At 71.0% G+C, this 115,343-nt stretch carries 95 protein-coding genes, 1 tRNA gene and 3 pseudogenes (1 of these 99 running past the window's edge); 54 read left to right on the top strand and 45 right to left on the bottom strand.

Features of this window, described 5'->3' with window-relative positions:
- The 3 genes in view from mscL to ABZ477_RS14255 are tightly spaced (at most 40 nt apart) and all read right to left on the bottom strand, a layout consistent with a single transcriptional unit that may run on beyond the window.
- Window positions 1-418 carry the 5' portion of a large conductance mechanosensitive channel protein MscL gene (gene mscL, locus ABZ477_RS14265; RefSeq protein WP_360134238.1) on the bottom strand. It extends 8 nt beyond the left edge of the window, so 418 of the gene's 426 nt are visible here — the first part of the coding sequence; the start codon lies at window positions 416-418; its stop codon lies off the left edge, out of view.
- Window positions 419-451: 33 nt separating this feature from the next.
- On the bottom strand, window positions 452-766 hold the full coding sequence (locus tag ABZ477_RS14260; RefSeq protein ID WP_360134235.1) for an FmdB family zinc ribbon protein: 315 nt from the start codon (window positions 764-766) through the stop codon (window positions 452-454).
- A 40-nt stretch (window positions 767-806) separates the two neighbouring features.
- Window positions 807-1,403: a 5-formyltetrahydrofolate cyclo-ligase gene (locus ABZ477_RS14255; RefSeq protein ID WP_360134232.1), complete on the bottom strand. Its 597-nt coding sequence runs from the start codon at window positions 1,401-1,403 to the stop codon at window positions 807-809.
- Between the two features lie 83 nt (window positions 1,404-1,486).
- On the opposite strand from ABZ477_RS14255, the gene galU reads away from it, so the two are divergent.
- From galU to ABZ477_RS14225, 6 genes are all read left to right on the top strand, one after another.
- Window positions 1,487-2,374 carry a UTP--glucose-1-phosphate uridylyltransferase GalU gene (gene galU, locus ABZ477_RS14250; protein ID WP_360134229.1) on the top strand — a complete coding sequence of 296 codons (888 nt, stop codon included), beginning with the start codon at window positions 1,487-1,489 and terminating at the stop codon, window positions 2,372-2,374.
- Between the two features lie 33 nt (window positions 2,375-2,407).
- On the top strand, window positions 2,408-3,037 hold the full coding sequence (locus tag ABZ477_RS14245; RefSeq protein WP_360134226.1) for a GNAT family protein: 630 nt from the start codon (window positions 2,408-2,410) through the stop codon (window positions 3,035-3,037).
- A gap of 86 nt (window positions 3,038-3,123) precedes the next feature.
- A complete protein-coding gene (locus ABZ477_RS14240) occupies window positions 3,124-4,020 on the top strand; it encodes a large exoprotein (protein WP_360134223.1) in 897 nt (298 codons plus the stop codon).
- 60 nt (window positions 4,021-4,080) lie between these two features.
- A tRNA-Ala gene (locus ABZ477_RS14235) sits at window positions 4,081-4,153 on the top strand.
- Window positions 4,154-4,371: 218 nt separating this feature from the next.
- Window positions 4,372-6,720, top strand: coding sequence for a polysaccharide lyase 8 family protein (locus ABZ477_RS14230; protein WP_360134220.1), 2,349 nt, complete (start codon window positions 4,372-4,374; stop codon window positions 6,718-6,720).
- Between the two features lie 87 nt (window positions 6,721-6,807).
- On the top strand, window positions 6,808-8,445 hold the full coding sequence (locus tag ABZ477_RS14225) for an MFS transporter (RefSeq protein WP_360134217.1): 1,638 nt from the start codon (window positions 6,808-6,810) through the stop codon (window positions 8,443-8,445).
- Between the two features lie 209 nt (window positions 8,446-8,654).
- On the opposite strand, the gene ABZ477_RS14220 is transcribed toward ABZ477_RS14225, so the two are convergent.
- Complete coding sequence (locus tag ABZ477_RS14220) at window positions 8,655-10,247, bottom strand: AMP-binding protein (protein ID WP_360134214.1); 1,593 nt, start codon at window positions 10,245-10,247, stop codon at window positions 8,655-8,657.
- Between the two features lie 132 nt (window positions 10,248-10,379).
- Window positions 10,380-11,459 (bottom strand): Glu/Leu/Phe/Val dehydrogenase dimerization domain-containing protein, encoded by a 1,080-nt coding sequence (locus ABZ477_RS14215; protein ID WP_360134211.1) that lies wholly within the window; start codon window positions 11,457-11,459, stop codon window positions 10,380-10,382.
- A gap of 373 nt (window positions 11,460-11,832) precedes the next feature.
- Between ABZ477_RS14215 and ABZ477_RS14210 the strand changes: the two are divergent.
- The 5 genes and pseudogenes from ABZ477_RS14210 to ABZ477_RS14190 all read left to right on the top strand — a co-directional run.
- Window positions 11,833-12,012 (top strand): annotated as a pseudogene (locus ABZ477_RS14210) (type IV toxin-antitoxin system AbiEi family antitoxin domain-containing protein); the annotation flags it as partial.
- A 243-nt stretch (window positions 12,013-12,255) separates the two neighbouring features.
- Entirely contained in the window at window positions 12,256-12,729 is a 474-nt protein-coding gene (locus ABZ477_RS14205) for a hypothetical protein (protein ID WP_360134556.1), read from the top strand.
- A gap of 347 nt (window positions 12,730-13,076) precedes the next feature.
- Window positions 13,077-13,877, top strand: coding sequence for a class I SAM-dependent methyltransferase (locus ABZ477_RS14200; RefSeq protein WP_360134208.1), 801 nt, complete (start codon window positions 13,077-13,079; stop codon window positions 13,875-13,877).
- 219 nt (window positions 13,878-14,096) lie between these two features.
- Complete coding sequence (locus ABZ477_RS14195; protein ID WP_360134205.1) at window positions 14,097-15,539, top strand: metallophosphoesterase; 1,443 nt, start codon at window positions 14,097-14,099, stop codon at window positions 15,537-15,539.
- Between the two features lie 61 nt (window positions 15,540-15,600).
- Window positions 15,601-16,077 carry a YbaK/EbsC family protein gene (locus ABZ477_RS14190; protein WP_360134202.1) on the top strand — a complete coding sequence of 159 codons (477 nt, stop codon included), beginning with the start codon at window positions 15,601-15,603 and terminating at the stop codon, window positions 16,075-16,077.
- On the opposite strand, the gene ABZ477_RS14185 is transcribed toward ABZ477_RS14190, so the two are convergent.
- The 4 genes from ABZ477_RS14185 to ABZ477_RS14170 are packed head-to-tail and all read right to left on the bottom strand — an operon-like array spanning window position 16,026 to window position 21,341.
- Window positions 16,026-17,969, bottom strand: a complete 1,944-nt coding sequence (locus tag ABZ477_RS14185) for a glycogen debranching N-terminal domain-containing protein (RefSeq protein WP_360134199.1) — start codon at window positions 17,967-17,969, stop codon at window positions 16,026-16,028. The genes ABZ477_RS14190 and ABZ477_RS14185 overlap by 52 nt on opposite strands.
- The gene (locus tag ABZ477_RS14180) at window positions 17,966-18,877 is read right to left on the bottom strand and encodes a carbohydrate ABC transporter permease (RefSeq protein ID WP_360134196.1); all 912 of its coding nucleotides are present in this window, start codon (window positions 18,875-18,877) and stop codon (window positions 17,966-17,968) included. Before ABZ477_RS14180 ends, ABZ477_RS14185 begins: the two co-directional genes overlap by 4 nt.
- Complete coding sequence (locus ABZ477_RS14175; protein WP_360134193.1) at window positions 18,874-20,076, bottom strand: sugar ABC transporter permease; 1,203 nt, start codon at window positions 20,074-20,076, stop codon at window positions 18,874-18,876. The genes ABZ477_RS14180 and ABZ477_RS14175 overlap by 4 nt, the downstream gene beginning before the upstream one ends.
- A gap of 5 nt (window positions 20,077-20,081) precedes the next feature.
- Complete coding sequence (locus ABZ477_RS14170; RefSeq protein WP_360134190.1) at window positions 20,082-21,341, bottom strand: extracellular solute-binding protein; 1,260 nt, start codon at window positions 21,339-21,341, stop codon at window positions 20,082-20,084.
- A gap of 126 nt (window positions 21,342-21,467) precedes the next feature.
- Here ABZ477_RS14170 and ABZ477_RS14165 point away from each other — a divergent pair, with 126 nt between their 5' ends.
- The gene (locus ABZ477_RS14165; RefSeq protein WP_360134187.1) at window positions 21,468-22,472 is read left to right on the top strand and encodes a LacI family DNA-binding transcriptional regulator; all 1,005 of its coding nucleotides are present in this window, start codon (window positions 21,468-21,470) and stop codon (window positions 22,470-22,472) included.
- Window positions 22,473-22,615: 143 nt separating this feature from the next.
- Here the strand turns inward: ABZ477_RS14165 and ABZ477_RS14160 are convergent, their stop codons facing one another.
- On the bottom strand, window positions 22,616-23,407 hold the full coding sequence (locus ABZ477_RS14160; protein WP_360134184.1) for an IclR family transcriptional regulator: 792 nt from the start codon (window positions 23,405-23,407) through the stop codon (window positions 22,616-22,618).
- A 61-nt stretch (window positions 23,408-23,468) separates the two neighbouring features.
- Here ABZ477_RS14160 and hutH point away from each other — a divergent pair, with 61 nt between their 5' ends.
- Complete coding sequence (hutH, locus tag ABZ477_RS14155) at window positions 23,469-25,034, top strand: histidine ammonia-lyase (protein WP_360134181.1); 1,566 nt, start codon at window positions 23,469-23,471, stop codon at window positions 25,032-25,034.
- A gap of 132 nt (window positions 25,035-25,166) precedes the next feature.
- Here hutH and ABZ477_RS14150 read toward each other — a convergent pair whose 3' ends face one another.
- Window positions 25,167-25,847 (bottom strand): HD domain-containing protein, encoded by a 681-nt coding sequence (locus ABZ477_RS14150; RefSeq protein WP_360134178.1) that lies wholly within the window; start codon window positions 25,845-25,847, stop codon window positions 25,167-25,169.
- A gap of 295 nt (window positions 25,848-26,142) precedes the next feature.
- Here ABZ477_RS14150 and hutU point away from each other — a divergent pair, with 295 nt between their 5' ends.
- Entirely contained in the window at window positions 26,143-27,852 is a 1,710-nt protein-coding gene (hutU, locus tag ABZ477_RS14145; protein ID WP_360134175.1) for a urocanate hydratase, read from the top strand.
- 159 nt (window positions 27,853-28,011) lie between these two features.
- Complete coding sequence (gene hutI / locus ABZ477_RS14140; protein WP_360134172.1) at window positions 28,012-29,268, top strand: imidazolonepropionase; 1,257 nt, start codon at window positions 28,012-28,014, stop codon at window positions 29,266-29,268.
- Window positions 29,269-29,425: 157 nt separating this feature from the next.
- Here hutI and ABZ477_RS14135 read toward each other — a convergent pair whose 3' ends face one another.
- The 7 genes from ABZ477_RS14135 to ABZ477_RS14105 all read right to left on the bottom strand — a co-directional run bounded on the left by ABZ477_RS14135 (window position 29,426) and on the right by ABZ477_RS14105 (window position 36,694).
- Window positions 29,426-31,801 (bottom strand): LamG-like jellyroll fold domain-containing protein, encoded by a 2,376-nt coding sequence (locus tag ABZ477_RS14135; protein WP_360134169.1) that lies wholly within the window; start codon window positions 31,799-31,801, stop codon window positions 29,426-29,428.
- A 128-nt stretch (window positions 31,802-31,929) separates the two neighbouring features.
- Window positions 31,930-32,406 (bottom strand): histidine phosphatase family protein, encoded by a 477-nt coding sequence (locus ABZ477_RS14130; protein WP_360134166.1) that lies wholly within the window; start codon window positions 32,404-32,406, stop codon window positions 31,930-31,932.
- Window positions 32,403-33,287 (bottom strand): agmatinase family protein, encoded by an 885-nt coding sequence (locus ABZ477_RS14125; protein WP_360134163.1) that lies wholly within the window; start codon window positions 33,285-33,287, stop codon window positions 32,403-32,405. The genes ABZ477_RS14130 and ABZ477_RS14125 overlap by 4 nt, the downstream gene beginning before the upstream one ends.
- Window positions 33,287-33,634: a gamma-glutamylcyclotransferase family protein gene (locus ABZ477_RS14120; RefSeq protein WP_360134160.1), complete on the bottom strand. Its 348-nt coding sequence runs from the start codon at window positions 33,632-33,634 to the stop codon at window positions 33,287-33,289. Before ABZ477_RS14120 ends, ABZ477_RS14125 begins: the two co-directional genes overlap by 1 nt.
- A gap of 9 nt (window positions 33,635-33,643) precedes the next feature.
- Window positions 33,644-34,915, bottom strand: coding sequence for a DUF445 domain-containing protein (locus tag ABZ477_RS14115; protein WP_360134157.1), 1,272 nt, complete (start codon window positions 34,913-34,915; stop codon window positions 33,644-33,646).
- 79 nt (window positions 34,916-34,994) lie between these two features.
- Window positions 34,995-35,450, bottom strand: a complete 456-nt coding sequence (locus tag ABZ477_RS14110; protein WP_360134154.1) for a hypothetical protein — start codon at window positions 35,448-35,450, stop codon at window positions 34,995-34,997.
- Between the two features lie 77 nt (window positions 35,451-35,527).
- Window positions 35,528-36,694 (bottom strand): acyl-CoA dehydrogenase family protein, encoded by a 1,167-nt coding sequence (locus ABZ477_RS14105; protein ID WP_360134151.1) that lies wholly within the window; start codon window positions 36,692-36,694, stop codon window positions 35,528-35,530.
- Window positions 36,695-36,917: 223 nt separating this feature from the next.
- Here ABZ477_RS14105 and ABZ477_RS14100 point away from each other — a divergent pair, with 223 nt between their 5' ends.
- On the top strand, window positions 36,918-37,931 hold the full coding sequence (locus tag ABZ477_RS14100) for a TIGR00341 family protein (protein ID WP_360134148.1): 1,014 nt from the start codon (window positions 36,918-36,920) through the stop codon (window positions 37,929-37,931).
- A gap of 19 nt (window positions 37,932-37,950) precedes the next feature.
- On the opposite strand, the gene ABZ477_RS14095 is transcribed toward ABZ477_RS14100, so the two are convergent.
- Entirely contained in the window at window positions 37,951-38,469 is a 519-nt protein-coding gene (locus ABZ477_RS14095; RefSeq protein ID WP_360134145.1) for a hypothetical protein, read from the bottom strand.
- A 65-nt stretch (window positions 38,470-38,534) separates the two neighbouring features.
- Between ABZ477_RS14095 and ABZ477_RS14090 the strand changes: the two genes are divergently transcribed.
- Window positions 38,535-39,647 carry a serine hydrolase domain-containing protein gene (locus ABZ477_RS14090; protein ID WP_360134142.1) on the top strand — a complete coding sequence of 371 codons (1,113 nt, stop codon included), beginning with the start codon at window positions 38,535-38,537 and terminating at the stop codon, window positions 39,645-39,647.
- Between the two features lie 20 nt (window positions 39,648-39,667).
- Here the strand turns inward: ABZ477_RS14090 and ABZ477_RS14085 are convergent, their stop codons facing one another.
- Entirely contained in the window at window positions 39,668-40,426 is a 759-nt protein-coding gene (locus tag ABZ477_RS14085) for an alpha/beta hydrolase (RefSeq protein ID WP_360134140.1), read from the bottom strand.
- A gap of 55 nt (window positions 40,427-40,481) precedes the next feature.
- On the opposite strand from ABZ477_RS14085, the gene ABZ477_RS14080 reads away from it, so the two are divergent.
- The gene (locus ABZ477_RS14080) at window positions 40,482-40,886 is read left to right on the top strand and encodes a pilus assembly protein CpaE (protein WP_360134136.1); all 405 of its coding nucleotides are present in this window, start codon (window positions 40,482-40,484) and stop codon (window positions 40,884-40,886) included.
- A 59-nt stretch (window positions 40,887-40,945) separates the two neighbouring features.
- Here the strand turns inward: ABZ477_RS14080 and ABZ477_RS14075 are convergent, their stop codons facing one another.
- Entirely contained in the window at window positions 40,946-41,821 is an 876-nt protein-coding gene (locus tag ABZ477_RS14075) for an intradiol ring-cleavage dioxygenase (RefSeq protein WP_360134133.1), read from the bottom strand.
- A gap of 47 nt (window positions 41,822-41,868) precedes the next feature.
- Window positions 41,869-43,074 carry an MFS transporter gene (locus ABZ477_RS14070; RefSeq protein ID WP_360134130.1) on the bottom strand — a complete coding sequence of 402 codons (1,206 nt, stop codon included), beginning with the start codon at window positions 43,072-43,074 and terminating at the stop codon, window positions 41,869-41,871.
- Window positions 43,075-43,496: 422 nt separating this feature from the next.
- On the opposite strand from ABZ477_RS14070, the gene nrdH reads away from it, so the two are divergent.
- The 4 genes from nrdH to nrdF are packed head-to-tail and all read left to right on the top strand — an operon-like array spanning window position 43,497 to window position 47,338.
- On the top strand, window positions 43,497-43,730 hold the full coding sequence (nrdH, locus tag ABZ477_RS14065) for a glutaredoxin-like protein NrdH (protein ID WP_309735988.1): 234 nt from the start codon (window positions 43,497-43,499) through the stop codon (window positions 43,728-43,730).
- Between the two features lie 3 nt (window positions 43,731-43,733).
- A complete protein-coding gene (gene nrdI, locus ABZ477_RS14060) occupies window positions 43,734-44,168 on the top strand; it encodes a class Ib ribonucleoside-diphosphate reductase assembly flavoprotein NrdI (protein WP_360134126.1) in 435 nt (144 codons plus the stop codon).
- Window positions 44,150-46,306 (top strand): class 1b ribonucleoside-diphosphate reductase subunit alpha, encoded by a 2,157-nt coding sequence (gene nrdE / locus ABZ477_RS14055; protein ID WP_360134123.1) that lies wholly within the window; start codon window positions 44,150-44,152, stop codon window positions 46,304-46,306. Before nrdI ends, nrdE begins: the two co-directional genes overlap by 19 nt.
- A 54-nt stretch (window positions 46,307-46,360) precedes the next feature.
- Complete coding sequence (gene nrdF / locus ABZ477_RS14050; protein WP_360134120.1) at window positions 46,361-47,338, top strand: class 1b ribonucleoside-diphosphate reductase subunit beta; 978 nt, start codon at window positions 46,361-46,363, stop codon at window positions 47,336-47,338.
- Between the two features lie 52 nt (window positions 47,339-47,390).
- On the opposite strand, the gene ABZ477_RS14045 is transcribed toward nrdF, so the two are convergent.
- Window positions 47,391-48,137: an EI24 domain-containing protein gene (locus tag ABZ477_RS14045; protein WP_360134117.1), complete on the bottom strand. Its 747-nt coding sequence runs from the start codon at window positions 48,135-48,137 to the stop codon at window positions 47,391-47,393.
- A 130-nt stretch (window positions 48,138-48,267) separates the two neighbouring features.
- Here ABZ477_RS14045 and ABZ477_RS14040 point away from each other — a divergent pair, with 130 nt between their 5' ends.
- The 3 genes from ABZ477_RS14040 to ABZ477_RS14030 all read left to right on the top strand — a co-directional run bounded on the left by ABZ477_RS14040 (window position 48,268) and on the right by ABZ477_RS14030 (window position 51,577).
- Window positions 48,268-48,936, top strand: coding sequence for a collagen-like protein (locus ABZ477_RS14040; RefSeq protein ID WP_360134114.1), 669 nt, complete (start codon window positions 48,268-48,270; stop codon window positions 48,934-48,936).
- Between the two features lie 124 nt (window positions 48,937-49,060).
- The gene (locus tag ABZ477_RS14035; protein WP_360134111.1) at window positions 49,061-51,142 is read left to right on the top strand and encodes an elongation factor G; all 2,082 of its coding nucleotides are present in this window, start codon (window positions 49,061-49,063) and stop codon (window positions 51,140-51,142) included.
- 6 nt (window positions 51,143-51,148) lie between these two features.
- Complete coding sequence (locus ABZ477_RS14030) at window positions 51,149-51,577, top strand: winged helix-turn-helix transcriptional regulator (protein ID WP_360134108.1); 429 nt, start codon at window positions 51,149-51,151, stop codon at window positions 51,575-51,577.
- Between the two features lie 70 nt (window positions 51,578-51,647).
- Here the strand turns inward: ABZ477_RS14030 and ABZ477_RS14025 are convergent, their stop codons facing one another.
- Window positions 51,648-51,881: a hypothetical protein gene (locus tag ABZ477_RS14025; protein ID WP_360134105.1), complete on the bottom strand. Its 234-nt coding sequence runs from the start codon at window positions 51,879-51,881 to the stop codon at window positions 51,648-51,650.
- Window positions 51,882-52,040: 159 nt separating this feature from the next.
- Here ABZ477_RS14025 and ABZ477_RS14020 point away from each other — a divergent pair, with 159 nt between their 5' ends.
- A complete protein-coding gene (locus ABZ477_RS14020) occupies window positions 52,041-54,617 on the top strand; it encodes an ATP-dependent Clp protease ATP-binding subunit (protein ID WP_360134102.1) in 2,577 nt (858 codons plus the stop codon).
- 114 nt (window positions 54,618-54,731) lie between these two features.
- On the opposite strand, the pseudogene ABZ477_RS14015 reads toward ABZ477_RS14020, so the two are convergent.
- From ABZ477_RS14015 to ABZ477_RS14000, 4 genes and pseudogenes are all read right to left on the bottom strand, one after another.
- Window positions 54,732-55,244: pseudogene (locus ABZ477_RS14015) on the bottom strand (DUF72 domain-containing protein); the annotation flags it as partial.
- 51 nt (window positions 55,245-55,295) lie between these two features.
- Window positions 55,296-56,564, bottom strand: a complete 1,269-nt coding sequence (locus ABZ477_RS14010; RefSeq protein WP_360134099.1) for an IS256 family transposase — start codon at window positions 56,562-56,564, stop codon at window positions 55,296-55,298.
- Window positions 56,565-56,681: 117 nt separating this feature from the next.
- Window positions 56,682-56,900, bottom strand: a pseudogene (locus tag ABZ477_RS14005) (DUF72 domain-containing protein); the annotation flags it as partial.
- A 252-nt stretch (window positions 56,901-57,152) separates the two neighbouring features.
- Window positions 57,153-59,849: a PxKF domain-containing protein gene (locus ABZ477_RS14000; RefSeq protein WP_360134096.1), complete on the bottom strand. Its 2,697-nt coding sequence runs from the start codon at window positions 59,847-59,849 to the stop codon at window positions 57,153-57,155.
- 153 nt (window positions 59,850-60,002) lie between these two features.
- On the opposite strand from ABZ477_RS14000, the gene ABZ477_RS13995 reads away from it, so the two are divergent.
- A complete protein-coding gene (locus ABZ477_RS13995) occupies window positions 60,003-61,520 on the top strand; it encodes an ATP-dependent DNA ligase (RefSeq protein WP_360134093.1) in 1,518 nt (505 codons plus the stop codon).
- 71 nt (window positions 61,521-61,591) lie between these two features.
- On the opposite strand, the gene ABZ477_RS13990 is transcribed toward ABZ477_RS13995, so the two are convergent.
- Together ABZ477_RS13990 and ABZ477_RS13985 are read right to left on the bottom strand one after the other, a co-directional pair.
- Window positions 61,592-63,010 (bottom strand): aldehyde dehydrogenase family protein, encoded by a 1,419-nt coding sequence (locus tag ABZ477_RS13990; RefSeq protein WP_360134090.1) that lies wholly within the window; start codon window positions 63,008-63,010, stop codon window positions 61,592-61,594.
- Between the two features lie 104 nt (window positions 63,011-63,114).
- Window positions 63,115-64,554, bottom strand: coding sequence for an MDR family MFS transporter (locus ABZ477_RS13985; RefSeq protein ID WP_360134087.1), 1,440 nt, complete (start codon window positions 64,552-64,554; stop codon window positions 63,115-63,117).
- Between the two features lie 160 nt (window positions 64,555-64,714).
- Between ABZ477_RS13985 and ABZ477_RS13980 the strand changes: the two genes are divergently transcribed.
- The gene (locus ABZ477_RS13980) at window positions 64,715-65,389 is read left to right on the top strand and encodes a GntR family transcriptional regulator (RefSeq protein ID WP_360134084.1); all 675 of its coding nucleotides are present in this window, start codon (window positions 64,715-64,717) and stop codon (window positions 65,387-65,389) included.
- Window positions 65,386-66,408, top strand: a complete 1,023-nt coding sequence (locus ABZ477_RS13975; protein ID WP_360134082.1) for a 1-aminocyclopropane-1-carboxylate deaminase — start codon at window positions 65,386-65,388, stop codon at window positions 66,406-66,408. Before ABZ477_RS13980 ends, ABZ477_RS13975 begins: the two co-directional genes overlap by 4 nt.
- Before the next feature lie 98 nt (window positions 66,409-66,506).
- Here the strand turns inward: ABZ477_RS13975 and ABZ477_RS13970 are convergent, their stop codons facing one another.
- Both ABZ477_RS13970 and ABZ477_RS13965 read right to left on the bottom strand, forming a co-directional pair.
- Complete coding sequence (locus tag ABZ477_RS13970) at window positions 66,507-67,277, bottom strand: hypothetical protein (protein ID WP_360134079.1); 771 nt, start codon at window positions 67,275-67,277, stop codon at window positions 66,507-66,509.
- Between the two features lie 87 nt (window positions 67,278-67,364).
- The gene (locus tag ABZ477_RS13965) at window positions 67,365-68,657 is read right to left on the bottom strand and encodes a DUF4921 family protein (RefSeq protein WP_360134076.1); all 1,293 of its coding nucleotides are present in this window, start codon (window positions 68,655-68,657) and stop codon (window positions 67,365-67,367) included.
- Between the two features lie 14 nt (window positions 68,658-68,671).
- Between ABZ477_RS13965 and ABZ477_RS13960 the strand changes: the two genes are divergently transcribed.
- Genes ABZ477_RS13960 through ABZ477_RS13950 form a run of 3 tightly spaced genes read left to right on the top strand, consistent with a single transcriptional unit; the run spans window position 68,672 to window position 71,607 of the window.
- Window positions 68,672-69,391: an NAD-dependent deacylase gene (locus tag ABZ477_RS13960; RefSeq protein ID WP_360134073.1), complete on the top strand. Its 720-nt coding sequence runs from the start codon at window positions 68,672-68,674 to the stop codon at window positions 69,389-69,391.
- Window positions 69,392-69,403: 12 nt separating this feature from the next.
- Window positions 69,404-70,798, top strand: coding sequence for an FAD-linked oxidase C-terminal domain-containing protein (locus ABZ477_RS13955; RefSeq protein ID WP_360134070.1), 1,395 nt, complete (start codon window positions 69,404-69,406; stop codon window positions 70,796-70,798).
- Entirely contained in the window at window positions 70,795-71,607 is an 813-nt protein-coding gene (locus ABZ477_RS13950) for an alpha/beta hydrolase (RefSeq protein ID WP_360134067.1), read from the top strand. Before ABZ477_RS13955 ends, ABZ477_RS13950 begins: the two co-directional genes overlap by 4 nt.
- 234 nt (window positions 71,608-71,841) lie before the next feature.
- Here ABZ477_RS13950 and ABZ477_RS13945 read toward each other — a convergent pair whose 3' ends face one another.
- Both ABZ477_RS13945 and ABZ477_RS13940 read right to left on the bottom strand, forming a co-directional pair.
- Window positions 71,842-72,486 (bottom strand): response regulator, encoded by a 645-nt coding sequence (locus ABZ477_RS13945; RefSeq protein WP_360134064.1) that lies wholly within the window; start codon window positions 72,484-72,486, stop codon window positions 71,842-71,844.
- Window positions 72,483-74,117: a sensor histidine kinase gene (locus tag ABZ477_RS13940; protein ID WP_360134061.1), complete on the bottom strand. Its 1,635-nt coding sequence runs from the start codon at window positions 74,115-74,117 to the stop codon at window positions 72,483-72,485. Before ABZ477_RS13940 ends, ABZ477_RS13945 begins: the two co-directional genes overlap by 4 nt.
- A 153-nt stretch (window positions 74,118-74,270) precedes the next feature.
- Here ABZ477_RS13940 and ABZ477_RS13935 point away from each other — a divergent pair, with 153 nt between their 5' ends.
- The gene (locus tag ABZ477_RS13935) at window positions 74,271-75,791 is read left to right on the top strand and encodes a CitMHS family transporter (protein WP_360134058.1); all 1,521 of its coding nucleotides are present in this window, start codon (window positions 74,271-74,273) and stop codon (window positions 75,789-75,791) included.
- A 148-nt stretch (window positions 75,792-75,939) separates the two neighbouring features.
- Here ABZ477_RS13935 and ABZ477_RS13930 read toward each other — a convergent pair whose 3' ends face one another.
- The 3 genes from ABZ477_RS13930 to ABZ477_RS13920 are packed head-to-tail and all read right to left on the bottom strand — an operon-like array spanning window position 75,940 to window position 79,208.
- Window positions 75,940-76,803, bottom strand: a complete 864-nt coding sequence (locus tag ABZ477_RS13930; protein ID WP_360134055.1) for an NYN domain-containing protein — start codon at window positions 76,801-76,803, stop codon at window positions 75,940-75,942.
- Window position 76,804: 1 nt separating this feature from the next.
- The gene (locus ABZ477_RS13925; RefSeq protein ID WP_360134052.1) at window positions 76,805-77,803 is read right to left on the bottom strand and encodes a Gfo/Idh/MocA family oxidoreductase; all 999 of its coding nucleotides are present in this window, start codon (window positions 77,801-77,803) and stop codon (window positions 76,805-76,807) included.
- A gap of 43 nt (window positions 77,804-77,846) precedes the next feature.
- On the bottom strand, window positions 77,847-79,208 hold the full coding sequence (locus tag ABZ477_RS13920) for an aminotransferase class I/II-fold pyridoxal phosphate-dependent enzyme (protein ID WP_360134049.1): 1,362 nt from the start codon (window positions 79,206-79,208) through the stop codon (window positions 77,847-77,849).
- A gap of 82 nt (window positions 79,209-79,290) precedes the next feature.
- Here ABZ477_RS13920 and ABZ477_RS13915 point away from each other — a divergent pair, with 82 nt between their 5' ends.
- Window positions 79,291-80,124 (top strand): sulfurtransferase, encoded by an 834-nt coding sequence (locus ABZ477_RS13915; RefSeq protein ID WP_360134046.1) that lies wholly within the window; start codon window positions 79,291-79,293, stop codon window positions 80,122-80,124.
- Window positions 80,125-80,128: 4 nt separating this feature from the next.
- Here ABZ477_RS13915 and ABZ477_RS13910 read toward each other — a convergent pair whose 3' ends face one another.
- Both ABZ477_RS13910 and hrpA read right to left on the bottom strand, forming a co-directional pair.
- Window positions 80,129-81,070, bottom strand: a complete 942-nt coding sequence (locus ABZ477_RS13910; protein ID WP_360134043.1) for an NADP-dependent oxidoreductase — start codon at window positions 81,068-81,070, stop codon at window positions 80,129-80,131.
- Between the two features lie 75 nt (window positions 81,071-81,145).
- On the bottom strand, window positions 81,146-85,201 hold the full coding sequence (gene hrpA / locus ABZ477_RS13905) for an ATP-dependent RNA helicase HrpA (protein WP_360134040.1): 4,056 nt from the start codon (window positions 85,199-85,201) through the stop codon (window positions 81,146-81,148).
- Between the two features lie 63 nt (window positions 85,202-85,264).
- On the opposite strand from hrpA, the gene ABZ477_RS13900 reads away from it, so the two are divergent.
- Both ABZ477_RS13900 and ABZ477_RS13895 read left to right on the top strand, forming a co-directional pair.
- On the top strand, window positions 85,265-86,101 hold the full coding sequence (locus ABZ477_RS13900) for an aldo/keto reductase (protein WP_360134037.1): 837 nt from the start codon (window positions 85,265-85,267) through the stop codon (window positions 86,099-86,101).
- Between the two features lie 11 nt (window positions 86,102-86,112).
- Complete coding sequence (locus ABZ477_RS13895; protein WP_360134034.1) at window positions 86,113-87,951, top strand: DUF255 domain-containing protein; 1,839 nt, start codon at window positions 86,113-86,115, stop codon at window positions 87,949-87,951.
- 259 nt (window positions 87,952-88,210) lie between these two features.
- On the opposite strand, the gene ABZ477_RS13890 is transcribed toward ABZ477_RS13895, so the two are convergent.
- A complete protein-coding gene (locus tag ABZ477_RS13890) occupies window positions 88,211-89,446 on the bottom strand; it encodes a glutamyl-tRNA reductase (protein WP_360134031.1) in 1,236 nt (411 codons plus the stop codon).
- 22 nt (window positions 89,447-89,468) lie between these two features.
- Here ABZ477_RS13890 and hemE point away from each other — a divergent pair, with 22 nt between their 5' ends.
- The 6 genes from hemE to ABZ477_RS13860 all read left to right on the top strand — a co-directional run bounded on the left by hemE (window position 89,469) and on the right by ABZ477_RS13860 (window position 95,833).
- On the top strand, window positions 89,469-90,539 hold the full coding sequence (gene hemE, locus ABZ477_RS13885; protein ID WP_360134028.1) for a uroporphyrinogen decarboxylase: 1,071 nt from the start codon (window positions 89,469-89,471) through the stop codon (window positions 90,537-90,539).
- Window positions 90,529-91,806 (top strand): FAD-dependent oxidoreductase, encoded by a 1,278-nt coding sequence (locus ABZ477_RS13880; RefSeq protein WP_360134025.1) that lies wholly within the window; start codon window positions 90,529-90,531, stop codon window positions 91,804-91,806. Before hemE ends, ABZ477_RS13880 begins: the two co-directional genes overlap by 11 nt.
- Complete coding sequence (gene hemQ, locus ABZ477_RS13875; protein WP_360134022.1) at window positions 91,803-92,507, top strand: hydrogen peroxide-dependent heme synthase; 705 nt, start codon at window positions 91,803-91,805, stop codon at window positions 92,505-92,507. Before ABZ477_RS13880 ends, hemQ begins: the two co-directional genes overlap by 4 nt.
- Window positions 92,508-92,598: 91 nt before the next feature.
- Complete coding sequence (gene hemC / locus ABZ477_RS13870; RefSeq protein ID WP_360134019.1) at window positions 92,599-93,498, top strand: hydroxymethylbilane synthase; 900 nt, start codon at window positions 92,599-92,601, stop codon at window positions 93,496-93,498.
- A gap of 11 nt (window positions 93,499-93,509) precedes the next feature.
- Entirely contained in the window at window positions 93,510-94,505 is a 996-nt protein-coding gene (gene hemB, locus ABZ477_RS13865) for a porphobilinogen synthase (RefSeq protein ID WP_360134016.1), read from the top strand.
- Complete coding sequence (locus tag ABZ477_RS13860) at window positions 94,502-95,833, top strand: glutamate-1-semialdehyde 2,1-aminomutase (protein ID WP_360134012.1); 1,332 nt, start codon at window positions 94,502-94,504, stop codon at window positions 95,831-95,833. Before hemB ends, ABZ477_RS13860 begins: the two co-directional genes overlap by 4 nt.
- A gap of 127 nt (window positions 95,834-95,960) precedes the next feature.
- On the opposite strand, the gene ABZ477_RS13855 is transcribed toward ABZ477_RS13860, so the two are convergent.
- Window positions 95,961-97,568: a phospholipid carrier-dependent glycosyltransferase gene (locus ABZ477_RS13855; RefSeq protein WP_360134009.1), complete on the bottom strand. Its 1,608-nt coding sequence runs from the start codon at window positions 97,566-97,568 to the stop codon at window positions 95,961-95,963.
- A 24-nt stretch (window positions 97,569-97,592) separates the two neighbouring features.
- Here ABZ477_RS13855 and rsmI point away from each other — a divergent pair, with 24 nt between their 5' ends.
- The 4 genes from rsmI (at window position 97,593) to ABZ477_RS13835 (ending at window position 101,723) form a co-directional block, all read left to right on the top strand.
- Window positions 97,593-98,420 (top strand): 16S rRNA (cytidine(1402)-2'-O)-methyltransferase, encoded by an 828-nt coding sequence (rsmI, locus tag ABZ477_RS13850; RefSeq protein ID WP_360134006.1) that lies wholly within the window; start codon window positions 97,593-97,595, stop codon window positions 98,418-98,420.
- A gap of 174 nt (window positions 98,421-98,594) precedes the next feature.
- Window positions 98,595-100,172, top strand: coding sequence for a methionine--tRNA ligase (metG, locus tag ABZ477_RS13845; protein ID WP_360134003.1), 1,578 nt, complete (start codon window positions 98,595-98,597; stop codon window positions 100,170-100,172).
- 108 nt (window positions 100,173-100,280) lie between these two features.
- On the top strand, window positions 100,281-101,195 hold the full coding sequence (locus tag ABZ477_RS13840; RefSeq protein WP_360134000.1) for a TatD family hydrolase: 915 nt from the start codon (window positions 100,281-100,283) through the stop codon (window positions 101,193-101,195).
- 18 nt (window positions 101,196-101,213) lie between these two features.
- Entirely contained in the window at window positions 101,214-101,723 is a 510-nt protein-coding gene (locus tag ABZ477_RS13835; protein ID WP_360133998.1) for an NUDIX hydrolase, read from the top strand.
- 60 nt (window positions 101,724-101,783) lie between these two features.
- Here ABZ477_RS13835 and ABZ477_RS13830 read toward each other — a convergent pair whose 3' ends face one another.
- Window positions 101,784-101,942, bottom strand: coding sequence for a hypothetical protein (locus tag ABZ477_RS13830; RefSeq protein ID WP_360133995.1), 159 nt, complete (start codon window positions 101,940-101,942; stop codon window positions 101,784-101,786).
- Window positions 101,943-102,201: 259 nt separating this feature from the next.
- Between ABZ477_RS13830 and ABZ477_RS13825 the strand changes: the two genes are divergently transcribed.
- The 6 genes from ABZ477_RS13825 to ABZ477_RS13800 are packed head-to-tail and all read left to right on the top strand — an operon-like array spanning window position 102,202 to window position 108,123.
- Entirely contained in the window at window positions 102,202-103,467 is a 1,266-nt protein-coding gene (locus tag ABZ477_RS13825) for a DUF6596 domain-containing protein (RefSeq protein ID WP_360133992.1), read from the top strand.
- On the top strand, window positions 103,464-103,826 hold the full coding sequence (locus ABZ477_RS13820; protein ID WP_360133989.1) for a YciI family protein: 363 nt from the start codon (window positions 103,464-103,466) through the stop codon (window positions 103,824-103,826). The genes ABZ477_RS13825 and ABZ477_RS13820 overlap by 4 nt, the downstream gene beginning before the upstream one ends.
- A gap of 42 nt (window positions 103,827-103,868) precedes the next feature.
- Window positions 103,869-104,708 carry a 16S rRNA (adenine(1518)-N(6)/adenine(1519)-N(6))-dimethyltransferase RsmA gene (rsmA, locus tag ABZ477_RS13815; RefSeq protein ID WP_360133986.1) on the top strand — a complete coding sequence of 280 codons (840 nt, stop codon included), beginning with the start codon at window positions 103,869-103,871 and terminating at the stop codon, window positions 104,706-104,708.
- A gap of 59 nt (window positions 104,709-104,767) precedes the next feature.
- Window positions 104,768-105,835, top strand: a complete 1,068-nt coding sequence (locus tag ABZ477_RS13810; RefSeq protein WP_360133983.1) for an aldo/keto reductase — start codon at window positions 104,768-104,770, stop codon at window positions 105,833-105,835.
- Window positions 105,832-106,764 carry a 4-(cytidine 5'-diphospho)-2-C-methyl-D-erythritol kinase gene (locus tag ABZ477_RS13805; protein ID WP_360133981.1) on the top strand — a complete coding sequence of 311 codons (933 nt, stop codon included), beginning with the start codon at window positions 105,832-105,834 and terminating at the stop codon, window positions 106,762-106,764. Before ABZ477_RS13810 ends, ABZ477_RS13805 begins: the two co-directional genes overlap by 4 nt.
- A 39-nt stretch (window positions 106,765-106,803) precedes the next feature.
- The gene (locus ABZ477_RS13800; RefSeq protein WP_360133978.1) at window positions 106,804-108,123 is read left to right on the top strand and encodes a GNAT family N-acetyltransferase; all 1,320 of its coding nucleotides are present in this window, start codon (window positions 106,804-106,806) and stop codon (window positions 108,121-108,123) included.
- Between the two features lie 33 nt (window positions 108,124-108,156).
- Here the strand turns inward: ABZ477_RS13800 and ABZ477_RS13795 are convergent, their stop codons facing one another.
- From ABZ477_RS13795 to ABZ477_RS13785, 3 genes are all read right to left on the bottom strand, one after another.
- Entirely contained in the window at window positions 108,157-109,974 is a 1,818-nt protein-coding gene (locus tag ABZ477_RS13795) for an ABC-F family ATP-binding cassette domain-containing protein (protein ID WP_360133975.1), read from the bottom strand.
- Entirely contained in the window at window positions 109,974-110,483 is a 510-nt protein-coding gene (locus ABZ477_RS13790) for a MarR family winged helix-turn-helix transcriptional regulator (RefSeq protein WP_360133972.1), read from the bottom strand. The genes ABZ477_RS13795 and ABZ477_RS13790 overlap by 1 nt, the downstream gene beginning before the upstream one ends.
- Window positions 110,484-110,592: 109 nt before the next feature.
- Window positions 110,593-111,606 (bottom strand): LacI family DNA-binding transcriptional regulator, encoded by a 1,014-nt coding sequence (locus ABZ477_RS13785; protein WP_360133969.1) that lies wholly within the window; start codon window positions 111,604-111,606, stop codon window positions 110,593-110,595.
- A 171-nt stretch (window positions 111,607-111,777) separates the two neighbouring features.
- Between ABZ477_RS13785 and ABZ477_RS13780 the strand changes: the two genes are divergently transcribed.
- Both ABZ477_RS13780 and ABZ477_RS13775 read left to right on the top strand, forming a co-directional pair.
- Window positions 111,778-113,823 (top strand): beta-galactosidase, encoded by a 2,046-nt coding sequence (locus ABZ477_RS13780; RefSeq protein ID WP_360133966.1) that lies wholly within the window; start codon window positions 111,778-111,780, stop codon window positions 113,821-113,823.
- 148 nt (window positions 113,824-113,971) lie between these two features.
- Entirely contained in the window at window positions 113,972-115,213 is a 1,242-nt protein-coding gene (locus tag ABZ477_RS13775) for an extracellular solute-binding protein (protein ID WP_360133963.1), read from the top strand.
- Window positions 115,214-115,343: the final 130 nt, after the last annotated feature.

Genomic DNA, 115,343 nt, shown 5'->3' with positions numbered 1-115,343 from the left:
GGGGAGCGGGCGGCGACTGGTTCGCGAGGAGGTCGCGGATCTCGGTGAGGAGGGCCTGCTCCGCGGGAACCGGCTCGTCCTCGGGCTCGCCGATGTTCTTGCGGGCCTCCTGGCGCTCCTTGAGACGGTTCATCGGGTAGACGAAGACGAAGTAGACGACGATCGCGACGGCGACGAAGTTGATGAGGGCCGCGAGGATGAGCCCGATCGCGAAGTCGGTCGTGCCGCCGCGCACGTTCGGGACGCCGATGACGACCTCGCCCAGCGAGTCCGCCTGGAACACGAGCGCGATGAGCGGGTTGATGAGACCGTTGACGATCGCGGTGACGACGCCCGTGAACGCGGCGCCGATGACCACGGCGACCGCGAGGTCGATGACGTTGCCGCGGAGGATGAACTCCTTGAAGCCTTTGATCATGTGATGCCCCTCACAGTCGCCGGCTTCCGCCGGTCAGGAACCCGTCGCTGCGGGCGAGGCTTTCGCCTCGGACTTCGATCCTGTCGAAGATGACGACGAGTCTCCACCCGACGAGCCCGACGAGCCCGACGAGGCCTTCGAGTCCGACGAGGCCGCCGAGCCCGAGCCGCCCGATCGCGAGTCGGTGCGGTAGAAGCCCGAGCCGTTGAACGTCACACCGATCGAGCCGTACTCCTTGCGCAGCGGTCCGCCGCACTCGGGGCACTCCGTGAGCGCGGGCTCGGCGAAGGACTGGACGGCGTCGAAGCGGTGGCCGCACTGCTTGCAGGCGTAGGCGTAGGTGGGCATGGTCGTTGTCTGTCGTTCTCTCGGATCGTTCGATCGCGCCTCAGCGCCGGGACGGCGCGAGCACGAGGGTCTTGGTGGGCGTCACGACACCCGTGACCGGCTGGTCGTGCAGGTCCCAGGGGACCTCGTCGAGGATCTCGCTGTCGTAGACCACGGCGTACACGGGCGGGCAGCGCTCCATCGAGCCGAGCGTCTTGTCGAAGAAGCCGCGGCCCCAGCCGAGGCGCATCCCGGTGCCGTCGACGGCGGCGGCCGGGATCACGAGGAGGTCGACGCCGTTGACCGCGATGGGGCCCAGCAGCTCGCCGACGGGCTCGGGGAGTCCGAACATCCCCTCCGTGATGTCGAGGTCGGGGGTGGCGACCGCCCAGTCGAGCAGGCCGTCTGTGCGGGTGATCGGGAGGAGGACCCGGATGCCGCGCGCGACCGCGCCCTCGACGAAGGCGCGCGTGCCCGGCTCGGTCGTCGTCGAGAGGAAGCACGAGATCGAGCGCGCGCCGACGCGATCCACGAGGCCGTCGAGCTGCTCCTTGACACCACGGGATGCGGCATCCCGCTGCGACTCGGAGAGGCACTGCCTGCGCTCGCGCAGCTCGGCGCGCAGGGCGCGCTTGGCGTCGGCGATGGCGTCGGACATGGTCTCGATTGTAGGCGTGGACACGTCTCGCGGGATTCGGCAAGGACCGAAGGCTGTCCGGGCCCCCCAAGTAGGATCGAGGAATGCCTCATAAGCCCTTCAAGGCGGTCATCCCCGCCGCCGGACTCGGCACGCGCTTCCTTCCCGCCACGAAGGCGATGCCGAAGGAGATGCTGCCCGTCGTCGACAAGCCGGCGATCCAGTACGTCGTCGAGGAGGCGACGCAGGCCGGCATCCAGGACATCCTCATCATCATCGGCCGCAACAAGAACAACCTCTCCAACCACTTCGACTCGGTTCCCGAGCTCGAGAGCAACCTGGAGCGCAAGGGCGACCACGACAAGCTCGCCAAGGTTCAGCAGTCCAGCGACCTCGCCGACATCCACTTCGTCCGTCAGGGTGAGCCGAAGGGCCTCGGCCACGCCGTGCTGCGCGCCCGCTCGCACGTCGGCGACCACCCGTTCGCGGTCCTGCTGGGCGACGACCTCATCGACGAGCGCGACGCGCTGCTCACGACGATGCTCGAGGAGCACGAGCGTACGGGCGCCGCGGTCATCGCACTCATGGAGGTCGACCCAGACCACATCCACATGTACGGCGCTGCCGCCGTCGAGGCGACGGACCGGGAAGACATCGTCAAGGTCACGGGCCTCGTCGAGAAGCCCAAGGCCGAGGACGCGCCGTCGAACCTTGCCGTGATCGGCCGCTACGTCCTGAGCCCCGCCGTCTTCGACATCCTGGAGCGCACGCAGCCCGGCAAGGGCGGCGAGATCCAGCTCACAGACGCGCTGCAGGAGCTCGCGGCCGACCCGGAAGGTCCCGGCGTGTACGGAGTGGTCTTCCGGGGTCGCCGCTACGACACCGGCGATAGGGTGGACTACATCAAGGCCATCGTGCAGCTCGCGGCCGATCGCGAGGATCTCGGCCCGGAGCTGCGACCCTGGTTCAAGGAGTTCGCGGCCACGCTGTGACAGCACGGTGAGCCGCTCGGCTGAGGGGGGTTCGTGGACCTGACCGCTCCCCGCAGGCATGGGCTGGTGTCGATCCGGCTCGTCCGGCAGCGCGACGCCCGGGTGCTGCAGCAGGAGCTGCTGAGCAACCGCTCGTGGCTGCGGCCGTGGGAGGCCACGAGCCCCGACGGCCCGGTCTCGTTCGACATGCGGCTCGGCATCCGTCGCCTGCTCCAGCAGTACCGCGACGGAGCCGGCGTGCCGTTCGTAATGGAGTACGACGGCGAGATCGCCGGCCAGCTCAATGTGTGGGGCATCGCCCGCGGCTCGCTTGCGTCGGCGACGATCGGCTACTGGGTGAGTGAGCGCTTCGCGGGCCGCGGCATCACGCCGACCGCCGTCGCGATGGCGACCGACATCTGCTTCCACGAGCTGCGGCTGCACCGCATGGAGATCTGCATCCGGCCCGAGAACCGGGCGAGTCTGCGGGTGGTGGAGAAGCTGGGCTTCCGCTACGAGGGGCTCCGGCGGCGGTTCATCCATATCGACGGCGACTGGCGCGACCACTACGCCTTCGCGCTCGTGCGGGAGGAAGTCCCTGAGGGCGTCCTCGAGCGCTGGGTCCAGGGGCGCGCACCCCAGGATGCGGCGACGATCCCGCCCGCGGATCGCCTGCACGCCTGACGCCGGGCTTCCGCCCGTCGGGACCAAGGCGGCGACACGCGCACGGATGGCCGGGTCTCGGCATCCCTCGCGCTTACCGTTGATCCATGGGTGGGCAGGTGCTGGGCGGGGGAGTCATCGTCCTGGTCGCCGCCCTGCTGTGGCTCGTGTACCTCCTGCCGACCCTGGCGAGCCGTCGTCAGTACGACGCGGCCGAGCGCAACGCCGTGCGGCTCAATCAGGCACTCCGCGTGCTCGCCGAGACGAGCGAGACGCCGGAGGAGGTCCATCTCGAGCTCAACGCCCGGACGGCGCTCGCGCAGCAGAAGCTCGCGCGCCGCGCTCTCGCCGAGCGCGAAGAGCTCGCCAAGCGCACGCAGGCCGAGCTGGACCTCGCGGGACTCGAGGAGGCGCGTCAGGCCCTCGCCGTCGCCCGCGACCTCCCCGCCGCGCGCCGCGCACGTGCTCGCCGCCGGGCGAGGCTCCTCACGACGACGATCGCGACCATCGCCCTCGGGCTCATCGCGTGGGGCTCGTGGGATGCTGTCGCCGCCGGAGGATGGGTGCTCCTGGCGAGCGGGCTGGGCCTGCTCGCCGTATGCGTCGGCCTCCTGCGCCGCATGGGGGTCGTGAGCCGTCACGCCGTGCGTCACGAGCGAGTTGAGGATGCCGCGGTCCGCGCCCACGCGACCGTTCAGGACGTCGAGCTCACGCCGGAGGAGCGGGCCTGGGCGCCGCGTGAGCTGCCCCGTCCGCTCACGGCGTCGGCGGGCTCGCGCGCCGCCGCAGTGCTCGACGTCGTCGATGCGCGTCAGGCCCTCCGCGAGGCGGCCCTGGAAGAGGCGATGCGCGCGAGGACCGAGGCCGAGCAGCCTCCGTCGATCGCGGCGGCGCGGCGCTCGCGCGCTGCCGAGGGCGAGTTCTCGCGCATGGGATACGTCGACGACGCCGAGATCGAAGACCACGTCCGGCGGCTCCTCGAGCGCCGCGCGGCGGGTGGATGAGCACGGCCGCCGCCCGATTCGGAGTCTCTCCGCGGGCGTGCTACTGTAACTGAGGTTCACGGGCCTGTAGCGCAGTTGGTAGCGCGCCTCGTTCGCATCGAGGAGGTCAGGGGTTCGATTCCCCTCAGGTCCACGGAACCGGAACCCCCGGTCAGAAGTTCTTTCTGACCGGGGGTTCCGCTTTCCTGTCGAGCCGGCTCCGCGGCGCGCTCCCCCTTCGCCCTTCGTCACGAAGCCGAAACCCGCGGGCGCTAGGCTCACCGACCACGAGGCACCACCGACCACCGCAGGAGCCGGACGTTGTCGAACAGGTCAGGACACTCACACCGCAGGCGCTCTTCACTTCTCGTCGTGGCAGCGGTGCTCATCGCGCTCCTAGCTCCCATGGCTCCGGCCGGAGCGGCCGACGATCCCTTCGCGGTCGCCTCGCAGCGCTGGCGCGACTACCTCACGGGAGGGACGGCGTTCGATCCCGCCGCGGCCCCCTATGCGGAGGCGGTGGCACGGATCACAAGCGCTGCGCAGGCGGATCGGGCCGCCATGATCCGCACTCCGACGACGGATCTCTGGCCCGATCTGACATCGGCGACCGTGACGGCAGACCGACACGAGACGTTCATCCGGGTCAAGGGCATGGCGCTGGCCTACGCGACGCGCGGATCGGCGCTCGCGGGGGACCCGAGTCTGCTCTCCGACATCCTGTGGGCGCTGGACTGGCTCGGAGCCAACCGCTACAACACGACGAGCGTGAACGACGGCAACAACTGGTACTGGGCGCTCGGCATCCCGATGGAGATCAACGACACGATCCTGATGCTGAACGGTCGCGTGCCCCAGGCCAGGGTGGACGCCTTCATGGCGGCCGAGAGGAGATTCCTCCCGGGCGTCTACACGACGGGCGCGTACTCGACGGGTGCCAACCGCGCCTGGTCGGCGAAGGTCATCGCGCTGCGGGGCGTCATCCAGTCCAATTCGACACTCACCGCCCAAGCGGCGCGCGAGATCGTTCCGATCATGCGCTACGTCACGACCGGCGACGGATACTACGAGCGGGGCGGGTTCATCCAGCACTCGACCCTTCCGTATGTCGGCGGCTATGGGATCTCGGCCATCGAGCTGCTGGCACAGGTGCTGTACCTCTTCGACGAATCGCCCTGGGACGTCACCGACTCCTCGACCGGAAACCTGCAGAAGTCGGTCGAGACGACCTATGCCCCGTTCATCTGGCGGGGAGTCATGATGGACTCGGTGCGCGGGCGCGAGATCTCCCGCGAGTACCGCACGGACATCGAAGCGGGCTCTGCCACGATCCGCGCGATCGCTCACCTCGCCGACTCCGCTGAGCCGACCCCTCGGCGCTCCCTGCGGGCAGCCGTCAAGCGGATGCTGGCCGACGCCGACCTCCCGCGCTTCCAGTCGACGAGCTCGCTGTACGCGTTGGTGAGCACGCAGGGCATCCTCGCGGATACGTCGCTCGCTGCTGCGCAGCCCGTCGTGGGAGCGCGGACGTTCGCGTCGATGGACCGCTACGTGCATCGCACCAGCGAATACGCGTTCGGCGTCAGCTCGTCCAGCTCGCGCATCACCAACTTCGAGACCGCGACCAACGGCGAGAACCAGAAGGCGTGGTACACCGCGGACGGCATGACGTATCTGTACACGCGCGACACGAAGCAGTACTCCTCGCACTTCTGGGCGACGGTCAACCGGTATCGCCTGCCCGGCACGACGGTCGACACTCGTGTCAAGGGCGTGAACGACGGCCGCAACTACCTCACGAAGCAGCCCTTCTCCGGGGGGCTGGCTTCCGCGGCCGGCTCGTACGGCGTCTACGGCATGATCCTCGACGCTCCGCAGTCGTATCTCGGCGCGAACAAGGCGTGGTTCACGTTCGACGACGAGATCGTCGCGCTCGGCTCGGGCATCAACGACCCCGGGCTGACCGGGACGGGCTGGGACGGACGTCCGAAGCACGTCGAGACGATCGTCGAGGATCGCAGGGTGGAGGCAGCCGACCAGACGCTCGTCGTCGACGGAGCGGCGGTCACGTCCTCGGCCGTGACCTACTCGAATCCTGCCTGGGCGTCGCTGTCGGGCAGCAAGGGCCGGATCGGGTACGTGTTCCCCGGCTCGGAGTCCCTCCGCGCCGGCAGGACGACGCAGACCGGGGCATGGGTGGACGTGAACGCCAAGAACGGCTCCACGACGCCCCGCACGGACACCTACTTCTCCTTGTGGTTCGACCACGGTACGGCACCGGTCGATGCGAAGTACTCGTACGTGCTGCTTCCCGGGGCGACGACGGCCGAGACGAAGGCTTACGCCGCTTCACCGGACACCGTCGTCCTCGCGAACTCGACGGCGGTGTCGGCCGTGAAGGATCTCACCAAGAACGCGGTGGGCGCTGTCTTCTGGCGGGCATCGCCGACGACGGTGAATGTCGGGGGAGCAGCGTTCCTGACCTCCTCGGGCAGGTCCGTCGTGTCGACGGCGGAAACGGGGGTGTCGCTCTCCGTGAGCATCGCCGATCCGACTCAGGCGCAGACCGGCCCCATCACGATCACGATCGATCGGGCGGCGAAGCGGGTCATGTCGTCGAGCGCGGCGGTCACGGTCACCCAGCTGTCGCCGAAGATCGTCCTCCAGGTGAACGTGACCGGCACACGCGGAGCAGTCGAGACGGTCAAGCTGGGGTACTGAGCCGGTCGCCGTGCGACGGCGGTTCGACATCACCCGTTGGGGATCAGCATCCCGAATCACGACGGGTGGCGGTTGTAGGCTCCGGCCATGAAGAACTGGCTCGTGATCGTCATCCTCGCCGTAGCGCAGTTCGTGATGGTGCTGGACAGCACCGTCATGAACGTGTCGATCTCACAGGTGGCGTCGGATCTGGATACCACGATCACCGGCATGCAGGCGGCCATCACGTTCTACACGCTGACGATGGCGGCGTTCATGCTGACCGGTGGAAAGCTCGGCGACAAGTGGGGCCGCAGCCGGGCCTTCAAGATCGGCTCTGTGGTCTACGGCATCGGGTCGCTCCTGACCGGCCTCAGCCCGAACCTCACGATGCTGCTGTTCGGCTGGTCGCTCGTCGAAGGTCTCGGTGCGATCCTCGTCATTCCCGCCATCGCCGCCCTCGCTGCGATCAACTACACGGGCAAGGCCCGCGTCGCGGCCTTCTCGATCCTCGGCGCCGTCACGGGACTCGCGGCGGCGGCCGGCCCGCTCATCGGCGGCTGGGTGACGACGTACGCGTCGTGGCGCTACGTCTTCTTCGCCGAGACGATCGTCATGATCGTGGTCCTGATCTTCTCGGGCCGAATCAAGGACGTCCCGAACGAGCCGAAGCTCAAGATCGACATCCTGAGCGTCATCCTCTCGGCCGGCGGCATGGCGCTCCTGGTCTTCGGCGTCCTGCAGAGCAAGACGTGGGGCTGGTTCGTACCGCTCGCGCTTCCCGAGATCAACGGTGTTGAGATCCCCGCACCGCTCGGCGTCTCGCTCGTGACCTACCTGATCATTCTCGGCATCCTCGTGCTGTGGTGGTTCCTGCGCCGTCAGCAGAAGCTCGAGGCAGCGGGCAAGGTGCCCCTGCTGAAGGTGAGCCTCCTCACCATTCCGGCACTGCGCGGGGGCCTCGCCGGCTTCCTCGTGCAGTACTTCGCGATCGCGGCGCTCTTCTTCGTCGTCCCGGTGTACCTGCAGACGATCCTCGGCTACGACGCGCTCGAGACCGGCCTGAAGATCCTGCCCTTGTCGGCGGGCCTCATCATCGCATCCGTGGTTGGATCGTGGCTCACGTCCCGCCGCTCGGCGAAGTACATCGCCCGCGCCGGTCAGGCCACGATGGCGGTGGGGATGCTGTTCGTGCTGATCGCGATCGGGCCCGAGCTGTCGGGCTGGCAGTTCCCGACCGGCATGTTCGTGATCGGCGCCGGCTTCGGCCTGCTGGCCTCGCAGCTCGGCAACGTCAACATGAACGCCGTCTCGAAGGACGACACCTCGGAGGTCGGCGGTCTGCAGGGCACCTTCCAGAACCTCGGCTCGTCGTTCGGCACGGCCATCGTCGGGTCTGTCTTCATCATGCTGCTCTCGTCGGGCTTCACCGCGGCGGTCCAGAGCAACGCCACGATCGACCCGACCGTGCACGAGCAGGTCACTGCCTACATCGAGGAGAACGGCGTGCCGATCATCTCGCAGGCCGATGCCGAGCAGATCGTGCTCGACGCAGGTGGCTCGGACGAAGTGGCGGCAGCGGTCGCGCAGGACTACGCGGACTCGCAGGTCCAGGCGCTCCAACAGGCGCTGTTCATCGTCTTCGGACTCCTCGCCCTGTCGCTCATGCTCTCTCGCAACCTCCCGGCCGAGGTCGTCGCGAAGCCCGAAGAGGCCGAAGAGGAGCCCGCGACGCCCAGGACATGACCGCTCTCTCCGGGTTCTGGGCCGCGAGGGGTGACGAGGAGCTCACCACCTGTCTCGCGGCCCGGGCCGCCGATCGGCCGCGAGAGAGCGAATACGTGCGCGACACGCCGTCTGAACCGCACATATCCGCCCTCTCGCGACGAGGCCTGGGGCGGACGACGAAAAGGATGCCCCGACCGCTGTGGCCGGGGCATCCTGTCGTTCCGGGGTCAGGCGCTGGCGAGCTCGCGGGCGCGCAGGTCCTTGCGGAGGATCTTGCCCGAGGTCGACTTCGGGATCGCCTCGACGAACTCGACGCGGCGCACCTTCTTGTGGGGCGCGACCTGCTCGGCAACGAATGCCATGACCTCGTCGGCGGTGAGTCCGGACTCGGGAGCCGCGACCACGAATGCCTTGGGGATCTCCTGCCTGTCCTCGTCGAGGACGCCGATGACGGCAGCATCCATGATCTTCGGATGCCCGAGCAGCAGCGCCTCGAGCTCGGCGGGAGCGATCTGGTAGCCCTTGTACTTGATGAGCTCCTTCACGCGGTCGACGATCGAGAAGTAGCCGCCCTCGTGGTACACAGCGACGTCGCCGGTGTGCAGGAAGCCGTCGGCGTCGAGCGTCTCCGCCGTCGCCTCGGGGTTGTTGAGGTAGCCCAGCATGACGTTGGGTCCCTTGACCCACAGCTCGCCGGGGCGCGTGACGCCGTCCTCACCGAGCTCGGTGATCTCCTCGCCCGACTCGGGGTCGATGAGCTTGCACTCCTCGTTCGGGAGCATCGTGCCGACGGAGCTCACCGGGATGTCGTCGCGGTCCCACGGCATCGCGTGCGACACGGGGCTCAGCTCGCTCATCCCGTAGCCCTGCATCATGCGGGCGTGGATGCGAGCGCCCGCGAGCTCGGCCGTCTCGCCGTCGAGGGGAGCGGCTCCCGAGAAGACCGTGTGGACGCTCGAGATGTCGAACTGATCGACGATGGGATGCTTCGCCAGCGCGACCGCGATGGGCGGCGCGATGTAGAGATACGTGCAGCCGAAGGTCTGGATGTTCGTCAGGAACTCCACGAGGTCGAACTTCGGCATCGTCACGAGGCTCGCGCGCTGGCGCAGGGCGAGGTTGAGCAGCACCGTCATGCCGTAGATGTGGAAGAAGGGCAGGACCGCGAGGACGCGATCGTCCGCCTTGAGGTCGATGTTGACGCGCGACTGCTGGACATTGGCGACGAGGTTGCGGTGGCTCAGCATCACGCCCTTGGGCACGCCCGTCGTCCCCGACGAGTAGGGGAGGACGGCGACGTGCGTCGCCGGGTCGAAGCTCACGTCGGGGGCGGGGCGGCCCTCCATCAGGAGCTGCCGCAGGTTCTCGTGCCCGTGGGCGCCGTCGAGGACGATGACGCGGTCGTGCGGCATCCCCATCGCCCCCGCGGCGGCGGACGCCTGTCCGAGGAGGGGTGAGACCGTCACGAACCAGGTGGCCTTGGCGTCCTTCAGCTGCTTCTCGATCTCGCCCGCCGTGTAGAGGGAGTTGATCGTCGTTACGGTGGCACCGGCGCGCAGGATGCCGTGGAACACAGTCGCGAAGGCCGGGACGTTGGGGCATAGGAGGCCCACGGTCGTGCCGACGCCCACGCCGCGCGCCGCGAGGGCGCCCGCGAACGCCTCGACCTGTGCACGCAGCTTGCCGTAGCTCGTCTCATCGCCCGTAGCCGGGTCGATGAGGGCGACCCGTCCGGCCTCTTCGAGCGTGAGCGATCCGAACAGGTAGTCGAAGACGCTGACCTCGGGGATCTCGACATCGGGGTACGGACTGGTGAACACGAGGCTTCTCCCTTGACTCATCGCGCTGTGCCGCGGCGCCGATGCCGAAGCGGGACCATCCTCGCACAGAGGCCTGTCGGGGGTGCGACTGAGTGCCGGACACGCTGGCACTCAGTCGCACACCGCGGGTCGTCAGGCGAGCGCGTGCGCGCCGTGGTGGCGGCCGGCGGTCAGCCGCTCGGCGGCGAGACCCTCGGCGGCCTCGAGCGGCGTGACGCCGCGCGCCTCGGCCTCGTCGAAGATGCGACGCACCGTGTCGCCGATCGCCGCGACGCGGTCCATGATCTCGCTGCGGGTGCCGAGCTTCTTGGCCTCGAGGTCGAGGTAGATGACGCCGCCTGCGTTGACGACGAAGTCGGGGGCGTACAGGATGCCGCGCTCGGCGAGCCGGTCGGCGCCGTCGTGTGCCGCAAGGGGATTGTTCGCCGGGCCGCACACGGCGCGCGCATCGAGCGCGTCGATGACGTCGTCGGTGAGGACGCCCCCGATGCCGGCGGGGACGAAGACGTCGGCGGAGACGAGGTGCTCGGCGCCCGGCTCGGCCCACGCGGCGCCGAGTTCGAGTGCGAGGTCGCGCTTGGCGGGGTTGACGTCCGTGACGGTGAGCTGAGCGCCCTCTGCCGCGAGCCGGACGGCGAGGCGGCTGCCGACCTGGCCGAGACCCGCGATCGTGACGCGCCGACCGGCGACGTCGGCGGAGCCCGTGACGCGCTCGAGCGTCGCGCGGAGCGACTCGTACACGCCGAGGCTCGTGGGGCCGGCAGGCTCGCCGGAGCCGCCTACCGTGTCGGGCAGGCCCACGACGTGCTCGGTGCGCTCGCTGACCGTGAGCATGTCGTCTGTCGTCGAGCCGACGTCCTCCGCCGTGCGGTACAGGCCGTGGAGCGACTCGACGGCGTCGCCGAGATCGAGGAACGCGGCGCGGCGGCGCTCGGAGTCGAGAGTCTCACCCGGGGCGAGGCGGATGACGGACTTGCCGCCGCCGGCGTCGAGACCCGCGGCCGCGTTCTTCAGGGTCATCGCCGCCGAGAGGCGCAGGGCGTCGCCCAAGGCGTCGCTCCAGTGGTCGTAGGTCCACAGCCGAGCGCCGCCCAGTGCCGAGCCGAGGACGGAGGAGTGCAGGGCGACGGCGATGAAGAGACCGCTGCGCCGGCCGGTGATCACCTCCACGCGCTCGTGCGTGAAGTCGGGCAGGGGCAGGGTGTGCGTCATCGCGTTCTTCCTTCGGGCCGGCCTTGTGGGCTGTGCGCTGCGGACGCCGCGGCGTTGCGGCATCCACCTCCATTGCACCACCTGCTTGCGGAGTGTTCAACTCCCAGCCCCGGCGTTGCGCATTCTGCGCAGTGCTACCTGGTCAAAGGACGCCAACACTCGGCAGGGTGGGCCGAACTCCGGCCCAGAGGGGCTGAAGTAACCGCGGGTGGCCGCCCTGACGGCGCGTCGCCCCAGTGAGCCGGAGTCCGGCACGCGCAATCGCTGCCCGATGTTCGAAGGCTGATCCTCCCCAGCCGGGCCGCGCAGGCAGTTGTCCACCTGTAGACCCCAGGCGGTCCGACGCAGCCATCGTCGCGATCAGCGTGGGCGGATGCTGCAATCCTCGCTACCCGTTCGGCTCCACCATGACCTCACCGCGCTTCGCGAGGGCGACGGCCCTAACCGGCCGGAGCGCATTTTCACGACGGCCGATCTGCGGCGACAGGGGTGGAGCAAGCGCGACGTGCGGCGTGCCGTCGACTCCGGCGGACTTCTCTCCGTGCGTCGTGGAGCATTCGTGTTGGCGGGAACCTGCGACGGCGTGCGCGAAGCGGCGCGTGAGGGCGGCCGGCACGCTTGCATCTCGGTGCTCGAGCCCCTCGGCGTGTTCGTGATGAAGCGCTCACGCGTGCACATCCACTTCGAACGAGGCGTCTCCAAGAGCGCACCTGTGATCCGCAACCAGGTGTGGCACTGGAGGCCGCTCATCCGGTCCCCGCATCCACGCGCGACGAGTGTGGACATCATCGATGCCTTGGCACAGTCGACGGCGTGTCAGACACCTCGCGCGGCGGTCGCCACGCTCGACTCGGCGCTGCATCTCGGGCTCATTCGGCCGGAGGACCTCGACGAGATCTTCTCCGCAGTCCCGGCTCGTCGCCGGGTGCTCCGAAACTTCATCGACGGGCGCGCGGAGTCCGGACCGGAGACGCTGGTTCGTCTCATGGCGCTCGCTCTGGGTTTCGATGTTGAGGTGCAGGTTCACATCCGGACGGTCGGGCGGGTGGACCTCGTACTGGACGGGTGGCTCGTCGTGGAGTGCGACAGCGAGAAGTTCCACAGCGGCTGGGCGTCGCAGAAGGCGGATCGTCGGCGCGACCTCGCGCTGGCGGCGCTCGGCTATTCGTCGGTCCGCCCGATCGCGGAGGACATCTTCTTCCACCCTGAGGTCGTCGTCAACGCTCTCCGCGGCCTCCGGGACGCGCGCGAACGTCGGGGGAGTGCCTAAGTCCGGCTGGCCGTCATCGCTGGCATCGCGCGGACCTGGATCGTCGGCGGGTCGACCCCAACCAGCCGGAGTTCGGGACGCTCCAGCGCTACCCGACCCGCCCAGCCGGAGTTCGGCACGCGTGTGCATTGCCGCGGCCTTCGGGACGGGGAGAACGTCGGGGGGCGTGCCCAAGTCCGGCTGATTGTGACAGATGGCCTCGTTCGGCCCTGGATCGTCGGCGGGTCGACCCCAACCAGCCGGAGTTCGGGACGCTCCAGCGCTACCGACGTGCCCAGCTGGAGTTCGGCACGCGTCGCGAAGGAGCAGCGACTGGCGTGGTGAGGAGGCGGCGCTATCGTCGAGGCATGGCTGAGCGCTACACCCACGGTCATCACGAGAGCGTTCTGCGGACGCACGAGCGGCGCACCGTCGCGAACTCCGCCGCCTACCTCGCGCCGCACCTCCGTCCCGAGCTGCGGGTGCTCGACGTCGGGTCGGGTCCGGGCACCATCACGGTCGACCTCGCGCAGCGCGTCGCGCCCGGCGACGTGACGGGAATGGATGCCGCAGCCGACGTCGTCGAGAAGGCCGCGGCGCTCGCGGCGGAGCGAGGTGTCGAGAACGTCCGCTTCGCCGTCGGCGACGCGTACGCCATCGACGCACCGGACGGCACGTACGACGTCGTCCACGCGCACCAGGTGCTGCAGCACCTCGGCCGGCCGGTCGACGCGCTGCGGGAGTTCCGGCGCGTGCTCGCACCCGAGGGCATCGTCGCAGTGCGCGACGTCGACTACGTGGGAGTCATCTGGTACCCGCTCGTTCCGGGACTCGACGAGTGGCACGAGGTGTACCTGCAGGTGCATCGCCTCGTGTCGGGGGAGCCGGCCGCAGGCAGGCGCCTCAAGGCCTGGGCGCGCCAGGCCGGCTTCACCGACGTCGAGTCGTCGGCGTCGCTGTGGCTCTTCGAGTCGCCCGATGCGCGGGAGTGGTGGGGCGGCGCATGGGCCGAGCGCGCGCTGCACTCGTCGTTCGCCGAGCACGCTGTGGAGCACGGAGTCACCGACCGCGCGGGCCTCGAGCGCATCGCGGCGGGATGGCGCGAATGGGCCGCCTCGGAGGACGGCTGGTTCTTCATGCCGCACGGCGAGATCATCGCGCGCAGCTGATCCGGGTCGCGCAAGGCTCATCCGCATCGCGCGCCGTGCAGTGAGCATGCGCCGCCCATGGGCCGCAACGGGGGTGTTCACCGCGGAACCGATGTTGTATCGTGCCTGAACCCGAACAGGTCCGCGGCGCCGCGTGAGACCAGACCGGCTCGGCGCACTCCCGCGTACGAGTCGATCGACTCCACTGCGCTCGAGCGCACGGATCGAAGGATGTGCACGATGTCGGTGTTGCGGACTGCGTCGAGGACGCGACTCTTCCTGAGCCTGGCGGGCGTGCTGCTGTCCGTCGTGGCGCTCGTGACGGGCACCGGGACGCGAGCCTCGGCAGCGGTCGATGCGGAATGCGCGTCCTTCGACTCCGACCTCTTCCAAGTCGTCAAGCCGAGCACCGAGGCGAGCCTCGTCACGCTCTCCTCCGTCGAGGTGGACTCGGCTGCCGCCCTGTACGGCTTCACGGGCGACGAAGGGATCCTGGCAGACGTCGCAGACTCCTCGGGCACAGGGCTGACGCCCGTCTGGCGCCTCTACCGATGGGGCGACTTCATGTGGGCGGCGGAGGGTCCCGCTGTCGACGCGGCCGTGGCGGCCGGATACTCGAAGCAGTTCGTCGCCTTCTACGCATCGACGGCCGACGCGGCATGTCTCGAGCCGGTCTATCAGCTCACGCGTGACGGCAAGCACCGCCTCGCCACGACGGCAGGCCGCGACACGCTGGTCGCCGATGGATGGGTGGCGGAGGGAGTCGCCTTCTACGCCGTCGTCGCGGGCGGCGCGCCGGGCGACGACGGCGACACCACGTTCAGCCTCGCGGTCATTCCCGATACCCAGAACGAGATCACGGCGAGCGATAGCCGCTTCGCGAACCGGGTCGCGTGGCTCGTGGCCAACAGGGAGAGCCTCGACCTGCGGTACGCGATGCAGGTCGGCGACCTGACCAACTGGGGCGCGGTGGACCCCGCCCAGTTCGCCCGGGCGGCGACCGAGCTGCAGCCGCTCGAACAGGCGATGCCCTGGTCGGGCGCGATCGGCAATCACGACACCGCCGCCGTGTGCGCGGGCGGCTCGGCGTGTCCGGGCGCCAACACGAACGTCACTGTGCGTGACACGACCGCCTACAACCGGTACCTCCCGGTCTCGCGGTTCCCGAACGTCGAGGGAACGTTCGAGGCGGGCAAGATCGACAACGCCTACCAGGTGTTCCAGGCGGGCGGTGTGGACTGGCTCGTCCTCAACCTCGAGCTGTGGCCGCGCGTCGAGGCCGTGGGCTGGGCGAAGTCGGTCGTCGCGTCGCACCCGGATCACAACGTGGTGGTGGTCACCCACGCCTACCTCAACGCCGACGGCACCATCGGCGGCACCAACGGCGGCTACGGCGCCACCTCGCCTCAATACCTGTTCGACAACCTCATCAAGGTCTACCCGAACATCAAGATCGTCTTGTCCGGCCATGTCGGCACGTCAGCCGTCCGCACGGACGTCGGGGTGAACGGCAACAGGATCGTGAGCCTGCTGACCTCGTATCACAGCTGGACCAACCCGGTCCGCATCCTCGAGATCGACACGGCCGCAGGAACGGCGACCTCCACCGTGTACGCGCCCTACACCGATACGGACTTCCCGACGGACTCCACGTCGACGAGCGGGCTCAGCTTCGTCCGCTGACGGCGCCCATCGCGGATGCGTCCGGGCCGGCGCCGTCGCCGGCTGCCTCTAGGCTGAGGCGGTGACCGCGCACCTCCCCGCCCGCAGCCGCCTCGTCCACGACTCGCTTCGCGCGGCCGGGATCGAGGGCGACATCGTCGTGCTTCCGGATGCCGCGTCCACCGCGCCGCTCGCGGCGGCCGCACTCGGTGTCGAGGTGGGCGCGATCGCGAACAGCCTCGTGTTCTGGTCTGACGGCGAGCCGCTCCTGGTCATGACGAGCGGCGCGCACCGCGTCGACACGCACGCCCTCGCGGAGCGGCTCGGGCGCACGTCGATCAAACGGGCCACGCCCGAGCAGGTGCGCGAGGCGACGGGCCAGGCGATCGGGGGAGTGGCGCCCACGGGCCACCCAGCGCCGCTGTCGACGATCATCGACGAGGAGCTCGCCGGCTACCCGGAGATCTGGGCCGCGGGCGGCACGCCGCACACGGTGTTCCCCATGACCTACGAGGAGCTGCTCCGGCTGACGGGCGGATCGGTCTCGAAGGTCGACTGAGCCCCGGTGGTCACGATCTCGAGGCAAGCGATGGCGGCCGCGGCCGACCACGCCTGCGGCCGGCAGGCGGCGGGATAGGGCGCGGGAGCCGGCGTCTCGGACTTCGCGTCGCCTGCGTGCAGCTCCGGCACGCGGAAGTCGAACGCCTCCGCCGCCGTGAGCAGGCCCTCCACCACGGTGAGCGCATGGTGGCGCAGACCCGCCCTCGCCATCCCGCGCGCGATGATCGCGGTGTCGTGGGCCCAGACGCTGCCGCCGTGGTAGCTGAGGGGCCAGAAGCCGACAGCATCCGTCGACATCGTCCGCACGCCGAAGCCCGACGACATCGACGCACCCGTCAAGAGGTCGGCGACGGCGGACTCCTCGTCGGGTTCGAGGATGCCGGTCCCCAGGAGATGCCCGATGTTCGAGGTGAGCGTGTCGACGGCGCGGCCGTCGCGATCCAGCGCGATCCCGGGATAGCGGCCCTCGGGTGTCGTGACCCAGAACCGCTCGGCGAACCGCCCTTTCAGCGCTCCCGCCCAGTCCCGGAGCCGGTCGGCACCGGACCTGCCGAACGCGTCGAGGAGGCGCGCGCCGGCGAGCGCGGCCTCGTACGCGTAGCCCTGGACTTCGCACAGGGCGATCGGTCCTTGCGCGATCGTGCCGTCGCGCCACTGGATCGAATCGCCGGAGTCCTTCCAGCCCTGGTTGGACAGGCCGTGGCCCGTCTCGTCGACATAGTCGAGGAAGCCGTCGTCGCCCGCTGCGTCGACGATCCACTCGAGGGCGCGCTCGAGGTGCGGCAGGAGCGCCTCGACGTCGGCCGCGGGCATCCCGGCCTCGGATGCTTCGCCGAGCAGGCTCACCCACAGCGGTGTCGCGTCGACCGTGCCGTAGTACAGCGGGGGCAGCACTATGCCCTCACCGGGCAGCTCGAGCTGACCGGATCTGAGCTCGTGCGGGATCTTGCCCGGCTGCTCCGCCGTCGCGGGATCGGTCGCGTCGCCCTGGAGTCGCGCCAGCACGCGGAGAGTGGATGCCGCGATCCGCGGGTCGACGGGCAGCGCGAGCCGCGCGGCCCACAGCGAGTCCCGGCCGAAGAGGGTGAAGAACCACGGGGCGCCCGCCGCGAAGAACTCCTCCTCGGGGTGGTCGGGCAGCGTCAGCCGCAGCGCATCGAGGTCCGAGACGGAGCGGGCCACCCATCGCCGGAGCCGGGGGTCGGCGCTGGGGCCGGCATCGGCTCGCTCGCCCCAGGCCGTCGTGGACGCGCCGCGCACGACGAGGGCGGGCTCGTACAGTCGCATGGACCACTCGGTGGACCACTCGTCGCGCGGAGGGCACTCGACCCGCCATTCGAGCTCGATCGAGTCGCCGAGCGTCATGTGCGAGTCGGATGCCGAGATCGCCGCTGCCGCATCGCCTGATTCGATGCGAGCACCGCCGTGGGCGGGCCGGGCGCTCCATTCGCGAGGGTGCGTCATGCCGGATTTCACCTCATGCATCGGTGCGAAGTCCGGGGCGATCCGGAGGCGGAGCATCGTCGTGACGGGGGAGTCCAGGTGCGAGCGAACCGTCAGCCGCTCGCGCACGAGCCCGGCTTCGACCGTCCGATGCCGGATCAGCCGGACCTTGGGATCGGGCTGATCGTCGTCGATGTCCCGGAGGAGTGCGCCGAACTCGATGACGGAGGCCGAGACCTCGGCGAGGGAGACGTACTCGGGGACGAAGACGTCCTCCTCGGCATCCGTGTAGGTCAGGACCAGCTCGCGGATGAGGCGCGTATCGCCGTGGTAGATCCCGTCGATGGGCTGGGCGCCGAGGTCGCCGGAGCGCCCCGACCACACCTGCGTGGGGGCGCGAAGTGCGACGACGGCCTCGGACAGGAAGGGCTGCAGTCCGGCCGTCATTCCTTCACCGCCCCTTGGCTGGCGTTCATGATCCGCTTCTGGAAGATGAAGAACATCACCGCGACGGGGATCGTCATGATGAGGGCCGCGCCGAGCTTGAGGGGGTACTGCGTGCCCTGGCTCAGCTGACCGGAGGCGAGGCCCGCGACGCCCTTCGTGAGCGTCGTGAGTCCAGGCGACTGCGTCGCGACGATGAAGTGCGCCAGCTCGTTCCACGATCCCTGGAACGACAGGATGATGATCGTGATGACGGCGGGCCGCGCCATGGGCAGCACGACCGACCAGAAGATGCGGAACGTGCCGGCGCCGTCGATGCGGGCCTGCTCTTCGACCGAGACGGGGATCGACTCGAAGAAGTTCTTCATGATGAACACGCCCGCCGCGTCGACGAGGAGCGGCAGGATCATGCCTGCATACGAATCGTAGATCCCGAGCTGGTTGATCACGAGGAACTTCGGGATGAGCAGTACGACGGTCGGCACGGCCATGACCGCGATGACCGCTGCGAAGATCACGCCGCGGCCGCGGAAGTGCAGGCGAGCGAGTGCATAGCCGGCGAGCGACACGAAGAATACGCGGCCGAGGGTGACGAAGATCGTCACGATCGCGGAGTTGGCGAACCACAGGGGGAAGTCGCTGCGCAGGAACAGCCGCTCGTAGGCCGCCGTCGACCAGGTCTGCGGAATGAGCGAGACGGGGTTCGACGCGGCTTCGGCGTCCGTCTTGAACGAGGTCCCGATCTGCACGAGGAACGGGTAGATGTAGACGATCGCGAGCAGCACCAGCAGTCCGTATAGCGCGATCTGCCAGGCGATCCGCGAGCTTCCCGGCCGGCGACCGGCGGGGGCCGGCCGCGGCGGAGGCGGCGGGGTCGTCGACGTCGTCGTGTCGTCGATGGTGGCGGTCATCGCTGACCTTCCTTCGTCGTGTCGTCGTCCTTTACTTCGGCGCGCGGCTCGGGGACCACAGGGACTTGGTTGGCCGCGACCGTCGCGGGGCTCGCCGTCGGGGGACGGGGCGGCAACTGGTACTGACGCGCCCGGCGTCGGGACACGGGTCGATCACGCAGCACCCAGCGCTGGAACAAGGTGAAGAGCACGATGATCGCGAACAGGACGAAGGCGATCGCCGCACCGTTGCCCCAGTCCTGGTCGAGGAACGCGGCGTCGTAGGAGAGATAGGCGGGCGTGAGCGTCGTCTTGGCCGGCCGGCCTCCCGACGATCCCGCGTAGATCTGGTCGAAGATCTGCCAGCAGCCGATGAGCCCGAGCGTGAGGACCGTGAACAGGACCGGTCGGAGCTGCGGAAGCGTCACACGCCAGAAGCGCTGCCACGCGTTCGCACCGTCGACCATCGCCGCCTCGGTGACGTCGTAGCTCAGGTTCTGCAGCGCGGCGAGGAACAGCAGCATGAAGGTGCCGCTCGTCGTGAATACCGCCATGATGATCCACACCGACATCGCCACGGAGGGGCCGGCGAGCCATTGCCACCATGACACGCCGAGGAAGTCGTTGTCGGTGAGTACGGGCGGACCCTCCGTGATGCCGACGGCGCCGAGCGCCTGGTGTACGAGGCCGGTCGGGTCGCCGAACCAGTTCGGCCCGTTTATGCCGATCGCGGCGAGGATCGCGTTCACCACACCGTTCGCCGTGAACAGGAACTGGAACAGGACGATGATCGCGACGGACGCCGTGACGGATGGGAAGTAGTACGCCGTGCGGAAGAAGCCGCGCCCTCGCAGGATCGCGCCATTGACCAGCACGGCGAGGAAGAGCGACAGCGCCGTCTGCAGCGGGACGACGAGCAGCACGTACCACGCGTTGTTGCGCAGCGAGATGCCGAAGTCGCGCGTCGCGATGCCGTCGCCCGTCGTGATCGCCGCGTAGTTCTGCAGGCCGACGAAGCTCACATTCGGCGACAGGGGGCTGCCTCTTCCCGACCAGTCGGAGACGCTGACCCACAGGGCCATGAGCACCGGCACCAGCAGGAAGATGCCGAGGATGAGGATGACCGGGAGGGTGAAGACCCATCCCGCGACCGCCTCGCCGCGCCGGATCCCCGAGCGGGGGTTCCGGGCACGGCGAGGGGCCGTCGCGGTCGCGGTCATGAGTGTCAGCCGACGATGGCTTCGAGGTTCGACTGCACGGTGTCGAGGATCTCCTGCGGATCACCCGTCTTCAGGCCCTGCAGCTGCGCATTGAAGTCGGCGATGACATCGCTCGTCCCGTCGTAGGTCGGGATTCCCTGCGCGTAGTCGGCGCCCGCGAGGAAGGCCGCGAGGTCCGGATTGTCGCTCGTCCACTGATCGGCGGCGGACTGCGCCGACGGCATCGGACCGAACGCCTCCGAGAACGCCAGCTGCTGATCGGCACTCGTCAGGTACTCGATGAGCTCGAGCGCAGCCTGCTGGTTGGGACTGTCTGCCGCCATGCCCCAGCAGTTCGTGTACTGGAGCGTGCCCTGGCCACCGGGGCCTTCGGGGAGCTCGGCGACGACGTAGTCGACGTCCGGGAAGTCGCTCGTCATCGCGCCGGTGATCCAGTTGCCCTCGATCGTCATTGCGGCGAGCTCCTTGCCGAAGGCCTCTCCGCCCCATCCTGCCCCGAGGTCGACGGCGTATGCGAAGGTGCCGTCGTTGAGGTGGTCCTTCACGTAGGTGAGGGCGTCCACGTTCTCCTGGCTGTTCGCCACGGCCTGGCCGTCCTCGACGAGAGCCCCGCCCGCCTGCGCCATGAAGACGCCGACACGCTGGTACTCCGCGCCGAAGCCGAGGCCGACGACGCCGTCCTTCGTGAGCGTCTGAGCGACGGACGCCAGCTCGTCCCACGTGGTCGGGATGTCGTCATCGGTCAGGCCCGCGGCATCCCACAGTCCCTTGTTGATGATGAGTGCGAGCGTCGAGAAGTCCTTCGGCGCGCAGTAGAACTGGTCCTCGTACGTGAAGTTCTCCACGAGCGAAGGGTAGAAGTCGTCCTTGTTCGCCAGCTCGTCGCCGTACGCCTGCAGCGAGCCGTTGCCCGCGAAGCCCGCCAGCTGCTCGGGTCCGAGGTAGAACAGGTCGGGCGGATCGCCCGCCGCGAACCCCTGCGAGAGCTGCTGCGCCTGGTCGGTGGCAACAGTCACCTCTACGTCGACGCCCGACTCTTCGGACCAGGCGCTGACCGCCTCGTTGACAGCATCCGTCTCGGCCTCGCCGCTGGACCCGAACAGGAGCGTGAGGCTGTCGTCCGAGCTCGTGAGCTCGCCGGGTTCACCTGTGCCGCCCCCGCCTCCGCCACCGTCGTCGAAGCCCTGCCCGCATCCGGCGAGGACGAGGGCCGCGCCGACGGCGAACACTCCGGCTGTCAGGGCACGTGCTGTGTGTCGCTTCATGAGATCTCCTTCGATACCCTTTGGGAGTTCGGAATTTGATCGTTCAAACTCCGCCGCGGGTGCCAAGGTATTCATGGCGCGAGACGAGTGTCAAGGGGGATGCGCTCGCCCGGGAAGGTGGTACAAGTGACCGCTCGGCAGCCGACTGTCGAGGACGTCGCACGGCGCGCGGGAGTGTCTCGGCAGACCGTGTCGAACGTGCTCAACACGCCCGAGATCGTCCGCGGTCGGACCCGCGAGCGCGTCGAGGCGGCCATCGCCGAGCTCGGATACGCGCCCTCGATGGCGGCGCGGAGACTGCGGACGAAGCGCAGCGCGACGATCGGCATCCACCTCGATCCGTACGCGGGCGGGATCTCCGGCATCGTGCTGGACCGCTTCATCCACGCGCTGACCGACCGCGCGACGCCACGCGGCCTTCGCATCCTCGTCTACGCCGCCGCCGATGCGCAGGAGGAGATCCAGCGCATCCGGCAGCTGCGCGAGGGTGGCGAGATCGATCGCGTCGTGCTCACCGGGACGTTCGAGGGCGATCCTCGCGCGGAGTGGCTCGCCGAGCACGACGTCCCGTTCGTCGCGTTCGGCCGCCCGTGGGGCGAGGCCGGGACAGGCGCGCAGATGGGCGATCCGCTCCGGCCCTGGGTGGACGTCGACGGTGCCGCCGGGACACGCGCGGCGACCCTCTTCGCGCGAGAGCACGGCGAGCGGGTCGTCTTCCTCGGGTGGCCCGCGGGGTCGGGGACGGGCGACGACCGGGAGCGCGGGTGGCGCGAGGTGGTGGGGGTCGACGGGCTGCGCTGGACGTCGCTCGACAGCGTCGCCGAGGCGCGGTCCGTCGCGGAGCGCGGCCTCGCGGAGCGGGATGTCGACGCCATCGTGTGCGCGAGCGACACCTTGGCCCTCGGCGCGCACCTCGCGGCCTCGCATGCGGGCCGGCCCGAGCTCGCGGTCGTCGGGTTCGACAACACCCCGGTCGCGGAGGCCCTGGAGATCTCGAGCGTCGAGCAGCGCCCTGAGCGCGTCGCCGAGGCGGTGCTCGATCTGCTCGTCGCCGACCCGACGACGGACGAGGGTCCGTGGCATCGGCTCATCGAGCCCGAGCTCGTGGTTCGAGCTCGAGACGAGGGCTAGCTCGGGAGTAGCCGGGACGGTTGTGTTGCTGGATCCAGGCGAATCAGGGGTTGGCGAATCACGCGAATCGGCGAAATCAGGACGATCGGACGCAGGATCGGCCTGATCTCGCCCTCATCGCCAGAACTCGATCAGGGGATGGGTCAGCGGCCGTAGAGGCGGCGCGTCAGCTCGCGGGCGGCGTGCTCCACGGCGGGGGCGAGGGATGCTGCATCCCGCTCCGCCTCGGCGGGCCAGGTGACCGCGATCGCGGCGGTCGGCCACCCCACGTGGTCGTGGACGGCGATGCCGATCGAGCGGAGGCCGAGCGTCACTTCGCCGTCCTCCGTCGCCCAGCCCGTCGTCCGGACGACGCGCAGGAGCTCGCGCAGCTCGCCGGGGGAGCGCGGGCCTCGTCCCGTGCGGTCGGCGAAGGCCGCGGCATCCGGGAACAGCGCCCGCACCTGCTCGCGCGGGAGCGCCGCGAGCATGGCACGTCCCGTCGCCGTCAGGTGCGCGGGCAGCCGCACGCCGACGTCGGTCACGAGGGCGGGCCGGCGCGGCGCGCGCTCCTCGACGATGTACACGACGTCGCGGCCGCTCATGACCGCGAGGTGCGCGCTCTCGCCGACGCGATCGACGAGGTCCGCGAGCAGCGGTCGGCCCAGGCGCGCGAGCGGCGCCTGCCGTGCGTAGCCGCCCGCGAGCTCGAAGGCGGCGACGCCGAGACCCCAGCGCCGCTCGGCGGGCACGTGCACGACGAAGCCGTGCTGCTCGAGCGCGGCGAGCAGGTGGTAGACGGTCGAGCGGGGGATCGCGAGGTGCGTCGCGATCGTCTGCGCCGCGACGGGCCCGCGCTGGTGTGCGAGGAACGTGAGGATCCGCAGCGTCTGGTCGGCCGCGGGGACCTGTGGGCGGGCTTCCGGGACCTCGTCCGGAGAGACGTTGTCTGGCATGACAGACACAGGATGCCACGAGCACGCCTCCGCGGGCAGGGGAGCGGTGTGGAATCGGGCCATGGCCACCGTCACCGACCTCCGTCCCGACGTCGTCACCATCGGCGCGGAACCCCTGCTCGCCGAGGACGTCGTCGCCGTCGCGCGCCACGGCGCCCGCGTCGCCGTCGACGCGGCAGCGCTCGAGCGGGTCGCCGCGACACGCGCCCTCGTCGAGGGTCTCGCCGGCGACCCCGAGCCGCACTACGGCATCTCGACGGGCTTCGGCGCGCTCGCGACGACGTTCATCGCGCCCGAGCGCCGGCGTCAGCTGCAGGCCTCGCTCATCCGCTCGCACGCGGCCGGCACAGGACCCGAGGTCGAGGCCGAGGTCGTGCGCGCGCTCCAGCTCCTGCGGCTGCAGACCCTCGCGACCGGCCGCACCGGCGTGCGCCCCGTCGTCGTCGAGACGTACGCCGCGATGCTCAACGCCGGCATCACGCCGATCGTCCGCGAGTACGGCTCACTCGGCTGCTCGGGCGACCTCGCGCCGCTGTCGCACGTCGCGCTCGCCGCGATGGGCGAGGGCGACGTGCGGCTGCGGGATGCCGCCACCGGCGCGCTGGGCGACCCGATGCCCGCCGCGGAGGCGCTGAGCGCAGCATCCGTCGCTCCGCTCGTCCTGAGCGAGAAGGAGGGCCTCGCGCTCATCAACGGCACGGACGGGATGCTCGGGATGCTGCTCCTCGCGCTCCATGACCTGCGGGTGCTGCTCGACACGGCTGACGTCGCCGCCGCCATGTCGATCGAGAGCCAGCTCGGCACCGATGCCGTGTTCGCCGCCGACCTCATGGCGCTTCGGCCGCAGGTGGGCCAGGCGGAATCCGCCTCGAATCTGCGCGCGCTGCTCGCGGGATCGCCGATCATGGCGTCGCACCGGGACCCCTCGGTGTGCACGCGCGTGCAGGACGCGTACTCGCTGCGGTGCTCGCCCCAGGTGCACGGTGCGGCGCGCGACACGGCGACGCACGCCGAGCTGATCGCCTCGCGCGAGCTCGCGGCTGCCGTCGACAACCCCGTGATCACGCCCGACGGACGCGTCGAGTCGAACGGCAACTTCCACGGCGCGCCGGTCGCGTACGTCCTGGACTTCCTCGCGATCGCCGTCGCCGACGTCGCCTCGATCTCGGAGCGGCGCACCGACCGGGCCCTCGACGTGGCGCGCAGCAACGGCCTGCCGCCGTTCCTCGCGCACGAGGTCGGCGTCGACTCGGGCCTCATGATCGCGCAGTACGCCGCAGCCGGGATCGTGTCGGAGCTCAAGCGCCTCGCGGTGCCGGCATCGGTCGACTCCATCCCGTCGTCGGCCATGCAGGAGGACCACGTCTCGATGGGATGGGCGGCCGCGCGCAAGCTCCGCCGGGCGATCGACGGGCTCGCCCGCGTGCTCGCGATCGAGGTGCTCACCGCCGCGCGGGCGCTCGACCTGCGCGCGCCGCTGGAGCCCGCGGCGGCCACGCGCGGCGCGCGCGACGCCGTGCGGGCGGTCGCGGCGGGGCCGGGTCCCGACCACTTCGTCTCGCCGGACCTCGAGGCCGTCACGGAGCTCGTGCAGTCCGGGGCGATCCGGGCGGCAGCGGGGCTCTGACCGGGCGGGACCCTGGGCCCGCGCTTCGCCGACGCCCTCCGCGAGAGGCAGAACTGCGCGGGACACGCCGGTCGACGCGCATACATTCGCCCTCTCACGGAGGGGTAGGTCGGCGGCGCGGTGAACCCGCGCTCAGCGGTCGAGGCCGCGCGCGACCTTCAGCCAAGGGATCGAGGCGTCCGGCCGAGCGGCAGAGCCGCGCGCGTCGCCGTCGCAGCGCACCACGACGGCCCATTCCTCGAGGGACGTCCCCGCGTCGCGCAGCCGGTCGCGCAGCCGGCGGACGGCCTTGACGCTCGGCATCCCGTTCACCGAGACGTGCGCCATGTGCGTCGCGATGATCTCGCTCACGGCGCGCACGAGGGGGTGTGGCAGTCCGAGCCGCGCGCCCAGGCTGCGGGCGACATCCGCACCGTGCTCAGCGTGCCCGTACGACGTGATGCGGCCGTTGCGGCGACGCGTCGTGGCGGGCTTGCCGATGTCGTGCCACAGCGCAGCGAGCACGAGCAGCTCGCGCTCGTCGTCGGACGCGCCTGTCGCGTGAGCGTGCTCCGCCGCGAGGTCAGCCGCCCACAGCGAGTGGACGAGCACGTCGCCCTCGGGGTGCCACCCGGGATCCTGCGGTGTCGTCGCCAGCGCCGCGAGCTCGGGGATCTCTTCGATGAGCGCTCGGCGCGCAGCTGCTCGGACGGCACGCCGCGCGAGCGCAGGATCGATCGGAACCGCCGTCCGCGGTCCCGGTCGACGTCCGCAGGATCGCCGGTCATCGTGCCATTGGATCAGGGGACGGATGCCGCGGCAACCCTCGCCCACCGGTCCGGTCCAGGCCCAGCCACCGCCGCGAGAGGACAGAAATGCGCGCGACGCGCCGCGGTGACCGCACAGATCTGCCCTCCCGCGGCCGGGGGGCGTGGGTGTGAGGCGAGGGGACAGTTCGTCTGGTATCCCAGACAGGAGCACGGCGCAGGACGTTGGCGCCGGGGCGCACGCGCGGTGGAATCGACTCATGACCGACACGATCGACGCACGCACGCCCGCGGCACGCGCCGCAGCGGCGCCGGCGGCGAACCACAACGTCGGAGAAGACCACAATGTCGGAGGAGACCCGATGAGAACGTCCGACGAAGTGCAGATCTCCGACGCTGTGGCGCAGCCCGCGGCCGGCGCCCGCGTCGTCCGCGCGCCGCGCGGCGCCGAGCGCACCGCGAAGAGCTGGGGCGCCGAAGCGGCCAAGCGCATGCTCATGAACAACCTCGACCCGGAGGTCGCCGAGCACCCCGAGGACCTCGTCGTCTACGGCGGGACGGGCCGCGCCGCACGGTCGTGGGAGGCCTTCGACGCGATCGTGCGCACGCTGGACGAGCTCGAGCCCGACGAGACGCTCCTCGTGCAGTCGGGCAAGCCCGTCGGCGTCTTCCGCACGCACGAATGGGCTCCGCGCGTCCTCATCGCGAACTCCAACCTCGTCGGCGACTGGGCGACGTGGCCCGAGTTCCGCCGCCTCGAGCAGCTGGGCCTGACGATGTACGGCCAGATGACCGCGGGCTCATGGATCTACATCGGCACGCAGGGCATCCTGCAGGGCACGTACGAGACCTTCGCCGCCGTCGCGCGCTCGCTCGGCCGGGACAGCCTCGCCGGCACCCTGACCCTGACGGGCGGATGCGGCGGCATGGGCGGCGCGCAGCCGCTCGCCGTGACGCTCAACGGCGGCGCCGTCCTCATCGTCGACGTCGACGAATCCCGGCTCGCGCGCCGCGTCGAGCACGGCTATCTCGACGGGTACACGACCGATCTCGACGCCGCGATCGCGCGTGTGTCGGCGGCGAAGGCGGCCGGCGAGGCGCTCTCCGTCGGCGTCGTGGGCAACGCTGCAGAGGTCTTCCCCGACCTGCTTCTGCGCCACCAGGCCGGTGAGGTCGGGATCGACATCGTGACCGACCAGACCAGCGCGCACGACCCGCTCGCTTATCTGCCCGTCGGCATCGCGTTCGAGGACTGGCGGGATGCAGCATCCGCTGATCCCGAGGCGTTCACGGATCGCGCCCGCGGCAGCATGGCGAAGCACGTCGCCGCGATGGTCGGATTCCAGGATGCCGGAGCCGCCGTCTTCGACTACGGCAACTCGATCCGTGCCGAGGCGCAGCTCGGCGGATTCCGGCGCGCGTTCGAGTTCCCGGGCTTCGTCCCCGCGTACATCCGCCCGCAGTTCGCCGAGGGGCGCGGGCCGTTCCGGTGGGTCGCGCTCTCGGGCGACCCCGAGGACATCCGCAGGACCGACCGCGCCGTCATGGAGCTGTTCCCCGAGAACGCGGGGCTCGTCCGCTGGCTCGAGAAGGCCGGCGACACCGTCCACTTCGAGGGCCTGCCCGCGCGGATCTGCTGGCTGGGCTACAAGGAGCGGCACCTCGCGGGCCTGAAGTTCAACGAGATGGTCTCGTCCGGCGAGCTGTCCGGACCCATCGTGATCGGCCGTGACCACCTCGACGCCGGCTCGGTCGCGTCGCCGTACCGCGAGACCGAGGCGATGGCCGACGGCTCCGACGCGATCGCCGACTGGCCCCTCCTCAACGCCCTGCTCAACACGGCGTCGGGGGCGGCGTGGGTCTCGATCCACCACGGAGGCGGCGTCGGCATCGGGCGCAGCATCCATGCCGGTCAGGTGACGGTCGCCGACGGAACCGCGCTCGCCGCCGAGAAGCTCGAGCGGGTCCTCACGAACGATCCGGGCACGGGCGTCATGCGCCACGTCGACGCCGGCTACGACCGCGCCCGCGAGGTCGCGGCAGACCGGGGTCTGAAGATCCCCATGCTGTGACGATCCGCGCGTGTCACGTTTCCGGACACTTCTCGGACCCGATGCCGACGCCTTCTGCGACTCACCCGATGGACGTGTCGCAGAACACGCGGCGTGCGGTGTAGTGAAGTCGCGGTTTGTGAGACACGGTGCCACGGCGCCGAGGAGAGGACGGATGCTGTGAGCGCGACGCTCATCACGGACATCGGCGAGCTGACGACCAACGTCGGGGTGCCGGGCGACCCGTGCGGGACGCTGAGGGATGCCGCGATCCTGATCGAGGGCGGCCGCATCGCGTGGGTCGGTCGCGCTGTGGACCTCCCACCGATCGCGGGAGTAGCCGAGACCACATCCGCTGGACGAGACGGTGGGAAACCGCCGCACCGTCGTCCAACCGATGTGGCCACGCGGTCCGGGAGCGTCGTAGAGGTCGTCGATGCGGGCGGGCGGGCCGTCATCCCGGGCTTCGTCGACTCGCACACCCACCTCGTGTTCGGGGGAGACCGGGCCGACGAGTTCGAGGCCCGCATGACCGGCACGCCCTATGCCGCGGGCGGCATACGTCGAACCGTCGCGGCGACGCGCGCCGCGTCGGACGACGAGCTGCGCCGGCGGCTGAAGCGATTCGTCGCCGAGCTGCACGCGCAGGGGACGACGACCTTCGAGATCAAGACGGGCTACGGCCTCACGGTGCGCGACGAGGCGCGGCTCGCGCGGCTCGCGGCCGAGGCGACGCCCGAGGTCACGTTCCTCGGCGCGCACGTCGTCCCCGCCGAGTACGCCGACGATCGCGACGAGTACGTCGAGCTCGTGTGCGGACGGATGCTGCACGACTGCGCGCCGCACGCGCGCTGGATCGACGTCTTCTGCGAGCGCGGCGCGTTCACGCCCGACGAATCGCGGAGGATCCTCGCCGCCGGCATCGCGCACGGCCTCCTGCCCCGCGTGCACGGCAACCAGCTCGGCCCCGGCGAGGGCGTGAGGCTTGCGGTCGGGCTGGGAGCAGCATCCGTCGACCACTGCACGTACCTCGACGACGGGGACGTCGCGGCCCTCGCGGGGAGCGAGACGGTCGCGACGCTGCTGCCGGGCGTCGAGTTCTCGACACGCCAGCCGTACCCCGACGCGCGGCGGCTCATCGACGCCGGCGTGAATGTCGCGCTCGCGAGCGACTGCAATCCCGGATCGAGCTTCACGAGCTCGATGCCGCTCATGATCGCGCTCGCGGTCCGCGAGATGGGCATGACTCCTGCCGAGGCGGTGTGGTCCGCGACGGCGGGCGGCGCGAGGGCGCTGCGCCGCGACGACGTCGGCGTCATCGCCCCCGGAACGCGCGCCGACCTCGTGCTGCTGGACGCTCCGACCCGCGTGCACCTCGCGTATCGGCCGGGCGTCCCGCTCGTCGCGGGCGTCTGGAAGGACGGACTGCCGCTCTGAGCACGCCGGGGCTGCAACAACTCCTCAAGGTCGTGCGGCATGAGCCGCGACACGCCCCGCGGCCGCCAGATCGAGCAGATATTCGAGGAGTTCGTGTCGAGAAGACGACGCCGGCGCAGCGAGTGGGGGAGTCGCCGCGCCGGCGTCTGTCACGGGATCAGGATGCCGCGAGCTCCGCGATGTCCTGGGGAGTGAGGGCCGACCCCCACACCGTGAGCTCGTCGACGTCGCCCTGGAAGGGCGTGTCCCACCAGTTGACTCCGAGGGCGAAGTTCGCGCCGGGTGAGCTGAGCACATCCGGGAACCCGCTGCCGTGGAACCGCCGGACGCCGTCGATGTAGACCGAGATCCATCCCTCGTCCACGACGAACGCGACATGGCTCCACTCGCCGACCGGCAGGGACTGACCCGTGCCGGCGTCGTACCAGGCCGAGCCCGACCACACCATCGTCGACCCGCCGACACCGCCGTGTCCGCGCGGGACGAGGCTGACCCAGGAGTCAGCACTCGCCGCCGCGAAGAACGCCGTCGTGTACTGCGTCAGCACCTCGGGTCGCAGCCACAGGCTCACGGAGTACGAGGAACCCTGCACAAGGCCGTCGGGGAGCCGGACGCCGGAGGTCCCGTCCAGGTGCAGCGCCGACCCGTCGACGCCGTCCGCGACGTAGGCCGCGGCTCCGCCGGGGAGGTGGATGCGGTCAGCCGTCGTCGTCGCGGGTGCGTGCGCTCCGGTGGCGTCGGCGAGGCCGCCGTCGAACGACCATGATCCGGCGAGCACCCCCGGGGTGCGGGGGAGGACCGTCACCGGGAACGACACGGTCGTGGAGGCGGTGCCGTTCGTCACTGTCGCCGTGAGGCTCGCGGTCGCGGCGGGGTCGCCGATCCCGGGACGCGTCACGACGCCCGCGTCCGAGACGACCTCCGGTGCCGAGGACGACCACGAGATCGTCGTACCCGCCGTGCCCGACGTCGGAAGCTGCAGGTCGGTCGTGACGGCGCTCGTGTCGCCGAGGTCGATCGCGGCGGCGACGGCGGCGACAGCATCCTTCGGCGAGAGAATGTCGACGGCGCGGCCCCACAGCGTCACGCCCCCCTCGGAGACCACCGAGAGACCCACCGACCAGCGCTCGTACTGCGCGTCCCACGTCGGCGCGAAGACGCCCTTGTAGACCGTGCCGCCGATCGTGAGCTCGGCCGTGTGCCGGCTTGTGAGCTTCCAGCGGCCCGTGAGCTCGCCGGCGATCGTGCCGTTCGCCTGGAGTTTGATGTCGCTCGGGGTCGCGGCCGTCGCGGTGATGTCCTTGCCGAGGTCGATGAGCTGCCATGAGCCCACGACGTCGTCGCGGAAGACCTTGCCCGCGGTCTCGCCGGCGTACCGCTGCGGCGACACGACAGGCCAGCCGTCGGCGTTCATCCACATCTGGTGCACGCGGACCTCGTGCGCCTCGCCCGTGCCGGGGAAGCGCGCGTGGAACACCATGAACGACCGCCCCTCCTCGTCGTCGTACCAGGAGGTGTGCCCGGGGGAGACGTAGCCCGTTCCCGGACCGGTCCCGGGGTCGCCCAGCTCGCGCGTGAAGACGTGGCCGCCCATGAGCTTGACGCCGTAGGGCTCGACCGATGCGTCGTCGAACAGCGGCAGCGACGGGTTGGCTTTCACCTCGGTCATGTCGTTGCCCTGCGCGTCGAGGTACGGGCCGTCGGGGCTCTTGGACCGCGCGACCCGGACGTCGTAGCCGCCCGAGACGTCGAGGCCGCCGAACGAGAGGAAGAGGTAGTAGTAGCCCGTCTCCTCGTCGTAGCGGATCGTGGGCGCCTCGATGCGGCTGTGGTTGCCGCCGACGAGGTGCGTGCCATAGCCCTGGCCGGGCAGCGGCTCGCCCGTCGCGGGGTCGAGCTTCAGGATGAAGATGCCGCCGGAGTACGAGCCGTAGACCATCCACAGGTCACCCTCGGCGTCGTAGAACGCGTCGGGGTCGACCGCGTTGGGGTGGAGGCGCGCGTCGTAGACCTCACCTGGATTCTCGGACTCCTCGTCCCACATCCCGGACTTCAGGAGGATGCCCTCGTTCTCGTACGGGCCGTCCACCGCGTCTGACACGGCGAGGCCGAGCGCCGAGCGCGGCGAGTCGCCCTTGCACGCGTTGTAGTACATCGCATAGCGGCCGTCCGGCAGCTGGATGACGTCAGCGGCCCACAGCGTGCGGGTCTGCGCCCATTCGAACGTCTCGGCGAGCTCCGCGTAGATGTCCTCGAACAGCGGGTTGTCGGCATCCTGCGACAGGTCGATGCTGTTCTGCTCCCACGCGATGAGGTCGGTCGTGTGCGCCGAGGCGCCGTGGGATCCGAAGACCCAGATGTCGTCGCCGTCGGTCACGACGGACGGGTCGTGGACCGTCACATCCTGGAAGTCGGGCGGAGGCGGAAGCTCGGCGGCGGGCTTCGCCCAGGCGGCACTCGCAGAGAGCACGCCTGTGACGAGGATCCCGGCCGTTCCGAGCGCCATCGCGGTGCGCAGCGGGAGCATTGGCATAAGGGAGGACTCCTTGTTCGTCGTCGGACAGCGGATGCCGCGGGCTCTGCGACGAGTCGCGACGCTCCCGAACATACAACGTTGTAGAGCCGATGTACAACGATGGAAATCGGTGGACGGAGTCGGGGTCAGTGACCGCGCGGCGTGTCGATCGTCCAGTCGACGGGGTCCAGCGCCGTCGCGACGTCCCAGTCGTCCTCGTCCCACGTGAAGGTCGCCACGGCGCACGTCGGCATGTGGCCGATCTCGCCGGAGAGCTGCCATGCCAGGCTGCTCATGCCCGGGTCGTGCGCGACGACGACGACGGATGCCACCCCGCGCTCGGCCGCGGCATCCAGGAGGAACGACGCGGGGGCGCCGTAGAGCTCCTCCTGCTGCTCGACGGGCACGCCGAGCGCCTCGCCGAAGAACGCCGCGGTCGTCGCGGCGCGCAGCGCCGTGCTCGACAGGATGGCGTCGGCGCGGAAGCCGGAGTCGGCCAGCCGCCGGGCCATGACCGGAGCGTCCCGGAACCCGCGGTCGTTCAGCGGCCGATCGTGGTCGTCGAGGGACGGGTCGCCCCAGTCCGACTTCGCGTGACGCACGAGAGCGAGCTTGATGGTCATGTCGCCGCCTTTCCTGCCAGGAGTTCCAGCACGCACAGCGCCGCGAGCCGCACGGTGCGCTGGTCGGGCGCATCGGCCGTCGCGTCGACCTCGACGATGTCGGCGCTGCGCACGCGGGGATCGGATGCCGCCTCCCGCACGAGTGCGCGCAGCTCCCACGCCGCGAGCCCGCCCGGCACGGACGCGGGGCAGCCGGGAGCGACCGACCTGTCGCAGACATCGACGTCGATGTCGAGATGGATGCCGCCGCCCGCGCCGCCGGCGACTTCGAGCGCCGCGGCCATGACGTCGGGCACGCCTCGCCTGCGCGCGTCGTCCAGCGTGATGACCGTGATGCCGTACTCCTGGGCCCGGCGCGCATAGGGGACGGAGTTGGCGAAGTCCGCGATCCCGATCTGCACGATGCGTCGCCCGTCGAAGCCGGCCTCGACGAGACGGCGGACGGGCGAGCCGTTGGACACGCCGTCGCGCAGGTCGAAGTGCGCGTCGAGCGTGATGAGCCCCGTTGCGGCGGCGCCCTGCGCGACGGCGTACGTCACGGAGTTGTCGCCGCCGAGGGCGATGACCAGGTCGGCACGCGCCGCGAGGTCGCCGACGCGCGCGCGGACAGCATCCTCGTTCGCGTCCGGATCGGGCACGTCGCCGCCATCCGCGATCCGCAGCGCGGACGCGAGGTCGACGGCGGGCGGCCCGATGAGCGTCGTGCTGTAGCGCTGCAGCGCGTCGCGGACCGCGGCCGGCGTCGCGTGGGCGCCCGTGGGGGAGAGGGAGGTCCGGAAGGCCGGCACGCCGAGGATGACAGCATCCAGCCGCTCCTGCAGGTCGTCGAACGACGGCCAGGCGCCCGCGCGCGGCCAGAGTGGATCGTGGGACAGGGCCATCAGATCGACACGTACGCCCAGGCGGTGCGGCCGCTCGCAAGCACGACCGAGATGCGGCGATACAGCGAGACCTCGTACTCGTCCGCGGCGTCGAGCTCGTCCTCCGTCACGTAGATCGCCTTGCCCACGACCTTGTCGCGGGGGTTTCCGGTCGCGCGGACGACCGGATGCACGGCGAGCCCGGAGAGGTCGACGACGCGCGTGTCCGCGATCTCGGCGTAGTCGACGGTGTAGCCGGGGAGGACGTCGTCCTCGCCCTCCAGGTGGCGGCCGAACGTCGTGAGCTGCACGTCGGGATTCTGCAACGTGCCGTAGCTGAAGAGGAGCTGGTCGGCGACCTCGGGCATGCGCCCAGATTAGCCGAGCACGGCGTGTGCGATCGAGAAGATCACGAGTCCCGCGAGCGCTCCGACGATCGTTCCGTTGAGGCGGATGTACTGAAGGTCGCGACCGACCATGAGCTCGATCTTCTCGGTCGTCTCGGCGGGATCCCAGCGCTCGACGGTGTCGGTGATGATCGACGCGATGTCGTGCCGGTAGCGGTCGACGAGGAAGACCGCGGCATCCGTCACCCACGCGTCGACGCGGCGCTGGAGGGCGGCATCCGTCGTGAGCCGTTCGCCGATCTCGGCGACGGCCGTCGCGGCGCGGCGCCGCAGTCCGCTCGCCGGATCGGCGAGCGACGCGAGCAGTCCGGTCTTCGCGGTGTTCCACGCCTCGGCGGCGAGCTCGCGGACGCGGGGGCTGTCGAACACGGCGATCTTGGCGTCCTCGAGGCGGCCGATCGTCGCGGGGTCGTGCTGCAGATTCTCGGCGAGGCGCGCGAGGTAGCCGTCGATGGCCTTGCGGGCAGGATGCTGCGCATCGGCCTTGACGGCCGCCACGAACTTCACGGCCTCGTTGTACACGGTGTCGTCGACGAGCCGCAGCGCGATCGACGGGACCCAGGCCGGAAGCCGGCGCGAGACGAGCCCCGAGAAGGCGGCCTGATTCGCCCCGAGCCAGGTCGCGATGTTGTCGACCGCGAGATCGACGGCACCGTGGTGCGCCCCGGAGTCGACGATGCGGGCGAGCCACGCGCCGAGGGGAGGACCCCACTCCGGCGCGATGAGGTGCTCGCGGGCGAGCTCTTCGAGGACGTCCTGCACGTCGTCGTCGCTGAGGGCCCGCAGGATTCCGGAGGCCATGGCCGAGCCCTCCGCCGTGACGCGCTCGGCGTGCGCGGGCTCGCTCAGCCAGGCACCGGCTCGGGCGGCGATCGCGGTCGCGTCGAGCTTGGCGCGTACCACGTCGCCGCGGAGGAACTCCGTCTCGACGAACTCGCCGAGCGTCCGGCCGATCTCGTCCTTGCGGTTCGGGATGATCGCCGTGTGCGGGATCGGGATCCCGAGCGGATGACGGAACAGCGCCGTGACGGCGAACCAGTCGGCCAGAGCGCCGACCATGCCGCCCTCTGCGGCCGCCCGCACATAGGCGAGCGCAGGGATCTGCTCCTCGAAGGCGAACGACACCAGGAAGACGGCGGCCATCCCGAGGAGGGCGCCGAGCGCGACGCCCTTCATGACGCGCAGCGCGCGTCGCCGCTCCTGGTCGGCCGGGCTCAGCAGGTGTGTCGGAGTCAGCACCATATCGGCATCCTCGCACGCGCTCGGGCGGGATCGGTCAGACCCCGCCCGAGCGGCGCGGATGCGCGGCTGATCCGCAGACTCAGCCTGCGGCGCGCTTCACGAGCTCGGTGATGCGGGCCTCGTCGGCCTTCGTGAGCGAGAGGATCGCGTAGGACGTGGGCCACATCTCGCCCTCGTCGAGCATTGCGGCCGTGTCGAAGCCGAGGGTCGCGTAGCGGTCCTTGAACTTCTCGGCGGGCTTGAAGAAGAGGACGACCTTGCCGTCGCGCGTGTATGCGGGGAAGCCGTACCAGGTCTTCGACGCGAGCTGCGGCGCGGCCGAGGTGACGATCGCGTCGATGCCCTCGGCGATCGCGCGGTCGCTGTCTCCCATGCCGGCGATCGCGTCGAGGAGGTCCTGGCGGTCGATCGCCGCCTTCTCCTCGGCGGTCTTGCCCTTGCGCTCCTGCTTCTTGAGCTCGGCGGCGCGGTTGCGCATGGCGGCGCGCTCGTCGGCGGTGAATCCGGACTTGGTGGTGGTTCGTTCAGGGCTCATGACGGCAACGATACGGACCGGCCCGCGCGCGTGCTTCTCGAATCCTGCTCAGCTTCTCCGCCCCGTACGGGGAGCGATCAGCTCTCGAGCCGGCCGAGCCACGCGGTCGCGACGGTCGAGTGCGCGGACTCGGGGTCGGACGGGTGGAACAGGCCCGCGACGACGTCGCGCGACAGGCGGCTCAGCTCGGACCGCGAGAAGTACGACGAGCCGCCCGCCACGAGTACGGCGTCGTCCACGATCCGCTTGGCGGACGTCACGGCCCGGTGCTTGACCCCCGCGAGGAGCGAGAACCACCGTGCGCCGTGGTCGACGAGCCCGTCGACGTCGCGGCTGAGCGCCTCCAGCTGCGGCGGGAGCGCGTCGTACTCGAGGGCCATGTCGGCGACCCGCCAGCGGATGTCGGGGTCCTGGCTGTACGCCTTGCCGGTCCGCTTCGAGGTGCGAGCGGCGGCGGTCGCGACGGCGAGGTCGAGCGCCCGCCGCGCGATGCCGGTGTAGACCGAGGCGAGGAGCAGCTCGAAGACGCTGAAGATGCCGAACACGATGGGGTCGGGATTCGGGCCGGGGTCGATCCGGCGCACGACACGGTCGGCGGGCGCCACGACGCCGTGGAGTTCGGTCGTCCGGCTCTGCGTCGCGCGCATGCCCAGGGTGTTCCAGTCGTCGCGGGTCACGACAGCATCCGTCCGGTCGACGAAGGCGTAGACGAGCTTGGGCGCATCCTCGCTCGTGGTGTCCAGGCCGTGCAGGCCGAGCTTCGTCCAGACCGGCGCGAGCGACGTGAAGATCTTCGTTCCGGTGAAGGCGTACGAGCCGTCGGCGTGGGGCGCAGCATCCGTGTCGCTCCCGAACAGGACGAGATCGTTGCCGGCCTCGCTGATGCCGAACGCGAAGACCTCGCCCGCGACGGCGCCCTCCTGCACGAACCGCAGGGCGTCGACGCCGCGGTCGGCCATGACCTTCGCGACGCCCGTCCAGACCAGGTGCATGTTGACGGCGAGCGCCGTGGCGGGCGCCGCGCCGGCGAGCCGCTGCTGGAGGACGGATGCCTCGGCGAGGCCCAGCCCTCCGCCTCCGAGCTCGGCCGGCACGAGGATCGCGAGGTATCCGGCTGCCTTCAGGTCGGCGAGATCCTCGTCGGGGAAGGTGTTCTCGCGGTCGTGCACGGCCGCGCGCTCGCGGAAGCGTTCGAGCAGCTCGTCGGGCAGGAGGGAGGTCGGGTCGAACGACGTCGCGGTCACGAGATCATTCTGCCGCCCGCTCGGCCGCGCGGATCCGTGCCGAACTCCGGCTGGATGGCGCCTGACCCCCGCCACGGCGGTCGGCGGGGCCTCATAGGCCGCACCGAGCCGGAGTTCGGCACGCGGTGTGCGGTCAGCGCATGCGAGCGTGCCACCGCGCGGCTCTGCGCGGCGCTCCGGCGTGGCACGCGGCGCGGCGACCCGGCGTCGGGAGGATATGCGCATGGGCCGCATCGCGCAGACGCTCATACCGCCCTCGCAGCGCCAGTCGGTCGCGGAGCTCACGGACGCCGTCGACCTGGACCGAGGCGAGGTCGTGCGCAAGCGCACGGGCTTCCTCATCATGCTCGTCCTGGCGGCGCTCGTCGCCGTCGCCGGAGTCCTGACCGACTCGACGGCCACCGTCATCGGCGCGATGATCATCGCGCCGCTCGCCACGCCGATCCAGGGCATCGGCCTGGGGCTCGTCATCGGAAGCCGGAGCATCGTGGGCCGGTCGATCGTCTGGGTCGTCCTCGGCACCGTCATCGTCGTGCTTCTCGGAGCCGCGTTCGCCGCCTTCATCGGCGATGCGGGCAGGCTCGCGGACAACTCGCAGATCTCGGGACGCACGTCGCCGAACCTCATGGACCTCGTCGCTGCCCTCGCGACGGGCATCGCCGGCGCCTTCGCGATGTGCCGGCGGGACCTGAGCGCCGTGCTGCCCGGCGTCGCCATCGCGATCTCGCTCGTTCCGCCGCTCGCCGTCGTCGGCGTCTGCGCCGGGGTGGGGGAGTGGGGTCAGGCGTTCGGGGCCTTCATGCTCTTCCTGTCGAACGTCTTCGCGCTCGTCATCGCCGGGGCCTTCGTCTACACGGCTGCGGGCTACGCGCGCGACCCGTCGTCGTCGCCGACGGCCAACCGCCGGCGGGCGTACGCCGTCGTGGCGGTTCTCGCCGTGCTCGTCGCCGTGCCGCTGGCCGCCAACACGCTCGTGGCCTTCGCGCTCGCGCAGTGGGGCCTTGCCGTGCGGGCGGAGGCTCAGGACTGGCTGGCCGGCTCACCCGATGCGTCCGTCGGCGATGTCACGTGGCAGGGGCTGACGGCGGAGGTCGGTGTCCTCTCGGCGTCGGGCGACCTGCCGCCGGCCTCCGAGCTCGCCGAGGGGCTCGCCGGCCGCGTTCCGGAGTTCGTGGACGTCGTCGTCGACCTCGAGATCGGCGCGCAGCTGCCCGTGCCCCGCACCGCGGGGGAGTGAGCACGCGGCGGGGTCGGCCTCACCGGAGCGCAATGAGCCACTCCTCGGCGAGTTCGTGGGCGCGGATGCCGTAATCCAAGGTCGCGCGCTGGTACCGGAAGAGGTCGGCTGCCTCGGCCGGGATCTCCTGCGCGTCCAGCCCCCGACCCGCGTCGCGAAGGACGGCCAGGTCGCCGCGCACGCGCGCGAGCAGCGTGTCGACGATCGCTCGACGCTCATCGGGCTCTGGCACGAAGCCGAGGAGGAAGACCTTCGCGAGCATGACCGTCTCGGCGTCGGACCCGTCGACGGGAGCCCGCATCCACGCCGCCCACGTCTCACGGCCGCTGTCGGTGATCGTGTGGAGCTTCCGCCCGCGCCGACCGTCCGGGTCGCCGGCCACCGTCACGTGACCCGCGTCGACGAGCAGCCGCAGGGCGCGCTGGATGCTGCCGAAGCTCGCGCTGTAGAACAGCGACGGTCCAAGAGAGAACTGCTTGTGCAGGTCATACAGCGAGAGGGGGCCGAGGAGCAGCATCCCGAGAATGAAGTGGTGCACGGCGGACTCCTTCGCGCTATATTCCCCTTAGATATATCTACACGTTATATCGAGGAGTTATGCCGATGAGCGATCTTTCCACGCGAGCACGGGCAGAGCGTCGCGTCGCGGCGGTGGGCCGGCATCTCGCTTCGCTCTCGGCAGCCCGCGCGCGACGAGGGCTGCCCGAGCCGCAGATCCTGCTGCGCACGCCGGACGACGAGCTCGCGTGGGGTGAGCGGGACCAGCCCTTCCACGCCGCGAGCATCGGGAAGATCATGACCGCGACGCTCGCGGTGCAGCTCGCCGAGCGCGGGATGCTCGATCTCGACGCCCCGCTGCCGCGCGTGCTTCCCGGCCGCGAGTGGGCGGGGCTGTTCGTCGTGGACGGCGTCGAGCGCGCAGCATCCGTCACCGTCCGCCGGCTGATGGCGCACACGAGCGGCGCGGCGGACTACTTCGAGGGCCCGACACGAGCGGCGCGCCCGTTCGTCGCCGAGGTCGCGGCCGAGCGCGACCGGCTCTGGGCGCCGGGCGACCTCCTCGACTACTCGCGCCGGAATCAGGACCCGGTCGGAGAGCCCGGTGCAGGCTTCTCCTACTCCGACACGGGGTACGTCCTGCTCGGCCGCGTCGTCGAGGAGGCGGGCGGCGCCTCGCTCGGCGCGCAGCTGCACGAGCGCATCTTCGGGCCGGTCGGTATGACGGCATCCTGTCTGCAGTTCCACACGATGCCCGGCGGGTCGGCGTCTCCGGCCAGCCCCGGGGAGGCGCTCGGCATCGCGCCGCTCTGGGTCGGCGACGCCGAGCTGAGCCGAGCGCGCAGCCTCAGCTGCGACTGGGGCGGCGGCGGGGTCGTGACGACAGTGGACGACCTCCTGCGGTTCAGCGAGGCATGGACCTCGGGCGAGCTCGTCGGCGAGGCATCCCGAGAGCGCATGTCGACGGCGCGGCACCGCTTCCGCCCGGGCATCCACTACGGCGAGGGCGTCATGGAGCTCCGGTACGGCGGGTTCATGCCGCTCCTGGCCGGCATGCCGAGGGCGTACGGGCATCTCGGCGTGACCGGCGCGCACCTCTTCGCGATCCCGGATGCCGGCATCCGCCTCGCGATGAACTTCCACTCGACGCGCGAGATGACGCGCAGCTTCCGCACGCATATCCGGCTCGTGCAGCACGCACTCCGGCACGCGCGCTGACCGCCTGCGGCGGCGCCGGGTCAGGCGCGCAGGGCGTCGTACAGGTGGCGCATCGTGTCCTCCGGCAGGTCGCGGTGCGGCGAGTGCCCCGCGCCCTTCACGACCGACACCGAGACGCGCGGGTTCGCGCGCACTTCGTCGACGAGCTCGCCCTTGAAGATCGAGTAGACCTCGGGGTCGGACGCGATGACGTGCGTCGGCACGAGGAGGTGCGCGACGGCAGCCCGGACGTCCCACTCGGGGTTCTGCTCGCTCGTCTGCTCGACCGCCCAGCGGCTCGCCTGCTGCGCCGAGAGGGCCTTGAGCTCGACATCCTGTTCGTGCCAGTGCGGATGCTCGGCACGCACCGCCGCCATGCTCGGGTCGTCGAACGACCTCTCCTGCGACTCGCGGACGACGTCCCGGTCGTGGGGGTTCAGGTGGATCGCGGGGTCGATGAGGATGAGGCGCCGCGTCCAGCCGAAGTGCTCGGCGGCCGCGAGGGTCGCGGCGGCGCCGCCGAGCGAGTGCGCGACGACGAGCTCCCAGTGGTCCTGCCCGTCGGGGCGCGTGCGCGAGAGGTCGGCGGCGTACGCGTCGAGCGTGTAGTCCAGCGCGCGCGGGGCGAGGCCGTGCCCGCGCAGGTCGACGGCGACGGCGTACCACCCCGCCTCGGCGAGGGCGAGGCCGTAGCGCCACATGAGGGCGCCGTTCGAGCCGAGCCCGTGGACGAGGAGCGCGTGGCGCGACGACGAGGGGTCGCCCCACGCCAGCCGGGGAAGGGTCAGGGGAGCAGGCATGCGCTCAGGATACGGTGACGACCAGGGCCCGCTCGGACGGGGGAGGATGGTCGGCATGATCTCTACGGAACTGGCAGCCGCGCTGCGCAGCGCTGGTCTCGTGTGGCACCCGAAGTCGGGCGACCGGTTCCAGCTCGACGAGCCCGAGTTCGAGGCCGACGTCTTCACCGTGAGCGAGATGACGATCGAGCCGCGGACGTATCCGACCGGCCAGATCCTCGCCTTCAACGGCACGACCGAGTGGGCGCTGGACTCCGTCGCCCTCGAGGACGCCCTGTGGCTTCCGCGCGAGGATCAGCTGCGCGAGATGCTGCGCGGCACGTTCCGGACGCTTCGGCGGCTGCCCGACACGCACCAGGTCGAGATCGTCGTGGGCGGCGCGGCGCTCGTGTTCGAGCATCCTGAACCGTCCGACGCGTACGCGCTCGCGCTGCTCGCGCTGCTCCGCCGGCTGGAGTGACGCGGGCCGGGTGACGTCGGCGGGGCTCCGCCGGCTCGAGTGACACCGGCGGGAGCGCGTCACACCCCGATCGTGAGCGCGGCCGTGCAGCCCGACGACGGCGATCCCGACATCGTCGCGATCTGGTGGATGCCGCCGTCGTCGCCGAAGACGTTGTCGCTCTGCAGTGAGATCTGCGCCACGTTCCGCACGCTCTGCTCGTAGCCGGCGGTCGCGTAGACGGCTGCGTTCGTCTCGGCGGGCAGCGCGATCTGGCTCGTCTTGACGATGGGTCCCGACGCGACCGCGGTCGCGACATCCTCGTACACCTCGAAGTGGATGTGCGGCCAGCGGCCCGAGTAGCAGGCCGGGTAGATCGTCGTGAAGGTGACGGTCCCGTTCGCATCGGTCGCCTGCACGCCCCGGAGGTAGTTCTCGTCCTCGACGCCGCGGCTGTAGAGCGAGTAGTTGCCGTCGCGGTCGCAGTGCCAGAGGTAGACGCCCCGACCCTCCAGCGCCGCGCCGGTCGCGGCATCCCGCACTGTCAGCGCAACCGTCAGCGGCACGCCCTCCGCGACCGTCGTGGACGATCCGAAGCTCGAGCGGATGTCGCTGCGGACGATGCCCGAGTCGTCGAGCACGTTCACGCCGTTCGATCCGTCGCCCGGGTAGGGTCCTCCGGTCTCGTCGGGGACTTCGTCGAGGGGGACGGATGCCTCGGCCGTGGCGCTCGCGGAAGGGGATGTCGTCGGGGTCGGGGTCGGTGTCGTCTCGGCGGTCGCGGCCGCGTCCTCCGGCTGGGCGCCGCACGCCGCGAGGAGGGTCGTCAGCGCGACGCCGCCGAAGATGCCGAGGGCGCGGCGGCGATCGATGAGGGTGCGCACGTCGTAGACGAGACCGCGGTGGTCTTCGTCGATCGGATTGCCGTCGGCGTCGGTCCAGTCGTCGTTCGTCATGGCGCCATGCAAGCGGGCCCGGCTATGTCCGCGCTATGAGGACGCGATCACGTGATGGTGGGAACCGGCTCGGTGTCGGGGATGGGGCTCGCGTCACGGCCGCGGAGGTCGGGGAAGGAGCGGACGAAGACGGCCGACACGATGACGCCCAGCACCGCGAATCCCGTCGCCGCCCAGTACGCGCCCTGCGGGCCGACTCCGTCGATGAGGAAGCCCGCGATCGCCGAACCGGCGGCGGCGCCGATCAGCTGTCCCGTCGCGACCCAGCCGAACGACTCCGCCGTGTCGCTGAACTTCACGCTGGCCGAGGTCATCGCGAACATGACCGCGAGCGCGGGCGCGATGCCGATGCCCGCGATGACGAGCGACCCGCCGAGCCACCACACGTCGAGCGAGAACGTCGTGAACGCCAGGCCCGCTGCGACGACGGCGAACCGGCGCGCCATCGCCCACGGGCCGATCGGGATGTGACCGAACGACAGGCCGCCGGCGAGGCTGCCGATCGAGAAGACGGCGAGCACGATGCCGGCCTCGAGCCCGCCGTGGCCGAAGGTCGCGACGACGCCCGCCTCGACGGCCGCGCACGCGCCGATGAGGAGGAAGCCCGTGACCGTCGCGAGGAGCACCGGGGGCTTGGCGAGCACCTTGCCGAAGCTGCGCCGGCTGCGCGGGATGCGCACTCGGCCGACCTCGGGGGAGAGGATGAACCACGCGCCGCCGCCTACGAGGATCACGACGATGAGGATGAGCGCCTGCACGGTCCCGACCTGCGTCGCGACGAACGTGATGAGCACGGGCGCGATGATCCAGATGATCTCCTGCAGCGACGCGTCGAGCGAGAAAAGCGGCGTGAGCTGCCGCGAGTTGACCATCTTCGGATAGATCGTGCGGACGGCCGATTGCACGGGCGGCGTCGAGAGGCCCGCCAGGAGGCCGAGGAGCATGTAGCCCGGCAGCGGAAGCTGGACGAGTGCGAGGGCCGTGAGCGCGAGGGCGCACACGGCGAGCGTCGTGGTGAGGACGCGCCGCATGCCCCAGACGCCCATCCAGCGGCTCGTGACGGGGCCGGCGATCGCCTGGCCGACCGAGGTCGCCGCCAGGACGAGGCCCGCCTGGCCGTACGAGCCGGTCACCTGCTCGATGTGCAGGAGGATCGCGAGGCTCGTCATCCCGTTCGGGAAGCGGGCGGTGAGCTGGGCCGCGATGATGCGGCCGACGCCGGGGGTGCGCAGCAGTTCACGGTACCCGGCCATCAGATCAGGCTATCGCGGAGGGGTCGGGGCCTGCCAAGTGAGCGGCCCGGTCGTCGTTCGACACGCCCGGGGCGTGCGGGTCGCCGAAATCCCGCCGCGGATCCGCGACACGCCGATGCGCCTGCTCGGGCCGGATGGGATGTCGGACCCCGCGCGTACCGTCGATCCTGTGGACAGATGCGGCCGCGGCATCCGAAAACGGCTCATTCCAGGCGTTTTCCCGGGCTTCCTGACAATCTCGCCGCCTGTGGATGAAACGGTGGAGAAGCTGTGTTGTATATGGGGAGAACGGTGGAAAACTACACGGATGTAACTACTAGCCCTTGTGGTGCTATCCAATGTCCGTACCCATATGTAGTATTGGACTCCCGGTGGGGGGACCGCCGGTCAGAACACCGGATGTGAGGGGAGAAACGATCCATATGGCGATCACGGTCTACACGAAGCCCGCCTGCGTGCAGTGCAACGCGACGTACCGCGCACTCGATTCCAAGGGCATCGAATACGAGGTCCTCGACGTCTCGCAGGACCCGGCAGCGCTCGAGCAGGTCAAGGCCCTCGGCTATCTGCAGGCGCCCGTCGTCATCACCGACGAAGACCACTGGTCGGGCTTCCGTCCCGACAAGATCGACGAGCTCGCCGCGCGTCTGGCGTGAGTCATGAGCGCGGTGGCCACGAGCGCCCCGCTGCTCGTGTACTTCTCAAGCGTCTCCGGCAACACGGCGCGCTTCATCGAGAAGCTCGACCTGCCCGCCCTGCGCATCCCGCTCCACTCCACTGAGCCGCCGCTCGTGGTCGACGAGCCGTTCGTCCTGGTCACCCCGACGTATGGGGGCGGCCAGGGACGCGGCGAGGAGAAGGGCGCGGTGCCCAGGCAAGTCATCCGGTTCCTCAACGACGAGCGCAACCGGTCGTTCCTGCGTGGGGTCATCTCCGCCGGGAACACGAATTTCGGCGAGGCCTTCTGCCTCGCCGGCGACATCATCAGCCGCAAGTGTTGTGTGCCCCACTTGTATCGGCTAGAGCTCTTCGGCACGCCAGAAGATGTGGATCGCGTGAGCGACGGATTGGAACGATGGTGGAAGCTGCACTGAAAGAGACCGACTTCAAGACGGATCCGCGGTTCGAGGGGCTCGACTATCACGCCCTCAACGCGATGCTCAACCTCTACGGCGCGGACGGGAAGATCCAGTTCGACGCCGACAAGCGCGCTGCCCGCGAGTACTTCCTGCAGCACGTCAACCAGAACACGGTGTTCTTCCACTCGCTCAAGGAGCGCCTCGACTACCTCGTCGAGAAGCAGTACTACGAGCCCGAGGTGCTCGCGAAGTACCCGCTCGAGTTCATCCAGAAGCTCAACGACCTCGCCTACAGCCGGAAGTTCCGCTTCGACACGTTCCTCGGGGCGTTCAAGTACTACACGAGCTACACGCTCAAGACCTTCGACGGCAAGCGCTACCTCGAGCGCTTCGAGGACCGCGTCGTCATGACGGCCCTGGGCCTCGCCGACGGCGACCAGAAGCTCGCCGTGGATCTCGTCGAGGAGATCATCGCGGGCCGCTTCCAGCCCGCGACGCCGACGTTCCTGAATACGGGCAAGGCGCAGCGCGGCGAGCTCGTGTCGTGCTTCCTCCTCCGCATCGAAGACAACATGGAGTCGATCGCGCGCGGCATCAACTCGGCGCTGCAGCTGAGCAAGCGCGGCGGCGGCGTCGCGCTCCTGCTCTCGAACATCCGCGAGTCGGGCGCTCCGATCAAGCAGATCGAGAACCAGTCGAGCGGCATCATCCCGGTCATGAAGCTCCTCGAAGACAGCTTCAGCTACGCCAACCAGCTCGGCGCGCGCCAGGGCGCAGGCGCCGTCTATCTCTCGGCGCACCACCCCGACATCCTGCGCTTCCTCGATACGAAGCGCGAGAACGCCGACGAGAAGATCCGCATCAAGACGCTCTCGCTCGGCGTCGTCATCCCCGACATCACGTTCGAGCTCGCCCGCAACGACGAGGACATGTACCTGTTCTCGCCGTACGACGTCGAGCGCGTCTACGCCGTGCCGTTCGGCGACATCTCGGTGACCGAGAAGTACCGCGAGATGGTCGACGACGCCCGCATCAAGAAGACGAAGATCAACGCACGCGAGTTCTTCCAGACGCTCGCCGAGATCCAGTTCGAGTCGGGCTACCCGTACATCATGTTCGAGGACACGGTGAACCGGGCCAACCCCATCAAGGGCCGGATCAACATGTCGAACCTGTGCAGCGAGATCCTGCAGGTCAACACGCCGACGACCTACAACGAGGACCTCTCGTACGCCGAGATCGGCAAGGACATCTCGTGCAACCTCGGCTCGATGAACATCGCGCTCGCGATGGACGGCGGCGACCTCGGCCGTACGGTCGAGACGGCCATCCGCGCGCTCACCGCCGTGAGCGACCAGAGCCACATCGCGTCGGTGCGCTCGATCGAGGACGGCAACGACCGCTCTCACGCGATCGGCCTCGGGCAGATGAACCTGCACGGCTACCTCGCTCGCGAGCACGTCCGCTACGGCTCGGAAGAGGGCCTGGACTTCACGAACATCTACTTCTACACCGTGCTGTTCCACGCACTGCGGGCCTCGAACAACATCGCGATCGAGCGCGGGCAGACGTTCGACGGCTTCGCGGACTCCACGTACGCGTCGGGCACCTTCTTCGACAAGTACATCGACCAGGCCTGGGAGCCGCAGACCGAGAAGGTCAAGGAGCTCTTCGCCGGCACGCCGATCCCGACGCAGGACGACTGGCGCGCGCTGAAGGCGTCGATCCAGGAGCACGGCATCTACAACCAGAACCTGCAGGCCGTGCCGCCGACCGGTTCGATCTCGTACATCAACAACTCGACGAGTTCGATCCACCCGATCGCGTCGAAGATCGAGATCCGCAAGGAAGGCAAGATCGGCCGCGTCTACTACCCGGCGCCGTTCATGACGAACGACAACCTCGAGTACTACGAGGACGCGTACGAGATCGGCTACGAGAAGATCATCGACACGTACGCCGCCGCGACGCAGCACGTCGACCAGGGCCTCTCGCTCACGCTGTTCTTCAAGGACACCGCGACCACGCGTGACATCAACAGGGCGCAGATCTACGCGTGGCGCAAGGGCATCAAGACGATCTACTACATCCGCCTGCGGCAGATGGCGCTGGAAGGCACGGAGCTAGACCAGTGCGTCAGCTGCATGCTTTGAGCCTCTGCGTTTCGTCTCGCTTCGCTCGCTCAATGACCGTTTTCAAGGACTGAAATGACCGCACCCAAGCTCCAGCTCCTGGACAGCGTCCAGGCGATCAACTGGAACCGCATTCAGGACGACAAGGACCTCGAGGTCTGGAACCGCCTGGTCAACAACTTCTGGCTCCCCGAGAAGGTGCCGCTCTCCAACGACGTGCAGTCGTGGGCGACGCTGACGCCGGAAGAGCAGCAGACGACCATGCGCGTCTTCACAGGGCTCACGCTCCTCGACACGATCCAGGGCACCGTCGGCGCCGTCTCGCTCATCCCCGACGCGATCACGCCGCACGAGGAGGCCGTCTATACGAACATCGCGTTCATGGAGTCGGTGCACGCCAAGAGCTACTCGTCGATCTTCTCGACCCTGTGCTCGACGCCCGAGATCGACGACGCGTTCCGCTGGTCGGTCGAGAACGAGAACCTGCAGCGCAAGGCGCACATCGTCATGGAGTACTACCGCGGCGACGAGCCCCTCAAGCGCAAGGTCGCCTCGACGCTGCTCGAGTCGTTCCTGTTCTACTCGGGCTTCTACCTGCCGCTGTACTGGTCGTCCAAGGCCAAGCTCACGAACACGGCCGACATCATCCGCCTCATCATCCGCGACGAGGCTGTGCACGGGTACTACATCGGCTACAAGTTCCAGAAGGGCCTCGAGTCGGTCGACGAGGCCAAGCGCGACGAGATCAAGGACTACACGTTCTCGCTCCTGTACGAGCTCTACGACAACGAGGTGCAGTACACGCAGGACCTCTACGACGGGATCGGCCTCACCGAGGACGTCAAGAAGTTCCTGCACTACAACGCCAACAAGGCCCTCATGAACCTGGGCTACGAGGCGATGTTCCCCTCGACGGTCACGAACGTGAACCCCGCGATCCTGTCGGCCCTCTCGCCGAACGCCGACGAGAACCACGACTTCTTCTCGGGGTCGGGCTCGTCGTACGTGATCGGCAAGGCCGTCGCGACCGAGGACGAGGACTGGGACTTCTGAGCGGCCCACTCTGACAAGGGGGGACGGATGCCGCGGCATCCGTCCCCATTCGTCAGGAGAGCGGCCTCTCGGCGTCCGCGTCCAGCATCGACCGGCCGAGGGCCGTCGAGCCGGCCACGGCGACCGGCATGACGACGACGGCGCCGAAGGGGACCAGGAAGAAGAGCTGCGTCGCGACTCCGAAGCCGAGCGCGCGCAGGCGGTGGGACCGCAGGATGCCGCGCCGCTCGTCGCGCGTCAGTCCGCGCGCGGCGAGCGAGCGTGAGGAGAGCTCGTCGACCAGCAGCCATCCGGTGAGGAGGACTCCCATGATGAAGCCCAGCAGGCCGCCGACGACGGGGATGAGGCCGATCGCGCCGGCGAGGAGGGCGACCAGGATGCCGCGCCCGACGAGCGACAGACCGTCGACGACGGAGCGCCAGAAGGGATAGTCCGCGTCCGGCACCGGACCGCCCAGATCGGCTTCAACTCTCCGCCAGATCCGCTCGTAGAACGGCTCGCCGACGATGAGGGTGAGCGCCGTGAACGACACGACCGCGAGCACGAGGGTCCCACCGAAGGCCGCCGCGCCGATGCCGAAGCGCAGGAAGTCGCGCCAGAACGGCACCCACCCCTCGGCGAACGGGGTCACCGCGGAGGTGAGGCCGGGCAGCGCGAAGCCGAGGGCCGTGAGCGCCCCGATGAGGACCAGCCCGACGATCGCGGCGGGTACGAGCCCGAGCGCCATCGCTCCGGGGCGGCGCCTCCACCAGCCGAACCCGCCCAGGAGGAAGCCCGCACCTCGCAAGAACTCGCGCATCGCGTCGAGCCTACGGCGATTGCTCCCCGCGACCTGACCCCTCCCGCGGGCGGGCCGCGCTCCCTACACTGAGCGTCACGTGTCCGGCGGCGTGCCGGCGGACGTCCTCGTCCCGAGAGTGAGCCCTCGCATGACCGGTCCCTCGCAGCCCAGCCCCGACGAGCCCAAGAAGTCCGGAGTCAGCCTCGGCGCGCTCATCGGCGTCGGCGTCGCCGTCGTCCTCCTGTCGTTCCTGGCGGCCTTCCTCGGTGCGTCCCTCGCCTCCTCGAACGACGCCGCGCCGGAGGCGACGACTGCCGCCGAGACACCGGCGGAGTCGCCGGCTCCGACGCCGAAGTCGTCGGAGGAGGTTGAGGAGATCATCGAGGAGATCCTGCCTGCCGGGTCCGCCGTCCGGGCCGGCAAGGGCACGCCCGCGGAAGGCAAGGGCTATGAGGGCGACGTCTACATCGACGTGGCCAACGCGAACGTGTACGTCTTCCGCGACGGCGAGTGGGTGCTCGCGGGCAACATCAAGGAGTCGGCCGCCGAGAACCTGACCGGCGCGCAGGGAGAGCAGGGCGCGCAGGGAGAGCAGGGCGCGCAGGGCGCGCAGGGAGAGCAGGGCGCGCAGGGCGAGCAGGGCGAGGCGGGTGCGGCCGGGACCCAGGTCTCGCTCGGCGTCGGCGCGCCGAGCGACGACACGTGCCAAGCGGACGGCGACATCTACATCGACACGGCGACGACCGAGTTCTACGAATGCTCGAGCGGGTCGTGGACGCTGGTCAATCCGACGGCGGAGCAGCTGCCGAGCGAGTGATCCTGCCGGGCGGGGAGCAGCATCCGCCCTCTATTCCTGTTCCGGTCGGCGCGGCCTACTGGCGCGCCGACCCGATCGGGTAGCACGATGGTCGCACTGGTCCGCGACGACGCGGGAGGACGCCTTGGCCGCGACATCCGATTCCTCGACCCATCGCACGGTGGCGCTCCTGGGCGCCATGGGATGCGGGAAGACCACGCTGGCGGAGGCGATCCTGCATAGATCCGGCGCGACGTCGCGCATGGGGTCGGTCGAGCAGGGCACCACCGTCTGCGACCACGAAGCGGAGGAGATCGCGCGCGGCATCACGCTGAGCCTCTCGCTCGCGTGGCTTCCGTGGACGCTCGACGGCGCCGAGTACGGCGTGACGCTCGTGGATACGCCGGGTCATCCGGACTTCGTCGGCGCGGTGGACAGCGCCCTGTCGATCGCCGACGTCGCCGTGATCGTCGTGAGCGCCGTGGACGGCGTGACGGGCGGCACCCGGACCGCGTGGGCGACGGCGGGCGCCGCCGGCGTGCCGCGGATCGTCGCGGTGACGCAGGAGGACCGGGCGCGCGCCGACTTCCGCCGCACGGTCGAGCAGCTGCGCGACGCGTTCGGGCCGGGGCTGTGGCCGATCGAGCTGCCGCTGGGGGAGGAGCAGGACTTCCGCGGCGTCGTCGACATCGTGAGCGAGACGGCGCTGGTGTACGACGAGTCGGGCCGGCATCACGACGAGCCCCTGCCGGCCGACCTCGCCGACGAGGAGCATCGGCTGCACCAGGAGGTCACGGAGGAGATCGTCTCGCGCGACGACGCGCAGCTCGAGGCGTACCTCGAGGGGAACGAGCCGCCGCGCGCCGAGCTCGAGAACACGCTCGCGGATGCGATCGCACAGGGCGAGGCCGTGCCGATCGTGCTGTGCTCGGCGGTCACCGGCACGGGTGTCGACCACGTCATCGACCTCATCTGCGAGCTGTCGCCCACCGGCGGGTCGCACGACGGGCGCATCGTGCTCGGGACCGACGAGGAGGGACAGGGCGGGTCGGAGCATCGCGTCGCGCCCGAGGCGTCCGGTGAAGCTCTCGTCCACATCTTCCGCACCGTCGCCGACCCGTTCGTCGGCCAGGTCGCGATGTACAAGGTGCTTTCGGGCGTGCTGCGTCCCGGTGACCGCCTGCATAACGCGACGACGGGGGCGGAGGAGCGGATGCCGGCACTCTTCCGGCTGCGCGGAGCCGAGCATCTGCCAGCCGACGCGATCCGCCCCGGCGAGGTCGGCGCGGTCGCGAAGCTGACGGGATCCCCGGCCGGGTCGCTGCTGTGGACGCGGTCGCAGGGTCGTGCGCGGCCGGTCCCGCTCCCGGCGCGGCCACCGGTGTACGCCGTGACGCTCGAGCCCGTCTCGCAGTCCGACGACGCGAAGCTCTCGACGGCACTCGCGCGGCTCACGGCCGACGATCACACGCTCGTCATCGACCGCGCGGCCGGGTCGACGATCCTCCGCGGGCTCGGAGACGCCCACGTCGCGGTCGCCGTCGATCGCCTCGCGCGCGTCTTCGGCGTTCACGTCACGACAGGCAGCGCGCCCGTCGCGTATCGCGAGACCATCGCGCGGACGGCGGAGGCCGAGGGCAAGCTCAAGAAGCAGTCGGGCGGCCATGGACAGTTCGCCGTCGTGCAGCTCAAGGTCTCGCCGCTGCCACCCGGGAGCGGATTCGCGTTCGTCGACTCCGTCGTCGGGGGAGCCGTGCCGCGGACTTATATTCCGGCCGTCGAGAAGGGTGCCCGGGATGCTCTCACGGCGGGCGGGCCACTCGGTCATCCGGTCGTCGACGTCCAAGTGGAGCTGCGCGACGGCAAGTCGCACTCCGTCGACTCGTCCGAGATGGCCTTCCGAACGGCGGCGGCGATCGGCGTCAAGGCGGCCCTCGCCGAGGCCGGCACGATCCTGCTCGAGCCCGTCTCGATCGTGACGGTCACGGTGCCGGTCGACGACCAGGGGCCGGTCCTGACCGATCTTTCCGGGCGACGGGGCCGGGTGCACGCGAGCGAGTCGGCGGAGGACGGCCGCGCCCGGATCGTCGCCAGCGTCCCGGAAGCCGAGCTCGAGCGGTACGTCCTGGACCTCCGGGCCCTCACCGGCGCGCAGGCGGAGCTCACAATAGCGACGGACCACTACGAGCGCGCGCCTGAGCGGGGTACGACGGCCTCGGTACGATGAGGGGTCATGCCTGAGCGCCCACCCTTCAGCCCCGTCATCGCGCTGCTCACCGTCTCGAGCGTGTGGGATGCGAAGCTCAACGCGGCACTCAAGGACCTCAGCCTCACGACCCGCAAGTACGGACTCCTCGCGCACATCCGAGCGACTCCCGGGATCTCGTTCTCGGAGCTCGCCCGGCGCTCGCAGATCACGGTCCAGACGGCCCACACGGCGGTGCGGGCGCTGCAGGATGAAGGGCTGGTCGAGGATGCCACGGCTCAGGCGGGCGCGGCATCCGATCTTCGCGCGACCAGCAAGGGGGAGGCGACCCTCCTCGAGGCGGACACGCGGCTCGCCCAGCTCGACGGACTGTTCGCCTCGGGCGCGCCTTCTCTGACGGGAGCGCTGCAGGGTCTGCACGAGGAGCCGTTCGGGGAGCAGCCGCCCGAGAGCTGAGCCGACGACAACGCGGCTGACTCGAGAGCGGAGCGCCGGGCCGGACCGGCGCCAAGCTCAGCCGTTCGGGTCAGCGCGGGACGCGGTCGCGGTGGTCGATGACGACCAGCGCCAGCTCGTTGAGCCTGTCCCAGTGCTGCGTGCCGTGGTGCGCGCAATACGCCACGGACCGACCCGACGGCAGCTCGGCGTAGACGTACGCCTGCACCTTCGCAGCAGTGTCGCACTCGAGGCAGATGTCGTCGGCGACATCCAGGACGGCGATGCGGTGACGGTCGACGATGTCGACGAGCGGCTCGTTCATGAGGTCCTCCTTCACGTTCACAGACAAGGAGTGGTGGTGACCTCGGGCTGATACGGGGTGGCGGGTCGAGGAATAACGACGTCACCACGTCGTTGAACTTGATACGGATCGACTCAAGTTGATCCGCGACGTGTATCGCCTCATCGAGATGGACGGGAAATGCCCGAAGACTTCACCCCCTTCACCGGCGACGCCGAGAGCGCCGGTTCGTTCGACGAGTTCCTCGCGCGCTACCTCGCAGGCGAGCGCGCCCGGGCGGAGCGGTCGATCGACCTCACGCGCTTCCTGAGCGCGCGCACGCAGGGTGCGCTGCAGAAGGCCGGGCGCTTCGCGCTCGAGCGCGGGCAGCAGGAGCTCGACGCCCTGCACGTCCTGCGCGTCATCGTCGGCGAGGACCCCGTGCGTGAGGCCGTGCGCCGCATCGGCGCGGACCCCGCGGCGATCGCTCGCGCGGCCGAGGAGCGGCTGCCCGCTGCGGGCGCCCCCACGCACGCCGACGGCGCCGTCGTCACGCCGTCCGTCACGCGCGCGCTCTTCCACGCCTTCCAGGTCGCCCGCTCGTCGGGGGCGACGTACATCGATCCCGAGCACCTCTTCTTCGCGCTCGTCCTCGCGCAGGACACCCCGGCGGGACGCATCCTCGCCGAAGCCGGCGTCACGGCCGAGTCGCTGACCGAGGGCGTGCGCGAGACCGTGAGGCCCGCGGGAGCGCCCACTCCTGGTGAGCACACGCAGGCCACAGACACGCCCATGCTCGACAAGTTCGGGACGGATCTCACGGCTCTCGCGGCGGAGGGGCGGCTCGACCCGGTCATCGGTCGGGCCGACGAGATCGAGCAGACGATCGAGATCCTGAGCCGTCGCACGAAGAACAACCCCGTCCTCGTGGGCGAGGCGGGCGTCGGCAAGACGGCGATCGTCGAGGGGCTCGCCCAGGCGATCACGGCGGGCGAGGTTCCCGAGCAGCTCCTCGGCAAGCGGGTGATCTCGCTCGACCTCGCCGGCATGCTGGCGGGCACGCGCTACCGCGGAGACTTCGAGGAGCGCCTCACCAAGACGATGGACGAGGTCGCGTCGCTCGAGGGCACCGTCATCCTCTTCATCGACGAGGTGCACACCGTCGCGGGTGCCGGCGGCGGGGGAGAGGGCGCGATGGATGCCGGGAACATCCTCAAGCCCCGGCTCGCGCGCGGCGAGCTCCATCTCGTCGGCGCGACGACGCTCAAGGAGTACCGCACGATCGAGAAGGACCCCGCGCTCGAGCGCCGGTTCCAGCCCGTGCGGGTCGGCGAGCCGTCGATCGACGACGCCGTCCTGATCCTGCACGGCCTCAAGCCCGCGTACGAGGAGCACCACGGGGTGGAGTTCACGGATGCTGCGCTCCGCGCCGCCGTCGAGCTCAGCGATCGCTACCTGACCGAGCGCGTGCTCCCGGACAAGGCCATCGACCTCATCGATCAGGCCGGTGCCCGTCTGCGGCTCAAGCTCGGCGTGCCCGCCGGTGTGCTCGGCGAGCGGGACGTCAAGGCGCTCCTGGAGCGGCTCGCGACGCTCGAGGCCGACAAGAACGCGGCCGTGTCGGCCGAGCACTACGAAGAGGCCTCGCGCATCCGCGACCAGATCGCCGACGTGCAGACGAAGCTCGAGGAGGCGACCTCCCGCGACGCCGCCCGCACGCCGACGGAGGCCGTCGTCGACGAAGCAGAGATCGCCGCCGTCATCAGCCGCGCCACCGGCATCCCGGTCAGCCGCCTGACCGAGACCGAGCGGGAGCGCCTCGCATCCCTCGAGAGCGAGCTGCACGCGCGGGTGGTCGGGCAGGACGACGCCGTCACGGCAGTCGCCAAGGCTGTACGTCGCAACCGCACGGGCATGGGCGACAGCCGCCGCCCGGTCGGCTCATTCCTCTTCCTCGGCCCGACGGGCGTGGGCAAGACCGAGCTCGCGAAGTCCCTCGCGCAGTCGCTGTTCGACGACGAGTCCGCCGTGATCCGCTTCGACATGAGCGAGTTCGGCGAGCGGCACACGGTGTCGCGGCTCGTCGGCGCCCCTCCCGGATACGTCGGCTACGACGAGGCCGGCCAGCTCACCGAGCGCGTGCGCCGCAATCCGTACGCCGTCGTGCTCTTCGACGAGATCGAGAAGGCGCACCCCGACGTCTTCAACCTGCTGCTGCAGGTGCTCGACGACGGGCGGCTCACCGACGGCCAGGGGCGCACGGTCGACTTCCGCAACACGGTCGTGATCATGACCTCGAACCTCGGTTCGGAGTTCCTCGCGTCGCGCGCCGGCGCCATCGGCTTCATCGCGGACGGCGGCGGGTCCACCGGGTTCGGCTCGGAGAAGGACCTGCGCGACCGCGTCTTCGGCAAGCTGCGCGAGGCGATGCGGCCGGAGTTCCTCAACCGCATCGACGAGATCGTGCTGTTCCGCAAGCTCGAGAAGGCGCAGCTGCGCGACATCGTGCGGCTCGTCCTGGAGCAGACTTCTCTGCGTCTCGGCCGGCGCGAGGTGAGGCTGTCGGTCACGGATGCCGCGGTCGACTGGCTCGCCGAGCACGGGTATGAGCCGGAGTACGGCGCACGCCCGCTCCGCCGCCTCGTGCAGCGCGAGGTCGACGACCGCATCGCCGAGCTGTTCGTCTCGGGCGACCTGGTCGACGGAGGAGCCGTGACGGTGGATGCCGTCGGCGACGAGCTCCTCGTCCGGTCGGAGGTCTTCGCGGCCGCCGCGTAATCCGTCGCCGCTCGCGAACCCACCCGATCCGCCCGAACCCACCCGCTCCGTGCAACCGGAGCGGGTGGGTTCGGCGCGAATGGGTGGGTTCGGCGCGGCCTCGCGTGCGCGGGGTCAGGCGTACAGCATCCGCTTCAGTGTGCGCGCGTTGCGGACGGCGTTGCCGCCTCCGTCGTTGTTGAAGTAGCCGTAGACCTCGTGCCCCGCGTCCTCCCACTCACGGATGCGGTCGGCCCACCAGGCCAGGTCGTCGTCGGAGTACGAGCCGCCGTAGAGGTGCTCGGCGTCGGGGCCGTGCCAGCGGACGTAGACGAGCTTCGCCGTCGCGCGGAGGATGCACGGCAGCTTCGCGCCGCTCATGACGCAGTAGGCGGCGCCGTGGCGTTCGAGGAGGGCGAAGACCTCTTCGCGCGCCCAGGATTCGTGACGGAACTCCACGACGGGGCGCGTCCACGACGGCAGCACACCGAGGAACCAGTCCAGGCGCGCGTCGTCCCGCTGCATCGAGGGCGGCAGTTGGACGATGAGCGGTCCGCGGCGTCCGCGGAGCTCGTGCAGGCCCGCCGTGACCCGCTGGATCCACTGCTCGGGCTCGAAGAGCCGCCCCGCGTGGGTCAGGCCGCGCGGGTCAAGTCCCGTGGTGTGGTGTCACTCCCGGTGCTTCCTGATGGGTGGTGGTCAGGCGGTGAGGTAGAGCTCGGGGCGTGCGGGTTCGGCGTGGTCGTGGAGGATGTGGACGAGCTTGCGCATGGAGATGTCGGAGAGGTAGCGGCGTTCGCCGTATTGCCATTCTTCGTGCTGCTCTTGCAGCACCGCGCCGATCAGGCGGGTCACGCTGTCGCGGTCGGGGAAGATCTGCACGACGTCGGCGCGGCGTTTGATCTCCCGGTTCAGGCGTTCAATGGGGTTGTTGGACCACACTTTCTGCCAGTGCTCGCGGGGCAGCGCGACGAACGCGGTGAGGTCGGGTTCGGCGGCCTCGAGCATCGCGGTGATCTCGGGGAACGAGCCTCGCAGGCTGTCGGTGACCTGGTGGTACTGGGCGATCGCGGCTTCCGGGGTGGTTTGCGCGTAGATCGTGGAGATCAGCGCGGTGACCGGCTTGGATCGGGCTGATCCGAGCTTCTGGGTGACATTGCGCGCGAAATGGACCCGGCATCTTTGCCACCCGGATCCGGGCAGGATGGCCTTGACCGCGGCCTTGATGCCGGCGTGCGCGTCACTGGTGACAAGGGCCACGCCGAGCGGGTCGGCGTCGGTGGCGACTTTCAAGCCGCGGTCGCGGAGGGAGCGGAGGAACTCTGTCCAGAAGTCGATGGTCTCCGCATCGCCCAGGGCCATCCCGAGGATCTCCCGGCGTCCGTCCCCGCTGACGCCGGTGGCGACGACGAGGGCTTGGGAGGTGACCCGGCCGCGGTGGCGGACGTCGAGGTAGGTGGCGTCCAGGAACAGGTACGGGAACCAGGTGTGGTCGATCCGGCGGTGCAGGAACTCCTGCACCGACTCGTCGATCTCGGAGCAGATCCGCGACACCGTCGACCGGCTGATGCCGGTGTCGTTGCCGAGGGCACGGACCAGCTGATCGACCTTGCGGGTGCTCACCCCGTCGATCCACGCCTGGCAGATCACCGCGTAGAGCGCCTTGTCCACGCGGCGGCGCGGGTGCAGCAACGACGGGAAGAACGAGCCCTCCCGAAGCTTCGGGATCTGCAGGTCCACTTCCCCGGCCGGCGTCGCGAGCGTCTTCGGACGCGTCCCGTTGCGCCGGGTGGTGCGCTCCGGGGTGCGCTCATGCGGGGCCGCGCCGATCTTCACGGTCGCTTCCGCGTCGATCAGGTCTTGGAGGCCGGCCTGCAGCATCCGGCGGAACACGTCCTGGTGCGCGAGGTCGGGATCGGTGAGGACTTCGCCGATCAGGGTCGTCAAGGCAGACTGGTACTGGGTCATCGTGGGATCTCTTCTTTGCTTCTTGGCGGAAACAACTGGGTATCCCACGGTGGCCCTCACTTCGTCAACGACGACGAGGACTCCGCGGGAAGTGACACCACGTTATGGGACTCACCCGCCGCGCGGCGCCTTGACCGTCATCTCGAAGCCCTCGGGAAGCCGCTGCCGCCACGAGGCGAACCGCGCTGGCGGCGGCCAGCGATAGAAGCTCGCGTTGAGCTCGACCGTGTCGAACTCGCGCTGGTAGATGTCGAGCCACCGGCCCTGCGGGGCGCTCGCGTAGAGGGCGCCGCGCCAGTGCGGGTAGCTCCAGCCCGACGTCCCGATCCGCACCATGCAGCAAGCCTGGGTCGGGTCGCGTGGTCGGGCGACGGGGTTGCCGCCGGGTCGTGTGGCGGCTAACTGCGCCACGGGAGGATGTGACGCGAGCGGAGGACGGATGCCGAGCCATCCCGTCCTCCCATGCCGTCATCTCCTCCCGTGGCGCCGGCCACCGTCCCGCCGGCGACATCGAGCCGACTGCGACCTCGAACGCACGGAGCGCCGGCCCGTCCCACCGAGGTGGGACGGGCCGGCGCTCGATGGGTCCTACTTCGTGCGGAAGAGGGCCGTTAGCTGCGAACCGTCGGCCGTCGTCAGCCTGACGCGGTAGCACTTGCCGGACGTCTTCGGGGTCTGCCAGTTCTGGATCCACTGGTGAGCCGTCGTGTCGTAGCGCAGGGCGGTGTTGCCCGTCGTCACGAACAGGTCGTCGCTGTACTCGGCGCCCGCCTGGCACGCCGCGGACTGGACGGCGAACGTCGCGCCGAGCGTCGACGCGCTCGTCACTTCGGCGCCGCCATCGAAGACGTTGAACTTCAGGGGGACCGTGGAGCCGCCCTTGACGACGTTCACGACCTCGGCGCCGTTCACCATCATGTCGACCGGCTTGTAGAAGCCATTGAGCGACCACACGATGGTGAAGGTCGACCACCCGGTGCTGCCGTTGTGGTTGGCGTCGCCGGGGTAGGTGGCCTCGGCATGCGCGGTTCCCACTGCCGTGTTGTGAGTGTAGGTGACGGGGGTCACCTCCTCATCGAGGTTCCCGGCGCCGGTCACGCGGGCCGTGCACGGCTGGATCGCCGATCCCGTCGACACGATCGGCGCGGTCGGGCACGTGACCTCGACGACCGAGTCGGCCTTGCTGATCTCGAACTCGGCTGATCCCGTGCTGGACTTGTGGTTCTCGTCGCCGGGGTACGCGGCGCTCACGTGCGCGGTGCCCGCCCCGGTGTTGTCGGCGTACGTCACGGGAGTGACGTTCTCATCGAGGTTCCCGGCGCCGGTCACTCGGGCGGTGCAGGGCTCGATCGCCGATCCGTTGAAGACGATCGGGTCGGTCGGGCACGTGACCTCGACGACCGAGTCGGCCTGGTCGATCTGGAACGTCGCGGATCCGGTGCTGCCCGTGTGGTTGACGTCGCCGGCGTAGGTGGCCAGCGCGCTCGCTGTGCCCGCCCCGATGTTGTCGGCGTAGGTCACGGGTGTGACGTTCTCATCGAGGTTCCCGGCCCCCGTCACGCGGGCGGTGCAGGGCTCGATCGCGGATCCCGTGAAGACCGAGCCAGGCGTGCACGTGACCTCGACCGTCGAGGAGGCCTTCGCGATGACGAACGTGTCCGTGTCGCTGCTCGCCTCGTGATTGTCGTCACCGGGGTAGCCCGCAGCGACGTCGACGGGTCCGGCGTTGGTGTGATCGCCGGCGTAGTCGACCGGCGTCGTGGTGGAGAGGGCCGCTCCCGTCACCGTCGCCTCGCAGGGCTTCTGCGGCTCGCCCGTATAGGTGACCGCCTCGCAGCTGATCGTCGTGGTCGACGACGCCTTCGCGATGGCGAACGTCCGAGTCTCCGTCTTCGGCGCGTGGTTCAGGTCGCCGTCGTACGAGGCCACCGCGGTCGCCTGCCCTGCATTCGTGTTGTCCGCGTACTCGACGGTCAGCTCTTCCCAGAGCCCGGGGCCGGTAACGATGGCGGAGCACGTCTCGTGGGGTTCGCCGTCGTAGACGGCGTCTTCGCACGTCAGCGAGATCGACGACGCGGCCGGTCCGATCGCGATGTCCACTGTTCCGCCTTGGGGCAGGTAATTCTCGTACTGGAAGCTCCAGGCGAGCTTGCCGCCGGGAACGTCGGTGAACGTCCCCTCGAGCTGCAGACCGTCGGAGAGATCGACGCCGCGGAGACCCGTGCAGGTGCCGTGCGCACCGTGGGAGCCGCCGTCGTACTCGCCCGCGAAGCCCGTCACCTGACACGTCGCGCTCGCCGCCGCGATCTCGAAGGTCTCGTTATCCGTGGAGCCCTCGTGGTTGGCGTCGCCCGCGAAGGTCGCCGTCGCGGTGGCGGTGCCGACATCGGTGTTCGCGCTGTGCGAGGCGAGGAGGTCCTGCGAGAGGTTCCCGGCACCCGTGACCGTCGCCGTGCACGGCTCTTGGGCGAGGCCGGTGTACGTGACCCGGTCCGGGCACGCGACGGTCGTCGTCGACGGCGCCTTCGTGATTGTGAACGTCGCTGAGCCGGTCGACGCCAGGTGCGTCGCGTCACCGCCGTAGGCCGCCGTCGCAGTGACGCCGCCCACGGTGACGTTCGGGGTGTAGCCGACGGCCACGGGCTGAGCGAACCCGTTCGCGCCGGTGGCGACGGCGGTGCACGGTTCGACCGCCTCGCCCGTGAACACGGTCGGTCCGTCGCACGTCACGGTCGTGGTGGTCGCGGTCTTGACCGGGGCGCACGCGCCGACCGTCCAGGTGATCGTGACGGGATCCGCCGTGCGCGTGAGCGTCGATCCGTTCGAACCGGCGCCGGTCGCACGCACGGTGAGCGTCGCGCTGTACGAACCCTCGGCGCTCCCGGTGACGACGACCGTCGCCTGGGCTGCGTCACCCGAGAGCGTGTTGTTGCGGACTTGGTCCCAATTGCCCGGAACCGCGATCTCGCCGGCGTCTTCCACGGCCGGTGCGAACTCGACATCCGGGTGGCTCTCGGATCCGGTCACCGTCAGGACCGCGCCCTTCTGGAAGACGTTCGTCGACGGGTAGTTGTTGCCGTTCTTGGTCACATCGACCGAGATCGTGCGTGAGGCGGTCGAGCCGCACGCGATCGAGCCGAGTGCTATGGAGTTCTCGCTGACGTTCGTCGTGAGCGCATCACCGTCGATGACGACGTTGTCGGCGTGGGCAGCACCCCCCACCCCGACGAGTAAGGCCGTCAGTGCGACGGCGGCGAAAGAGAGCAGGGTGGAGCGTTGTTTCATGGTCTCCCCAGGGACGCACGGGTGATTGATTCGGGTGTTGAAGCTGCCGGGCTGGCCCCAAACCAGCGTCGGCTCGCTCACCCTATATCAGTCGAAGCCCATTGATATGACCTTCTTTGCACCCGTGTCGGAGCCCGGTGGGATGATTCAGGGATGCTGCTCGCCGACCTGGTCGAGACCGTCGACGCCGTCACCGCGACACGCTCGCGACTCGCCAAGATCGAGGCGCTCGCCAGCGCGCTCGGCCGCCTCGATCCGGACGAGGTCACGCCCGCCGTCGGCTTCCTGACGGCGTCGCCGCGGCAGGGGCGCGTCGGGGTCGGCTGGCGCGGACTGTCGGCCCTCGCGGCGGAGCACGCCGACGAGTCCGCCCTCACGATCGGAGACCTCGACGTGGCGCTGGACGCGCTGGCGGCAGCGTCCGGTGCCGGCTCGGTCGCGGTGCGGAGCGAGACGCTGCGCGACCTCGCCGGGCGCGCGACGAGCGGCGAGTGGGACTTCATCAGCCGGGTCATCCTCGGCGAGCTGCGCACGGGAGCCCTCGAGGGCGTCCTGCTCGATGCGATCGCGCGCGCGGCCGATCGTCCGGCCGACGTGGTGCGCCGCGCCGCGATGCTCTCGGGCGACCTGGGCGAGACGGCTGTCCTGGCGCTGACCGGCACAGCGGACGAGCTCGATGCCGTCGGGCTCGTCGTCGGGCGGGCGGTGCTGCCGATGCTCGCCTCCACCGCCGCGACCGTCACGGAGGCGGTCGAGACGCTGGGCGAGGCATCCGTCGAGTACAAGCTGGACGGCGCGCGCATCCAGGTCCACCGTCGCGGCGACGACGTGCGGATCTTCACGCGCAACCTCGCCGACATCACGCATCGGCTGCCCGAGGTCGTCGACGTCGTCCGCGCGATGCCCGTGACGGACGTCATCCTCGACGGCGAGACGCTCGCCCTCGACGAGAACGACAGTCCGCGCCCGTTCCAGGACACGATGGCGCGCTTCGGGGCCGAGAAGGCGCGCGAGACGGAGCTGCATCCGTGGTTCTTCGACGTGCTACACATCGACGGGCGCGACCTCATCGACGAGCCCCTTCGCCTTCGGCGAGACGAGCTCGGTCGCATCGCGCCCGCGCATCGCATTCCCGGCGAGGTCACGAGCGATCCGGAGTCGGGCGAGGCGGTCGCGAGCGCCGCGCTCGAGGCGGGCCACGAGGGCGTCGTCGTGAAGGCGATCGACTCGCCCTACGCGGCGGGTCGGCGCGGCGCGAGCTGGATCAAGGTCAAGCCCGTCCACACGTTCGACCTCGTCGTGCTCGCGGCTGAGTGGGGCTATGGCCGGCGCACCGGATGGCTGTCGAACCTGCACCTCGGCGCCCGCGACGAGACGGGCCAGTTCGGCGGCGGCTTCGTGATGGTCGGCAAGACATTCAAGGGGCTTACCGACGCGCTGCTGACGTGGCAGACCGAGCGCTTCCAGGAGCTCGCGATCCGCGAGACCCCCGGCACCCTGTGGCTGCCGCACGAGATCGTCGTCGAGATCGCGATCGACGGCGTGCAGCGCTCGACCCGCTACCCAGGCGGGCTCGCCCTGCGCTTCGCGCGCGTCAAGCGCTACCGCGACGACAAGCGCCCCGCCGACGCCGACACGATCCAGACGCTGCGGGGGATGCTGCGCGGTTGAGCCGGCTCGTGGCCGAGCCGACCGTTCGCGCTGTCGGCGCGCCCGCGGACCGCTAGCCGCGTCGCTCGACGTCAGGCGGGGGGAGCGGCGATCGCCTGCGTCTGCGTGTACTCGTAGTAGCCCCACAGGCCGTTCTCGACGCCGACGCCGCTCGCCTTGAACCCGCCGAAGGGCAGGTCCGGCTGCAGCGCGAGGCCGTGCATGCCGATGCCGACCTGGCCGCATTCGAGCTCTGCCGCCACGGCGAGAGCGCGGTCTCGATCGGCGGACCAGACGGATGCTGTCAGCCCGAACTCGCTGCTGTTCGCGCGCGCGATCGCCTCGTCCGCGTCGGAGAACCGCACGATCGGCATGACCGGGCCGAACTGCTCCTCGTCGACGACCCGCATCCCGTCGTCGGCGTCGGCGAGGACCGTCGGCGCGAAGAAGTGGCCGGGGCGCTCGAGGGGAGCGCCCCCGGCAGCGGCCCGCGCGCCCCTCGCGAGTGCCTCGTCGACGAGCTCCGAGACCCGGTCGAACTGGGATCGGGTCGTCAGCGGCCCGAGCTGCGTGCCCTCCTCGAGGCCGTCGCCCATCACGACGGTGCGCGCATACTCCGAGACCGCCTCGACGACCTCGTCGTAGACGCCGCCCTGCACGTAGACGCGCTTGGCCGCGAGGCAGACCTGCCCGCTGTTGGTGAACGACGACCAGAACAGCAGGGGAGCGGATGCCGCGACATCCACGTCGTCGAAGACGATCGCCGGGTCGTTCCCGCCCAGCTCGAGGGTCATGCGCTTGAGATCGTGCGCGGCCGCCGCGCCCACCTCGCGCCCGGTCGCGGTCGCACCGGTGAAGCTCACCTTGCGGATCGCCGGATGCGCGACGAGCGCCTCGCCGAGCCCGTTCGTGCCGCTTACGACGTTCAGGACGCCGTCGGGCAGGATGCCGCGCAGCAGCCGGCCGATCTCCAGGAGCGTCAGCGGCGTGAACGGCGAGGGCTTGAGCACGACCGTGTTGCCGGCGCGGAGGGCCGGCGCGATCTTCCAGAACGACAGCGTCACGGGGTAGTTCCACGGCGTGATCGCGGCGACCGGCCCGAGCGGGCGGCGGAACACCTCGGCGTACCCCGATCCGTCGTCCCTCACGAGCTCGCGCGGGACCTCGAGGCCGGCGGCCCAGCGCAGGCAGTGGGCGCCGCTGGCCACCTCCGCGCGGGCGGCGGCGAGCGGCATCCCCTGCTCCCGCGTCAGGAGGGGTGCAAGCGTGTCGACGTTCGCCTCGATGACGTCGGCGGCCGCACGCATCGCCGTGACCCGGGCGGCCTCATCCCGTCGCCACGTCGAGAAGGCCCCGACTGCGGATCGCACGGCCTCGTCGAGTTGCGGGATGCCGGCTTCCGGCGCCTGCGCGAAGGGCTCGCCGCGCGACGGATCGACGACGTCGAAGGTCTCGTCGGTCTCGACGCCACGACCGCCCACGGTGGGCGTGTAGACGTCCGAATCGACCATCATGGCTCCTCACTGCGGATCGGCCGGCGACGCGAGACCTCCCGGTCGCGGGTCGCACTGGCTCGATCATGACGTCCCACCGCGCGCCGCGGAAGAGCGGAAGGTCAGTCGTCCAGCGGGACGGCCTGCCGATCGGCCTCCGGCTCGGGCTCGTCGATGTGCACGGGCGGAATGAAGGCGCACGCGACGAGCATGAGGAGGGCGCCGGCGGCGACGCCGAGGAAGACGGCGATCGTGCCGGATTGGATCGCGGCGGGGATGTCGGCTCCGCCGTTCGCCGCGATGAGCGCGTTGGCGATCGCGCCGAACACGGCGACGCCGACGGCGCTGCCGATCGAGCGGGCGAGCATGTTCGTGCCCGAGACGACGCCGCGCCGGCGCATGTCGACCGATGCCTGCGCCGCGATGAGGCTGGGCGCTGCGACGAGGCCGAGCCCGAGGCCCACGATGAAGCATCCGAGCGCCGTGAGTGCGATGGAGGGGGAGAGGGCGAAGACGACGAGGACCGCCGACCCGAGGATGGTGAGGATGCTGCCGATGAGGGTCGTCGCCCGGAAACCGATCCGGAGATAGAACCGGCCGGCGAGCGCCGCCGAGATCGGCCAGCCGAGGGTGAGCGCTGCGACGGCGAGGCCCGCGACGAGGGGAGCAGCATCCGTCGTGGACTGCAGGAACGTCGGCACGAACGACACGAGCCCGATGAGGACGACGCCCACGAGCAGGCCCGCGATGGAGGTCGTCACGACGATGCGGCTCGAGAAGACCCACGGCGCGAGGATCGGGTCCTCCGCACGGCGCTCCACGAGGGCGAAGGCGACGAGGAGCGCCGCGCCGAGCCCGAGGGCGGCGACGCTCTGCCAGGACAGCCACTCCCACGCGTGCCCGCCCTCGAGGAGCGCCAGGACGATGAGCACGAGCGCGGCCGTGAGCAGCGCGGCGCCCGCGTAGTCGATGGGGCGGCGGTGCCGCTCGAACGGCTGCCGGTAGTTGCGCCACAGCATCCACAGCGCGAGGAGGCACAGCGGGACGTTGATCCAGAAGATCCAGCGCCACGAGGCGAACTGAGAGAAGAGTCCGCCGATCGTGGGGCCCGCGACCGACGAGAACGCCCAGACGCTCGCGAGATACCCCTGCGCCTTCGCGCGCTCGCGCACGGTGTAGATGTCGCCCGCGACCGTCATCGTGGCGGGCATGATGGCACCCGCGCCGAGGCCCTGGATCGCGCGGAAGGCGATGAGCGCGCCCATGCTCCAGGCCGTCGCGCACAGCACCGAGCCGACGAGGAACAGGACGATCCCGGCGTACATGACGGGGCGGCGGCCGAGGATGTCGCTGAGCTTCGCGAAGACGGGGACCGAGGCCGCCTGCGCGAGCGTGTAGATCGAGAAGAGCCACGGGAACTGCTCGAACCCGCCGAACTCGTCGACGATCGTGGGAACCGCCGTCGACAGGACCGTCGCATCGATCGCGATGAGGAACGTCGACAGCATGAGGGCGAGCAGGATCGGCCCTCGCTCCGACCTCAGCCCGACGCCGTCCGTCATCCGTCCAGCCTTCCACGCCCCCGGCGGCTGAGGGCCGCCCGCCGGTGCGCGAGACTTCAGGAATGTCACGCTGCGCGGCGCTGTACGTGACATTCGTGAAGTTTCGCGCACACGTGGAGGGATTTGACGAGAGAGGCTGCGGCAGTGTGCAATATATTGCATGCCGCTGCCTCGCGTTGAACGACCGAGCTCGCTGCGCGACTATGCGTATGCGCAGCTCCGCGACGCCATCGTGAGCGGTCAGCTCGCGCCCGGCGAGCGGCTGCGCGACACGGAGCTCGAGGCCTGGCTCGGAGTGAGCCGGACCCCGATCCGCGAGGCCATCGCGCGCCTCGAGGCCGCGGGACTCGTCCACACGCGCCGCGCGAAGGAGACGATCGTCGCGCCCCTCGACGCGCGCGACGCTTTCGCAGCGCAGCGGATCGCGGCGGGGCTGCACGAGCTCGCCGTGCGCGACGCCGTGCAGCTGCTCACCGACGCCGACCTCGACGACATGCGGGCCGCGAACGCCCGATTCGCCGCGGCGCTGCGCAGCGGGGACGTGGATGCGGCGATCGCCGCCGACGACGACTTCCACGCCGTCGCGGTCCGGGCCTGCGCGAATCCGCTTCTGCCGGGCCTGCTCGAGCAGGTCAGTCCGCTGCTGCGTCGCCTCGAGCGCGCGCGGTTCGCGGGCCTCGCCGGCCGGGGGAGCGTCGCCGACCACGACCGCATCGTCGCGCTGTGCGCCGCGGGGGAAGTCGACGGCGCCGCACGCGCGACGCGCGACAACTGGCTCACCCTAGAACGCCTGCTGACAGCATCCGCGACCCCCTCACCGAAGGAGACGTCATGACGCTCGCCGACTTCCCACGCCACTCGCTGACATTCGGGCCGAGCCCCGTGCACCCGCTGAACCGGCTGTCGGACCACCTCGGCGGCGCCCGCATCTGGGCCAAGCGCGAGGATGTATCCAGCGGCCTCGCCTTCGGCGGCAACAAGGTGCGCAAGCTCGAGTACCTCGTGCCGGAGGCGCTCGCCCAGGGTGCCGACACGCTCGTCTCGATCGGCGGAGTGCAGTCCAACCACACGCGGCAGGTCGCCGCCGTCGCGGCGCACCTGGGGCTGAAGGCGGTGCTCGTGCAGGAGCACTGGGTCGACTGGCCGGATGCTGTCAACGACCGCGTCGGCAACATCCTGCTGTCGCGGGTCATGGGCGCCGACGTGCGGCTGTCGCCCGCGGGCTTCGACATCGGATTCCGCGACTCGTGGAAGGACGCGATCGCGGAGGTCGAGGCATCCGGCGGCACGCCCTACGCGATCCCCGCCGGCGCGAGCGACCACAAGCTGGGCGGGCTCGGCTTCGCCAACTGGGCGCACGAGGTCAAGGCGCAGGAGGAGCAGCTCGGCGTCTTCTTCGACACGATCGTCGTCTGCACCGTGACGGGCTCGACGCACGCGGGGATGATCGCGGGCTTCGCGGACCTCGCCGAGAACTTCGGAGACCGCCCCCGACGCGTCCTCGGCATCGACGCGTCGGCGACGATCGAGAAGACGCGCGACCAGGTCGCCCGCATCGCACGTCGCACGGCCGACCTCATCGGCGTCGGCCGAGACCTGCGCGACGACGAGATCACGGTGCTCGAGGGATGGGCGGGTGACCTCTACGGCATCCCGGTCGCCTCGACCGACGAGGCGATCTACCTCACGGGCCGGCTCGAGGGCGTCATCCTCGACCCCGTCTACGAGGGCAAGTCGATGGCGGGGCTCATCGACCTCGTGTCGTCGGGCGAGATCCCGCGCGACTCGAACGTCCTGTACGCGCACCTCGGCGGTCAGCCCGCCATCAACGCCTACAGCGGCCGCTACCACTGAGCGCCGGCTCCTTCCGAGGTGTCATCCCCCATCGGAGGAGGATGGCGGCGCGCGGCTCCTCCCGAGGAGCACAACTCCTCCCCACGGGGACGCCGGCGTCAGTCCGGTGATCCCAGAGGCCCTGTGCCCGTGCCGTCGCGCACGGTCGTGACCTCGAGGAGCTCCTCGCGACCGCTGCCTCCCGAGGAGGTCAGGGTCAGGACGGGGCCGACGCCGCGCGCGTAGAACTTGAGCTCCTCGACATCCGGCTCGAGCGGCGTCGTGTCGCGCGTCAGCAGCGCGCCGTCGAAGGCGCCGTACGGCACCTCGACGAGCTCGCCGACACCCAGCACCGCACCCTCGTCCTCGGCGTGCCCGGCGTAGTACTCCTGCCGGTACGCCATGCCGGGCTGCGGGTCGGCGGGAAGGGCGATCCCCGGCAGGGCCCCGTCGACGCCCGCCTCGAAGCTGCCCTCACGCGACGCGATCTCGCCGTCCTCGAACTCGGCGGTGTCCTCGCCGAGGTACCAGATCGCGCCGTCGGCGTCCTGTGCGTACCAGTCGAGGGTGTCCTCGACGATCTCGTCGCCGCGGCGCACGGTGTCGCGCACGACGCGCGCCTCGATCCCGTTCGCGATCTGCTTCGTGTCGGAGGTCACCGTGACCGTCACCATGAGGTCGCCGTCGGGATCCGTCTCGCGGTACACCCACTGCGTGCCGACCTCCATCGGCCAGTAGGGGTTGTCGATCTCGGTTGTGAAGGTCGCCGGATCGAGCTCGACGGCTTCATCGCCCGTCGGAAGGGCCGAATCGGATGCCGCGGTGCAGCCCGTCAGGAGCACCGCCGCCGCGATCCATATCGTCGACGACATCATGCGCTTCGCGTCCATGGCGATGCCTCGTTCCCGCGCTGGAGCGGACTGTGCTTCCAGCATGCGCTCACGCGCCCCAAGGCGCGAGAGCCGTTGCGGCGACCGTCAGTCGGCGTAGGACAGGCGGGCGTCCTCGGGCGAGCACTCGTCGCCGATGCGGATGCCGTCGGCGAGCCGCCCCTCGAGCCGCAGGCGCGTCAGCCCGTCGACAGCACGGCGGCGCAGTTCCCACGGATCGATCGTGTTGACGTAGATCTTCGTGCCGCCCTCGAAGCCCGCGGGGTTGGAGATGCGCCATTTCAGCACGATGCGCCACGGCATGGGCCAGGGCGCCCCGGGCGGGCGGTAGTGCCACTCCTCGTTGGTCGGGACGTGGACGCCGGTCGCCGCGTGCAGCGCGTGCACGAGGTCGGACATCGCCCGGATCTCGGTCGCGGAATGCTCGTGCGGGAGGTTGGCGGACGACCGCGAGTAGACCTCGAACGCGGGATACCGGTGGCCGACCCCCGCGAAGACGACGGCGCTGTCGTTGGCCGCGACGACGAGGCCGTGGCGGACGGCGAGATCCGCGATCGCGTGCTGGTACAGGAGGTGGTCGCTCGCGAGCAGTCGCAGCTCGTGGTCGACCTGCGGGCCGTGCTCGTCGATCGCGACGAGCTGCTTGTGGAGGTGCTCGAAGGAGGCGCCCGCGGGACGCAGCCAGTTCTGGAAGACGGCGACGTACGCGGCGTGCGGCTGAGCGCGCGCGATGTCGTCGAGCGTGCGCACCGTGAACGCGAAGTACTCGGCGTGCTCGCGGGGCGTGAGCGTTCCGGACGAGGCGAGCTCGTCATCCGTCCTCGCGCCGTCGACGACGTGACGCCTCGCGACGACGACGTCGTGCGAGCCGCCGACCAGGTCGAGAGCCGCCTCCTCGATGCTCTGCGGGACGCCCGAGGCGGAGCCCCGCAGAGCCGCGAGCCGCTCGATGTGCTCGTGCCCGGACGGATCCTGGAGGTAGTCGCGTGCCCGCGCGACGACCGACGACGGCTGCCGGAACCCGTGGTTCTCACGCCAGTACTCCGCCGAGACGATCTCGAAGAGGTTGCCGAACCGGCGGAACTCGGCGGTCGTCTCGAACAGCGCCGACGGTGGGAGGGCCCGCAGCTCCTCGAAATCCGGCCCCACGAGGCGCGCCTTCTCGGGTGTCGTCTCGAGGTAGCGGTCCTGACAGAAGGCGCACAGTCGCGTCGCCTCGCCCCTCGCGAGCTTGCGAGGTGCCTCGCGCGGCAGCGTCAGCGGACGGTTCGCGCGGCCGGGAACGGTCCACACGCGGGTGCCGGTGAGCGGTCCGACCTGCTTGACGGTCCCGTCCGGGAGTCGGGTCAGCGGTGTCTTCCCGGTCACGGTGTCGCCCACGTCACAATGGTGCCATGCGCATCGTCGTTCTCACGGGTGCCGGGATCTCCGCCGAGAGCGGCGTGCCGACCTTCCGGGACGCGGGCGGCCTGTGGGAGGGGCATCGGGTCGAGGATGTCGCGACGCCCGAGGGCTTCGCGGCGAACCCCGAGCTCGTCCTGCGGTTCTACGACGAGCGGCGCCGGGGTGCGGCATCCGTCCAGCCGAACGCCGCGCATCGCGCGCTCGCGCGCCTGGAGGGGGCGATCGGCTCCGAGCTCCTCGTCGTGACGCAGAACGTCGACGACCTGCACGAGCGGGCGGGCAGCCGCAACCTCGTGCACATGCACGGCGAGCTGCGGCGTGCCCTGTGCAGGGCGTGCGGGTCGCGGCCGGACTGGACGGCGGACCTCATCGACCGGCCGCCGTGCCCCGTGTGCGGGCAGCGCATGCTGCGTCCCGACGTCGTCTGGTTCGGGGAGCTGCCGTACGACCTCGACCGCATCGAGCAGGCCGTCGTCGCGTGCGACGTGTTCGTCTCGATCGGCACGTCGGGAGCCGTGTACCCGGCCGCGGGCTACGTCGCGATGGCGGCCGCCTTCGGTGCGCGCACGGTCGAGCTGAACCTCGTGCCGACGGCCGCGATCGTGCCCTTCGACGACGTCCGCGCGGGCCGCGCGGGCGAGATCGTGCCGGCGTGGGTCGACGAGGTGATCGCGACACGGCGGACGGGGACCTCGGGGACTCTGGCATAGCATCGGTAGGCCATGAACGCCGATGCCGTCGTCGAAGACCTGATCGCCGCGCTCCCCGAAGCGACGGTCGACACCGATCCCGCCACGCTCGCGCGCTGCAGCCACGACGATGCCGAGTGGGCCGAGTTCGCCATCCCGTCGGCGGTCGTGTTCGCGACCTCGACGGACGACGTCGTGCGGACCGTCCAGATCGCAGCGCGCCACGGCGTGCCGGTCGTCCCGCGCGGCGCGGGCACGGGTCTGTCGGGGGGCGCGAACGCGACGGCGGGATGCATCGTCCTCTCGCTCGAGCGTATGACCGCCGTCGTCCGGGTCGACGTCGAGGAGCGCTACGCGGTCGTGCAGGCGGGGGTGCTCAACGACGACCTCCGGCGGCACGTCGCCGAGGTCGGGCTCTGGTACCCGCCGGACCCCGCGAGCCAGGCGATCTCGACGATCGGCGGCAACGTCGCGACCAACGCCGGCGGGATCTGCTGCGTCAAGTACGGCGTGACGCGCGACTACGTCCTGGGGCTGACCGTCGTGCTCGCCGACGGACAGGTCGCGACCGTGGGCCGCACGACCGCCAAAGGTGTCACCGGCTACGACCTGGCGGGGCTGTTCGTCGGGTCGGAGGGCACGCTCGGCATCGTGGTCGAGGTGACGCTCAAGCTGCTCCCGCTCAGCGGCCGCGAGGAGCGCGCCGTCATCGGCTACTTCGGTTCGCTGACGGATGCCGGCCGCGCCGTCGCCGCCGTGTCGGGGGCCGGCATCATCCCCTCTGCCCTCGAGCTCATCGATCGCACGTGCCTGCATGCCGTCGCCGAGTGGCAGGGCTGGGAGCTGCCCGAGGGCGCGAGCGCGCTCCTGCTCGCGAAGGTCGACGAGCCCGGCGCTCGCGGTGAGGAGCTCGCCGCGCGCATCGAGACGGAGTTCCGCGCGGCGGGCGGCTCGCGCATCGAGCGGGCCGTCGAGCCGGACGAGGTTGCGCGCCTCTTCGCAGCACGCCGCCTGGCGTATCCCGCGCTCGAGCGGCTCGGGCCCGTCCTCACCGAGGACGTCTGCGTGCCCCGGCGGGCCGTGCCCGAGATGCTCGCTCGCATCGAGCAGGCCGCTGCCGACGAGGGTGTCGTGATCGCCAACATCGCCCACGCGGGCGACGGCAACCTGCATCCGCTCATCATCGCGCCCGAGGGCGACGACGAGGCCAAGCGCCGGGCCAAGCGCGCGTTCGACCGCATCGTCGACGACTGCCGTGCCCTCGGCGGCACGGTGACGGGGGAGCACGGCGTGGGGCTCTTGAAGCTGCCCGGCGCGGCAGAGGAGCTGAGCCCCGTCGTCCAGGACCTGCACTCCCGGATCAAGCACGCGCTCGATCCGCGCAGCATCCTCAATCCCGGCAAGGCCTTCCCGAACGGAGCATCATGACCGCGCTGACGGCCGACGACGGCGTACGGCTCGACTACGCCGAGCACGGCAGCCCTTCCGGGCGGCCCGTCGTCCTCCTCGCGGGCTTCAAGGCCGCGGGGGCGAGCTGGGCGTATCAGGTGGAGCCCCTCGCGAAGGCGGGCTACCGCGTGCTCGTCGTCGACCTGCGCGGGCACGGCGCCGCCGAGCGGCCGGACGCCGGCGTCGACATGTCGCGCCGCGGCAAGGACGTCCGCGACGTGCTCGAGGCGCTCGACCTGCGCGACGCCGTGCTCGTCGGCGGTTCGATGGGCGGCAACACGATCTGGTCCTACCTCGACCAGTGCGGCACGTCCCGCGTGCGCGCGATCGTCATCGTCGACCAGACGCCCCGCATGCTCAACGGCCCGGACTGGCCGCACGGCTTCTACGGCTACGACGGGTCCAACGCCGACAGCCACTTCGCGACCGGCATCCCGCAGACCGGCAAGGGGACGCCGGTCGCGATCCGCGGCATGCGGCTCGTGCGGCTGCTCAAGGCGATGAAGGGCGCCGAGCGCGAGCTCTCGCCGGGCGAACTCGTGCTGCTGAACGACCACGCGAAGGCCGACTGGCGTCCCGTTATCGCGCGCACGGAGGTCCCGGTCCTCTTCGTCGCGGGGGCGGCGAGCGAGTTCTGGCCGGCTTCGCACGCGGATGCCGCGGCCGCCCTCGCGGCACACGGACGCGCTGTCGTCATCCCGAAGGACGGGCACGCAGCCAACATCGAGCAGCCGAAGGCCTTCAACGCCGCGCTGTTCTCGTTCCTCGCGGAGGTCGCGCCGGCGTAGCCCCGGCTTCGCGATCCCGTCCCATCCGATCCCCGCGCTTGTCGAGGGGGTCGAAGCCCGGGCTTCGATTCCCGGTCGTTGAGCGAGGAGCGCAGCGACGAGACGAAACGCCCGGAGCGCTGCGTCGGCGCGGGGCTCGGGCGTTTCGTCTCGCTTCGCTCGCTCAACGACCGAGCACGGCGTCGGCGCCGCGCTCGGCGCCGGGGGTCAGCGATCGGGGGAGGCGGACCCGCGTCAGCGGCGCAGGTAGCGGTGCTCGGGGCGGCCTGTCGAGCCGTAGCGCAGCCGCACGTCGATGATGCCGCGGGAGGCCAGCGCCGCGAGGTGCCGCTGGGCCGTCGCGCGCGACACTCCGGAGCGCTCGGCGACCTCCGCAGCCGACGCGCCTTCGCCGTCGAGAGCCTCGAGGATGAGCTGCTCGGTCGCCGACCGGCTCAGCGACGGCGCTTCGCCGCCGTGGAGGATCGACAGCGCGCGGTCGAGCTCCTCCTGGCCGATCGCGCCCTCGACCCCGACGAGATTGCGGAACCGCGCGTAGCGGTCGAGCAGGTCGCCGAGCGCCCGGGACTCGAACGGCTTCACGAGGTAGGCGAGAGCGCCCGCGCGCAGCGCCCGTCGCACCGTCGCGGCGTCGTTCGCGGCCGAGAGGACGATCGCGTCGAGGTCGGTCGAGCGCACGAGGTCGATGCCGTCGCCGTCGGGGAGGTACGCGTCGACGAGCAGGAGGTCGGGCCGATGGTCGCGGATCGCCGCGCGGGCGCCGGCGATCGATCCCGCGGAGTCCAGGACCGTGAAGCCGGGCCGGTCGGCGATGCCCCGGTGCAGCCCCGCGACGCGGAAGTCGTCGTCGACCACGAGCACGCGGATGGTCTCGCTCATCGGGCGGGCTCCTCTCCTGCGGGGCGCATGACCCCCGTCAGCCGCGCGCCGAAGACGGCTCCGCCATCCGGGCGCTTCGGCTCGATCACCCACACGTCGCCGCCGCGCCGACGGGCGAGCTCGCGCGACAGCCGGAGGCCCAGGCCGTGGCCGTGGACGCTGTCGGCACCGTCTGCCGCTTCAGCGCGTCCCGCGAAGACGTCGGCGCCCGGCTCGATGCCGGGTCCCGAGTCGGCGACCGTGACGACGAGCTCGGCGCCCGCGTCGAGCAGCGCGAGCTCGACCTCCCGGGGTTCGCCGCCGCGCACCGCCGCCGTGATCGCGTTGTCGACCAGGTTGCCGACGACCGCCGCGACATCCTCCGGGCCGACAACGGTGCCGTGCAGCAGCGTCTCCTCCGCGATGCGGAGGGCGACGCCGCGCTCGCCTGCCTCGATGGCCTTGGCCCCGACGAACGACTGGAGCAGGGGATCCGTGATGCGCTCGAGGCCCTCGACGGGGAAGTCGACGGGCCCGCGCCCGAGCTGCTCGGCGAGGAAGGCACGCGCCTCACCGGCCCGATCGGCGTCGAGCAGCCCCGTCGCGACATGCAGGCGGTTGGCGAACTCGTGCCGCTGCACCCGCAACGCGCCCGTCATGGCGCGCACGGTCTCGAGCCGCTCGGCGACCGCGATGAGATCGGTCCGATCGCGGACGATCAGCACATCGCCCAGGGGCCGGCCGTCCCGGACGACGGGATGCGCGTCGAGGTACAGCACGCGGTCGCCGACGACGATGCCGTCCCGCGGCGTGCGCTCCGCGACGGCCGCCCGCACCTCCGCGGGCACGTCGAGGTCGTCCAGGCGCCGCCCGACGGGATCCTCGAGCGACAGCATCCGGGCCGCCGTCTCGTTGCACACGCGCACGACGCCCGACGTGTCGAGCGCGACGACGCCGTCGCCGACGCCGTCGAGGACGGCCGCCTGGTTCTGCACGAGTCCGACGAGCTCCTCGGGCTGCAGCCCGAGGGTCAGGCGCTCCCAGCGTCGGCGGAGGAGAAGGGCGGCGAGCGCTCCGATCCCGAGGGCCGCGACGACCGCGATCCCGATGCCCACCAGCAGGGCGGGCAGGTCATCGAAGACGCTCGCCCGCTCGAAGCCCACGCTCACCTCGCCTACGGGCGGCCCGTCGCCGGCGCCCGGCGCGTAGACCGGCACCTTCGCGCGGGCGGATTCGCCGAGCGTGCCGCGCTCCCAGTCGACGACCTCGTTGCCCGCGAGCACCTCCTCGAAGGGCGTGCTCACCTGCCGGCCGAGGAGGTCCTGGTTCGGGTGGGCGAGCCGGATGCCGTGGTCGTCGGCGATCACGACGAAGAGCGCGTCCGTGCGGTCGCTCACGCCGGCCGCGATGAGCTGCAGCTGGCCGTCGCGGAGGTTCGCGGCATCCGGTGTCCCCGGATCGGCCGAGAACTCCGCGACGATCCGGCGCACCTCCGGATCCTCGGCGACCGTGCGGGCGATGTTGAGGGCGGATGCCTCGGATTCGGCGCGCAGCTGCTGGACGCCGAGGTAGACGAACACGGCCGTGCAGACGGCGACGACGGCGGCGACCGTCGCGAGCTGAAGGATCAGCACCCGGGTTGCGAATCGCACGGCACCTCCCGCCCGTGAGCACAATGCGCTGAACACACGCTACGCGCAGAACCGCGGGCAATGCGAGATAGCGCGCGCGGGCGCGGCCGGCCTGCCTAGCATCTCGGGAATCGCACACCGCGCGGTGTGGAAGACGAAGGAGTCGAGATGCACATGACAGCTCTTCAGGCGGCCGCCGAGGAGGGATACGCCGTGGCCTTCGTGCCGTCCGAGGGGATCCTCGTGGCGCTCGGGTTCACGATGATCCTGACCTTCATGGCGCTCATCATGACGAGGCGCCTGACGCCCATGGTCGCGCTCATCCTCGTTCCGACGATCTTCGGGCTCTTCGCCGGCGCGGGGCTGGGGCTCGGCGACATGATCCTCGACTCGATCGGGAACATGGCGCCGACGGCGGCGCTCCTCATGTTCGCGATCATGTTCTTCGGGATCATGATCGACGTCGGTCTGTTCGACCCGCTCATCCGCTTCATCACGCGCCTGCTCGGCGACGACCCCGCGAAGGTCGTGCTCGGCACGGCGCTGCTCGCGGGCGCCGTCTCGCTCGACGGCGACGGATCGACGACCTTCATCATCACGACGTCGGCGATGCTGCCGATCTACCTGCGGCTCGGCATGAGCCCCGTCGTGCTCACGTGCGTCGCGGGGCTCATGAACGGCACCCTCAACATCGTGCCGTGGGGCGGCCCGACCGTCCGCGCCGCGACGGCGCTGGGCCTCGAGCCGACCGCGATCTTCGTCCCGATGCTGCCGTCCCTCGCTGCGGGCCTGGTCGTCTCGCTGACATTCGCCTGGATGCTGGGACTCGGCGAGCGCCGTCGCCTCGGCCTCGTCGACACGTCGCGCCTCGACGGCGCCGCCGGCGGGACGGGACTGCAGCCGCCGCGCATCTTCCGCGGCGGCGACCCCAAGCCGGGAGCGCGCGCAACGCTGCGCACCGGCAACCTGCTCACGGTCGACGGCGCGCGCACCGCGATCGCCACGACCGAGTTCGTCGACGCCGCAGACACCGCGATGGCCGACACGATCCTCGACCCGCGCCGGGCCACGCTGCGGCCCAAGCTCATCTGGTTCAACCTCGCCCTGACCCTCGCGGTCATGGTGCTGCTGGTCCTCGACCTCTTCCCGCTGCCCTACGTCTTCATGGTCGGCGCGGCGGTCGCGCTCATCGTGAACTTCCCGAGGATCAAGGGTCAGGCCGACGAGATCGTCGCCCACGCGCCCAGCATCGTGGGCGTCGTTTCGATGGTGCTCGCGGCCGGCGTCCTGGTCGGCGTGCTCAACGGCACGGGCATGGTCGCCGCAATGGCGAACTGGATCACGACTGTGATCCCGGCATCCCTGGGCCCGTTCCTCGCCGTCATCACCGGCATCCTGTCGATCCCGTTCACGTTCTTCATGTCGAACGACGCGTTCTACTTCGGCATCCTGCCGATCCTCGCCGAGAGCGCGACGGCCTACGGCATCGAGCCGGTCGAGATGGCCCGCGCGTCGATCACCGGCCAGCCCGTGCACCTGCAGAGCCCGCTCGTGCCGGCGATCCTGCTCCTCGTGTCCCTTGCCAGCGTCAACCTCGGCGACCACCACAAGAAGGTGCTGTGGCGGGCGACCGTCGTGTCCCTCGTGATGCTCGGGGTCGCTGTTCTCGTCGGAGTCGTGCCGCTGGCCGCGTAGGCCCGCTCGCCTCCTGTCGTTGAGCGAGGCCGCGCGAAGCGCGCGCAAGACGAAACGCCCCGGACCCGGTGTGAAGACCGTGTTCAGGGCGTTTCGTCTCGCTTCGCTCGCTCAACGACCGGAGACACCAGACCGGCTGGCGGGCGGGTCAGGGCCCGACGAGCCTCACGCGGACGGCGTTGGTGGACTCGTCGAGCTCTGCGATCGCCGCGTGAGCCTTGACGAAGTCCGAGAAGGACTTGTGGCCGAGCGCCTTCTCGCTGAACGACGGGTCCATGCGCTTGAGCAGGTTCTTGACGGCCGACAGGTGCACCCAGTCCTCGTCGGTGCGCTCGTGCTCGAGGCGCAGCGCCCGCGCGAGCAGCTCGCCCGCGGGATCGGCCGTCGACTTCTTGCGCCGCGCACGCGACGGAGCCGCGGCATCCGCCGCCTTCGCGTCCGCGGGAGCGCTGACACCCGGGAGCGAATCGTAGGCGTCGAACTGGTCGCAGGCGGCCGCGAGGGACTTCGCGGTCGAGCCTGCGACGCCCACGCCCACGACGAAGCGGCCGAGCCGCTTGCAGCGCTGTGCGAGCGGCACGTAGTCGCTGTCGCCGGCGACGATGACGACGTGCGTCAGGTCGGGCAGGCGGAACATGTCCTCGACCGCGTCGACGGCCAGGCGGATGTCGGCGCCGTTCTTGGCGTAGGCCGCCGCGGGGAAGAGCTGGACGAGGTCGACGGCACGGGCCACGAGCTGACTGCGGTACTCCGCGTTCACGGGCGCAGACCAGTCGGCGTAGGCGCGGGTGAGGACGAGGGTTCCGAACGACGCCGCGTAGTCGATGATCGCCCCGACGTCGATCGTCGCGGCGGCCAGGCGCTGCGCGATCTCGGGGTCGACCGGCTGCTCCGCGACGCGCTGACGGTCGCGCGCGTAGGCGTTGCGGCCGTGGACGCGGTCGTACCAGGACATGACGATGTTGTCGAAGTCCAGGTAGACCGCGACGCGCGGCGTCGTCGGATCCGGCATGTCAGCCCTCCTGCGGATACCGCACGCCGATGAGCCCGCGCACGTCGTCCATCGTCTGCATGATGGCCACGGACTCGTCGATCGGCAGGATGTCGCTGTCGTTCGTGCCGTCGGCGACGAAGCGCTCGGCGGCGAGGGCCTGGTATTGCATGCCCCGACCCTCGTGCTGCGTCACGAAGTCCTCGAGCACCGTCCCATCCGGAGCGATGACGCGGAACGAGGTCGGGCTGTACCAGACGCGGTCGATGTCGATGCGGGCGTCGGTGCCGATGATCGTCGCCGTGTTCGGGCCGGCGGAGCGGGCGGCCGACAGGGTCGCCGAGATCGCGCCGCTGCCGTGCGTGAAGGTCGTCGCGACCTCGCTGTCAGCGCCCGTCTCGATGAGCCGCGCCGACGCCGTGATCGAGGTCGGTGCGCCCAGGATGTCCCACGCGAACGACACGGGGTAGATGCCGAGGTCGAGGAGCGCCCCGCCGCCGAGCTCGATCGCGTTGAGCCGGTGCGCGGGATCGGTCGGGAGCTTCTGCGTGTGGTCGGCGAACAGCGCGCGGACGTCGCCGAGGGCGCCTGAGGCGACGAGTTCGCGGATGCGGACCATGTGCGGCAGGTACCGCGTCCACATCGCCTCCATGGCGAGCAGGCCCCGCTCCTTCGCGACGTCGCGGACGCGCGCGGCTTCGGCCGCTGTCAGCGTGAAGGGCTTCTCGACGAGGACGTGCTTGCCGTGCTCGAGCGCCAGGACCGCGTTCTCGGCGTGCGACGGGTGCGGCGTCGCGATGTACAGGATGTCGACATCGGGGTCCTCGACGAGCGCCTCGTACGACCCGTGGGCGTGTGGAATGGCGTACTCGTCGGCGAACGTCTGTGCGGCGTCGGGACGGCGCGATCCGACGGCCGCGATGTCGCGGCCGGCGGTGCGGAGGTCCTTCGTGAAGGCGTGGGCGATGCCGCCCGTGGCGAGGATGCCCCAGCGCAGGCCGGGGACGTCGGGTGAGGTCATGACCTCGAGCGTAGCGAGCGCGCGTGCCGTGCGCTCTGTGCGCTCAGCGCGTCGACGTGAGAGCCTGCTCCGCCTCGGCCACGACGTCCGTGACGAGGTCGAGCGCCTGCGACAGGTCCGCGATGACGTCGGCGACGTCCTCGAGCCCGATCGAGAGCCGGATCGTCGTCCACGTGATGCCCGCCTCGGCGAACTGCTCCTCGGTGAGGTGGCTGTGCGTCATGGAGGCGGGGTGCGCCACCAGGCTGCGGGCGTCGCCGATGTTGGCGACGAGCCGGACGACCTTCAGCGAGTCGACGAACGCCTGCACCTTCTCCCAGTCGCCCTCGGCGTCGCCCGTCGACTCGAGGTCGAAGGCGAAGACGGATGCTGCTCCCCGGTGCGCATAGCGCTTGCCGAGGTCGTTCCAGGGCGACGTGGGCAGCAGCGGGTGGTGCACCTTGGCGACGGCCGGGTGGCTCGCGAGGAACTCGGCGACGGCGAGCGCCGAGGCGCTGTGCCGGGCCATGCGCAGCTCGAGCGTCTCGACGCCCTGCAGGAGCTGGAAGGCGTTGAAGGGCGAGATGGAAGGCCCGAGGTCGTGCACGTACTTGGACTTGACGAGGGCGATGAACGCGAAGCCCTCGGCGCCGAAGCGGTCCCACAGGACGAGGTCGCGGACGCGGGCGTACGGCTTCGTCAGCTGGGGCCAGCGGTCCGGCTCTGCGCCGAAGTCGAAGGTGCCGAGGTCGACGACGACGCCGCCCAGCGACGTGCCGTGGCCGCCGAGGTACTTCGTCGCCGAGTGCACGACGAAGTCGGCGCCGTGCTCGCCCGGGCGGATGAGCGCGGGCGTCGCGACCGTGTTGTCGATCACGAGCGGAACCCCGGCCTCGTGGGCGACGTCGGCGACGGCCTGGATGTCGAGCACCTGGGCGAGCGGGTTCGTGATCGACTCGCCGAACAGGGCCCGGGTCTCGGGGCGCACGGCGGCGCGCCACGCGTCGATGTCGTCCTGGTCGACGAACGTGACGTCGATGCCCCAGTCGGCGAACGTGTCCTGGAGGAGGTCCACGGTGCCGCCGTAGAGCTGCTTGGCCGCGACGATGTGCTCGCCGCTCTTGGCGAGCGCGAGGAGCGTGACGGCGACGGCCGCCTGCCCGGACGCGACCGCGGCGGCGGCGCGGCCGCCCTCGAGCGCCGCGACGCGCTCCTCGAAGACGAGCTGCGTCGGGTTGGCGTTGCGGCTGTAGATGTTGCCCGGCTTGCGCAGCGCGAAGAGGTCGCGCGCCTCGGCGAGAGAGGCGAACTGGTACGCGGACGACTGGTAGATCGGCGCGACGGCGGTGTTCTGCGGGACGGCCGGGTCGTACCCGGCCTGGACCTGGGCCGTGGCGAAGCCCGGGCGGCGGGGTGAGGAGGACATTCGTCAATTGTCGCGATCGAGCCGGAATTCCGTGCTTCGGTGTTGCGAACTGTTGCAGCGACGGCCGTGTGAGGATGCCGGTATGCCTCTGTCACCCCTCATCTCCGCCGACGAGCTGCACGATCGACTGCAGGCGGGTGACAGCATCCGGCTGCTGGACGTGCGGTACCGGCTCGAGAAGCCGGACGGACGCGCGGACCATCGCGCGGGCCATCTCCCCGGCGCCGTCTACGTCGACATGGACACGGAGCTCGCGACGCACGGCGCGCCGTCGGAGGGCCGGCACCCCGTCCCCTCGCGCGCGGTGCTGCAGGATGCCGCGCGCCGCTGGGGGCTGGACGGCGGCGACGCGGTCGTCGTGTACGACGACTACCGGTCGGTCTCGGCCGCGCGCGCGTGGTGGCTGTTGACGCGCTCGGGGGTCGGTCACGTGCGGGTCCTGGACGGCGGACTCGCGGCGTGGACGGCGGCCGGCTATCCGCTCGAGACGGGCGACGTCGTGCCCGAGGCCGGCTCGATCGTCCTCGACGAGCTCACGGGCGACATCGCGACGATCGACGACGCGGCGGAGTGGCCGGGGCGCGGCGTGCTGATCGACGCACGTGCGCCGGAACGCTTTCGCGGCGAGACCGAGCCGTACGACCCGATCGCGGGCCACATCCCCGGCGCCGTGAACCTCCCCGCGGGCGCGCTGCTCGTCGGCGACGGGTTCGCCGAGCCCGCGGCCCTGCGCGACGCGTTCGCGACGGTCGGTGTCTCGGACGGCACGCCGGTCGCGGCGTACTGCGGGTCGGGACTCACGGCGGCGCACACGGCGCTCGCGGGAGCCGTCGCCGGCATCGAGGTGACGGTCTACCCGGGGTCGTGGAGCCAGTGGTCCAACACCCCGGGCCGCCCCGTCGCGACGGGGCACTGATCCCTCAGGGGACGAGCACGACCTTGCCCGCGGCGCCGTTCTCGACGGCCTCGTGCGCGCGCGCGGCCTCGGCGAGCGGGAACGACTCGCCGAGCTCGACCGAGAAGGCGCCTGCGGCCAGGAGCGCGAGCGCGACCGGCACGGCCTCGGCGCGCCACGCCTGCTGCTGCGGCGTGAGCGGGATGGGGCTGCCGCCGCTGAACGCGCGGATGCCGAGATCCGCGGCATCCCGTCCTCGTACGAGCGTCGCGATGCGGCTCTTGTCGGCGAGCAGCTCGATCGAGGTCTGCAGCGCCTCGTCGGTCCCGGCCGCGTCGATGATCGCCGTGATGCCCTGCGGCGCGGCCTCGCGGAGCCGATCGGCGAGCCCCTCGCCGTAGGCGACCGGGACCGCGCCGAGCTCGTGCACTCGATCGAACCGCTGCTCGGACGAGGTCCCGACGACCGTTGCGCCCCACAGCACGGCGAACTGGATGACGGCCTGACCGACCGAGCCCGAGCCGCCGTGGACGAGGAGCGTATCGCCCGCCCCGACGCCCAGCGACCGCACGGTCTGATACGCCGTGCCGATCGGGATGCCGAGCGCCGCCGCCTGCGCAGCGGACACGTTCGCAGGCCGCACGTGGGCCCGGTCGGCCGGCACGACGACGTCCGTCGCGTAGGCGCCGTGCACGCCGAACGCCGCGACGGGGTCGCCGACGCGGAATCCGTCCACGTCCGCCCCGACCGCCGTGACGACGCCGCCGAGGTCGGCACCGACGCCGCGCGGCCCGGTGAGTGCGCCGCTCGCGCGCAACCCGGACCGCAGCTTCCCGTCGATCGGATTGACGCCGGCCGCCTCGACGAGCACGGCGATCTCGCCGGCGCCGGGCGTGGGGACCGGGACCTCGGTCAGGGTGAGGACCTCGGGTCCTCCGAACTCTGTGTAGACGATCGCCTGAGGCATGTCAGGGCCAACCTCGCTGTGTCGTGGGCGTATTCCGATGTGTCCGAACGCGACGCTCGGGGCGACGCAGCCGGGTCAGGGTTCGCGCAGCGTCTTCTGGATCCGCTGGATCGAGACGGGCTCGGCGGTGCCGAGCGTCTGCGCGAAGAGGCTCACGCGGTACTCCTCGAGGAGCCAGCGCGCGTGCACGAGCGGGGGACGCGCCTCGGCCGCGGCGGGGATCGTGCCGCCCGCCTCGGAGTAGAGCGCCGCAGCGCGTTCGAACTCCGTCATCCGCTGCCGGTCCCGGCCCGGGTTGTCCGAGAGGGCGCGCACGCGCTCCAGCGCGCCGCGGAGGTAGCGGGGGAGCTGCCCGAGCCGCGTCGTGCCCGTGCGAGACACGAATCCGGGGTGCACGAGCCCTGCGACCTGCGACTTCACATCGCCGAGCGCGCCCAGGAGGGTCAGCGAGTTCTGCTCGCGCAGCGCCCGCTCGACCTCGCGCGACGCCGTGAGGATCCGCGCCGCGAGCGACACAGTCGCGAAGAGCTCGTCGACGACGGCGGCCGAGAAGGCGTCGCGCACACGGTCGAACGCCTCTCGTGTGCGCACGCCGTTCGGCGCGGTGCGCGCCAGGACGGCATCCGCCACCGCGACGCGCGCGTCCTCGACGAGCGCCTTCGCGCTGGAGTACGGGGATGCCGCCAGCGCGAGCTTCTCGGGAGAGGTCAGGTGGTCGAGCACATAGGCGGCCGGCGAGGGCACCGCCAGCAGGACGAGCCGTCGCACGCCCTCGAGCGTCGCCGTCGCCGCTGCCTCGGGCGTCGTCTCGAGCCGCAGCGCGACGGACTGGCCCTCGTCGACGAGCGCGGGGTAGCCGCGGACCACGCCTCCCGCGACCTTCGTGTCGACGACGTCGGGGAGGTCGCCGAAGGTCCAGTCGGTGAGTCCGGACTGCTCGGTGAACGCGGGTCCGCTCCCGGTCCGTGGGTCGGCGGCGGGAGGGCGCGGGCCGGCGGGTGCGCCGGCTCCGAGGCGTTTCGTCTCGCTTCGCTCGCTCAACGACCGCGTCACAGCGGTGCGGCTCCTGCCGGCCAGTCGCTCCTGGAGCTGGGCGAGATCGCGGCCCGACCCCGCGGCACGACCGCGCTCGTCGACGGCGCGGAACGAGACCTGGAGGTGGCCGGGCACGCGCTCGAGCTCGAAGTCCGCGGCCGTCACGGGCTGATTCGCGACGCGCTGGATGCGCGCGGCGAGCGCTTCGCGCAGTCCCGCGGGTGGGAGGCCCTCGTGCGACTCGGGGCCCTGCCCTGCGAGCTCTTCGGCGAACTTCGCCGCCCAATCCGCGGCGGGTACGACGTGGCGCCGGATCGCCTTGGGCAGCGACCGGATCAGGGCTGCGATGAGCTCGTCGCGCATTCCCGGCACCTGCCAGTCGAAGCCGTCCCGGCGCAGCTGCGCGAGAAGCGCGAGCGGCACGACCGCCGTGACGCCGTCGTCCGGGGCGCCCGGCTCGAAGCGGTACGCGAGCGAGAGGACCTGGTCACCCTGTCGCCATCGTGCCGGGAAGTCGCGCTCGTCGCCGCGCTGCACGTCGCCTGCGAGGTCGGCCTCGGTCATGTCGAGGAGTCGAGGCGTGCGGTTCGCGGCATCCCGCCACCATGCCTCGAAGGACCGCACGTCGAACACGTCGCTGGGGATCCGTGCGTCGTAGAACGCGTAGACGGCCTCGTCGCCCGCGAGGATGTCGCGCCGGCGCTCGCGCTCCTCGATCTTCTCGAGCCGGCGCCGCAGCTCGAGATTGCGGCGCTCGAAGGCCGTGAGGCGCTTGTCGAGGGCCGCGGCATCCCATTCGCCCTCGACGAGCGCGTGCCGCAGGAACAGCTCGCGCGCGAACGGCCGGTCGAAGCGCGCCAGCTGGACGCGGCGGCGGGGGATGATCTCGACGCCGAAGAGGGTCACCTTCTCGTAGGCGGATGCTGCTCCCGCCGACTTCGACCAGTGCGGCTCGGAGAGCGAGCGCTTCGCGAGGTCGCCGGCGAGCTCCTCGGCCCACGCGGGGTCGACGGCGGCGACGGTGCGGGCGAAGAGGCGCGAGGTCTCGACGAGCTCGGCCGCCATGACGGCGGACGGCGACTTCTTGCGCAGCCCCGAGCCGGGGAAGATCGCGAACCGCGCGCCGCGCGCGCCGAGGTACTCCGCCGCGGGGGTACGACCCTTCGACGGGCTCGGGGTGCGGGATCCGCCGGACCCTCGCTGCCGTTCGTCGAGGATGCCGAGGTGCGAGAGAAGGCCCGCGAGGATCGCCTTGTGGACAGCATCCGGGTCCGCTGTCGGGCCGTCTCCGGTCGTTGAGCGAGCCGAAGGCGAGACGAAACGGCCCGAAGCAGCGCGATCGGCCTGTCCCGTGGGCTCAGGCGTTTCGTCTCGTCGCTTCGCTCCTCGCTCAACGACCGGGCTTCTGCGCTCCCGATCGCCGGTGCGCAGGAGCGACGAGAGCTGCCGATGCACATCGAACCACTCGCGCACGCGCACGTAGTTGAGGTGCTCGGCGCGGCACAGCCTCCGGAACGCGCTGGATCCGAGCGTGCGCTGCTGCTCCTGCAGGTGGTTCCACAGGTTCAGGAGCGTGAGGAAGTCGCTCGTGGGGTCGGTGAAGCGCGCGTGGAGGCGATCAGCCTCCTCGCGGCGCTCCTCTGGCCGCTCGCGCACGTCCTGGATCGACATCCCGGCGACGATCGCGAGGACGTCGCGCAGGACCCCTGTGCGCCGCGCCTCGATGAGCATGCGGGCGAAGCGCGGGTCGATCGGCAGTCGCGCGATCTCGCGGCCGAGGTCGGTGAGCTTCGGCCCGCTTCCGCCTGCGGTTCCCGAGCCTGTCGAGGGGCGCACCGCGCCGAGCTCGACGAGGAGGTCGAACGCCGCCTTGACTCCGCGCGAGTCCGGGGGAGTGAGGAACGGGAACGAGGAGATGTCCCCGAACCCGAGCGACAGCATCTGCAGGATGACGGAGGCGAGGCTCGTGCGCAGGATCTCGGGCTCGGTGAACTCGTCGCGCCTCGCGAAGTCGTCCTCCGAGTACAGCCGGATCGCGATGCCGGGTGCCGTGCGCCCCGCGCGGCCGGAGCGCTGCTGCGCCGACGCCTGCGAGATCGCCTCGATCGGCAGGCGCTGGATCTTGCTCCGGTTGCTGTAGCGCGAGATGCGCGCCGTGCCGGTGTCCACGACGTACCGGATGCCGGGCACGGTCAGGCTCGTCTCGGCGACGTTGGTCGCGAGGATGATGCGGCGACGCACGCCGACGACGCTCGAGCGCTCGAACACGCGGTGCTGCTCGGCGGCGCTGAGCCGTCCGAAGAGGGGAAGGACCTCGGTGGGAGCGGCATCCTTCGCATACATGCCGCGCACGGCATCCATCGCGTCGCGGATCTCGGCCTCGCCGGGGAGGAACACGAGCACGTCGCCCGGGGCCTCGCGGTCGAGCTCCCGCAGCGCCGCCGTGATGCCGTCGACGTCGTCGGACTCGGCGGCGCCGGGAGCGGCATCCGTCCCTCGATACCGGATCTCGACGGGGTAGGTGCGCCCCGACACCTCGATGATGGGGGCGGGTCGGTCCGGGGCGGCGGCGAAGTGCTTCGCGAAGCTCTCCGGGTCGATCGTCGCCGAGGTGATGACGACCTTGAGGTCGGGGCGCTTCGGCAGGATCCGCGTCAGATAGCCGAGAAGGAAGTCGACGTTGAGCGACCGCTCGTGTGCCTCGTCGACGATGATCGTGTCGTACCGACGCAGGAGTCGGTCGCGGTGGATCTCGTTGAGCAGGATGCCGTCCGTCATGAGCGCGATGCGCGTGTCGGCCGAGACCTTGTCGGTGAAGCGGACCTTGTAGCCGACGGTCGTGCCGAGCGGCACCTCGAGCTCCTCCGCGACGCGCTCGGCGATGGAGCGGGCCGCGATGCGGCGCGGCTGCGTGTGCGCGATGCTCGTGCGCCCCAGCTCGAGGCAGATCTTCGGGAGCTGCGTCGTCTTGCCCGACCCGGTCGCGCCCGCGACGATGACGACCTGGTGGTCGCGGATCGCGCGCGCGATCTCGTCCCGCGCGGCGCTGACGGGCAGCTCCGGCGGGTAGACGATGACGGGTTCGGGCGCGGGCATAGCCCTCCATCGTAGGACGCGCAACCCGGTCCAGCCTCGTTGAGGGGCTCCTAGGCTGAATCCATGACGATTCCCACCGTGACGCTCAACGACGGCAACCAGATCCCGCAGCTCGGCTATGGAGTGTTCAAGGTTCCGCCGGCCGACACGGAACGGGCCGTCGCCGAGGCGCTCGAGGTCGGCTACCGCCACATCGACACGGCCGCGATCTACGGCAACGAGCAGGGTGTGGGCGCGGCGATCGCGGGGAGCGGCATCCCGCGTGACGAGCTGTTCGTCACGACGAAGCTCTGGAACGACCGCCACGACGGCGACGAGCCTCGCGCGGCGATCGGCGAGAGCCTCGACAAGCTCGGCCTCGACGCCGTCGACCTGTACCTCGTGCACTGGCCGACGCCCGCCGCCGACAACCACGTGCACGCGTGGGAGAAGCTCATCGAGCTCCGCGATGCCGGACTCACGCGCTCCATCGGCGTCTCGAACTTCCTCGTGCCGCACCTCGAGCGGATCGTCGAGGCGACGGGCGTCGTCCCCGCGGTCGACCAGATCGAGCTGCACCCCGCCTACCAGCAGCGTGAAGTCACGGACTGGGCGGCTGCGAACGACGTGCGCATCGAGGCGTGGGGCCCGCTCGGTCAGGGCAAGTACGACCTCTTCGGCGTTCCGGCGGTCGCCGAGGCGGCATCCGCGCACGGCAAGTCGCCCGCGCAGGTCGTGCTGCGCTGGCACCTCCAGCACGGCTTCATCGTGTTCCCGAAGTCGGTGCGTCGAGAGCGCCTCGAGGAGAACCTGGACGTCTTCGACTTCGCGCTCACCGATGCCGAGGTCGCCGCGATCGACGCGATCGACCCGGGCGACGGCTCGGGCCGCGTCAGCGCGCACCCCGACGAGGTGAACTGACCGGGGATGCTGTGAACCAGCGTCTGGCCGCCTCCGCGAGTCCGTACCTGCGCGCCCACGCCGGCAACCCCGTCGCGTGGCATGCGTGGGGCGAGGAGGCCTTCGCGGAGGCGCGCCGGCGCGACGTGCCGGTCTTCGTCTCGATCGGATACTCGACCTGCCACTGGTGCCACGTGATGGCCCGCGAGTCGTTCGAGGATGCCGCGCTCGCAGAGCGCCTCAACGAGCGGTTCGTCGCGATCAAGGTCGACCGGGAGGAGCATCCCGAGGTCGACTCCGCGTACATGGCGGCGGCCGGCGCGTTCACGCAGAACCTCGGGTGGCCGCTGAGTGTCTTCACGACGCCCGACGGCGGCCCGTTCTACGCGGGGACGTACTTTCCGCCCGCGCCGCGCGCCGGCATGCCGTCCTTCGCACAGGTGCTCGACGCCGTGCACGAGGCCTGGACCGAACGCCGCGAGGCGGCCGAGGGCACAGCGGGCGCCATCGCCGAGGCGCTCGCGGACGTGCGGGGCTCGTCCGCCGCCGAGGGTGCGATCCCGGATGCCGCGTCCCTCGCCGACGCCGCGCGCCGCCTCGCCGCACGCGAGGACCCGGAGTTCGGCGGCTTCTGGGGAGGTGACCCGAACGCGCCGAAGTTCCCCGTCGCGACGGCGCTGCGGTTCCTGCAGGCCCGGCTCGTGAAGGAACGCGCGCCCGAGACATCCGCCGCGGCAGAGCGCGCGCTCGCGGCAATGGCGGGTTCCGAACTCAGAGACAAGCTGGAGGGCGGGTTCTTCCGCTATGCGACGCGCCGCGATTGGACCGTCCCGCATTACGAGCGGATGCTGACCGACAACGCCCAGCTGCTCGACGTCGCCCTGGACGCGGGTGATCTCGAGACGGCGAGCGGCGTCGCGACCTTCCTGCGCGAAGTGCTGCAGCAGCCCTCCGGGGGCTTCGGTGCGGCGCAGGACTCGGAGTCCTGGATCGACGGCGCCCGCAGCGAGGGCGGGTACTACCTGCGGGATGCCGAGGCCCGCGCCGACCTCGAGCCGCCGGCGGTCGACGGCAAGGTCGTGACGGGGTGGAACGGCCTCGCGATCGGGGCGCTGGCGCGCGCCGGCGCACGGGCGGGACGGCCCGACTGGATCGAGGCGGCGCAGTGGTCCGCCGACGCCGTCCTCACCGCCAACGTCTCACCGGAGGGGATGCTGCGCCGCGCGTCGCTCGACGAGATCGCGTCGCGGGCCCCCGCGACGGTCGCCGACCACGGCCAGCTCGCGGAAGGCCTCGCCGCCCTCGCGATCGCGACGGGCGAGCCCGCCTACGCCGTACGCGCTCGAGGTCTCGTCGAGGCCTGCGTCGGGCCCGACGGGGCTCTGCACGCGCCGGCGGGCGCTGATCCGGTGCTGGCGGCGAGCGGTGTCATCGCTCCGGATGCCGCCTCCGACGGCGACGAGCCCTCCGGCGTCGCCGCGATCGCGGGTGCGTCCGCGGCCCTCTGGCTGATCGGCGGGGGAGAGGGCGATCGTGAGCTCGCCGAGCGCCTCGTGGCCGCGCACGCGGGCGCCGCCCTCGCGCAGCCCCTCGCGCACTCCGCTCTGCTTCGCGTCGCGGCGCTCCTGGCCCAGCCGCCGCGGCAGGTCGTCGTGGTCGGCGAGCCGGGCGAGCCGCTCGCGATCGCGGCCCGGGCACTCCGTGCGGACGTCGTGGCGATCGTCACGCCCGCCCAGGCTGTGGCCTGGGCCGAGGCCGGCTTCGACCTCTTCCTCGACAAGACGCAGCGCGACGGCGTCGCGACGGTCTACGACTGCCGCGACTTCGCCTGCCGCCTCCCCGTGACCGACCCCGCGGCCCTCATTCCCTGACCCCTGGTCGCCGAGCTTCCCCGCGAGAACGCCCGTATGTCCTCATTCGCACCTCGATTCGCACCTCGATTGAGGACACGAGCGCGAGCGGGGCGAGACGGAACGCGTGCACCCGCGGTGCGTGCGTGTCGTTCGGGTTCTGCCGTTTCGTCTCGTCGCTTCGCTCCTCGCTCAACGACCGGGGTTGGGATTCGCCCGTTAGCGAGCGGAGCGAGACGCAACGCGTGCACCCGGCGTACGCCTCGGCGCGCGCGCAGGTTCAGCCCGCGGCGCGCTCGTCGTCGGCGACGACCGCGAGGCCCGGGGCGACCTCGAGCCCGAACACCGTCTCGAGCGCGCGCTCGAACTCGGCGAGCCTGCCGGCGGCGGCGAACTCGCGCGCGCGGGCCGTCGGTCCGTGCGAGAGCACGCCGGCGAGGTGGCGGAGCGCGGCCGCGCTGCGCTCGTCGTCGGGACGGAGACGGGAGAGCTCGGACGAGAGGACCGACTCGATGTGCGTGCGCCACGCGACGATCGCGGGAGCGGCGGCGCGCTCGGCGTTGAAGGTCGCGACGGCCGAGCCCACCACCTCGTGCGCGCCCGCGCCGAGCTCGGCGAGGGCGGCGTGGCGGCCGATGAGTTCGAGGTCGAGGAGGTCGACTCCGGGCAGCGCGCCGACGGCGGGCTCGACGTTGCGCGGAAGCCCGAGGTCGAAGACGAGCCGCGGCCGGTCGTCGGGGAAGTCCTCCGGCCCGACCGTGTACTTCGCGGTGCACGTGATGACGATGTCGGCGGCGCCGATGGCGGTGCGGAGGTCGTGCTCGGCGCGCACGCCGTAGCGCGCGGCGAAGTTGTCGGCGCGGCCCGTCGCCGAGTAGACGCGCACGTCCTCGGCGCCGCGCGCCTGAAGCGCCGCGATCGAGGTCGCCGCGTAGCGGCCGGTGCCGACGAGCAGGACGGGGACCGTGGCCCAGTCGGTCACGCGGGAGTCCGCGAGGTCGAGCGCGAGGCGCGCGAGCGAGCGACCCGCGGCGGCGAGGTCGGCCTTGGCGCGCACGTCGCGCGTCGCGCGCGCGGCGCGCTGGAAGGCCTGCTCGAGTTCCGTGCTGCTCGTCCCGGCCTCTCGCGCCGTGCGGAGGGCGCGCTGCACCTGGCCGCTGATCTCCTCCTCGCCCACGACCATGGACTCAAGGCCCGAGCTCACCGCGAAGAGGTGCCGCACGACGTCGTCCCCGCTGAGCACGACCGCCGATTCACGCAGGGCCTCGGCATCCGCCCCCGTCGAATCCGCGACGGCTTCGAGAACCGCTTCGCGCGCGAGGAGCGCGCCGCCGGTCAGCGGCTCATCGAGCTCGAGGTACGTCTCGAACCGGTTGCACGTGGCCAGCACAACGGCACCGCGCACGAATTCGTGGGCGGCCAGGACGTCGGCGCCGGTCGATTCGGCGGCCCTCGAGATGCGGTCGAGGACGTCGAAGTCGGTGTTCCGGTGGTTGGCCGTCAGGCAGAACAGCACTCGACGAGTTTAGCCTGGAAGGGTGTCATCGCCTCTGAGCGCCCTGCCGGCGTCCCATCCTCTGCACGACGGCCGCACCTCGGAGGCGCCTCTCGTGCGTGCCGCGCGCGGCGATCGGCCGGCGAGCCTGCCCGTGTGGTTCATGCGCCAAGCGGGGCGATCGCTCCCCGAATACCGGGCCAGCCGCGCCGGCACGGAGATGCTCGACGCGTGCCTCGACCCCGCGCTCGCGGCCGAGATCACGCTGCAGCCCGTGCGCCGGCACGGCGTCGACGCGGCCGTGTTCTTCAGCGACATCGTCGTGCCCGTCCTCCTCGCCGGAATCGATGTGCGCATCGTGCCCGGACGGGGGCCCGTCCTGGACGAGCCGATCCGGACAGCATCCGACGTCCTGCGGCTGCGGCCGCTGGAGGCCGAGGCGCTTGCCCCGATCTCGGAGGCCGTCCGGCTCGTCGTCGCCGAGCTCGGGCAGACGCCGCTCGTCGGGTTCGGCGGTGCGCCGTACACGCTCGCTAGCTACCTCGTCGAGGGCGGCCCCTCGAAGGAGCAGCTCCGTGCGCGCGCCCTGATGCGGACGGACCCGCACACGTGGGCTGCGCTGCTGAACTGGTGCGCCGACGTCACGGGCGCCTTCCTCCGCGCGCAGGTCGAGGCCGGCGCGAGCGTCGTGCAGCTCTTCGACTCGTGGGCGGGCTCGCTGTCGCGCGCGGACTACCAGCGCCGAGTCGCGCCGCACTCGCGCCGCGCCTTCGACGCGCTGCGCGGCCTCGACGTCCCGAAGATCCACTTCGGCCTCGGCCTGGCCGAGATGCTCGACCTCGCGCCGGGGCTCGGGGCGGACGTCGTGGGCATCGACTGGCGCCTCCCGCTCGACGAGGCCAATGCGCGACTCGGCGGCACGGTGCCTCTTCAGGGCAACATCGACCCCGCGCTCCTCACGGCGCCGTGGCCCATCCTCGACGCCCACGTCCGCGACGTCGTCGAGCGCGGCCGCACCGCGCCGGCGCACATCGTCAACCTCGGCCACGGCGTCCCGCCGGACACCGACCCGACGGTGCTCACGCGCATCGTCGAGCTCGTGCATGCCCTCTGACGCGATCGTCGTCGGCGGCGGCGTCGCAGGGCTCGTCGCAGCCAGGCGTCTCGCCCTCGAGGGGCTCGGCGCCACGGTGCTCGAGCGCACCGGAAGGCTCGGCGGCCAGGTCGCGCGGCAGCGCGTCGGCGGGGTCGACCTCGACGCAGCGGCCGAGTCGTTCGCGACGCGCGGCGGCGCTGTCGCCGCGCTCCTCGCCGAGCTCGGCCTCGGGCAGGACATCGTGTACCCGCGCGCGGACCCAGCCTGGCTGCATCGCGCCGACGGCACGGCGGTGCCGCTTCCCGCGACGGGGCTGCTCGGCATCCCGGGCGACCCGCTCGCGTCCGACGTCGTCCGCGCGATCGGCCGCGCCGCCGCCGAGCGGGCGAGCCTCGACGCTTCGCTCCCCGCGAGCGAGGGAGCGGATGCCTCGTCCCTCGGCGAGCTCGTGCGCCTCCGCATGGGTGCGGCCGTCGTGGACGGACTCGTCGCGCCCGTCGTCCGAGGTGTGCATTCCTCGACGCCCGACGACCTTGCGGTGGAGCGCGCGCACCCGCGACTGCGGGAGGAGCTCGTGCGGCGCGGATCCCTCGCGGCGGCCGTCCTCGCCCTGCGCGCCGCCTCGCCCGCCGGCTCGGCCGTCGCCGGCATCCGCGGAGGCATGTTCCGGCTCGTCGACGCGCTCGAGGCGGACTGCGCGCGCCTCGGCGTGACGTTCGAGCTCGACGCGGCCGTCGACGACGTCGGGCTCGACCGTGTCACGGTCGCCGGAGAGGTGCGTCACGGGATCGTTGTCCGCGCGTCCGGAGCCGCCGACCCCGTCGACGACCGCATGGTCACGCTCGTCACCCTCGTCCTGGACGCGCCGTCGCTCGACCGCGCCCCGCGGGGAACCGGCATCCTCGTGTCGGCGGACGCTCCCGGCGTGCGCGCTCGCGCGCTGACCCACCTGACCGCGAAGTGGGACTGGATCGCCGAGGCCTTCCCGGGGCGCCACGCGGTGCGTCTCTCGTACGACGGGACCCCGGACAACCCGATCGAGACGGCGACGCGGGATGCCGGCATCCTGCTCGCGGCACCGCTCGAACACGTCGTCGATGCGAACGTGCACCGGTGGGTCCGGGGATCTGCCGCGCACGCGAGCGATGTCGCCGCCGTCGGCGAGTCCGTCTCGGGCACGGGCCTCGCGTCCGTCGTCCCGCACGCCGAGCGCATCGCGCGGGATATCTCGGCGTCGTCACGGATTGGCCGAGGCCCGCGGTCAAGGGCGAGGATGGAAGGGTGAGCCACCCGATCGACGAGAACGCGACGTCCGACACGATCCCCGCACCCGACGCAGAGGCCAACCACTACGCGCTGTGGGCTGCGCTGCGGCGCGACCCGCATCCGGCGGCCGTGGCCGACGACGCTCCGAGTGCGGCAGAGGTCGTGGAGCGGCTCGGCGGGACCGTGCGGGCGCTCTACGACGTGTCGGGCCTGCGCGCCGACGCCGACGTGCTCGTGTGGCTCACGGGGCACTCCGCCGAGGGCCTGCAGTCGGCGCTGCGCGAGCTGCGCCGCTCGAAGGAGCTGCGATCCCTGCTGCCGACGTGGAACGCGCTCGGCGTGCACCGCGACGCCGAGTTCAGCCGCGATCACGCGCCCGCCTTCGCCCGCGGCCTGCCGCCCAAAGAGTGGGTCACGGTCTACCCGTTCGTGCGCAGCTACGAGTGGTACATCCTGCCGCCCGCCGAGCGCGGCGCGATGCTCGCCGACCACGGACTCAAGGGCCGCGAGTACCCGCAGGTGCAGAGCAACACGGTCGCGAGCTTCGCGCTCGGCGACTACGAGTGGATCCTCGCGCTCGAGGCCGACGACCCCACCGAGCTCGTCGACCTCATGCGCCACCTCCGCGCGACCGAGGCCCGCCGACACGTGCGCGAAGAGGTCCCGTTCTTCACGGGCCGCCGGATCTCGCCCGCCGAGCTCGCCGAGGTCCTCTCGTGACGCCCGACACTTGCGCGAGACTTCACAAATGTGACGCGACGCGCCGGTGCAGCGGTCCATTCGTGAAGTCTCGCGAACGGCGGGCTGAGCGATGAGCCTGCGGATCGGCACCAGGGCGAGCGCCCTCGCGACCGCACAGGCGGGCACCGTCGCCGAGGCATTGGGCGGCGAGCTCGTCCCGATCGTCTCGGACGGCGACCGCTCGACGGCCTCGCTCGCCTCGCTCGGCGGCTCGGGCGTCTTCGCGACCGCCCTGCGCGAAGCGCTGCGCGCGGGGGAGGTGGATGCTGTCGTCCACTCCTTCAAGGACCTTCCGACGGCCCCGGCCGACGGCCTCGCGATCGCCGCCGTCCCCAAGCGCGCCGACGCGCGCGACGTGCTCTGCGCACGCGGCGGGCTCGACCTCGAGTCGCTGCCCGCGGGCGCCCGCGTCGGGACGGGCTCGCCGCGCCGTCGCGCGCAGATCGCGGCGCGCCGACCCGACCTCGAGCTCGTCGACATCCGCGGCAACATCGACTCGCGCCTCGAGCGCCTGACGACCGAGGATCCCGAGCGGGCGCTGGATGCCGTCATCCTCGCCGCCGCGGGCCTCGCGCGCATCGGCCGGCTCGAGGCCGTCTCGCAGTTCCTGCCGCTGGACACCTGGCCGACAGCGCCCGCCCAGGGCGCGCTCGCGGTCGAGACGCGCGCGGGGGACGAGCGCCACGCGGCCCGGCTCGACCACCGTCCGACGCGCCTCGCGGCGGAGGCCGAGCGCGGCGTCCTTGCCCGGCTCGAGGCCGGCTGCGCCGCGCCGATCGGCGCGCACGCGTTCCTCGAGGACGACCTGCTGTTCCTCACGGCGCGCGCCTACCGGCCGGACGGCGGCGAGCACGTCACGAGCTCGCACGCCGCCTTCCCCGACGCCGACGCGCCCGCCGAGCTCGCGGCGCGCGTCTCCGACGAGCTGCTGGCGCTCGGCGCCGCCGAGCTCGCACCCCTCCACGACTGACCGGAGCTTCCATGTCCCTCTCCGACGCAGCCTTCCCGACGGCCCGTCCCCGCCGCCTCCGCTCGACGCCCGCGTGGCGCCGCCTCGCGGCCGAGACGCGCGTGCACGCATCGCAGCTCGTCCTGCCTCTCTTCGTCGCCGAGGGTGCGACCGACCCGCGGCCCATCGCCTCGATGCCCGGTGTCGTGCAGCACACGACCGACTCGCTGCGCATCGAGCTCGCCCTCGCGGCGGCCGCCGGGATCGGCGGCGTCATGCTGTTCGGCGTGCCCGAGCGCAAGGATGCGATCGGGTCGGGTGCGACCGACCCCGACGGGATCCTCAACGTCGCGACGCGCATCGCGGCGGCCGAGGTCGGCGACGCGCTCGTCGTGCAGACCGACCTGTGCCTCGACGAGTTCACCGATCACGGGCACTGCGGCGTCCTCGACGCGCGCGGACGCGTCGACAACGACGCGACGCTCGAGCGCTACCGCGAGATGGCGCTCGCCCAGGCGCAGTCGGGCTCGGCCCTGCTCGGGCTCTCCGGCATGATGGACGGCCAGGTCGCCGCCGTCCGCGAGGCGCTCGACGGTGCGGCCCGCTCCGACGTCGCACTGCTCGGGTACGCCGCGAAGTACGCCTCCGCGTTCTACGGCCCCTTCCGCGAGGCCGTGCAGTCCTCGCTCGAGGGCGACCGCCGCACCTACCAGCTCGACCCCGCGAACCGTCGTGAGGGCGCGCGCGAGGTCGCGCTGGACGTCGCAGAAGGCGCCGACATCGTCATGGTCAAGCCCGCGATGTCGTATCTCGACGTCCTCGCGGATGCCGCCGCCGTATCTCCCGTCCCGGTGTGGGCGTACCAGGTCAGCGGCGAGTATTCGATGATCGAGGCCGCGGCGGCAGCGGGCTGGATCGACCGGGAGCGGGCTATCGACGAGTCGATCACGAGCATCGTCCGGGCCGGCGCGGACGCCGTCCTGACGTACTGGGCCGTCGAGGCGGCGGAGAGGTGGGCGCGCGCATGAGCGGGATCACGAATGCGGATGCCGCGGCCCGCGCACGCGCCGTCATCCCCGGCGGCGTCAACTCGCCCGTGCGGGCGTTCGGCTCGGTCGGCGGCACGCCGCTGTCGATCGTGTCCGCGCGCGGTCCGCGCGTGACCGACGTCACCGGACGCGAGTACGTCGATCTCGTCGCGTCGTGGGGTCCTGCCCTCCTCGGGCACGCGCACCCCGAGGTCGTCGCGGCCGTACAGGAGGCGGCATCCCGCGGCCTCTCCTTCGGTGCGTCGACGCCCGGTGAGACCGACCTCGCCGAGCTCGTCGTCGACCGCCTCACGGTTGCCGGCACCGCAGGGATCGAGAAGCTCCGTCTCGTCTCGACGGGCACCGAGGCGACGATGACCGCGATCCGCGTCGCGCGCGGCGCGACGGGCCGGGACGTCGTCATCAAGTTCGCGGGCCACTACCACGGTCACTCGGACGGGCTGCTCGCCGAGTCGGGATCCGGTGTCGCGACCCTCGGACTGCCTGGCTCGGCGGGCGTCCCGGCCGACATCGCGGGCCTCACGCTCGTCCTGCCCTACAACGATCGCGAGGCCGTGCTGGCGGCGTTCGACGCGCACCCCGGTCGCATCGCCGCCATCATCGCCGAGGCCGCGGGCGCCAACGCCGGCGTCCTCGTGCCGGGACCGGGGTTCAACCGGTTCCTCGTCGAGACCGCCCACGCGCATGGCGCCCTGTTCATCCTCGACGAGGTGCTGACGGGCTTCCGTGTCGCCCCCGCCGGCTGGTGGGGGCTCGAGCAGGCGGCGGGCGAGACCTGGATCGCCGATCTCGTGACGTTCGGCAAGGTCATCGGCGGCGGAATGCCGCTCGCCGGGATCGCCGGCCGCGCCGAGCTCCTGGACCTCCTGGCGCCGCTCGGACCCGTGTACCAGGCGGGCACGCTGAGCGGCAACCCGCTCGCGGTCGCGGCGGGCCTCGCCACGCTCCGGCTCGCCGACGCCGCCGTCTACGAGCGGGTGGATGCCGCGGCATCCGTCGTCTCGGACGCGCTCGGCGTCGCCCTCGCCGACGCGGGGGTCGCCCACACGATCTCGCACGCGGGAAGCCTCTTCTCGGTGGCCTTCCGCGACGGCGCCGTGCGCGACTACGCCGACGCGAGGGACCAGGAGTCGTGGCGCTACCCGGCGTTCTTCCACGCGATGCTCGATGCGGGCGTGTCGCTCCCGCCGAGCGTCTTCGAAGCGTGGTTCCTCACGGCGGCGCACGACGACGCGGCGCTGGACAGCATCCTGTCGGCGCTTCCCGCCGCCGCCCGCGCGGCCGCCGACGCGACGCCGCCCGCCTGACCCACCCCGCCGGTCGTTGAGCGAGCGAAGCGAGACGAAACGCGCCGGACTGCCGCGAATGCTCGGGCCGTTTCGTCTCGGTCGCCTCGCTCCCTCGCTCAACGACCGGAGGCTGAGGACCGGAGAGTCAGATCCAGCCGTCGCGGTTGAAGTGCCAGAACCAGAACTCGTACGACACGGGGATGCCGGTCCACACGGCGTAGTACCACGCTGAGACGATCAGCACCGCCGCGATGAACACGACCGTCGCCCAGCGTCCGACGGGACGGCCGCGCTGCGTGCGCAGCTGCGCGAGATCCCGAAGGAGCGTCGTCAGCGCCAGCAGCATGAACGGCAGGATGACGATCGTATAGAACTGGAAGATCGTGCGGTCGGGGTACAGCAGCCACGGCACGTACGTCGCGACGATGCCCGTCAGCACGAGCGCGTCGCCGCCGTCGCGCTTGGCGAAGCAGCGCCACGCGAGGTAGACGACCGCGATGACGGCAGCCCACCACAGGAGCGGGTTGGGGATGCTCGTGATGCCCTCCGAGCAGCCGTTGCCGCCGACGAGGCATCCGTTCTCGCCCGTCGCCGAGCCGAGGTAGTACATCGAGGTCGGCCGCAGGAGCAGCGGCCACTGCCACGCGGCGCTCGAGTAGCTGTGCGGCGAGGTGAGGCTCACGTTCGAGTTGTAGATCGCCTGGTGGTAGATCCAGAGGCTCTGCAGCGGCAGGGGCACCCATGACCACAGGCCCGTCGCGGGGGCGGCGTCGGCCGCGTGGCGGTGGTAGCCGCCGTCGGTCACGAGCCAGCCCGTCCACGACGCGAGGTAGACGACGAACGAGACCGGGACGAACAGCACGAACGTCGCGAGCCCCTGACGGAAGGCGGCATCCGACGGCCAGTATCCGATGCCGGCCTTGCGGCGCGCGAGCGCGTCGTCGACGACGAGGTAGAGGCCCACCGCCCCGATGACGTAGAGCCCCGACCACTTGACGGCCGTCGCGGCGCCCAGGGCCGCGCCGGCCGCGATGAGCCACGGGCGGTTCCAGAAGACGGGTCCCCACGCGGGGGCGACGCCGTCGACGGCGCGGGCCTGTATCGCGGCCGTGAGCCGCTCGTGATGCCGTCGCCGGTCGTACAGGACGAAGAGGATGCCGAGCACGACGAAGAACGTCAGGATCCCGTCGAGGATCGCGACGCGGCTCAGGACGATGCCGAGCCCGTCCACCGCGAGGAAGAGCGCCGCGACCGACGCGTACACGATCGAGCCGCCGAGGGCGCGGGCGACGAAGTAGAGCAGGAGCACCGTCGCGGTGCCGAACAGCGCGACCGCGACCCGCCAGCCGAAGGTCGAGTCGGCGCCGAAGAGGGCCATGCCCAGGCCGATGATCCACTTGCCGAGCGGCGGATGGACGACGTAGCTGGGGTTGGCGGTGAAGATGTCGGTGTCGCCCGCGAGGAAGCGCTCGTCGGCGTTCTCGGGCCACGTCGCCGGGAAGCCCAGGTGCCACTGGCTCCAGGCGTCCTTCACGTAGTACGTCTCGTCGAACACGATCGCGTGAGGGTGCGCGAGATTCCAGAACCGCAGGATGCCGGCGAGCAGCGTGACGAGCAGGGGAGCGAGGACGCGCCACACGCGGTACACGCGCGGATCGGTGTCGAGGCGCACGCGCCAGCGCTCGTAGAACGTCGGCCGCGCTCCGGGCGCGAGCGACTGCGCCGGAAGCAGCGGCTCGGAGGTGGCGGTCACACCCTCAAGCCTAGGCTGGGCGTCGTGATCATCCTCGCGGCGACCCCGATCGGCAACCTCGGCGACGCCTCCCGCCGGCTCGTGGAGGCGCTCGAGACCGCGACCGTCGTCGCGGCGGAGGACACGCGGACGACCCAGCGCCTGCTGGCGGCCCTCGGCATCCCCAACCGGCCCCGGCTCATCGCCCTCCACGACCACAACGAGAAGCAGCGCGCCGCCGAGCTCGTCGAGCTCGCGCGGGACCACGACGTCCTGCTGCTCTCCGACGCCGGCATGCCGACCGTGAGCGACCCCGGCTACGGCGTCGTGGCGGCAGCGGCGGAGGCCGGCGTCGTCGTGACGGCGATCCCGGGTCCTTCGGCCGTCGTGACGGCGCTCGCCGTCTCGGGGCTTCCCACCGACCGCTTCTCGTTCGAGGGCTTCGTGCCGCGCAAGCCGGGGGAGCGCCGCAGCGCGTTCGCGGCACTGGCCCGCGAGCCCCGGACGATGGTGTTCTTCGAGTCGCCCGGCCGGGTGGCGGCATCCCTCTCCGACCTGGCGCACGCGTTCGGCGGCGACCGCCGCGCCGCCGTGTGCCGCGAGCTCACGAAGCTGCACGAAGAGGTCGCGCGGGGAACCCTCGCGGAACTCGTCGGATGGGCCGAGAACGGCGTCCGGGGCGAGCTCGTGATCGTCGTCGAGGGCGCGGCCCGCGCCGACATCGCCTTCCCCGAGGCCGTCGCGCAGGTCGTCGCTCTCGTCGCCGGCGGGACGCGATTGAAGGATGCCGCGGCCGAGGTCGCGGGGCAGACCGGCCACTCCTCGCGCGAGCTCTATCAAGGGGCGCTCGCCGCACGCTCCCTCGGTCGTTGAGCGAGGGAGCGCCAGCGACCGAGACGAAACGCCTGCGCGGCTGTCAGCGTTTCGTCTCGCCTTCGGCTCGCTCAACGACCGGAAGCGTGTTACGAACCCCAGCACCCCGACCCCTCGAGCGGCGCCCGTCGTCACGCGGCCGGGTGTGGCATCCGTTCTGAATAGACTCTTCCGGTGACTTCCGGCCGTTCCTTCTACATCACGACCCCGATCTACTATCCGAGCGACGTGCCCCACATCGGCCACGGGTATACGACCGTGGCCGTCGACGCGCTCGCGCGCTGGCACCGCCAGGCGGGCGACGACACCTGGATGCTGACGGGCACCGACGAGCACGGCCAGAAGATGATGCGCGCCGCGTCGGCGAACGGCTCGACGCCGCAGGAGTGGGTCGACAAGCTCGTGGGCGAGTCCTGGTACCCGCTGCTGGAAACGCTCGACGTCGCCAACGACGACTTCATCCGCACGACGCAGCCGCGCCACGAGGAGCGCGTCAAGCAGTTCGTGCAGGCGATCTACGACCGCGGCCACATCTACGCGGGCGAGTTCGAGGCGCTGTACTGCGTCGGCTGCGAGGAGTTCAAGACCGAGTCCGAGATCGTCGACGGCGAGGGCCCCTTCGAGGGCCTCAAGGTGTGCGCGATCCACTCCAAGCCCCTCGAGCTGCTGCAGGAGAAGAACTACTTCTTCAAGCTCAGCGAATTCCAGGACAAGCTGCTCGAGCTCTACTCGACGGTCCCGGACTTCATCCGGCCCGACTCGGCGCGCAACGAGGTGGTCTCGTTCGTCAAGAACGGCCTGAAGGACCTCTCGATCTCGCGCTCGACGTTCGACTGGGGCATCACCGTGCCGTGGGACGAGTCGCACGTCATCTACGTGTGGGTCGACGCGCTGCTCAACTACGCGACCGCCGTCGGCTACGGATCGGACCTCGAAGAGTTCGCACGCCGCTGGCCCGCGTACCACGTCGTCGGCAAGGACATCCTCCGGTTCCACGCCGTCATCTGGCCCGCCATGCTCATGGCCGCCGGTGTCGAGGTGCCGCGTGGTGTCTTCGCGCACGGCTGGCTGCTCGTGGGCGGCGAGAAGATGTCGAAGTCGAAGCTCACGGGCATCGCCCCGACCGAGATCACGGACGTCTTCGGCTCGGACGCCTACCGCTTCTACTTCCTGTCGGCGATCCCGTTCGGCCACGACGGATCGTTCTCGTGGGAGGACCTCTCGGCGCGCTACCAGGCCGAGCTCGCGAACGGCTTCGGCAACCTCGCCTCGCGCACGACCGCGATGATCGACCGGTATTTCGAGGGCGTCGTGCCGCCGGCGGGCGAGTACGCCGACGTCGACCTCGGCGTGCAGAAGAAGGTGGCGGATGCCGCGTCCGCCGCCGACGCCGCGATCGAGCGGTTCCGCATCGACGAGGCCATCGGCGCGATCTGGACGATCGTGGACGCGCTCAACCTGTACATCACGGAGAACGAGCCGTGGGCCCTGGCGAAGGACGAGGCTCAGCGCGAGCGCCTGGGCACTGTCCTGTACACGGCGGCCGAGGGTCTGCGTGCCCTCGCCGTGCTCCTGTCGCCCGCCATGCCGATCTCGACCGGGAAGCTGTGGGTCGCCCTCGGCGCCGCCGAGACCGTCGGCGCGCTGCAGGAGCAGCCGATCCGCGAGGCCGGCCGGTGGGGCATCCTGCCAGCCGGTTCGGCGGTGAGCGCCCTCGCGCCGCTCTTCCCGCGCGTCGAGCAGACGGTATGAGCGAGCGTTCGGCGCGTTTCGTCTCGCTTCACTCGCTCAAGGACCGGGTGGTTCAGGTCGTTGAGCGAGGGAGCGAAGCGACCCAGGCGAAACGCGGAGCCGACGAGCGTGAGTGAGCCCCGCGTGCCGTACCCAGCCGAGAGCGCCGACCCGTCGCAGTACGTCCGCGTCCGCGAGAAGGGCTCGCGCGACGTCAGCTATCCCGCCGCGCCCGAGCCGCTCGCCGTGGCCGTGTACGACAACCACGCGCACCTCGAGATCGAGGACGGCGAAGAGGGCCTGAGCCTCGACGAGCAGCTCGAGCGCGCGGGCGAGGTCGGCGTGCTCGGCGTCGTGCAGGCCGGTGGCGACATCGAGTCGAGCCGCTGGTCGGCGTGGGCCGCGGCATCCCATCCCCGCGTCCTCGCGGCCGTCGCGATCCACCCGAACGAGGCGCCCGCGTATGCCGCGGCAGGCCGGCTCGGAGAGGCGATCGACGTCATCGACGGCCTCGCGTCGCAGCCGCGAGTGCGCGCGATCGGCGAGACGGGCCTGGACTTCTTCCGGACGGAGGAGGACGGGCTGCCGGCGCAGTTCGAGAGCTTCGAGGCGCACATCGCGCTGGCTGAGAAGCACGGCATCGCGATGCAGATCCACGACCGCGACGCGCACGACGCCGTGCTCGAGACCCTCGAGCGGGTCGGCGCGCCCGACCGGACTGTCTTCCACTGCTTCTCGGGCGACGCCGACATGGCGCGCATCGCAGGGGAGCGCGGCTACTATCTGAGCTTCGCCGGCAACGTGACGTTCAAGAACGCCCAGAACCTGCGGGACGCGCTCGCGATCATTCCGCGCGACCGGATCCTGGTCGAGACGGATGCCCCGTTCCTCACGCCGACCCCCCACCGCGGCCGCCCCAACGCGCCGTACCTCATCCCCGTGACGGTCCGGTACATGGCGCGCGAGCTCGGCGTCGAGGTCGACGAGCTCTGCGCGCAGCTCGCCGCGAACACGCTGCGCGTCTACGGCTCGTTCGAGGACTGAAGGACAGAAGGACTGGCGGTGGAGGGCGAGCTCTGGGATCTGACGGATGCCGCGGGCACGCCGGTCGGCAGGACTCATCGCCGCGGCGATCCGGACTTCCCGAAAGGCTTCTTCCACGTCATCGCGGCCGTGTGCGTCGTGCGTGAGGACGGGCTCGTGCTCATCACGCGGCGCGCCGCAGTCAAGGACTATCCACTGACCTGGGAGTTTCCCGCCGGCAGCGCCCTCGAGGGCGAGACGAGCCGCCAGGCGGCTGTGCGCGAGCTTGCGGAGGAGACGGGGCTGCGCGCCGAAGAGGAGGCACTCGTGCCTGTCGGCCGGGTCGTCGAGGCCGAGGCGCTCCTGGATCTCTACGTCGTCCGGGGCCTCGGCGACCTCACGCTCTCGCTGGATCCCGAAGAGGTCGCGGATTCCACGTGGGTGCCGCTCGCCGAGGTGTTCCGTCGCTGCGACGACGAGCGCATGGCCAGGCCGTGGATCGATCGGCTCCAGCTCCTGGGCGAGAGGCTCGTCGAACTGACGCGCTGACGCGCGGGTGCGACCCCCGGATCGACATCCGAAGGCCGCACCGCGCCTCGTGCCGCGAACTCAGCCGCCGATCCGCACGCCGATCCCCGGCGGGATCGACAGCACGAGGTCGCGCAGCCGGGCCCAGAAGGCATGGCGGCGCGCCCGACGCTGCAGGCGGCGCTCCGCCCGCGCTTCCTCGATCTGTTCCGCGTACTCCTGCAGTTCGGCGGAAGTCATGTGACTCGTCATGTCCCTCACCTCTCGACGGGGCGGCCGATGATCCGCCCTCACCACTGCTACGAACGGCGCCGCCCGAGTTCGACACGCATAGGCCGATTGCGACCACTTGAACTTTTCTTCCGCTCCGGTGTCGAATCGGTGAGGTCGCGTTCGTAGATCAGATGAGGGTCGCCGAGCGCGGCCCCGACGACCCGAAGGAGCTCTCCATGGCGCAGTCCATGTCCGACGTCGGCGCTTTCGCGAACCGCGGGCGACCGTGAGCTCGGACGTCGCCGCCGCGATCTCGCGCACCCACCGTGAGGAATGGGCGCGCATCGTCGCGGGACTCGCACGGCGCTACGACGATCTCGACATCGCGGAGGAGACGGCCGCCGAAGCTTTCGCGACGGCCGTCGCGCGGTGGCCGTCGGACGGCATCCCGCCCAATCCGGGTGCCTGGATCACCACGACCGCCAGTCGCAAGGCGATCGACCGGCTCCGTCGCGAAGCGCGCCGGGACGAGCTGCACCAGGAGGCGTTCATGCTCGCCGACGACTCGCCGGCCGAGGCCGTCGGAGCGGTCGAGGACGACCGCCTGCGCCTCGTGTTCACCTGCTGCCACCCGGCCCTGTCGATGGAGGCGCGCGTCGCTCTCACGCTCCGCATCGTCGGCGGCCTCACAGTCACCGAGATCGCACATGCCTTCCTCGTCCAGGAGACGACGATGGGACAGCGCCTGACGCGGGCCAAGGCCAAGATCAAAGCGGCCCGCATCCCGTACCGCGTCCCCGAGCAGGAGGACCTGCCCGAGCGCGTGGCCGGTGTGCTCGCCGTGCTGTACCTGATCTTCAACGAGGGCTACCTCGCGACCGGGCCGGACTCCGATCCGCTCCGGCCTGATCTCACGGGCGAGGCGATCCGGCTCACGCGGCTCGTGCGCGACCTGCTGCCCGCGGGTTCGGGCGAGCGCGCCGAGGCGACGGGGCTGCTGGCGCTCATGCTCCTGACCGAGGCCCGGGCTCCGGCGCGCGTCTCGCCGTACGGCGAGCTCGTCCGGCTGGATGAGCAGGACCGCGGCGCGTGGGACCGGGCCCTGATCGAGGAGGGCCTCGCGCTCGTGCGCGAGCGGCCCGACGAGGTCGCGGTCGCGGGCAGATATCAGCTGCTGTCCGCGATCAACGCCGTGCACGTGGCGGCAGCGGGTCCGCGCGAGACCGACTGGTCCCGGATCGTGGCGCTCTACGGCGAGCTCGAGCGCGTCGATCCGAGCCCCGTCGTCACCCTCAACCGGGCCATCGCCGTCTCGGAGTTCGACTCGCCGGAGGCGGGACTCGCGATGGTCGAGCGTCTCGCCGACGCGCTCGCCGGCCACCACGCGTTCCACACGACCCGTGCCGAGCTCCTCCGACGCGTCGGCCGCCCGTCCGACGCCCGGGAAGCGTACGACCGGGCGATCGAGCTGGCGGGCAACACCGCCGAGGTCGCCCACCTCATCCGCCGCCGCGGCCAGCTCGCGGCATCCCCGAATGGAGAATCCGCATGACCACGCAGCAGTACCTCGTGCTCCACCTGACCGACTCGACGGGCTCGCCGCTCCCGCAGGACGAGGACCAGCGGATGCTGGAATCCTGGGCACAGGAGGGCTCCGACGCCGGCACCCTCGGCCTCGGGGCGCCCGTCGCCGGACGCGATCAGGCCAAGTCCGTCGTCGTGCGCGACGGCAGGACGATCATCACGGACGGGCCCTTCCCCGAATTCAAGGAGTGGTTCGCGGGGTACGACCTCCTCGAGGCCGAGTCGATCGAGGAAGCCGCCGAGTACATGGGCAAGCACCCCACCGCGGTGGCCGGTCGCGTCCTCATCCTCCCCGTCGTCAAGCTGCCCTGGGAGCAGGAGACCTGAGCCTCGCTCGCCGTCGGCGCGCGAGTGGCTACTGTGGAACGCATGCCCGTCAGCCTCCTCGGCGCCGCCGAGATCCGCGCCCTCGCGGCCGAGCTCGATGTCACGCCGACGAAGAAGCTCGGGCAGAACTTCGTCGTCGACGCCAACACCGTCCGCAAGATCGTCCAGGTCGCGCGCGTCGAGCCGGGGGACCGGGTCGTCGAGGTCGGACCGGGGCTGGGCTCACTGACCCTCGCGATCGTCGAGGCCGGGGCCTCCGTCACCGCCGTCGAGATCGACCATCGGCTGGCCGAGCGCCTGCCCGAGACGGCGGCGGCGCACGGCGTCGAGGACGGTGCGCTGAGGGTCGTGGATGCCGACGCCCTTCGTGTGACGGAGCTCCCGGGCGACCCCACGGTGCTCGTCGCCAACCTCCCGTACAACGTCAGCGTTCCGGTCCTCCTGCATTTCCTCGAGACCTTCCCGCACCTTCAGCGCGGCGTCGTCATGGTCCAGGCGGAGGTCGGCGAGCGGCTCGCGGCGCCTCCCGGGTCGAAGGTGTACGGCGCGCCGAGCGCGAAGGCGGCCTGGTACGGGCCGTGGCGCCTCGCCGGCACGGTGTCACGGCAGGTGTTCTGGCCGGTCCCCAACGTCGACAGCGTCCTCGTCGGGTTCGAGCGCGACGCCTCGCCGCGTGGTTCGGAGGAGGAGCGCACGCGCACGTTCCGGATCGTGGATGCCGCGTTCCAGCAGCGCCGCAAGATGCTCCGGCAGGCGCTGGCGGGAGTGCTCGGAGGGACGGCGGCCGAGGCATCCGCTGTCCTGGAGAAAGCCGGCGTCACCCCGACGGCGCGCGGCGAGGAGCTCTCGATCGACGACTTCCACCGCATCGCGCAGGTCTGACGCGCCGACGCCTGCGACACGCGCTGACCTGCTCGGGCCCGGCACGCTAGCCTCGAACGGTGACCGACGCATCGCGCTACCGCTCCCGCGGCGGAGACCTCCACCGCCCCTACACCGCCGCCGACGACCGCTACGAATCGCTCGAGTACCGCAAGGTCGGCAGGTCCGGCCTCACCCTCCCGCCCGTGTCACTCGGACTGTGGTGGAACTTCGGCGACAACATCCCCTTCGACCGCCAGCGCGAAGTGCTGCGTCACGCCTTCGACAAGGGCATCACGCATTTCGATCTGGCCAACAACTACGGCCCGCCCTACGGCTCCGCCGAGACGAACTTCGGCCGCATGATGCGCGAGGACTTCGGCCGCTACCGTGACGAGCTCATCATCTCGTCGAAGGCCGGCTACGACATGTGGGACGGGCCGTACGCGAACGGCGGCTCGAAGAAGTACCTCATCGCGAGCGCCGAGCAGTCGCTCACCCGCATGAGCGTCGACTACGTCGACATCTTCTACTCGCACCGCTACGACCCCGACGTGCCCGTCGAGGAGACGGTCGCCGCGCTGGACACACTCGTCCGGCAGGGCAAGGCCCTCTATGTCGGCATCTCGTCGTACAGCCCCGAGCAGACCGTCGTCGCGGCCGCCGTCGCCCGGAGCCTCGGAACGCCCCTCGTCATCCACCAGCCGTCGTACTCGATCCTCGACCGGTGGATCGAGGACGGGCTCACGGGCGTGCTGAAGAAGGACGGCCTCGGTGCGATCGCCTTCGTGCCGCTCGCGCAGGGCCTGCTCACGAGCAAGTACCTCGGCGACGGCAGCGCCCAGCGTTCGCAGGACCGCTGGTCTCTCGGCGGCCGCCGCCTCACCGACAAGGCGCTGTCGACCCTCCGCGGCCTCGACGTCATCGCGAAGGAGCGCGGCCAGACGCTGGCCCAGTTCGCGATCCAGTGGGTCCTGCGCGACCCCGTGGTGGCCTCGGCGCTCATCGGAGCCTCATCGCCGGCACAGATCGACGAGAACATCGCGGCGCTGGACGGACCGGCCTTCACGACGGAGGAGCTCGAGCAGATCGACGCGCTCGCCGACGCCATGGACCCGAACCCCTGGGCGGAGTCGGCCGAGCAGTGACCCAGGCCGCCGTCGCCGATCGCGTCCACGTCCGCGCCCCGGGGAAGATCAACCTCTTCTTCGAGGTCGGCGACGTGCAGGAAGACGGCTACCACGACGTGGCCTCCGCGTACCAGGCCGTCTCGCTGTACGAGGACGTGTGGGCCGAGCCGGCGGACGACTTCTCGATCTCGATCAGCGGCACGACCGATGTGACCGGCGTGCCCGCCGACGACCGCAACCTCGCGCTGCGTGCCGCGCGCCTGGTCGCGCAGCGCGCCGGGTACGAGGGCGGCGTCCACCTCGACATCGTCAAGCACGTGCCGGTGGCCGGCGGCATGGGCGGGGGATCGGCGGATGCCGCGGCCGCCCTCGTCGCGTGCGATCTGCTGTGGGGGACCGAGCTCGGCACCCACGAGCTGCAGCGCCTCGCGGCGCGGCTCGGCGCGGACGTGCCGTTCGCGCTGCTCGGCGGGACCGCGATCGGGACGGGCCGCGGCGATCAGCTGAGTCCCGCCCTCGCGAAGGGCCGGTTCGACTGGGTCATCGTCCCCAGTGACGGCGAGGGCCTGTCGACGCCGGAGGTGTATCGCCATCTCGACGCCCTGCGCGACGAGCGCGCCACCGACATCGCGCCGCCCCGCCGCGTGCCGGCTGTCGACCCCGGCGTGCTGCAGGCCTTGCGCGCGGGCGACGCGGCGGTGCTCGCCCAGCACGTGCGCAACGACCTGCAGGCCGCGGCGCTCTCGCTGCGCGGCGACCTGCGCGAGGGGCTGGAGCTCGGCGAGGAATCGGGGGCCCTCGCCGGCATCGTCTCGGGCTCCGGCCCGACGCTCGCCTTCCTGGCGGCAGGCCCCGAGTCCGCGCTGGAGCTGCAGGTCACGCTCGCCTCGGCAGGGTTCAACGCGCTGCACGTCCACGGGCCCGTGCCGGGAGCGCGCGCCCTCTGATCCCGCCTGCCACGCCCGCCGCTCTCGAGGAGACCGAAGATGACCGACCTCGGTGATCGCCAGTTCCGTGCACCCATCGACGACGAGACCAGCGCCCGCCTCGGCGAGCAGGGTCTCGACGTGCGGCTCGTCGCGAGCGACGACGCCGAGCGGTTCGCGCCGTGGTACCAGGCGCTCGCCCGCGGCTTCCTCGACTCGGAGCCGTCCGAGAAGCAGGTGGAGTCGGCCTCCCGGCGGATGGGCCGACGCCGGCTGGTCGGAGTGTTCGACGCCGGAGCGCCCGATCCCGACCGGCCCGTCGCGACGTTCGTGTCGTGGGTCGCCGAGCTGTCGGTACCCGGCGGTGTCGGCATCCCGTCCTGCGCCGTGAGCGCCGTCTCGGTCGCGCCGACGCATCGGCGTCGGGGCATCCTCCGGTCGGTCATGGCGGGCGAGCTGCGGCTCGCGCGCGACGCCGGCGTTCCGGTCGCGGTGCTCACCGTGAGCGAGTCGACGATCTACGGACGCTTCGGGTTCGCGTCGGCGGCCCTGAGCGCGCACGCCCGGATCGACGTCCCGCGTGCACAGTGGACGGGCCCTCGCCCGGCAGGGCGCGTCGACTTCGTCTCCCGCGAGAGGTTCCGCGAGATCGCACCCGACCTGCACGACCGGGTGCGCCTCAGCCACCCGGGCGAGCTGGAGATGCCCGACGGGCACTGGGACCGCTTCGCGGGGACCGAGGCCGATGCCGAGAATCCCGAGAAGCTCCGCGCCGTGCAGTACACCGATGAGCACGGTGCGGTCCAGGGCGTCGCCCTCTACAGGGCCGAGGAGAACCACCAGGACTTCGCCCGCTCGAAGGTGTCGGTGCACCGGCTGGTCGCCGTGACGCCCGACGCGTACGCGGGACTGTGGCGGTTCCTCCTCGAGCTCGATCTCATCGGCGAGCTGTCGGCGGGAGAGCTCGCCGTCGACGAGCCCGTGCTGTGGATGATCGCGGACCGGCGGGCCGCGAAGGTCACGGTGCAGGACCACCAGTACGTGCGGATCCTCGACGTGCCCGCGGCTCTCGCGGCGCGCCGGTACGCCGTTCCGGGAGTCGTGACGCTAGAGGTGACCGACCCGCTCGGGTTCGCGGAGGGCGTCTGGACCGTGCGCGTCGGCGGGGACGGGCGAGCCTCCGTCGAGCCGTCGGAGGCGGGTGCGCAGCCCGAGGGGCCGCGCGTGCGGCTGGGGGTCACGGAGCTCTCCGCGGCGTACCTGGGGTCGGTCTCGCTTGCGACGCTCGCGGCTGCCGGTCGAGTCGAGACGTCCGACCCCGTCACCGCGGCGGCCCTGTTCGCGTGGCCGCAGCAGGCCCGTCTGAGCTTCTGGTACTGACCTCGGCCCCAGATCGCCGGGGAAGCGGCCGGCTCAGCTCTCGAGCGACTCGCTGAGCTCGAGCCAGCGCTCCTCGAGCGTCGACTGCTCGGCGGCCAGGGTCGCGCGCTCGCTCTGCAGGGCCGTGAGGCGCTGGTAGTCGTCGTGCGCATCGGCGAACGAGACGTCGAGCGACGCGATGCTCGCCGCGAGCTTCTCCAGGCGCCGGTCGACCGCCGAGAGCTCCTTCTCGGCGGCTCGCTTCTCCGCGCCGGACAGGGCGGGGGATGCTGCGACCTGGGATGCCGTTCCTGGAGCCCCCGCGGCGCGCGGGGGAGCAGCATCCTGTCGTGCCTGCTGGACCGAGCGCAGCCGCAGGTACTCGTCGACGCCGCCCGGCAGGTGGCGCAGGTGCCGGTCGAAGATCGCGTACTGCTGGTCGGTCACGCGCTCGATGAAGTAGCGGTCGTGCGACACGACGATGAGCGTGCCGGGCCACGAGTCCAGGAGGTCCTCGAGCGCCGCGAGCATGTCGGTGTCGAGGTCGTTCGTGGGCTCGTCGAGGATCAGGACGTTCGGCTGCTCGAGGAGGATCAGCAGCAGCTGCAGTCGTCGCTGCTGGCCGCCGGAGAGGTCCTTCACGGGGGTCGACAGCTGCGCGCTCTGGAAGCCCATGCGCTCCAGCAGCTGGCCGGGTGTGAGCTCCTGCGCCTTGGAGCCCGTGCCGAACGTGTAGCTCGTGCGCAGGCGCGAGACGACGACCCGCACGGGCTCGTCGAGGAACGGGTCGAGGTCGTCGAGGCGCTGCGTGAGGGTCGCGACCTGGACCGTCTTGCCGCGCTTGACCCGGCCCGCCGTCGGCGCGACGGTGCCCGCGATGAGTCCGAGGAGGGTCGACTTGCCGGCGCCGTTGACGCCGAGGATGCCGGTCCGCTCGCCGGGAGCGAGACGCCACTCGACATCCCGCAGGATCTCGCGCCCGTCGTACGAGACCGAGGCGTCGAGCAGGTCGACCACGTCCTTGCCGAGGCGCGAGACGGCGAGCGACTGCAGCGCGACCTTGTCGCGGATCTCGGGCACATCGGCGATGAGGGCGTTGGCCGCGTCGATGCGGAACTTCGGCTTGGACGTGCGCGCGGGGGCGCCGCGGCGCAGCCACGCGAGCTCCTTGCGGGCGAGGTTCTGCCGCCGCGCCTCGATCGACGCCGCCTGACGGTCGCGCTCGACCCTCTGCAGGATGTAGGCCGCGTAGCCGCCCTCGAAGGGCTCGACGATCTGGTCGTGCACCTCCCAGGTCGCGGTGCAGACCTCGTCGAGGAACCAGCGGTCGTGCGTCACGACCAGGAGGGCGCCGGCGTTGCGGGCCCACCGCGTCTTGAGGTGCTCCGCGAGCCACGCGATCGCCTCGACGTCGAGGTGGTTGGTCGGCTCGTCGAGGGCCAGGACGTCCCAGTCGCCGGCGAGGAGCTTCGCGAGCGCGACGCGGCGCCGCTGACCACCCGAGAGCGGCGTGATCGGCCCGTCCCAGTCAAGGTCGGCGAGCAGGCCAGCGATGACGTCGCGCACGCGCGCGTCGCCGGCCCACTCGTGGTCGGCCGCGTCGCCGACGACGGCCTCGCGGATCGTGTGCGTGTCATCCAGGGTGTCACCCTGATCGAGCACGCCGACCCGGACGCCGCCGCGCACCGTGACGCGCCCGCCGTCGGGTTCGAGGCGCCCCGCGAGCATCGCCAGGAGCGAGCTCTTGCCGTCGCCGTTGCGGCCGACGATGCCGATGCGGTCGCCCTCGTCGACGCCGAGCGAGACCGAGTCGAAGACGACCTTCGTGGGGAACTCGAGGTGCAGCGCCTCCGCGCCGAGCAGGTGGGCCATCAGGCGTCTCCACCCGTGTCGAATCCGAGGCTCAGCTTGCGCAGCAGCGCCGCGAGCCGCTCGCGATCACCGCGGGGCAGGCTCGCCAGCAGCACGGCCTCTGCGTCCACGAGGCGCGTGATGGCGGCATCCACCCGGACGCGCCCGTCCTCAGTGAGGGTGACCAGGATGCTGCGCCCGTCGTCCGGGTCGTTCTCGCGTCGCACGAGCCGGCGTCCGACGAGCCGGTCGATGCGGTTGGTCATCGTGCCGCTCGAGACGAGCGTCTGCTGCAGGAGCTGCTTGGGGCTCAGCTGGAACGGCTCGCCCGCGCGGCGGAGCGCCGAAAGGACGTCCCACTCCCACGGCTCCAGCTCGCTGCGGCGGAAGGCGTCGCGCCGTGCGCGGTCGAGGTGCCGTGAGAGCCGGTCGACGCGCGAGAGGACTCCGAGCGGCGAGAAGTCGAGGTCGGGACGCTGTGCGGTCCACGCCTCGACGATCCGATCGACCTCGTCCGCCTCTTGAGCCATCCCTCCATTATCGAGGGGTGCCCGGCTCGGCAGTTCCCAGCGGCCCTGCGCGGGTCGTCGCGGCCGCCATCCGCACGTCGGCGCGGGGGAGCGGCATCCCCGACCGCCGTCAGGCGCTCTCGCGGACGACGAGCGTCGTGGGAAGCGTCACCGCCTCGCGCGGCCCGCCCGCGATGACGTCGAGCAGCAGCGCGACCATGCGCTCGCTGAGCTGCTCCCACGGCTGGCGCATCGTCGTGAGCGGCGGCTCGTGCGACTCGGCCAGGCCCGAGTCGTCGAACCCCGCGACGGCGACGTCCTCGGGCACCCGCAGTCCCGCGCGCCGCAGCGCCGTGATGGCGCCGGCCGCCATGAGATCGGATGCTGCGAAGACGGCGTCGGGCGCCGGCCCCTTCTCCAGCAGCCGGTTCATGGCCGCGACGCCGGATTCGAGGCCGTAGTCGCCCTCTTCCACGAGCTCGGGGTCGAACCTGTCGCCGAGCTCCTCGCGGAAGCCGACGAGCCGGTACCTGCCGCCCGGCGTGTCGTGGGGTCCTGCGATCATCGCGATGCGACGGTGGCCGCGGTCCATGAGGTGACGCGTCATCGTGCGGGCCGAGCCGACCTCGTCGACCGACACGGTCGAGATGTCGGTCTGGTGGCCGAGGGGGAGTCCGCAGCACACGGTCGGCACCTGCTGGGCGATGAGCGAGTCGATGAGCGGGTCGGACTCGTGGGACGAGATGAGCAGCACCCCGTCGACGTGGCCGGCGCTCACGTAGTGCGTCACGTTCGCCCGCTCCGCCGGCGTGCCCGCGACCAGCAGGACGAGCGTCATGGAGCGCTGTGCGAGGGCCTCCGCCGCGCCGCGAAGGAGGAGGGCGAAGGTCGGGTCGGAGAAGAGCAGGTGCTGCGGCTCGGTCAGCAGGAACGCGAGCGAGCCGGATCGCCCCGTCGCGAGACTGCGCGCGGCATGACTCGCGGTGTAGCCCGTCCGCCGGATGGCATCCTCGACGGCGGCGCGCGCCTCGGGCGAGACCCAGTGGCCGCCGTTGAGCACGCGTGACACCGTCCCGTGCGACACGCCGGCCGCCGCCGCGACATCCCGGATCGTGGGCTTGCGCCTCGCCGTCGAATGCTCCACGAACGGTGACTCTACCGCCGGAGAGCGCCGAGCGGAGGATTTCCTGGGACCGGTCACAGTTTGGTAACGGAATGGCCTCGATCCTGGTTGCGACTCGGTCGCGGCGCCAGACTGGGACCGGTCACAGTCACTACCGTGACCTTCCTCCGAACTCGACCCGATGGAGCGTCAATGTCTTCCACCCACGTCTGGCCCGCGATGTCCGGGGTCGCGTACGGGGGCGACTACACGCCCGAGCAGTGGCCCCGCGAGGTCTGGGACGAGGACGTCGCGCTCATGCGCGAGGCGGGTGTCAACCTCGTGAGCGTCGGCATCTTCGCGTGGGCCCTCATCGAGACGAGCGAGGGCGTCTTCGACTTCTCCTGGCTCGACGAGCTGCTGGACCTCCTGCACGACAACGGGATCGCGGTCGACCTGGGAACGCCCACGGCATCTCCGCCGGCGTGGTTCTTCGCGGATCACCCCGACGCCCGCGTCGTGACGCGCGACGGCGTCACGATGGGTTTCGGTGCGCGCGGCATGGCGTCGCACTCGTCCGCCGCTTACCGCGAGGCGATCGTCCGGATCGCGTCGGCGCTCGCCGAGCGCTACGCCGACCACCCTGCCGTCGTGCTCTGGCACGTGCACAACGAGTACGGCGTGCCCGTCGGCGAGGACTACTCCGACCAGTCCGTCCGCGCCTTCCGCGAGTGGCTCCGCGAGCGGTACGGCTCGCTCGACGAGCTCAACCGCGCCTGGGGGACGACGTTCTGGGGTCAGCGCTACGGCGAGTGGGACCACATCGGCGCGCCCGCGGCTGCTCCCTCGGTCGTCAACCCCGCCCAGCGCCTCGACTTCGCGCGCTTCACGGACCACCAGTTGCGCGAGTGCTTCATCGCCGAGCGCGACGCGATCCGAGCGCACGCCGCGCAGCCCATCACGACGAACTTCATGGCGAACCAGAGCTGGACGACCGACATGTGGGCCTGGGCCCGCGAGGTCGACATCGTCGCGGACGACCACTACCTGTGGGCGGCCGACCCCGAGGGCGAGATCGGCCTCGCGATCGCGGCCGACCTGTCGCGCTCGGTGGGCGGCGGCAAGCCGTGGATCCTCATGGAGCACTCGACGTCGGCCGTCAACTGGCAGCCCCGCAACATCGCCAAGCGCCCCGGCGAGCTCGCCCGCAACTCCCTCACGCATCTCGCCCGCGGCGCCGACGCGATCCTCTTCTTCCAGTGGCGAGCCTCGCGCTCGGGCGCCGAGAAGTTCCACTCCGCGATGATCCCGCACGCCGGCACGCAGTCGCGGGTGTGGCGCGAGGTCGTCGAGCTCGGCTCGACCCTGGGCCGCCTCGACGACATCCGCGGCTCGCGAGTCGTCGCCGACGTCGCGATCCTGTGGGACTTCGAGTCCTTCTGGGCGCAGGACCTCGAATGGCGACCCTCGGAGGAGATCACCCACGCCGAGCAGGTGCGGGCCTACTACGAGCGTCTCTGGCGCGACGGCATCACGGTCGACTTCGCCCTCCCGGGGCACGACCTCTCCGCCTACAAGCTCGTCATCGCTCCTGCGCAGTACATGCTGACGAGGGCGGATGCCGAGAACCTCAACGCCTACGTCGCGCAGGGTGGGACGCTCCTGGTCTCGTTCTTCTCGGCGATCGTCGACGAGCACGACGCCGTCCACGAGGGCGGCTTCGTCGCTCCGCTCACGCCCTCGCTCGGCATCCGCGTCGAAGAGTTCCTCCCGCTGCGCGAGGGCGACTCGTGCGGCGTGGCGTGGCGTGGTGAGGCGTCCGGCGTGCTGCGCGCGGACGCCTGGTCCGAGGACGTCGTCATCGACGGCGCCGAGGTCGTCGCGACGTACGTCGACGGCCCCGGTGCGGGAAAGCCCGCCATCACACGCAAGAGCCACGGCGACGGCGTCGGCTGGTACGTCAGCACTCGACTGGATGCCGAAGGCCTCGCAGCCCTCGCGCGTGCGGTCTACCAGGACGCCGGCGTCACGCCGGCAGGGCTGCCGGAGGGGGTCGAGGTGGTCACGCGGCGCTCCGCCGACGCGGAGTTCGTCGTCGTGGTCAACCACCGCGATGAGGCCGTGCGCCTTCCCGCAACCGGGACCGAGCTCATCACCGGGCGCGTGCTCGAGGGCGCGGCCGAGGTCGCCCCGGGCGGGGTCGCCGTCATCCGCGTGTCGGAGCCAGCGACTCAGGGGGTGGTCGCCCAGCCGCACTGAGAACCTCTGGCACGGCTCGCCGCTCGGGTCTAGTTTCGGAGCCAAGCCAGGAACACAGCTACACGATTCCCGGGCACCACAATCACAGGTCGTAACGACGCGATCCACACGGCTCGCGTTTCACGACCCTCCTTCTGGAAGGAAAGAAATGCGCAAGCACATCGGAATGGGCGCCGCGATCCTCGCGACGGCCGTCCTCCTCGCCGGCTGCAGCGGCGGTGGCGGCGGAGGCACCGACGAAACCGACGCCGCGATCGATGGCGAAGGCCAGGAGCTCACCGTCTGGGTCGACGAGAACCGCAAGCCCGCCGTCGAGGCCGCCGCCGCGGTCTTCGAGGAGCAGACCGGCGCGACCGTCACCACCGTCGTCAAGAACTTCGAGGACATCCGCAACGACTTCATCGCGCAGGTCCCGACCGGTGAGGGCCCCGACATCACGATCGGCGCGCACGACTGGCTCGGCGCTCTCGTCGCTGCCGGCGTCGTCAACACGGTCGACCTCGGCGACAAGGCCGGCGAATTCCAGGAGGTCGCGCTCCAGGCCATGACGTACGACGGCCAGCTGTACGCGCTGCCGTACTCGACGGAGACGATCGCGCTCATCCAGAACACCGACCTCGTCGGCGACACCGCCCCCGCCACGTGGGACGAGATGATCCAGGCGGGTCTGGATTCCGGCGCCGAGCGTCCGTTCGTCATCAACACGAACGGCCAGACCGGCGACGGCTACACGATGTACGGCTTCCAGACGTCGTTCGACGCGCCGGTGTTCGTCCAGGACGACACCGGGTCGTACACGAACGAGGTCGGCATGGGCGGCCCCAACGGCGAGGCCTTCGCGACCTGGCTCGGCGAGAATGGCGAGACGGGCACCGGCTACATCTCGACCACGATCGACTACGCGACGAACAACGAGCTGTTCGCGACGGGCAAGGCGCCCTTCACGGTCCAGGGCCCGTGGGCGATCGCAGAGCTGACGGCGCAGGGAGCCAACATCGCGGTCAACCCCATCCCGTCGGCCGGCGGCTCGCCCGCCGCACCCTTCGTGGGTGTCCAGGGCTTCTACGTGAGCTCGCAGAGCGAGAACACGCTGCTGGCCAACGAGTTCCTCGTGAATTACATGGCCACCTACGAGGCGCAGAAGGCCCTCTACGAGGCCGACCCGCGCCTTCCCGCGTGGTCGGAGCTCGCGACGGAGGTCTCGTCCGACCCGATCATCGCCGGGTTCATCGCCTCGTCGGAGAACGGCGTCCCGATGCCCAGCATCCCCGAGATGGGCTCGGTCTGGGACTACTGGAACGCTGCCGAGTCGCAGATCATCGCCGGCGCCGACCCCGTGTCGACGTGGAACACGATGATCGACGACCTGACGGCCGCCCTGGCCGGCTGACACGCCATCGCCGTGGGGCGGGCTGCACGCCCGCCCCGCCGACGTGCACGGCGTGGACTCGGTGATCGACGCCGGCGAAGAGGGGATCGCCTTCGCCTCTGAGGCGGCCGCCACGAGTCCCGGCGGCACG

This window comes from Microbacterium sp. NPDC019599 (genome assembly GCF_040632175.1).
Lineage (GTDB): Bacteria > Actinomycetota > Actinomycetes > Actinomycetales > Microbacteriaceae > Microbacterium.
This window is presented reverse-complemented; position numbering and strand designations above follow the sequence as displayed.

Coding starts and splice junctions, on each gene's coding strand:
- ABZ477_RS14260 (WP_360134235.1), bottom strand. CDS start 766: ATGCCCACCTACGCCTACGCCTGCAAGCAGTGCGGCCACCGCTTCGAC.
- ABZ477_RS14255 (WP_360134232.1), bottom strand. CDS start 1,403: ATGTCCGACGCCATCGCCGACGCCAAGCGCGCCCTGCGCGCCGAGCTG.
- galU (WP_360134229.1), top strand. CDS start 1,487: ATGCCTCATAAGCCCTTCAAGGCGGTCATCCCCGCCGCCGGACTCGGC.
- ABZ477_RS14240 (WP_360134223.1), top strand. CDS start 3,124: ATGGGTGGGCAGGTGCTGGGCGGGGGAGTCATCGTCCTGGTCGCCGCC.
- ABZ477_RS14225 (WP_360134217.1), top strand. CDS start 6,808: ATGAAGAACTGGCTCGTGATCGTCATCCTCGCCGTAGCGCAGTTCGTG.
- ABZ477_RS14215 (WP_360134211.1), bottom strand. CDS start 11,459: ATGACGCACACCCTGCCCCTGCCCGACTTCACGCACGAGCGCGTGGAG.
- ABZ477_RS14200 (WP_360134208.1), top strand. CDS start 13,077: ATGGCTGAGCGCTACACCCACGGTCATCACGAGAGCGTTCTGCGGACG.
- ABZ477_RS14195 (WP_360134205.1), top strand. CDS start 14,097: ATGTCGGTGTTGCGGACTGCGTCGAGGACGCGACTCTTCCTGAGCCTG.
- ABZ477_RS14185 (WP_360134199.1), bottom strand. CDS start 17,969: ATGACGGCCGGACTGCAGCCCTTCCTGTCCGAGGCCGTCGTCGCACTT.
- ABZ477_RS14180 (WP_360134196.1), bottom strand. CDS start 18,877: ATGACCGCCACCATCGACGACACGACGACGTCGACGACCCCGCCGCCT.
- ABZ477_RS14175 (WP_360134193.1), bottom strand. CDS start 20,076: ATGACCGCGACCGCGACGGCCCCTCGCCGTGCCCGGAACCCCCGCTCG.
- ABZ477_RS14170 (WP_360134190.1), bottom strand. CDS start 21,341: ATGAAGCGACACACAGCACGTGCCCTGACAGCCGGAGTGTTCGCCGTC.
- ABZ477_RS14160 (WP_360134184.1), bottom strand. CDS start 23,407: ATGCCAGACAACGTCTCTCCGGACGAGGTCCCGGAAGCCCGCCCACAG.
- hutH (WP_360134181.1), top strand. CDS start 23,469: ATGGCCACCGTCACCGACCTCCGTCCCGACGTCGTCACCATCGGCGCG.
- hutU (WP_360134175.1), top strand. CDS start 26,143: ATGAGAACGTCCGACGAAGTGCAGATCTCCGACGCTGTGGCGCAGCCC.
- ABZ477_RS14135 (WP_360134169.1), bottom strand. CDS start 31,801: ATGCCAATGCTCCCGCTGCGCACCGCGATGGCGCTCGGAACGGCCGGG.
- ABZ477_RS14130 (WP_360134166.1), bottom strand. CDS start 32,406: ATGACCATCAAGCTCGCTCTCGTGCGTCACGCGAAGTCGGACTGGGGC.
- ABZ477_RS14125 (WP_360134163.1), bottom strand. CDS start 33,287: ATGGCCCTGTCCCACGATCCACTCTGGCCGCGCGCGGGCGCCTGGCCG.
- ABZ477_RS14120 (WP_360134160.1), bottom strand. CDS start 33,634: ATGCCCGAGGTCGCCGACCAGCTCCTCTTCAGCTACGGCACGTTGCAG.
- ABZ477_RS14115 (WP_360134157.1), bottom strand. CDS start 34,915: ATGGTGCTGACTCCGACACACCTGCTGAGCCCGGCCGACCAGGAGCGG.
- ABZ477_RS14110 (WP_360134154.1), bottom strand. CDS start 35,450: ATGAGCCCTGAACGAACCACCACCAAGTCCGGATTCACCGCCGACGAG.
- ABZ477_RS14100 (WP_360134148.1), top strand. CDS start 36,918: ATGGGCCGCATCGCGCAGACGCTCATACCGCCCTCGCAGCGCCAGTCG.
- ABZ477_RS14090 (WP_360134142.1), top strand. CDS start 38,535: ATGAGCGATCTTTCCACGCGAGCACGGGCAGAGCGTCGCGTCGCGGCG.
- ABZ477_RS14085 (WP_360134140.1), bottom strand. CDS start 40,426: ATGCCTGCTCCCCTGACCCTTCCCCGGCTGGCGTGGGGCGACCCCTCG.
- ABZ477_RS14080 (WP_360134136.1), top strand. CDS start 40,482: ATGATCTCTACGGAACTGGCAGCCGCGCTGCGCAGCGCTGGTCTCGTG.
- ABZ477_RS14075 (WP_360134133.1), bottom strand. CDS start 41,821: ATGACGAACGACGACTGGACCGACGCCGACGGCAATCCGATCGACGAA.
- ABZ477_RS14070 (WP_360134130.1), bottom strand. CDS start 43,074: ATGGCCGGGTACCGTGAACTGCTGCGCACCCCCGGCGTCGGCCGCATC.
- nrdH (WP_309735988.1), top strand. CDS start 43,497: ATGGCGATCACGGTCTACACGAAGCCCGCCTGCGTGCAGTGCAACGCG.
- nrdI (WP_360134126.1), top strand. CDS start 43,734: ATGAGCGCGGTGGCCACGAGCGCCCCGCTGCTCGTGTACTTCTCAAGC.
- nrdE (WP_360134123.1), top strand. CDS start 44,150: ATGGTGGAAGCTGCACTGAAAGAGACCGACTTCAAGACGGATCCGCGG.
- nrdF (WP_360134120.1), top strand. CDS start 46,361: ATGACCGCACCCAAGCTCCAGCTCCTGGACAGCGTCCAGGCGATCAAC.
- ABZ477_RS14045 (WP_360134117.1), bottom strand. CDS start 48,137: ATGCGCGAGTTCTTGCGAGGTGCGGGCTTCCTCCTGGGCGGGTTCGGC.
- ABZ477_RS14040 (WP_360134114.1), top strand. CDS start 48,268: ATGACCGGTCCCTCGCAGCCCAGCCCCGACGAGCCCAAGAAGTCCGGA.
- ABZ477_RS14030 (WP_360134108.1), top strand. CDS start 51,149: ATGCCTGAGCGCCCACCCTTCAGCCCCGTCATCGCGCTGCTCACCGTC.
- ABZ477_RS14025 (WP_360134105.1), bottom strand. CDS start 51,881: ATGAACGAGCCGCTCGTCGACATCGTCGACCGTCACCGCATCGCCGTC.
- ABZ477_RS14020 (WP_360134102.1), top strand. CDS start 52,041: ATGCCCGAAGACTTCACCCCCTTCACCGGCGACGCCGAGAGCGCCGGT.
- ABZ477_RS14010 (WP_360134099.1), bottom strand. CDS start 56,564: ATGACCCAGTACCAGTCTGCCTTGACGACCCTGATCGGCGAAGTCCTC.
- ABZ477_RS14000 (WP_360134096.1), bottom strand. CDS start 59,849: ATGAAACAACGCTCCACCCTGCTCTCTTTCGCCGCCGTCGCACTGACG.
- ABZ477_RS13995 (WP_360134093.1), top strand. CDS start 60,003: ATGCTGCTCGCCGACCTGGTCGAGACCGTCGACGCCGTCACCGCGACA.
- ABZ477_RS13990 (WP_360134090.1), bottom strand. CDS start 63,010: ATGGTCGATTCGGACGTCTACACGCCCACCGTGGGCGGTCGTGGCGTC.
- ABZ477_RS13985 (WP_360134087.1), bottom strand. CDS start 64,554: ATGACGGACGGCGTCGGGCTGAGGTCGGAGCGAGGGCCGATCCTGCTC.
- ABZ477_RS13980 (WP_360134084.1), top strand. CDS start 64,715: ATGCCGCTGCCTCGCGTTGAACGACCGAGCTCGCTGCGCGACTATGCG.
- ABZ477_RS13975 (WP_360134082.1), top strand. CDS start 65,386: ATGACGCTCGCCGACTTCCCACGCCACTCGCTGACATTCGGGCCGAGC.
- ABZ477_RS13970 (WP_360134079.1), bottom strand. CDS start 67,277: ATGGACGCGAAGCGCATGATGTCGTCGACGATATGGATCGCGGCGGCG.
- ABZ477_RS13960 (WP_360134073.1), top strand. CDS start 68,672: ATGCGCATCGTCGTTCTCACGGGTGCCGGGATCTCCGCCGAGAGCGGC.
- ABZ477_RS13955 (WP_360134070.1), top strand. CDS start 69,404: ATGAACGCCGATGCCGTCGTCGAAGACCTGATCGCCGCGCTCCCCGAA.
- ABZ477_RS13950 (WP_360134067.1), top strand. CDS start 70,795: ATGACCGCGCTGACGGCCGACGACGGCGTACGGCTCGACTACGCCGAG.
- ABZ477_RS13945 (WP_360134064.1), bottom strand. CDS start 72,486: ATGAGCGAGACCATCCGCGTGCTCGTGGTCGACGACGACTTCCGCGTC.
- ABZ477_RS13935 (WP_360134058.1), top strand. CDS start 74,271: ATGACAGCTCTTCAGGCGGCCGCCGAGGAGGGATACGCCGTGGCCTTC.
- ABZ477_RS13930 (WP_360134055.1), bottom strand. CDS start 76,803: ATGCCGGATCCGACGACGCCGCGCGTCGCGGTCTACCTGGACTTCGAC.
- ABZ477_RS13925 (WP_360134052.1), bottom strand. CDS start 77,803: ATGACCTCACCCGACGTCCCCGGCCTGCGCTGGGGCATCCTCGCCACG.
- ABZ477_RS13920 (WP_360134049.1), bottom strand. CDS start 79,208: ATGTCCTCCTCACCCCGCCGCCCGGGCTTCGCCACGGCCCAGGTCCAG.
- ABZ477_RS13915 (WP_360134046.1), top strand. CDS start 79,291: ATGCCTCTGTCACCCCTCATCTCCGCCGACGAGCTGCACGATCGACTG.
- ABZ477_RS13910 (WP_360134043.1), bottom strand. CDS start 81,070: ATGCCTCAGGCGATCGTCTACACAGAGTTCGGAGGACCCGAGGTCCTC.
- hrpA (WP_360134040.1), bottom strand. CDS start 85,201: ATGCCCGCGCCCGAACCCGTCATCGTCTACCCGCCGGAGCTGCCCGTC.
- ABZ477_RS13900 (WP_360134037.1), top strand. CDS start 85,265: ATGACGATTCCCACCGTGACGCTCAACGACGGCAACCAGATCCCGCAG.
- ABZ477_RS13880 (WP_360134025.1), top strand. CDS start 90,529: ATGCCCTCTGACGCGATCGTCGTCGGCGGCGGCGTCGCAGGGCTCGTC.
- hemC (WP_360134019.1), top strand. CDS start 92,599: ATGAGCCTGCGGATCGGCACCAGGGCGAGCGCCCTCGCGACCGCACAG.
- hemB (WP_360134016.1), top strand. CDS start 93,510: ATGTCCCTCTCCGACGCAGCCTTCCCGACGGCCCGTCCCCGCCGCCTC.
- ABZ477_RS13860 (WP_360134012.1), top strand. CDS start 94,502: ATGAGCGGGATCACGAATGCGGATGCCGCGGCCCGCGCACGCGCCGTC.
- ABZ477_RS13830 (WP_360133995.1), bottom strand. CDS start 101,942: ATGACTTCCGCCGAACTGCAGGAGTACGCGGAACAGATCGAGGAAGCG.
- ABZ477_RS13820 (WP_360133989.1), top strand. CDS start 103,464: ATGACCACGCAGCAGTACCTCGTGCTCCACCTGACCGACTCGACGGGC.
- rsmA (WP_360133986.1), top strand. CDS start 103,869: ATGCCCGTCAGCCTCCTCGGCGCCGCCGAGATCCGCGCCCTCGCGGCC.
- ABZ477_RS13800 (WP_360133978.1), top strand. CDS start 106,804: ATGACCGACCTCGGTGATCGCCAGTTCCGTGCACCCATCGACGACGAG.
- ABZ477_RS13795 (WP_360133975.1), bottom strand. CDS start 109,974: ATGGCCCACCTGCTCGGCGCGGAGGCGCTGCACCTCGAGTTCCCCACG.
- ABZ477_RS13790 (WP_360133972.1), bottom strand. CDS start 110,483: ATGGCTCAAGAGGCGGACGAGGTCGATCGGATCGTCGAGGCGTGGACC.
- ABZ477_RS13780 (WP_360133966.1), top strand. CDS start 111,778: ATGTCTTCCACCCACGTCTGGCCCGCGATGTCCGGGGTCGCGTACGGG.
- ABZ477_RS13775 (WP_360133963.1), top strand. CDS start 113,972: ATGCGCAAGCACATCGGAATGGGCGCCGCGATCCTCGCGACGGCCGTC.